The organism is Enterobacteriaceae bacterium ESL0689 (genome assembly GCA_029433525.1).
Lineage (GTDB): Bacteria > Pseudomonadota > Gammaproteobacteria > Enterobacterales > Enterobacteriaceae > JAQTIF01.
Genome location: JAQTIF010000001.1, coordinates 1,211,102 through 1,326,444, shown reverse-complemented (window position 1 = coordinate 1,326,444; position 115,343 = coordinate 1,211,102). Strand labels below are relative to the sequence as shown.

The 115,343-nt window shown below is 51.0% G+C and carries 89 protein-coding genes, 10 tRNA genes and 5 pseudogenes (2 of these 104 running past the window's edge); 34 read left to right on the top strand and 70 right to left on the bottom strand.

What is annotated here, in order from left to right:
* The 30 genes and pseudogenes from vgrG to seqA all read right to left on the bottom strand — a co-directional run.
* Positions 1-1,863, bottom strand: a pseudogene (gene vgrG, locus PT300_06475) (type VI secretion system tip protein VgrG) (it extends 1,612 nt beyond the left edge of the window).
* A 541-nt stretch (positions 1,864-2,404) separates the two neighbouring features.
* Positions 2,405-3,457 (bottom strand): 3-deoxy-7-phosphoheptulonate synthase AroG, encoded by a 1,053-nt coding sequence (aroG, locus tag PT300_06470; protein ID MDF7680261.1) that lies wholly within the window; start codon positions 3,455-3,457, stop codon positions 2,405-2,407.
* A 143-nt stretch (positions 3,458-3,600) separates the two neighbouring features.
* Entirely contained in the window at positions 3,601-4,320 is a 720-nt protein-coding gene (gene pnuC / locus PT300_06465; protein ID MDF7680260.1) for a nicotinamide riboside transporter PnuC, read from the bottom strand.
* 200 nt (positions 4,321-4,520) lie between these two features.
* A tRNA-Lys gene (locus PT300_06460) sits at positions 4,521-4,596 on the bottom strand.
* A gap of 46 nt (positions 4,597-4,642) precedes the next feature.
* A tRNA-Lys gene (locus PT300_06455) sits at positions 4,643-4,718 on the bottom strand.
* Between the two features lie 3 nt (positions 4,719-4,721).
* Positions 4,722-4,797, bottom strand: a tRNA-Val gene (locus PT300_06450).
* A gap of 33 nt (positions 4,798-4,830) precedes the next feature.
* Positions 4,831-4,906 (bottom strand) — tRNA-Lys (locus tag PT300_06445).
* 148 nt (positions 4,907-5,054) lie between these two features.
* The gene (gene cpoB, locus PT300_06440) at positions 5,055-5,831 is read right to left on the bottom strand and encodes a cell division protein CpoB (GenBank protein MDF7680259.1); all 777 of its coding nucleotides are present in this window, start codon (positions 5,829-5,831) and stop codon (positions 5,055-5,057) included.
* A 9-nt stretch (positions 5,832-5,840) separates the two neighbouring features.
* Positions 5,841-6,359, bottom strand: a complete 519-nt coding sequence (gene pal / locus PT300_06435) for a peptidoglycan-associated lipoprotein Pal (protein ID MDF7680258.1) — start codon at positions 6,357-6,359, stop codon at positions 5,841-5,843.
* A 34-nt stretch (positions 6,360-6,393) separates the two neighbouring features.
* Positions 6,394-7,686 (bottom strand): Tol-Pal system beta propeller repeat protein TolB, encoded by a 1,293-nt coding sequence (gene tolB / locus PT300_06430; GenBank protein ID MDF7680257.1) that lies wholly within the window; start codon positions 7,684-7,686, stop codon positions 6,394-6,396.
* 116 nt (positions 7,687-7,802) lie between these two features.
* Positions 7,803-9,047 carry a cell envelope integrity protein TolA gene (gene tolA / locus PT300_06425; protein MDF7680256.1) on the bottom strand — a complete coding sequence of 415 codons (1,245 nt, stop codon included), beginning with the start codon at positions 9,045-9,047 and terminating at the stop codon, positions 7,803-7,805.
* A gap of 91 nt (positions 9,048-9,138) precedes the next feature.
* Positions 9,139-9,561 (bottom strand): colicin uptake protein TolR, encoded by a 423-nt coding sequence (gene tolR / locus PT300_06420; GenBank protein ID MDF7680255.1) that lies wholly within the window; start codon positions 9,559-9,561, stop codon positions 9,139-9,141.
* Between the two features lie 3 nt (positions 9,562-9,564).
* Positions 9,565-10,257, bottom strand: coding sequence for a Tol-Pal system protein TolQ (gene tolQ / locus PT300_06415; protein MDF7680254.1), 693 nt, complete (start codon positions 10,255-10,257; stop codon positions 9,565-9,567).
* Complete coding sequence (gene ybgC, locus PT300_06410; protein MDF7680253.1) at positions 10,254-10,658, bottom strand: tol-pal system-associated acyl-CoA thioesterase; 405 nt, start codon at positions 10,656-10,658, stop codon at positions 10,254-10,256. Before ybgC ends, tolQ begins: the two co-directional genes overlap by 4 nt.
* 229 nt (positions 10,659-10,887) lie before the next feature.
* Positions 10,888-11,181, bottom strand: a complete 294-nt coding sequence (ybgE, locus tag PT300_06405; protein MDF7680252.1) for a cyd operon protein YbgE — start codon at positions 11,179-11,181, stop codon at positions 10,888-10,890.
* Positions 11,181-11,294: a cytochrome bd-I oxidase subunit CydX gene (gene cydX, locus PT300_06400; GenBank protein ID MDF7680251.1), complete on the bottom strand. Its 114-nt coding sequence runs from the start codon at positions 11,292-11,294 to the stop codon at positions 11,181-11,183. The genes ybgE and cydX overlap by 1 nt, the downstream gene beginning before the upstream one ends.
* Before the next feature lie 16 nt (positions 11,295-11,310).
* Positions 11,311-12,450 (bottom strand): cytochrome d ubiquinol oxidase subunit II, encoded by a 1,140-nt coding sequence (cydB, locus tag PT300_06395; GenBank protein MDF7680250.1) that lies wholly within the window; start codon positions 12,448-12,450, stop codon positions 11,311-11,313.
* A gap of 15 nt (positions 12,451-12,465) precedes the next feature.
* Positions 12,466-14,031, bottom strand: a complete 1,566-nt coding sequence (gene cydA / locus PT300_06390) for a cytochrome ubiquinol oxidase subunit I (protein ID MDF7680249.1) — start codon at positions 14,029-14,031, stop codon at positions 12,466-12,468.
* Between the two features lie 618 nt (positions 14,032-14,649).
* Positions 14,650-15,519, bottom strand: coding sequence for a succinate--CoA ligase subunit alpha (gene sucD, locus PT300_06385; GenBank protein ID MDF7680248.1), 870 nt, complete (start codon positions 15,517-15,519; stop codon positions 14,650-14,652).
* A complete protein-coding gene (gene sucC / locus PT300_06380) occupies positions 15,519-16,685 on the bottom strand; it encodes an ADP-forming succinate--CoA ligase subunit beta (GenBank protein MDF7680247.1) in 1,167 nt (388 codons plus the stop codon). Before sucC ends, sucD begins: the two co-directional genes overlap by 1 nt.
* A 101-nt stretch (positions 16,686-16,786) precedes the next feature.
* On the bottom strand, positions 16,787-18,004 hold the full coding sequence (odhB, locus tag PT300_06375; protein ID MDF7680246.1) for a 2-oxoglutarate dehydrogenase complex dihydrolipoyllysine-residue succinyltransferase: 1,218 nt from the start codon (positions 18,002-18,004) through the stop codon (positions 16,787-16,789).
* Positions 18,005-18,018: 14 nt separating this feature from the next.
* Positions 18,019-20,826 (bottom strand): 2-oxoglutarate dehydrogenase E1 component, encoded by a 2,808-nt coding sequence (gene sucA / locus PT300_06370; GenBank protein ID MDF7680245.1) that lies wholly within the window; start codon positions 20,824-20,826, stop codon positions 18,019-18,021.
* Positions 20,827-21,489: 663 nt separating this feature from the next.
* Positions 21,490-22,485 (bottom strand): DUF979 domain-containing protein, encoded by a 996-nt coding sequence (locus PT300_06365; protein ID MDF7680244.1) that lies wholly within the window; start codon positions 22,483-22,485, stop codon positions 21,490-21,492.
* On the bottom strand, positions 22,482-23,207 hold the full coding sequence (locus tag PT300_06360) for a DUF969 domain-containing protein (protein ID MDF7680243.1): 726 nt from the start codon (positions 23,205-23,207) through the stop codon (positions 22,482-22,484). The genes PT300_06365 and PT300_06360 overlap by 4 nt, the downstream gene beginning before the upstream one ends.
* A gap of 16 nt (positions 23,208-23,223) precedes the next feature.
* Complete coding sequence (gene pxpA / locus PT300_06355; GenBank protein MDF7680242.1) at positions 23,224-23,994, bottom strand: 5-oxoprolinase subunit PxpA; 771 nt, start codon at positions 23,992-23,994, stop codon at positions 23,224-23,226.
* Complete coding sequence (locus tag PT300_06350) at positions 23,984-24,916, bottom strand: biotin-dependent carboxyltransferase family protein (protein ID MDF7680241.1); 933 nt, start codon at positions 24,914-24,916, stop codon at positions 23,984-23,986. The genes pxpA and PT300_06350 overlap by 11 nt, the downstream gene beginning before the upstream one ends.
* Positions 24,910-25,566, bottom strand: coding sequence for a 5-oxoprolinase subunit PxpB (gene pxpB / locus PT300_06345; protein MDF7680240.1), 657 nt, complete (start codon positions 25,564-25,566; stop codon positions 24,910-24,912). The genes PT300_06350 and pxpB overlap by 7 nt, the downstream gene beginning before the upstream one ends.
* Positions 25,567-25,580: 14 nt before the next feature.
* Positions 25,581-26,324, bottom strand: coding sequence for a type 2 GTP cyclohydrolase I (locus PT300_06340; GenBank protein ID MDF7680239.1), 744 nt, complete (start codon positions 26,322-26,324; stop codon positions 25,581-25,583).
* Positions 26,325-26,726: 402 nt separating this feature from the next.
* A complete protein-coding gene (gene pgm, locus PT300_06335; protein ID MDF7680238.1) occupies positions 26,727-28,367 on the bottom strand; it encodes a phosphoglucomutase (alpha-D-glucose-1,6-bisphosphate-dependent) in 1,641 nt (546 codons plus the stop codon).
* A 36-nt stretch (positions 28,368-28,403) separates the two neighbouring features.
* Positions 28,404-28,952 carry a replication initiation negative regulator SeqA gene (gene seqA, locus PT300_06330; GenBank protein MDF7680237.1) on the bottom strand — a complete coding sequence of 183 codons (549 nt, stop codon included), beginning with the start codon at positions 28,950-28,952 and terminating at the stop codon, positions 28,404-28,406.
* 185 nt (positions 28,953-29,137) lie between these two features.
* On the opposite strand from seqA, the gene ybfF reads away from it, so the two are divergent.
* From ybfF to fur, 4 genes are all read left to right on the top strand, one after another.
* Positions 29,138-29,920 (top strand): esterase, encoded by a 783-nt coding sequence (ybfF, locus tag PT300_06325; GenBank protein ID MDF7680236.1) that lies wholly within the window; start codon positions 29,138-29,140, stop codon positions 29,918-29,920.
* Positions 29,921-30,045: 125 nt separating this feature from the next.
* Entirely contained in the window at positions 30,046-30,339 is a 294-nt protein-coding gene (ybfE, locus tag PT300_06320; GenBank protein MDF7680235.1) for a LexA regulated protein, read from the top strand.
* 148 nt (positions 30,340-30,487) lie between these two features.
* Positions 30,488-31,018, top strand: coding sequence for a flavodoxin FldA (gene fldA / locus PT300_06315; protein ID MDF7680234.1), 531 nt, complete (start codon positions 30,488-30,490; stop codon positions 31,016-31,018).
* A gap of 280 nt (positions 31,019-31,298) precedes the next feature.
* Positions 31,299-31,751 carry a ferric iron uptake transcriptional regulator gene (gene fur, locus PT300_06310; protein MDF7680233.1) on the top strand — a complete coding sequence of 151 codons (453 nt, stop codon included), beginning with the start codon at positions 31,299-31,301 and terminating at the stop codon, positions 31,749-31,751.
* A gap of 70 nt (positions 31,752-31,821) precedes the next feature.
* Here fur and glnS read toward each other — a convergent pair whose 3' ends face one another.
* Positions 31,822-33,489: a glutamine--tRNA ligase gene (gene glnS / locus PT300_06305; GenBank protein MDF7680232.1), complete on the bottom strand. Its 1,668-nt coding sequence runs from the start codon at positions 33,487-33,489 to the stop codon at positions 31,822-31,824.
* Positions 33,490-33,647: 158 nt separating this feature from the next.
* A pseudogene (gene nagE / locus PT300_06300) lies at positions 33,648-35,069 on the bottom strand (N-acetylglucosamine-specific PTS transporter subunit IIBC).
* Between the two features lie 514 nt (positions 35,070-35,583).
* On the opposite strand from nagE, the gene nagB reads away from it, so the two are divergent.
* Together nagB and nagA are read left to right on the top strand one after the other, a co-directional pair.
* Positions 35,584-36,384 (top strand): glucosamine-6-phosphate deaminase, encoded by an 801-nt coding sequence (gene nagB / locus PT300_06295; protein MDF7680231.1) that lies wholly within the window; start codon positions 35,584-35,586, stop codon positions 36,382-36,384.
* Positions 36,385-36,397: 13 nt separating this feature from the next.
* On the top strand, positions 36,398-37,552 hold the full coding sequence (gene nagA / locus PT300_06290; protein MDF7680230.1) for an N-acetylglucosamine-6-phosphate deacetylase: 1,155 nt from the start codon (positions 36,398-36,400) through the stop codon (positions 37,550-37,552).
* A gap of 1 nt (position 37,553) precedes the next feature.
* Here the strand turns inward: nagA and PT300_06285 are convergent, their stop codons facing one another.
* Positions 37,554-37,862 (bottom strand): hypothetical protein, encoded by a 309-nt coding sequence (locus tag PT300_06285; protein ID MDF7680229.1) that lies wholly within the window; start codon positions 37,860-37,862, stop codon positions 37,554-37,556.
* Between the two features lie 343 nt (positions 37,863-38,205).
* On the opposite strand from PT300_06285, the gene PT300_06280 reads away from it, so the two are divergent.
* The 8 genes from PT300_06280 (at position 38,206) to PT300_06245 (ending at position 41,860) form a co-directional block, all read left to right on the top strand.
* Complete coding sequence (locus PT300_06280; GenBank protein ID MDF7680228.1) at positions 38,206-38,958, top strand: HAD-IIA family hydrolase; 753 nt, start codon at positions 38,206-38,208, stop codon at positions 38,956-38,958.
* 264 nt (positions 38,959-39,222) lie between these two features.
* Positions 39,223-40,887, top strand: a complete 1,665-nt coding sequence (asnB, locus tag PT300_06275) for an asparagine synthase B (GenBank protein ID MDF7680227.1) — start codon at positions 39,223-39,225, stop codon at positions 40,885-40,887.
* A gap of 381 nt (positions 40,888-41,268) precedes the next feature.
* A tRNA-Met gene (locus tag PT300_06270) sits at positions 41,269-41,345 on the top strand.
* A gap of 9 nt (positions 41,346-41,354) precedes the next feature.
* Positions 41,355-41,439: transfer RNA gene (locus tag PT300_06265), tRNA-Leu, on the top strand.
* Between the two features lie 23 nt (positions 41,440-41,462).
* A tRNA-Gln gene (locus tag PT300_06260) sits at positions 41,463-41,537 on the top strand.
* Between the two features lie 32 nt (positions 41,538-41,569).
* Positions 41,570-41,644 (top strand) — tRNA-Gln (locus PT300_06255).
* Between the two features lie 20 nt (positions 41,645-41,664).
* Positions 41,665-41,741 (top strand) — tRNA-Met (locus tag PT300_06250).
* A 44-nt stretch (positions 41,742-41,785) separates the two neighbouring features.
* A tRNA-Gln gene (locus PT300_06245) sits at positions 41,786-41,860 on the top strand.
* A 141-nt stretch (positions 41,861-42,001) separates the two neighbouring features.
* Here the strand turns inward: PT300_06245 and pbpC are convergent.
* From pbpC to PT300_06230, 3 genes are all read right to left on the bottom strand, one after another.
* The gene (gene pbpC / locus PT300_06240; GenBank protein MDF7680226.1) at positions 42,002-44,371 is read right to left on the bottom strand and encodes a penicillin-binding protein 1C; all 2,370 of its coding nucleotides are present in this window, start codon (positions 44,369-44,371) and stop codon (positions 42,002-42,004) included.
* A gap of 68 nt (positions 44,372-44,439) precedes the next feature.
* Positions 44,440-50,454, bottom strand: a complete 6,015-nt coding sequence (locus tag PT300_06235; GenBank protein MDF7680225.1) for an alpha-2-macroglobulin — start codon at positions 50,452-50,454, stop codon at positions 44,440-44,442.
* Positions 50,455-50,772: 318 nt separating this feature from the next.
* A complete protein-coding gene (locus PT300_06230; protein ID MDF7680224.1) occupies positions 50,773-52,551 on the bottom strand; it encodes a sigma 54-interacting transcriptional regulator in 1,779 nt (592 codons plus the stop codon).
* A 547-nt stretch (positions 52,552-53,098) separates the two neighbouring features.
* Between PT300_06230 and ygeW the strand changes: the two genes are divergently transcribed.
* The 5 genes from ygeW to arcC all read left to right on the top strand — a co-directional run bounded on the left by ygeW (position 53,099) and on the right by arcC (position 59,214).
* The gene (ygeW, locus tag PT300_06225; protein MDF7680223.1) at positions 53,099-54,286 is read left to right on the top strand and encodes a knotted carbamoyltransferase YgeW; all 1,188 of its coding nucleotides are present in this window, start codon (positions 53,099-53,101) and stop codon (positions 54,284-54,286) included.
* Positions 54,287-54,339: 53 nt separating this feature from the next.
* Complete coding sequence (dpaL, locus tag PT300_06220; protein MDF7680222.1) at positions 54,340-55,539, top strand: diaminopropionate ammonia-lyase; 1,200 nt, start codon at positions 54,340-54,342, stop codon at positions 55,537-55,539.
* 62 nt (positions 55,540-55,601) lie between these two features.
* Positions 55,602-56,819: a YgeY family selenium metabolism-linked hydrolase gene (locus tag PT300_06215; protein MDF7680221.1), complete on the top strand. Its 1,218-nt coding sequence runs from the start codon at positions 55,602-55,604 to the stop codon at positions 56,817-56,819.
* A gap of 43 nt (positions 56,820-56,862) precedes the next feature.
* Complete coding sequence (gene hydA, locus PT300_06210; GenBank protein MDF7680220.1) at positions 56,863-58,260, top strand: dihydropyrimidinase; 1,398 nt, start codon at positions 56,863-56,865, stop codon at positions 58,258-58,260.
* 21 nt (positions 58,261-58,281) lie between these two features.
* Positions 58,282-59,214, top strand: coding sequence for a carbamate kinase (arcC, locus tag PT300_06205; protein MDF7680219.1), 933 nt, complete (start codon positions 58,282-58,284; stop codon positions 59,212-59,214).
* Positions 59,215-59,398: 184 nt separating this feature from the next.
* Here the strand turns inward: arcC and PT300_06200 are convergent, their stop codons facing one another.
* A complete protein-coding gene (locus PT300_06200) occupies positions 59,399-60,235 on the bottom strand; it encodes an XdhC family protein (GenBank protein ID MDF7680218.1) in 837 nt (278 codons plus the stop codon).
* 519 nt (positions 60,236-60,754) lie between these two features.
* Here PT300_06200 and ygfK point away from each other — a divergent pair.
* Positions 60,755-63,862: a putative selenate reductase subunit YgfK gene (gene ygfK, locus PT300_06195; protein MDF7680217.1), complete on the top strand. Its 3,108-nt coding sequence runs from the start codon at positions 60,755-60,757 to the stop codon at positions 63,860-63,862.
* Positions 63,859-65,193 (top strand): putative aminohydrolase SsnA, encoded by a 1,335-nt coding sequence (ssnA, locus tag PT300_06190; protein ID MDF7680216.1) that lies wholly within the window; start codon positions 63,859-63,861, stop codon positions 65,191-65,193. Before ygfK ends, ssnA begins: the two co-directional genes overlap by 4 nt.
* Before the next feature lie 46 nt (positions 65,194-65,239).
* Here ssnA and PT300_06185 read toward each other — a convergent pair whose 3' ends face one another.
* Positions 65,240-65,716 carry a 4Fe-4S dicluster domain-containing protein gene (locus PT300_06185; GenBank protein MDF7680215.1) on the bottom strand — a complete coding sequence of 159 codons (477 nt, stop codon included), beginning with the start codon at positions 65,714-65,716 and terminating at the stop codon, positions 65,240-65,242.
* On the bottom strand, positions 65,713-67,656 hold the full coding sequence (ygfT, locus tag PT300_06180; GenBank protein MDF7680214.1) for a formate-dependent uric acid utilization protein YgfT: 1,944 nt from the start codon (positions 67,654-67,656) through the stop codon (positions 65,713-65,715). Before ygfT ends, PT300_06185 begins: the two co-directional genes overlap by 4 nt.
* A 504-nt stretch (positions 67,657-68,160) precedes the next feature.
* Between ygfT and PT300_06175 the strand changes: the two genes are divergently transcribed.
* The 3 genes and pseudogenes from PT300_06175 (at position 68,161) to PT300_06165 (ending at position 74,435) form a co-directional block, all read left to right on the top strand.
* A complete protein-coding gene (locus tag PT300_06175) occupies positions 68,161-69,633 on the top strand; it encodes a nucleobase:cation symporter-2 family protein (protein ID MDF7680213.1) in 1,473 nt (490 codons plus the stop codon).
* Between the two features lie 144 nt (positions 69,634-69,777).
* Positions 69,778-71,925, top strand: coding sequence for a formate dehydrogenase subunit alpha (gene fdhF, locus PT300_06170; protein MDF7680212.1), 2,148 nt, complete (start codon positions 69,778-69,780; stop codon positions 71,923-71,925).
* A gap of 186 nt (positions 71,926-72,111) precedes the next feature.
* Positions 72,112-74,435: pseudogene (locus PT300_06165) on the top strand (DUF6531 domain-containing protein).
* 112 nt (positions 74,436-74,547) lie between these two features.
* Here the strand turns inward: PT300_06165 and PT300_06160 are convergent.
* From PT300_06160 to trmJ, 11 genes are all read right to left on the bottom strand, one after another.
* A complete protein-coding gene (locus PT300_06160) occupies positions 74,548-75,306 on the bottom strand; it encodes an enhanced serine sensitivity protein SseB C-terminal domain-containing protein (protein ID MDF7680211.1) in 759 nt (252 codons plus the stop codon).
* A gap of 9 nt (positions 75,307-75,315) precedes the next feature.
* A complete protein-coding gene (gene pepB, locus PT300_06155) occupies positions 75,316-76,602 on the bottom strand; it encodes an aminopeptidase PepB (GenBank protein ID MDF7680210.1) in 1,287 nt (428 codons plus the stop codon).
* Between the two features lie 70 nt (positions 76,603-76,672).
* The gene (gene iscX / locus PT300_06150) at positions 76,673-76,873 is read right to left on the bottom strand and encodes a Fe-S cluster assembly protein IscX (protein ID MDF7680209.1); all 201 of its coding nucleotides are present in this window, start codon (positions 76,871-76,873) and stop codon (positions 76,673-76,675) included.
* 2 nt (positions 76,874-76,875) lie between these two features.
* Complete coding sequence (gene fdx, locus PT300_06145; GenBank protein MDF7680208.1) at positions 76,876-77,211, bottom strand: ISC system 2Fe-2S type ferredoxin; 336 nt, start codon at positions 77,209-77,211, stop codon at positions 76,876-76,878.
* 1 nt (position 77,212) lies between these two features.
* Entirely contained in the window at positions 77,213-79,063 is a 1,851-nt protein-coding gene (gene hscA, locus PT300_06140; protein MDF7680207.1) for a Fe-S protein assembly chaperone HscA, read from the bottom strand.
* A gap of 15 nt (positions 79,064-79,078) precedes the next feature.
* Positions 79,079-79,594, bottom strand: coding sequence for a co-chaperone HscB (gene hscB / locus PT300_06135; protein ID MDF7680206.1), 516 nt, complete (start codon positions 79,592-79,594; stop codon positions 79,079-79,081).
* 77 nt (positions 79,595-79,671) lie between these two features.
* The gene (gene iscA, locus PT300_06130) at positions 79,672-79,995 is read right to left on the bottom strand and encodes an iron-sulfur cluster assembly protein IscA (GenBank protein MDF7680205.1); all 324 of its coding nucleotides are present in this window, start codon (positions 79,993-79,995) and stop codon (positions 79,672-79,674) included.
* A 15-nt stretch (positions 79,996-80,010) separates the two neighbouring features.
* Positions 80,011-80,397: a Fe-S cluster assembly scaffold IscU gene (gene iscU, locus PT300_06125; GenBank protein ID MDF7680204.1), complete on the bottom strand. Its 387-nt coding sequence runs from the start codon at positions 80,395-80,397 to the stop codon at positions 80,011-80,013.
* 26 nt (positions 80,398-80,423) lie between these two features.
* Entirely contained in the window at positions 80,424-81,638 is a 1,215-nt protein-coding gene (locus PT300_06120; protein ID MDF7680203.1) for an IscS subfamily cysteine desulfurase, read from the bottom strand.
* Positions 81,639-81,803: 165 nt separating this feature from the next.
* Positions 81,804-82,304, bottom strand: a complete 501-nt coding sequence (gene iscR / locus PT300_06115) for a Fe-S cluster assembly transcriptional regulator IscR (GenBank protein ID MDF7680202.1) — start codon at positions 82,302-82,304, stop codon at positions 81,804-81,806.
* Positions 82,305-82,445: 141 nt separating this feature from the next.
* Positions 82,446-83,180, bottom strand: coding sequence for a tRNA (cytosine(32)/uridine(32)-2'-O)-methyltransferase TrmJ (gene trmJ, locus PT300_06110; protein MDF7680201.1), 735 nt, complete (start codon positions 83,178-83,180; stop codon positions 82,446-82,448).
* Positions 83,181-83,299: 119 nt separating this feature from the next.
* Between trmJ and suhB the strand changes: the two genes are divergently transcribed.
* Positions 83,300-84,103 carry an inositol-1-monophosphatase gene (suhB, locus tag PT300_06105; protein ID MDF7680200.1) on the top strand — a complete coding sequence of 268 codons (804 nt, stop codon included), beginning with the start codon at positions 83,300-83,302 and terminating at the stop codon, positions 84,101-84,103.
* Positions 84,104-84,166: 63 nt separating this feature from the next.
* On the opposite strand, the gene PT300_06100 is transcribed toward suhB, so the two are convergent.
* Complete coding sequence (locus tag PT300_06100) at positions 84,167-85,420, bottom strand: serine hydroxymethyltransferase (GenBank protein MDF7680199.1); 1,254 nt, start codon at positions 85,418-85,420, stop codon at positions 84,167-84,169.
* A gap of 132 nt (positions 85,421-85,552) precedes the next feature.
* The gene (gene glnB / locus PT300_06095; GenBank protein ID MDF7680198.1) at positions 85,553-85,891 is read right to left on the bottom strand and encodes a nitrogen regulatory protein P-II; all 339 of its coding nucleotides are present in this window, start codon (positions 85,889-85,891) and stop codon (positions 85,553-85,555) included.
* A 695-nt stretch (positions 85,892-86,586) separates the two neighbouring features.
* On the opposite strand from glnB, the pseudogene PT300_06090 reads away from it, so the two are divergent.
* Together PT300_06090 and PT300_06085 are read left to right on the top strand one after the other, a co-directional pair.
* Positions 86,587-86,874, top strand: a pseudogene (locus PT300_06090) (DUF2778 domain-containing protein).
* A gap of 5 nt (positions 86,875-86,879) precedes the next feature.
* Positions 86,880-87,324: pseudogene (locus PT300_06085) on the top strand (Shiga toxin A subunit).
* A 95-nt stretch (positions 87,325-87,419) separates the two neighbouring features.
* Here PT300_06085 and purL read toward each other — a convergent pair.
* Entirely contained in the window at positions 87,420-91,307 is a 3,888-nt protein-coding gene (gene purL, locus PT300_06080; GenBank protein ID MDF7680197.1) for a phosphoribosylformylglycinamidine synthase, read from the bottom strand.
* A gap of 369 nt (positions 91,308-91,676) precedes the next feature.
* Here purL and mltF point away from each other — a divergent pair, with 369 nt between their 5' ends.
* Positions 91,677-93,233, top strand: coding sequence for a membrane-bound lytic murein transglycosylase MltF (gene mltF / locus PT300_06075; protein MDF7680196.1), 1,557 nt, complete (start codon positions 91,677-91,679; stop codon positions 93,231-93,233).
* On the opposite strand, the gene tadA is transcribed toward mltF, so the two are convergent.
* The 3 genes from tadA to PT300_06060 form a co-directional block, all read right to left on the bottom strand.
* On the bottom strand, positions 93,215-93,721 hold the full coding sequence (tadA, locus tag PT300_06070; protein ID MDF7680195.1) for a tRNA adenosine(34) deaminase TadA: 507 nt from the start codon (positions 93,719-93,721) through the stop codon (positions 93,215-93,217). The genes mltF and tadA overlap by 19 nt on opposite strands.
* Positions 93,722-93,921: 200 nt before the next feature.
* A complete protein-coding gene (locus PT300_06065) occupies positions 93,922-95,325 on the bottom strand; it encodes a DUF3999 domain-containing protein (protein ID MDF7680194.1) in 1,404 nt (467 codons plus the stop codon).
* Positions 95,322-98,063, bottom strand: a complete 2,742-nt coding sequence (locus PT300_06060) for a DUF2339 domain-containing protein (GenBank protein ID MDF7680193.1) — start codon at positions 98,061-98,063, stop codon at positions 95,322-95,324. Before PT300_06060 ends, PT300_06065 begins: the two co-directional genes overlap by 4 nt.
* Before the next feature lie 761 nt (positions 98,064-98,824).
* Here PT300_06060 and PT300_06055 point away from each other — a divergent pair.
* The 3 genes from PT300_06055 to PT300_06045 all read left to right on the top strand — a co-directional run bounded on the left by PT300_06055 (position 98,825) and on the right by PT300_06045 (position 100,165).
* Entirely contained in the window at positions 98,825-99,310 is a 486-nt protein-coding gene (locus PT300_06055) for a glycerophosphodiester phosphodiesterase family protein (protein ID MDF7680192.1), read from the top strand.
* A gap of 39 nt (positions 99,311-99,349) precedes the next feature.
* On the top strand, positions 99,350-99,628 hold the full coding sequence (locus PT300_06050; GenBank protein MDF7680191.1) for a hypothetical protein: 279 nt from the start codon (positions 99,350-99,352) through the stop codon (positions 99,626-99,628).
* Between the two features lie 276 nt (positions 99,629-99,904).
* Positions 99,905-100,165: a YfhL family 4Fe-4S dicluster ferredoxin gene (locus tag PT300_06045; protein MDF7680190.1), complete on the top strand. Its 261-nt coding sequence runs from the start codon at positions 99,905-99,907 to the stop codon at positions 100,163-100,165.
* Positions 100,166-100,174: 9 nt separating this feature from the next.
* On the opposite strand, the gene acpS is transcribed toward PT300_06045, so the two are convergent.
* The 12 genes from acpS to PT300_05985 all read right to left on the bottom strand — a co-directional run bounded on the left by acpS (position 100,175) and on the right by PT300_05985 (position 110,569).
* Positions 100,175-100,564 (bottom strand): holo-ACP synthase, encoded by a 390-nt coding sequence (gene acpS, locus PT300_06040; GenBank protein ID MDF7680189.1) that lies wholly within the window; start codon positions 100,562-100,564, stop codon positions 100,175-100,177.
* The gene (pdxJ, locus tag PT300_06035) at positions 100,564-101,295 is read right to left on the bottom strand and encodes a pyridoxine 5'-phosphate synthase (protein MDF7680188.1); all 732 of its coding nucleotides are present in this window, start codon (positions 101,293-101,295) and stop codon (positions 100,564-100,566) included. The genes acpS and pdxJ overlap by 1 nt, the downstream gene beginning before the upstream one ends.
* A 21-nt stretch (positions 101,296-101,316) precedes the next feature.
* Positions 101,317-102,048, bottom strand: a complete 732-nt coding sequence (gene recO / locus PT300_06030) for a DNA repair protein RecO (GenBank protein ID MDF7680187.1) — start codon at positions 102,046-102,048, stop codon at positions 101,317-101,319.
* A 12-nt stretch (positions 102,049-102,060) separates the two neighbouring features.
* Positions 102,061-102,966, bottom strand: coding sequence for a GTPase Era (gene era, locus PT300_06025; protein MDF7680186.1), 906 nt, complete (start codon positions 102,964-102,966; stop codon positions 102,061-102,063).
* Complete coding sequence (gene rnc, locus PT300_06020) at positions 102,963-103,643, bottom strand: ribonuclease III (GenBank protein MDF7680185.1); 681 nt, start codon at positions 103,641-103,643, stop codon at positions 102,963-102,965. The genes era and rnc overlap by 4 nt, the downstream gene beginning before the upstream one ends.
* A 281-nt stretch (positions 103,644-103,924) precedes the next feature.
* Entirely contained in the window at positions 103,925-104,884 is a 960-nt protein-coding gene (gene lepB, locus PT300_06015) for a signal peptidase I (GenBank protein MDF7680184.1), read from the bottom strand.
* A gap of 14 nt (positions 104,885-104,898) precedes the next feature.
* On the bottom strand, positions 104,899-106,698 hold the full coding sequence (gene lepA / locus PT300_06010) for a translation elongation factor 4 (protein ID MDF7680183.1): 1,800 nt from the start codon (positions 106,696-106,698) through the stop codon (positions 104,899-104,901).
* Positions 106,699-106,848: 150 nt separating this feature from the next.
* Entirely contained in the window at positions 106,849-107,319 is a 471-nt protein-coding gene (locus PT300_06005; protein MDF7680182.1) for a SoxR reducing system RseC family protein, read from the bottom strand.
* On the bottom strand, positions 107,316-108,275 hold the full coding sequence (gene rseB, locus PT300_06000) for a sigma-E factor regulatory protein RseB (protein MDF7680181.1): 960 nt from the start codon (positions 108,273-108,275) through the stop codon (positions 107,316-107,318). The genes PT300_06005 and rseB overlap by 4 nt, the downstream gene beginning before the upstream one ends.
* Positions 108,275-108,916, bottom strand: a complete 642-nt coding sequence (rseA, locus tag PT300_05995) for an anti-sigma-E factor RseA (protein ID MDF7680180.1) — start codon at positions 108,914-108,916, stop codon at positions 108,275-108,277. Before rseA ends, rseB begins: the two co-directional genes overlap by 1 nt.
* A 30-nt stretch (positions 108,917-108,946) precedes the next feature.
* The gene (rpoE, locus tag PT300_05990; GenBank protein MDF7680179.1) at positions 108,947-109,522 is read right to left on the bottom strand and encodes an RNA polymerase sigma factor RpoE; all 576 of its coding nucleotides are present in this window, start codon (positions 109,520-109,522) and stop codon (positions 108,947-108,949) included.
* A 327-nt stretch (positions 109,523-109,849) separates the two neighbouring features.
* Complete coding sequence (locus PT300_05985) at positions 109,850-110,569, bottom strand: tRNA1(Val) (adenine(37)-N6)-methyltransferase (protein ID MDF7680178.1); 720 nt, start codon at positions 110,567-110,569, stop codon at positions 109,850-109,852.
* A gap of 126 nt (positions 110,570-110,695) precedes the next feature.
* Here PT300_05985 and srmB point away from each other — a divergent pair, with 126 nt between their 5' ends.
* On the top strand, positions 110,696-112,024 hold the full coding sequence (srmB, locus tag PT300_05980; protein ID MDF7680177.1) for an ATP-dependent RNA helicase SrmB: 1,329 nt from the start codon (positions 110,696-110,698) through the stop codon (positions 112,022-112,024).
* Positions 112,025-112,070: 46 nt separating this feature from the next.
* On the opposite strand, the gene grcA is transcribed toward srmB, so the two are convergent.
* Positions 112,071-112,454 (bottom strand): autonomous glycyl radical cofactor GrcA, encoded by a 384-nt coding sequence (grcA, locus tag PT300_05975; protein MDF7680176.1) that lies wholly within the window; start codon positions 112,452-112,454, stop codon positions 112,071-112,073.
* Positions 112,455-112,752: 298 nt separating this feature from the next.
* On the opposite strand from grcA, the gene ung reads away from it, so the two are divergent.
* The gene (gene ung, locus PT300_05970; protein ID MDF7680175.1) at positions 112,753-113,436 is read left to right on the top strand and encodes a uracil-DNA glycosylase; all 684 of its coding nucleotides are present in this window, start codon (positions 112,753-112,755) and stop codon (positions 113,434-113,436) included.
* Positions 113,437-113,488: 52 nt separating this feature from the next.
* Here ung and PT300_05965 read toward each other — a convergent pair whose 3' ends face one another.
* On the bottom strand, positions 113,489-114,541 hold the full coding sequence (locus tag PT300_05965; protein MDF7680174.1) for a tRNA/rRNA methyltransferase: 1,053 nt from the start codon (positions 114,539-114,541) through the stop codon (positions 113,489-113,491).
* A gap of 258 nt (positions 114,542-114,799) precedes the next feature.
* Between PT300_05965 and pssA the strand changes: the two genes are divergently transcribed.
* A protein-coding gene (gene pssA / locus PT300_05960; GenBank protein MDF7680173.1) for a CDP-diacylglycerol--serine O-phosphatidyltransferase crosses the window boundary here: on the top strand, positions 114,800-115,343 show its 5' portion. 812 nt of this gene lie beyond the right edge of the window; 544 of the gene's 1,356 nt are visible here — the first part of the coding sequence; it begins with the start codon at positions 114,800-114,802; the stop codon falls past the right edge of the window.

Sequence of the window (115,343 nt, the reverse complement as noted above, 5' to 3'; positions counted from 1 at the left end):
CTGCATATCTTCACCGCTGGTCAGCGCCACACCTTCCGGCGCCGAAAAAAGTATCGCCTCATTGAGCGGCTTCAGCCGCTGCTCAAACATCTGTATCTGACTGTCAATATCCGCTTTCAGCGCCTGTGCCTGTTCTGCTGCCTCTGTCAGCTGTTGCAGGTACTGACTGAGTCGTTCGATTTCCTTCAGCGCCGCATCCCTGTCCAGCGCTTCACCCTGTGCTTTCGCCTGAGCATCCGCACTGATAAACAGCCCTTTACCGGCGCGGATAACCCCGTGTTCATCGGTGCGCAGTTCACTCCCTGCGCCGCGGTATTTTCCCTGGCTGTCCACCAGGTGTCCGCTGTTGAGCTGGGTTTTGCCATATTCCGTGGTGAGTTTGATATGCTCCTCTCCGCGTTTGTCTTCCATCCGTAGTTTCGAATTAGCGGGCGTTCTGAGGATATTCCGGGTGTGGTTATGCCGGTTCACGGGGTCCGGATGTTCAGCATCGTGCAGGGCATACGCAATGTACGGCAGGTCAATATCACCATTGCTGTACGCAATCGCCACTTCAGTGCCGTCAGTCAGCGGTGTATGCCAGCCCAGGGTGTCACCGGCATACGGCTTCGCCATCCGCAGCCACAGATAACCAAATCCCCGCTCTGTTTCTTCGCGGTCGAAGTCCAGCTTTACCCGGTAGCGCCCCTGGTCATCCAGGTGGGCGTATATGTCGTTCTTTTCCCGGCTTTCAATCCGTGCTGGCAGCGTGCCCGCAATCACCGGACGCGGGATTTCTGCCGGACGGTAACAGTAACGTTCGGTATAAGGCATACCCCATACCGAGACATGGAGACGGGAGTCACGGCTGCCCCGGAAGGTCACCAGCGTCAGAATGACTCCGTCCTTCAGCGCCCTGATGATGTTGCCCTGCGGCTCCAGCACCTGTCCCGGAGTAAGATGTGAGGCATTGCTGAACAGGTGTATCCGGGCGGTTTTGTTCAGCGCACGCTCATGGTGAAGCCGGGCGTAGAATGCCCCGCTTTCGGTTAACGGTTCTGGCTCAGTGTCATCTCCCGCCTCGCGATATGGCACAGCGTAGCGGTAATGCTCCCCGGTCGTTACTGCGTCATTACGTACACTGACCGCCGTATCCATCGGCGTGGAGGCGGTGCGATAGTTGTAGTCACGGCTCCTGACCGTGCCGGTGGCCAGATTATGCCAGCTGCGCACATCCCAGACTGACTCTGCTGCGCCATCAAACAGGCCAGATGGCTCGCAGTACGGCAGGCGCACATCAAACTGATAGTTGAGCGGGCTGTCGGCAAAAATATACGTATCCAGCTCGCGGGTGTGGTCCATCTCCGTGCGCCAGTAAATCCCCACCTCCGACAGAATGCGCTGGATGAACTGCAAATCCGTTTCCCGCCACTGGGTGATAACTTCACGCGCCGGGCAGGTGCGCTCCAGCCTGAATTCAAAATCTGGCCCCTCCAGCCCGTGTCTGCGCAACACCTGCTCCACCACCTCCGGCACCGACTGGTTCTGAAAAACAGCGCTCTGCCGGGTGTATTCCAGCAGCGCCAGGCGGGAGCTGAGCGTGACCCGGTAATGTGACTGCTCTTTTGAAGTGGAGAGCCATTCGAGGCAGGTGATAATGCCGTGAACATTTTTACCGCTGCGCATCCGGAAAGAGGCATATTTCATCAGCACCTGTTCCGGGGTGATATTCGCCTGCTGGCTTGTGAACTCAATCTCCCATCGGAACGGTTCGCTCAGGGCTTCCCGGCCGCGAAAGCGCAGAATATCCGGCTTTACCGGACTGTTATTGATATCCAGAAAGTAACGGCTCTGCCCGCCAGAAAGCGCCTGCACGTTATCCATGATGTTACTCCAGTGAGTCATACCGTAAGTGCAAACCAACAGCAAAATAAAGAGATATCCAGTGGATATAAATTATCGGAATTGATCTGGCAAAGCGAGTTTTTCAGTAAGGCAAAAATGTGTGCCACTGGCGCATGGATGCGAAAACCTGTTCACTGATGCTTGAAATCATTCTTTGAAAGTATGCCAATATAATGGATATTATGACTTAGATCCTGGCCCACCAGGCGTTATTGGCGCAGCCAGTTTGGACACGGACAGCGCAGAGAAACCGCAGCGTACACGTAGTACGTGAGGATTTCGAGCACTGCCCAGGACCAAAATGGCAAGTAAAATAGCCTAATGGGAGAGGCTCTTAATCAGAAGACTGGAAAATATGATTAGACATGCTCCTGATGCCTCTGCATCAGGCGCTGTCAGGAGGGGATAAATTTTCTGTGTGAACAGTTTTCTCAATGATGAGGGTAAATCAGTAATCACCTGATTTTTTAGCTGCGAAATTTTCAGGGGTTCCGGCGTAGAACCCCTGACAATGAGAATTTCAGCCACGACGTGCCTTGACCGCGTCGGCTAGCTGGCGCAGAAGAAGCGCCGAGTCTTGCCAGCCGATACATGCATCGGTCACGCTCTTGCCGTAAACAAGCGGAGTTCCGCCCTCCAGGCTTTGATTTCCTTCCTGCAGATGGCTTTCAACCATCACCCCGATAATCGCCTGTTGACCACCGGCAATTTGCTGACAGACATCCGCCCCTACTTCCATCTGTTTTTTAAACTGTTTACTGGAATTAGCATGGCTGAAATCGATCATGACGCGGCCAGGCAAGCCCGCTTTTTCGAGCTCCGTTTTGACCCTGGCGACGTCTTCCGCACTATAGTTCGGCACTTTACCGCCACGCAGGATAATATGGCAATCATTGTTACCTGCGGTGTTAACAATAGCCGAATGTCCCCATTTGGTGACCGACAAAAAGCAGTGTGAGGCCCCCGCGGCATTGATGGCATCAATCGCTACTTTGATCGTGCCATCGGTGCCATTTTTAAACCCAACCGGACAGGAAAGCCCGGAAGCCAGTTCGCGATGGACCTGAGATTCCGTTGTCCGTGCCCCGATGGCGCCCCAGCTCATCAAATCCGTGACATACTGCGGGGTAATCATATCGAGAAATTCCCCGGCGGCAGGCAATCCACTGTCGTTAATTTCCAGCAATAACTGACGAGCAATGCGCAATCCCTGATTAATATCGAAGCTGCCATTCATGTAAGGGTCGTTAATCAGTCCTTTCCAGCCAATCGTGGTACGCGGTTTTTCAAAATAGACCCGCATGATGACTTCCAGCTCTCCCTTCAGCTCTTCACGCAGTGCCAGAAGGCGTCCGGCATACTCTTTGGCCGCTTCAGGATCATGAATGGAGCAAGGTCCAATAATAACCAGCAATCTGTCATCATCACCGGTGAGAATGCGGTGAATAGCATCACGTGCATGAGCTACCGTGTTCACGGCATTTTCAGTTGCCGGAAAATTTTCCAGCAACGCAACCGGTGGTAATAATTCCCTGATCTGTTTAATGCGTAAATCGTCGTTCTGATAATTCATTGTTTGCCTGTATCGTCATAATTGACTCATTAAGTGAGATTTTTCCAATCTACCCAGGCACCCGATAAGTGTAAACCGGAATTTACAGAACCAAAGTTAATTCCCTGATTCTGCAATGAATAATCTGCATGACTGGCTATTGTTCAACGCGACAGGCAGTGAGAGCCATGTTGACGCGCACGCTTCATCCATACCCGGCTACCATTAAAGGCGATAAAGGTTAAAAGCAGATACTCCAGTGACATGGCATATACACCCTGAAGGGCAAAAATAACGATACTTATTATGTTGATAATCAACCAGAGTAACCAGTTTTCCACATATTTTCGGGTCATCAGAATCATTGCGACAATAGACAATATCGTCATGCAGGCGTCCCAGAACGGAAAGGCATCAGGCTGAAGCTCGGGCATCGTTACGGATAAGCCCAGTGCCTGCATCAGACTGACGGCGAGCGATGTCAGGGTAGCAAATACCGGATCGATATATACCGTCATCAAAGTAATCGCCACAATACAGATCGCCAGCCAGATCAGGGCTTTTGACAAAGGTAGCCAGCGGATCTGTAATTCCGCTTGATGGTTGCTGATGGTTCGTGACCATGCATTCCAGCCATAAATATTCGCAGCGAAGAAAAATATCTGTAGCAGTAAGCTGGCGTAGAGCTGGATCTGAAAAAAGATGATCGCGAACAGGGTCACGTTGATCAATCCAAAGGCATAGTTGCTGATTTTTTCCAGACTCGCCAGCCAGATACATAACAGCCCCGCCACCGTGCCGACGGCCTCTATCCAGGAGAGATCATATCCTCCGCTTCCGACGGGTATATGTAGCATAATATTGAGTGTACTGAAAAAATCCATAACGTCCCCAAAAGGTATCATGATGAAATTGACTGTTATTATCCGGATACCGGCAACCGCGTTGCCGCTCTTGTTTTATATACTAAACAAAACAGGCAAATATACCAAAAAAATATGAAAAATTTTATCCGCGTTGTGGATATTCGATTGATATATAAAACAAAAGATAAGGAAAAGAGGATAAGAGAGGATAAAAAGTGTGGTGGGTCGTGCAGGATTCGAACCTGCGACCAATTGATTAAAAGTCAACTGCTCTACCGACTGAGCTAACGACCCGCTCGAAAACTGCTGATGATGTGTGCCACTCGCGCCAGTCTTATACTGGTGGGTCGTGCAGGGCTCGAACCTGCGACCGATTGATTAAGAGTCAACTGCTCTACCAACTGAGCTAACGACCCGAGTGGTGGGTGATGACGGGATCGAACCGCCGACCCTCTCCTTGTAAGGGAGATGCTCTCCCGGCTGAGCTAATCACCCGATACTACGCGACAAAGACATGCTATACAACACTGGTGGGTCGTGCAGGATTCGAACCTGCGACCAATTGATTAAAAGTCAACTGCTCTACCGACTGAGCTAACGACCCATGTCCGTTGCCTGATATCCAATGGCAACGGCGGCATATATTACTGATTTAGACGTGCTGCGCAACAAGTATTTCGCTAAAAGGTATCTGAATGCTTAGAATTCACGCAGCAAGACCAGAAATAATACAATTGCTGGTCATTGTCTTCTTATCCGGCAGCATCAAGCCGTTTCCGGGCTTGTCTGGCCCCATCGCTACCGGGATATTTGCTCACTACCTGCTGATAAACAGCCTTTGCTTTCACCATATCGCCTTTATCCTGCATAATCACACCGACTTTAAACATCGCGTCAGGTGCTTTTGGTGATGTGGGATAATTTTTCACCACCGAGGCAAAGTAGTAAGCTGCATCATCTTTCTTCCCCTTATTATAATTCAACTGACCAAGCCAGTAATTCGCATTCGGCTGATAAGTGGAGTCCGGATATTTTTTTACGAAATTCTGGAACGCGGCCAGTGCTTCATCCTGACGGGCAGGATCTTTTACCAGGGCAATCGCGACATTATAATCCGTATTCGCATCATCCACTGAGGTTGATACATCGGTGGAAGCAGGAGGCTGTGTCACCTGGTTTTCCGGGGATGACGCACCCTGTGAACTCGCCGCCCCCCCGCTCTGATGCAGGCCCTCTATCTGCGACAGAATTTGCTTCTGGCGATCGATAATCTGGCTAATCTGATACTGATTTTCCTGAATCTGACCACGTAACGAATCAATATCACTCTGATTATCCGCGAGCTGCTGCTGAAGCTGGGATAAGAGTTGATTATGAGCGTTGGAAATTCGTTCCAGTTGCGTGATACGATCTTCGTCTGACCCCGTGCCGACACTGCCAACAGGTGCCTGAGCAAAAGCGACCCCAGGGGCCGCTATACTCATCAGCAACGACAGACTCAATAGATGATATCTGAAGTAAGTGCTCATGCCATTCTCTTAGTAAACCAGTACAGCACGACGATTTTTGGCATAAGCGGCTTCATTGTGTCCCAGTACTGCCGGCTTTTCCTTACCGTAAGAGACAATAGAAATCTGGTCATCTGCAACACCGCGCCCCTGCAGATACATCTTAACCGCATTAGCCCGGCGCTCACCTAAAGCGATATTATATTCTGGTGTACCGCGCTCATCGGCATGACCTTCTACCGTCACTTTGTAGGAAGGATTGCTACGCAGGAAGTTAGCATGGCCGTCCAGTATGGCAGCATACTCAGGGCTAACGTCGTATTTATCCAGTCCGAAGTACACGATATTATTCTGCTGGAGCTGCTGCATCTGACTGCGTGCCTGCTCATCAGAATACATGTTACCGCCATTTGCATCCATGCCAGTACCTGATCCCATCATGCCTTCAGCACTTTGATCATCGCTGTTATTCTTGTTAGAAGAGCATGCCGCGATGGCCATCACCGGCAAAGCGATCATTACCCCTTTCAGCACTTTATTCAATTGCATTTCCATCATTCCTTTAATTATCAATTAGTTATCATTACAAATACGGTGACCAGGCTGGGAATTTTACCTGTCCATCCGTCGCCGGAAGACGTGCTTTGAAACGACCATCTGTCGAAACCAGATTTAGCACAGACTGCATTCCCTGAAAAGAACTATAGATCACCATCGTCCCATTCGGTGCCAGACTGGGCGTTTCATCCAGAAGTGTTGATGACAAAACCTGTACACCTCCTCCGTTCAGATCCTGTTTGACAATATGTTGCTGACGGTTGGCGGAACTGACCATAACCATAAATTTACCGTCACTGCTGACATCAGCATCCTGGTTCTGCGCACCCTCCCAGCTGATACGCTGTGGGCTACCGCCATTGATATTGACTTTATACACCTGGGGGCGCCCCGCCTGGTCAGAAGTAAAGGCCAGCGTCTGGCTATCCGGGAACCAGCTGGGTTCCGTATTGTTGCTGCGCCCATTGGTCACCTGTCGCACCTGCCCTGATGCGAGATCCATAACATACAGATTCAGGCTACCGGTTTTTGACAGTGCAAATGCCAGCTTAGAACCATCGGGCGAGAAAGCGGGCGCACCATTATGTCGAGGGAACGAGGCTATCTGACGCACGGCACCATTAGCCAGCGTCTGTATCACCAGCGCAGAGCGCCCACTTTCGAAAGTAACATAGGCCAGTTTAGAGCCATCCGGCGACCATGCCGGAGACATCAGCGGTTGCTGCGACCGTTTGACCGTAAACTGGTTATAGCCATCATAGTCAGAGACGCGCAATTCATGAGGAAATTGACCACCATTGGTCTGTATCACATAAGCAATACGGGTACGAAACGCGCCTTTTATTGAAGTGAGCTGTTCAAATACCGCATCACTGACCGTATGCGCGGCATAACGCAAATACTGCTTCGTCACCTTAAAGCTGTTCTGTGCCAGCACAGAGCCCGGTGCTGCGCCAGTATCAACGAGCTGATAGGCAATATTCCAGGAACCATCAGGATTAGCCGTCACCTGCCCTATCACCACGGTATCGATACCCAATGCCGACCATGCTGCAGGCTGTACCTCCTGAACTCGACCGGGTTGCTGAGGTAAACGTGAACGATCCAGCGGATTAAACTTGCCGCTATTACGCAAATCCGCGGCAACGATACCGGCAATATCTTCTGGCGCCGCTCCGGCCCCATCCCATTGAAACGGCACGACACCGATCGGACGTCCGGCATCCATCCCCTGGGTTATCTCGATTCGCACTTCTGCATGCAACATCGCCGCCCACAGAACGAAAAAACTGATTACTATTCGTATTGCCTGCTTCATTATTTCTCCCTTATCCAGGTACAAAACCTGATGATAATTTAGCAGATGGTTAACAAACTAAAATGCATAAAACCTCCCCGACGACAGTTTTCGCCACAGACACGCGAAAAACGGGCTCAGGGTTTAAAATCCAGCGGCACATTTTTGAATGTCTCATAGACGGCCTGCGTGGGTGGTTCAGGAAACTTGTTCATCCGGCTGGTTGCTGACAACATCTGCTGGCAGAATACCGGATCGCCGCCTTCAGATTTGACACTCAATAGCGTGCCATCCCGTGCCAGGTTAATCCGTAAGGTACAAATTTTACCTTTATAGGTATCCCAGTCATAGAGATACCCTTTAATGGCCGCCTGTACCAGGGCTACATAACTGGCTATCTCTGTCTGAGAAGCACCTGCTTGCCCTTTTTTCGTCCCTTTAGCGGGAGAAGCACCCCCTGCACTACCGTTGGCTGCTCCTTTGGGAGCATTTTTGCCAGAGCTCAAATCGCCGAACAGATCATCAACACTGCTGGCTTCTTTTTCTTTCGCTGCCGCCGCTTTCCTGGCAGCGTCAGCTTTAGCTGCTGCTTCGGCTTGTGCCTTTTTCTTTGCCTCGGCGGCGGCTTTGGCTGCCGCTTCCGCTTCAGCCTTTTTCTTTGCCTCAGCAGCGGCTTTGGCTGCCGCTTCCGTTTCAGCTTTTTTCTTTGCCTCAGCAGCGGCTTTAGCTGCCGCTTCCGCCTCGGCCTTTTTCTTTGCCTCGGCGGCGGCTTTGGCTGCCGCTTCGGCTTGCGCCTGTTTCTTCGCTTCGGCGGCGGCTTTGGCTGCTGCTTCCACTTCGGCCTTTTTCTGTGCCTCGGCCGCGGCTCTGGCTGCCGCTTCCACTTCGGCCTCTTTCTGTGCCTCGGCCGCGGCTCTGGCTGTCGCTTCGGCTTCGGCCTGTTTCTTCGCTTCAGCAGCGGCTCTGGCTGTCGCTTCTGCTTCAGCCTGTTTCTTCGCTTCGGCAGCGGCTCTGGCTGTCGCTTCTGCTTCAGCCTGTTTCTTCGCTTCGGCAGCGGCTCTGGCTGTCGCTTCTGCTTCAGCCTGTTTCTTCGCTTCGGCAGCGGCTCTGGCTGTCGCTTCTGCTTCAGCCTGTTTCTTCGCTTCGGCAGCGGCTTTGGCTGCCGCTTCTGCTTGTGCTTGTTGTTGATTATAGTTATCCACTACCGCAGCAGGATCAACCATAACAGCATCAATGGGCTCGCCACCGCCCCCCCCGGCAGAAGTATCTGTTTTTTCATCGAACGAACCCCAGATTAGCAGCACAATCAGGATAATATGCAGCGTAACTGATATAATAATCGCTCGTTTGAGTTTATCGTTTTGTCCGGTTGCCTTTAACACTATCGTTTTCCAAAAACTGTTCGCCTATTGCCGCCAACCCTAACCAGCGGTGAAAACAAAAGATATGCCGCTAATTTTCATAACGGATCAATTAAACAGGATGCGTCATTAAACCAACCGATTTCACTCCGGCGCTGTGCAACAAGTTAAGCGCTTTAATAATTTCATCATAAGGCACATCTTTTGCCCCGCCGATAAGGAATACTGTTTTTTCATTGGCAGCGAGTCGGCGTTTCGCTTCGGCAATAACCTGCTCCGGGGGTAACTGCGATAATGTTTCCGGGCCAATTTTAACGCTGTATTGCCCAATACCGGAAACTTCAACGATCATCGGGGGATCATCACTGCTTTTCACCATTTGTGATTCGGTGGCATCCGGCAGATCAACCTGAACACTCTGAGTAATAATTGGCGCGGTCACCATAAAGATCAGCAACAACACCAATAACACATCCAGTAACGGCACAATGTTGATCTCAGACTTCAGTTCATGCCGTCGACGACGTCTGGCCATCGCTTACCCCTTATTGCTCTCACTCATCGTAAACGCCTGACGGTACAAAATCGCGGTGAACTCTTCCATAAAGTTATCATAGTTCTGTTCAAGTTTATTCACTCGCTGATTCAATCGGTTATAGGCCATTACTGCCGGAATTGCCGCAAACAGTGCAATGGCGGTAGCAATGAGTGCTTCAGCAATCCCTGGCGCAACCATCTGTAGTGTCGCCTGCTTCACCGCACCAAGGGCAATAAAGGCGTGCATGATCCCCCACACCGTCCCGAACAGCCCAATATAAGGACTGACGGAACCCACCGTGCCAAGAAAAGGAATATGCATTTCCAGTGCCTCAATTTCACGGTTCATTGCAATGCGCATCGCTCGTGTCGCCCCTTCTACTGTTGCTTCCGGCGCAGGAGTATTGGCACGATGTAAACGGACGAACTCTTTGAAGCCACTATAGAAAATCTGCTCAACACCTGTCATGTCGTCGCGGTTTCCCTGACATTCCTGATATAGTCTGGACAGCTCAACACCTGACCAGAAGCGGTCTTCAAAATGCTCTGCCTCACGGGTTGCCATATTGAGAATGCGTGTTCTCTGAATGATAATGGCCCAGGAAACTATAGAAAAACCAATTAAAATCAATATGATAAGTTTTACCAGAAAGCTCGCTTTCAGGAACAAATCAAGGATATTCATATCAGTCACTGCTTAAACTCCGCGACAATAGACTCAGGAAGCGCCCGTGGCTTCATGGAAAGTGGGTCCACACAGACAACAAGAACTTCAGCCTCATTCAGGACTTTGTTCCCGGCATTAACAATGCGTTGCGTAAATCCCAAAGAGGCACCACGCATAGAGCTAATCTCTGTCTGTACATCGAGCATGTCATCCAGTCTGGCGGGGGCAAAATACTCCACCGTTATCCTGCGAACCACAAAAGCGACTCGCTCAGCAAGCAGTGCCTGTTGACTGAAGTGATGATGACGCAACATCTCTGTGCGTGCTCTTTCATAAAAAGCGATGTAACTGGCATGATAAACCACACCACCGGCATCCGTGTCTTCGTAGTAGACCCGAACCGGCCATCGAAATAAGGTTGTATTCACTTTACATCCCGGTAATGCATATACATATTAGTAAATTTTAGTTTTTCTACTATACGCGCGGAAAACAGGGTTTAAAATGAAATAAAGCTCACTATCAGTAAATTTTTGTGAGCTAATAACTTGCTTTTTTCAGATCAGCGTTATCGGTGCTATTTTCCCGCTAATCCAGTTATTCTACTACTGACTATTTTGATGCAATAAATTAATTAACGGCAGATCACGACGCTTTCTAACAGAAGAAAAACAACAGCCCCATCATCAGAGCAATATCGGCAATAAGTGGACAAAAAAACGCTTGCCAGAGCGGAGTCTGAAGGCGAAATCCAACGCCGTGGATAACACCTGCACAAACCGCCCATATCAACAAAAAACCGTGCTGGATCTCCAGCTCACTGGTTTTCGCCGCAAAACGCGTGGGGTTCCAGAAAACACATCCTGCCAGTAGCAGTGCCAGCAATAAGGAAAGCGCCCTTAACAGGCGCTTATCCATTATCGCATACAGGAACGCGATAATTTTGCTCATCAATGTTCTTCTTTCGCTGCCTGATTTGCTTCAGACTGCTCAAGCGCCAGTGCCGCGATAATCCCAAAAGCACAGGCGAGGAGCGTGCCTAAAATCCATGCGAAATACCACATATATCATCTCCTTACCTTAATAGAGCGAGTGGGTGTTTTTTTCAATATCTTCGCGCGTGATCCGACCAAACATTTTCCAGTAACACCAGGCGGTGTAACACAATATTATCGGCACGAAAACAGCAGCGACAAATGTCATCACGGTCAATGTTCTTTGGCTGGATGTGGCATCCCACATCGTCAGACCGGCATTCAGCATGGTGCTGGATGGCATAACGAACGGGAACATCGCAATACCGGCCGTCAGAATAATGCATGCCAGTGTCAGTGACGAAAAGACAAACGCCAGCGCGCCTTTGTTACGCCATGATGCGAGGATGGTTAACCACGGTAATAAAGCACCGAGCGCCGGGATCAGCCAGAGTAATGGCATATGGTTGAAGTTAACCAGCCATGCTCCCGCCTGACGAACCACTTCTTTCGTCAGCGGATTTGAGGGCGCCACAGGATCGATAGCAGAGATCACCGTGTAGCCCTCAATGCCATATACGACCCAGATACCGGCCAGCAGGAAGCAAATCAGGGTGGCAAACGCGGCAATCTGCGACGTCATGCGTGTACGCAGGTATAATTCACCGGCGGTACGCATTTGCAGATAGGTGGCCCCCTGGGTCACAATCATGGCAATACTCACAATACCGGCTAACAAAGCAAACGGGTTAAGTAGCTGAAAGAAATTACCGGTGTAGTAAATGCGCATATAGTTATCAATGTGGAACGGCACGCCCTGTAGCAGATTGCCGAATGCGACACCAATGACCAGCGGTGGCACAAAACTGCCAATGAAGATCGCCCAGTCCCACATATTACGCCAGCGGGTATTTTCAATCTTCGAACGATAGTCAAAACCTACCGGACGGAAAAAAAGTGAGGCCAGAACCAGGATCATCGCGACATAAAAACCGGAAAAAGCCGCGGCATAAACGACGGGCCAGGCGGCAAATAACGCCCCCCCGGCGGTGATCAACCATACCTGGTTTCCGTCCCAATGTGGCGCGATGGCGTTAATCATGATCCGTCGCTCAGTATCATTACGACCGAGAAAACGGGTAAGCATTCCTACGCCCATATCAAAACCGTCGGCGACGGCAAAGCCAATCAGCAGGATACCAATCAGTAGCCACCAGATTAAACGCAATATTTCATAATCAATCATTTGACGACTCCTGTCTTAGCGTACCGACTGAGTAGTAGCTGGCTGCTCAAAGTGATAACGACCCGTTTTCAGGCTACTCGGACCACGACGAGCGAATTTAAACATCAGATACAATTCCGCCACCAGAAACAGGGTATACAAGCCGCAAATCAGCAACATCGAGAAAATCAGATCCGCTGTGGTCAGGGAAGAGTTAGCCACCGCCGTCGGCAATACTTCACCGATCGCCCAGGGCTGGCGACCATATTCAGCGACAAACCATCCCGCTTCGACAGCGATCCACGGTAAAGGAATGCCGTATAACGCCGCACGCAGAACCCATTTGTTTTTGCCGACCCGATTGCGCAAAACAGTCCAGAACGAGGCCGCGATAATCAGCAGCAACAGAAAACCACAAGCAACCATAATGCGGAAAGCAAAATAGAGCGGTGCGACCTGTGGAATAGAGTCTTTCGTCGCTTGCGCGATCTGCTCTTCTGTCGCATCAGCAATGTTTGGCGTATAACGTTTCAGTAGCAGGCCATAACCCAGATCCTGTTTTACCGCATTAAACTGATTGCGGATTGCCGGGTCAGCCGTTCCGGTTCGCAGTTGCTCCAGTAACGAATAGGCTTTCATCCCATTGCGGATACGTTCCTGATGCTCTGCCATTAACTCTTTTAACCCCATAACCTGCTTATCGAGAGAGCGTGTGGCGATAATCCCCATCGCATAAGGGATCTGAATGGCAAAGTGGTTGGTTTCTGCACGTTGGTCAGGAATGCCAAACAGGGTAAACGAGGCGGGTGCGGGCTGAGTTTCCCATTCGGCTTCGATGGCAGCCAGTTTCGTTTTCTGTACGTCGCCCATTTCGTAGCCGGATTCGTCACCGAGGACAATCACCGAGAGCGCGGCCGCTAAACCAAAGCTGGCAGCGATAGTAAAAGAGCGCTTCGCAAACGCGACATCGCGGTTTTTCAGCAAATACCAGGCGCTAATGCCAAGAATAAACATGGCACCGGTGACATAACCGGATGCAACGGTATGGACAAATTTCACCTGCGCGACCGGATTTAACACCAGATCAGAGAAGCTGAGCATTTCCATACGCATGGTTTCGAAATTAAATTCCGATGCTGCCGGATGCTGCATCCAGCCATTAGCCACCAGTATCCACATGGCGGATAAGTTGGATCCCAGCGCCACCAGCCAGGCCACGGCCATATGCTGAATTTTACTCAGCCGATCCCAGCCGAAGAATAGCAGGCCAACAAAGGTGGACTCGAGGAAAAAGGCCATCAGACCTTCAATAGCCAGCGGCGCACCAAAAATATCCCCGACGTAATGCGAGTAGTAAGACCAGTTGGTTCCGAACTGAAACTCCATAGTCAGACCGGTAGCGACCCCGAGAGCAAAGTTGATACCAAACAACTTACCCCAGAATTTCGCCATATCTTTATAAATCTGTTTGCCGGAAAGCACGTAGACCGTTTCCATGATGGCCAGCAGGAACGCCATACCCAGCGTTAGCGGCACAAAAAGGAAGTGGTACATCGCGGTCAAGGCAAACTGTAACCGTGACAGTTCGACGATATCTAACATCATGACTCCTTGCTCATCGCATGAAGACTCCTGGAATGAACACCGTAAAAAACGGCTTCACACGCATGCCCCAATAAAAGTTTATCTATGCTTTTTTTCATTGTTCGCTACCTGAATGGTAATGAACTGTAATGAAATATTTATAGATATGTTAACAAAAAACCATATTGATCCTGAGAGATACTACCTTGTAACACCTTTACAATAAACAGGTTTTGACTGAATTCCTTCTGCATTCTACGACAGTGATCGATAGATAGCGAATCTATCACTTTCAGGTCAATTTGATCGGCAACAATTTAACGCTTTTTGGCAACTTTTTCTAAAAATTAAAAAAATTGATTTCAATCAAAACATAATTATTTGTTAAATAATTATTTCCAATGTGAAGATAATTATAGCCTTGTTAATTTAATGTGTATTAAATAGATCTGATGACAGCCTATTCCAGCCAATGCACTCCATTTTTGGTTACATTATGAATGCCGGGAACGATGTTGTCTGATCACTATAGCGAACAGACCACCTGACGGTGGTCAGATCCGATCGCCATAATACAGGTGGGCCAGGCTCTAAAGTTTATCTGATAAAAATCAGGCTGGTTATGATATGAAAAATTTACCCGAGCAGTGATTGCAGCGCTTCACCAATATCCGCCAGGCTACGAACGGTTTTAACGCCAGCGGCTTCCAGTGCAGCAAACTTTTCCTCTGCCGTGCCTTTACCCCCTGCGATAATCGCCCCCGCATGCCCCATGCGCTTACCTTTTGGTGCCGTGACGCCAGCGATATAGCTGACAACCGGTTTCGTCACATGATCTTTAATATAAGCGGCGGCTTCCTCTTCCGCGCTGCCACCAATTTCACCAATCATGACAATCGCTTCGGTCTGGGGATCCTGTTCAAACATTGACAAAATATCAATAAAGTTAGCGCCAGGGATCGGATCGCCACCAATACCGACACAGGTTGACTGGCCAAAGCCATAATCCGTCGTTTGCTTCACCGCTTCATACGTCAATGTCCCTGAGCGGGAAACAATGCCAATTCTCCCCGGCTGATGAATATGTCCCGGCATAATACCGATTTTGCAGGCACCTGGGGTAATCACCCCAGGACAATTGGGCCCGATCATGCGCACACCGGCTTCATCAAGCTTCATTTTGACGATCAGCATATCGCGTGTCGGAATGCCTTCCGTAATGGTAATGATGAGCTGGATACCGGCATCAATGGCTTCCAGAATGGAGTCTTTGCAAAAGGGTGCCGGTACATAGATAACGCTCGCTGTTGCCCCGGTTGCCGCAACCGCGTCACGCACAGTATTAAACACCGGCAGCCCGAGATGAGTAGTTCCCCCTTTGCCTGGGGTCACGCCCCCCACCATTTGGGTGCCATAAGCTATCGCCTGTTCGCTGTGGAAGGTGCCCTGACTACCGGTGAATCCCTGGCAGATAACACGTGTATTTTTATCAATTAAAATAGACATTATTTTCCCTCCACCGCAGCAACAACTTGCTGCGCGGCATCCGCCAGACTTTTCGCAGCAATAATATTCAGACCACTTTCCGTCAGTTTTTTTATCCCCAATTCGGCATTGTTGCCTTCCAGACGAACCACCACCGGAACATTAACGCCGACCTCTTCTACTGCGCCAATAATACCGTCAGCAATCAGATCGCAACGCACAATACCGCCGAAAATATTCACCAGTACCGCTTTGACCTTGTGATCAGAAAGAATAATTTTAAACGCTTCCGATACACGCGCTTTGGTTGCGCCACCGCCCACATCAAGGAAGTTCGCCGGTTCGCCGCCATACAGCTTGACGATATCCATCGTGCCCATCGCCAGGCCAGCACCATTTACCATACAGCCGATATTCCCCTCCAGCGCGACATAGTTTAGCTCCCATTGCGCCGCCTCGGCTTCACGAGGATCTTCCTGTGACCGATCATACATATCGCGTAATTCTGGCTGGCGAAACAGCGCGTTACTGTCAACAGATAGTTTTCCGTCGAGACAGATCAGATCACCCTGACGGGTGATCACTAGCGGGTTGATCTCGATGAGCGCCAGATCCCGTTCGAGGAAAATCGTTGCCAGTCCCATAAAGATTTTGCTGAATTGCTGTACCTGTTTGCCTTCGAGACCTAATTTGAACGCCAGTTCACGTCCCTGGTAAGGCATCGGCCCGACTAAGGGATCGAGTGTGACTTTATGGATCAGGTGGGGTGTTTTCTGCGCGACTTTTTCAATTTCCACCCCACCTTCCGTCGAGGCCATAAACACCACGCGTCGGGAAGTGCGATCGATCACTGCGCCAAGATATAACTCTTTGTCGATATCCGTCGCCGCTTCCACCAGCAGCTGATTAACTGGCTGTCCGCTGGCGTCGGTTTGATAAGTCACCAGACGTTTTCCCAGCCAGTTGGCTGCAAAAGTGCGAACTTCTTGCTGATTTTTAACTAATTTCACCCCTCCCGCTTTACCACGGCCACCGGCATGAACCTGACATTTTACCACCCACGGCCCGGCACCGATTTTCGATACGGCGTCTTCAGCTTCCTGGATCGTTGTCGCAACATACCCGGTGGGCACAGGCAGGCCATAGTGAGAAAAGAGTTGTTTCGCCTGATATTCATGTAAGTTCATGTGTCCAGTCCATCCTTCTGATCATAATTATTATTGAACCGCTGCCTCGGTGACAAATAATTGATATGTGTCCCGTCCCGCCATACTTCGCGGAGATGCGACTACACATCCAGCAATAAACGGGTAGGATCTTCTAACAACGCTTTAATCGTCACCAGGAAGCCTACCGATTCACGACCATCGATCAGACGATGGTCGTAAGAGAGCGCCAGGTACATCATTGGCAGGATCACGACCTGACCATCGACCGCCATCGGGCGATCTTTGATCGCATGCATACCGAGAATGGCACTCTGTGGCGGATTAATGATCGGCGTGGACATCAGCGAACCGAAGACACCGCCATTGGTGATGGTAAAGTTACCGCCGGTTAAGTCCTCCACCGTAAGTTTGCCATCATTGCCTTTGACGGCCAGTTCTTTTATCTGCTTTTCGATATCAGCCATACTTAGCTGATCCACGTCACGCAGCACCGGCGTTACCAGACCACGGGGGGTCGAAACGGCCATACTGACGTCGAAGTAGTTATGATAAACCACATCCGCGCCATCAATGGAGGCATTGACTTCCGGATAGCGTTTCAGCGCTTCAACCACCGCTTTGACATAAAAGGACATAAAGCCAAGACGAATGCCATGACGTTTTTCAAACGCTTCACCATAGTGCGCGCGCAGATCCATGATCGGCTTCATGTTGACTTCATTGAATGTGGTCAGCATCGCGGTGGCGTTTTTCGCTGCCAGTAAACGCTCAGCCACACGTTTACGCAGTCGCGTCATCGGTACTCGTTTTTCTGTACGCTGCGCCCACTGAGCCGATGGTTGTATCGCAGGTGTGGTCACCGGGGTTTTATCTTCTGCCATCGCCAGATGCTTACTGATATCTTCTCGTGTCAGGCGTCCCCCGACACCGGTGCCAGCGATGATCATACTGGCATCCAGACTGTGCTTAGCCAGCAGGCGACGAATGGACGGGCCAAGCGCATTATTACTCTCTACTGATAAAGAGGCCTGTTGGCGCTGGGCCGGAGAGGGTTCTTCCTGCACGATTTTCGCACTGGAGGCTTTTCCTGCACTGTTACCTTCACGTAAACGGCCAAGAATCTGACCGGAATGCACTGTCGCGCCTTCATCTTCGAGGATAACGTCCACCGTACCATCGACAGCCGCCGGTACTTCCAGCACGACTTTATCGGTTTCGATTTCTACCACCACTTCATCACGGCTGACCGTATCGCCGGGCTTTTTATGCCAGACCGCCACGGTCGCATCGCTGACAGACTCAGGCAGATCAGGAACCAGAATATCTACACTACTCATTATCTATCCTTTCATTAATCGACATTCAGTGCATCGTTGACTAAATCCTGTTGCTGCTTTTGATGAACAGAGATATAGCCTACCGCTGGAGAGGCAGAAGCCGGGCGTCCGGCATAACGCACAGCGGCACCAAACGGAATCACTTCACGAAAATGATGCTGAGTGCAGTACCATGCTCCCTGGTTAAGTGGTTCTTCCTGACACCAGACAAAATCACGCACATGGGCATAAGGCTCCAGTGCCGCCTGTATTGCCTGATGCGGAAATGGATAGAGTTGTTCTATACGCACGAGAGCGACATTTTTTTGTTTGTTTTTCCGACGTTGTTCCAGCAAATCGTAATAAACCTTACCCGAACAGAGCACCACCCGTCTGACCTCGTGGGGAACAAGATCATCGCTTTCACCGATCGCCGCCTGAAACGTCCCTTCCGCCAGTTCATCGAGACAGGATACTGCCAGCGGATGACGTAACAACGATTTCGGCGACATCACGATCAGCGGACGCCGCATACCGCGCAGCGCCTGACGGCGTAACAGATGATAAATCTGAGCGGGCGTCGAGGGTACACAAACCTGCATATTTTGTTGCGCACAGAGTTGCAGATAACGCTCCAGACGCGCAGAGGAGTGTTCGGGGCCTTGTCCTTCATAACCGTGCGGCAAGAGCATCACCAGACCACACATCCGCCCCCATTTCTGCTCACCGGAGCTAATAAACTGGTCAATCACCACCTGAGCGCCATTGGCAAAATCACCAAATTGCGCTTCCCAGATCGTCAGTGTGCGGGGTTCGGCGCTGGCATAGCCATATTCGAACGCCAGTACCGCTTCTTCTGACAGGACAGAATCCCACACCTGGAAACGCGCCTGACCATTGTGGACATGATGTAACGGTGTATAAGTCGCGCCGTTGATCTGATTATGGATCACCGAGTGACGGTGGAAAAAAGTCCCGCGCCCGGCATCTTCACCGGAGAGACGAACCGCAATGCCTTCATCGACCAGAGTCGCATAGGCCAGATTTTCTGCCGCTCCCCAGTCAAACAATCTGTCACCGGCCGCCATCGCCTGACGATCATAATAAATCTTCGCCACCCGCGACTGCATCTCAATGCTATCCGGGATGGTACTGATACGCTTTGCCAGCGCCTGCAGACGTGGCATGGCAACCTGGCCTGAATAGGCTTCATCCCATTCATGGCTCAGGTATGCCGACCAGGTTAAGGAGTGCAAATTCATCGGACGCCATGCCTCGACCACACAGGTGCCCGCATCCAGCATATCGCGATAAAGATTCACCATCTCGGTCGCATCTGCCAGGGTTAATACCTGCTCCCGTTCCAGCTGATCCGCGTAGATTTTACGTGGCGTTGGATGCTTCTTGATCTTCTGATACATCAACGGCTGAGTGGCGCTGGGCTCATCGGCTTCGTTATGGCCGTGACGACGATAGCAGACCAGATCGATAAAGACATCATGCTTAAAGGTATGGCGAAAATCCACCGCCAGACGGGCGACAAAAGCGACCGCTTCGGGATCATCGGCATTCACATGAAAAATTGGTGCCTGCACCATTTTGCCGATATCGGTGCAGTAAGGGGTGGAACGCGCATCCTGTGGATTGGAGGTGGTAAAGCCGATCTGGTTATTAATGACAATATGTACGCTGCCCCCCACATCATAGCCACGGGCCTTAGACATATTCAGCGTTTCCTGCACCACACCTTGCCCGGTGACCGCCGCATCACCGTGAATCGTGATGGGTAAGACTTTATTACTGCCCGCTTCATCCAGCCGATCCAGACGCGCGCGTACAGAACCGATAACCACCGGGCTGACAATTTCAAGATGTGATGGATTAAAGGCCAGTGCGAGATGAACCCGGTTACCGTCAATTTCCATGTCAGAGGAGAAGCCGAGGTGATATTTCACATCGCCGGTGCCCAGAGACTCTTTATGTTTGCCCGCAAATTCATCAAACAGATCCTGTGGCTTTTTACCTAACACATTCACCAGCACATTCAGACGACCACGGTGGGCCATCCCCAGCACCACATCACGGGTCCCGCTTTTCCCCGTGTAGCGGACTACCTCTTTTAGCAGCGGGATCAGCGCATCCCCGCCCTCCAGTGAGAAACGTTTCGCGCCGGGGAACTTCGCGCCAAGGTAACGTTCCAGCCCCTCAGCAGCCGTCAGCTCTGACAAAAAACATCGCTTCTCTTCGTGGCTAAAACGGGCTCTGCCAGCCACCGATTCGATACGCTGCTGGATCCAGCGTTTCTCTTCCGTTGAGGTAATATGCATATATTCGGCCCCGATCGTGCCACAATACGTCTGTTTGAGCGCCGCAATAAGCTCATTGAGTATCATGGTATCTTTACCGGCGGCAAAGGTGCCGACGTTATAGCTTTCCTGCAAATCGGCCGCACTTAAACCGTGGTATGCAGGATCGAGATCGGCCACTTTCTCCTGCTGCCATAATCCCAGCGGATCAAGGCTGGCATGCTGATGCCCACGGAAACGATAGGCGTTGATCAGCTGGATGACTTTAACTTGTTTGACATTGGTATCAGGATCGGTCATCGATGGGTGATAGTGCGCAGGCGCTTTCGCCAGCCGACGAAAATAATCGCGTGTTTTGCGGTGAGATGGTTCGGGTTTCGCATCAGCGGCGGGCAGTTGCTGAAACAGCATGCGCCAGTGCGCATCAACAGAGTCGGGGTCGGTTAAAAAGTCCTCATAGAGCTGCTCTATCCAGCTCTGGTTAGCACCAGAGAGAAAAGAGGAGTCAAGCCAGGCCTTCATTGTGCCATTCTGCATTATGATCCCTTAAGTGCTTAGAATCTGGCCCATCAGGCTATTTGACTTACCATTCTGGACACGGGCAGTGGCCGAAATCCTCACGTACTCTATCTGTACGTTGCGGTTTCTTTGCGCTGTCGCTGTCCAGACGGGCGGCATCAATCACGCCTGATGGAAGAGACTCTTAGTATGTTTTACATCTATTTCCAATTAGAAACAATAACATACAATAAACCATTGTACGTACCAGGATTCAGTTATGGCGGAAGATGGGTCGCTTCTGTCCACCAGTGAACCTTGAAAAACGCCTGCCATAACAGCGGACCGTTTTTAAAGATTATCTGCACGACAGATCCTGTCACGGGTCGTCAATGGTCTCCTGATGATTGTAGAGGATCACAATATCATTACAATTACCTTACCAGGATGTTTAGCCGATTTTATTCTGATTAGTGATCGCAGTCACGATCACATTATTATCTTAGATTTCAATTAAATAATTCCGAAGTCATAAGATTTATTCACCCTTGATATCTATCGATATTGTAGCTATCAGGCGCGGATAACGCAGAAATCATTGCGATCTCCCACGCCTGACACATCGTTGCAGTACGACCTTCGGGGACGGGTTAACGGCATCATCCGCCAATGGCTCCGATCCCGTTAACCACGTTTATCGCTTTATAAAAAGGCCAGAAAGTAGAGCAGGAATATATTCGCCACGAGCAGTAATATCGCTGTCGGGATCTGAGCCTTGATAACCGCATTTTTATCCGGCAGTGATAACAATGCGGCAGGTACGATATTATAGTTCGCCGCCATCGGCGTCATCAACGTACCACAATAGCCAGAAAACATCCCGATCGATGCTATCACCGCCGGATTACCGCCATGCTGTAACATCAGAATCGGAATGCCAATCCCGGCGGTCACGATCGGGAAAGCGGCAAAAGCATTGCCCATCACCATGGTCAGCAGCGCCATCCCCAGCGCATAGACGACTACCGCAATAAACCGGCTCTCCACCGCCAGATAATGATCCGTCAGCCAGGTAATACTATTACCGACCCCGGCGGCAGTGAACAGCAGTCCCAGCACGGCCAGAATCTGTGGCAGGATAAACGCCCAGCCCACAGAATCGAGCAGGCGACGCGCCTCCTGTACCGGTTGGCTGAGTTTCTCACGGGTAAGACGAATCGCCATGATTAGACCCGTTAATGTCCCCACGGTCATCGAAAACAGCGTAATCAGTGTGGTGTGCTGACCAGCACCAAAGAATGCGTGTTGCCATGTCGGCAGATTGTTAAATAACAGCACGCCCGCCACGGTCACCAGCGGAATCGCCAGCGCCGGTAAAAAAAGTCGATTACCCAGCCGCGTTGCACTGTCGGTACGTGTTTTCTCGCTGAGTTGCGGATAATGCCCCAGATGCACGCCCCCCGAGCCAGCAATCAATGCCAGCACCACAACGGCAACCCCCACCGCAATATTGACGCTATGCTTATCACCGACTAATTGATAGGTCCAGTCACCGGGCAGAAATAACAGGCCATAGAGCCCCCAGAACAGACCGGTGGTCAGGCGACGCGGATTACTCTTATCACGCCATGACAGGATGGCGACGATAAACAGCACAATCCCCGCCAGCCAGTAAAGCCAGGTTTGCTGAATATTCATGCTGCTTCCCCTTTTTGCCGCCTGATATTCGTCTTATCCAGCTCACGTTGCAGATGATAATCAAGACGCCATAAACGTGTCGCATGGATCAGAAAAGCACACAGCGCGGTTGGGATACCCCACAAAGCGATGTGCAGCGGTTCACTCTGAATATTTCCCGCTTTCAGCATAAAGTCATGCATAAAAATAACCGCACCAAACGCGATGAAGATATCCTCACCAAAAAACAACCCTACATTATCCGTCGCCGCTGACATCGCGCGCAGGCGATAGCGCACCGCCCTCGGTAAAGTGCCATATTTCTTCTCTGCCGCACCTTCTACCATCGGTGCCAGTAGCGGACGCACCATTTGCGGGTGTCCTCCCAGGCTGGTCAGGCCGAGGGCAGCGCTCAGTTCACGAACCAGCAGATAGACCATCAACAGACGCCCGGCGGTCACATGTCTGATCTGCGCGATCCACGCCTGAGCACGCTCTTTCAGGCCGTGACGTTCCAGCAGCCCGATAACCGCCAGCGGAAGTAAAAGAATAAACGGCAGGTTGCGGGTATTAAGAAAACCTTCGCCCAGTTTCTCCAGAATCGTGGTCATCGGTAGATGAGCCGCCAGACCGGTGGTTATCCCGGCCACAATCACCACTAAAACCGGGTTAAAACGTAAAATAAACCCGACCACAATCACGGCAATACCGATCAGTGGCCAGAGCGATACTACCTCTCCCATAATCTCTCCTTACTTGTTATCCCCCTGCCACTGAGCAGGCGCTATTTTTATTTTCTGCACTCACCTGAATATGATTTTCCGCGAAAGCCGCACGTAAGCGACGGGCGAAGTCCAGCGCATGTTCGCCATCGCCATGAAGACACACTGTTTCCGCGACGACCGTGGTCCATTCACCGCTAATGCTGCGTACCCGATGGTGTTGTACCATCTCCAGTGTCTGCGCCAGGGCTTGTTGTTGGGTATCGATAAGCGCGTCTGGCCGGGAGCGTGGCACCAGGGTGCCATCCGCCATATACCGGCGATCGGCGAATACCTCCTGACGTGTCGGCAGCTGATAACCCTGGGCGACGCGAATCAGTTCACTGCCCGCCAGCCCCACCACGATCAATTGCGGGTTAAAATCACGCACCGCTCTGGCAATCGCATCAGCCAGAACAACATCTTTCGCCGCCTGGTTATAGAGCATGCCATGTGGTTTAACATGCCGCAGGGTGCCCCCTTCCGCATGGGTGATCGCCGCCAGCGCACCGATTTGATACAACACCTGCGCATAAACGGTTTCCGCGGGCAGTTGCATCGCGGTACGGCCAAAATTTTCCCGATCAGGAAAGCTGGGATGAGCCCCTATCGCGACGCCATTTTTCAGTGCCTCACGGACAGATTGCTGCATTAATTGCGCATCACCGGCATGGAAACCACACGCGATATTTGCTGAAGTGACCTGTTGTAATAATGCACTATCATGAATACCGCCTTCACCGAGGTCGGCATTTAAATCAATCCTCATGACTCAGTCTCCATGCCAGTTGCTCAAGATAACGCTGCTGTTCAGCACGCGCCTGCAATGCTTCTTCGAGGGTGCTCAAAACGAAGTGAATCGGCTGACCGGGTGGAATCTGTGCCAGCTGGTACATATCCGCCGCGATAATGCAGGCAATACGCGGATAGCCACCCGTGGTCTGTGCATCATTCATCAAGACGATCGGCTGACCGTTATGCGGTACCTGAACGACGCCCGGTAAAAGACCGTGTGACAACATTTCACGCGGGGTCGTCCGTGTGAGTGCCTGACCTTGCAGGCGGTATCCCATTCGGTTGCTCTGGGGACTTAATTGCCACGGTAAATGCCAGAAATTGTTCTGTGAAATATCATCAAATTCATGATATTCCGGCCCTGGTAAGGCGCGAATGCGATTACCCATCGGCAGCTGTTTTACCCCACAGGCGGTACGAAACTGTCGGGATGGCTGGCCGATCTTCAGTCGATCTCCCTCTTTCAGACGGCGTCCCGCCAGCCCCCCCATTTCTGCTTTCAGATCGGTACAACGTGAGCCGAGCACTAACGGGACATCAATTCCGCCAGCGACAGCAAGATAACTGCGAACGCCAAGGCGCGGATTTTTCAGCACCAGATGTTGTCCCGCCTTCGCCGCCATGCGCCAGCCCAGCCACACCGGCTGACCATCCAGCGTCGCTTCACAAGCTGCGCCAGTTAACGCAAACCAGCTATCGCTTTCAAACTGGATATCCACTTGTCCCAGCGTTACTTCCAGCCCGGCCATATCAGGCGCATTACCGACCAGCAGATTCGCGATCCCAAGAGCGGGTTTATCCAGCGCGCCACAAAGACTGATCCCCCATTGCCTTTGCCCTTCACGTCCACCATCCTGTATCGAGGTGTATATTCCGGCGCGGATCATCTTCAACATACCCCCTCCTTTTGCGGCACAAAACGGACGCGATCTCCGGCACGCAACAACACCGGTTGCTGACGGGTCGGATCAAACAGCGCCAGAGGAGTACGCCCCAGTAACTGCCAGCCCCCCGGGGTCGCCAGAGGATAAATACCGGTTTGCACACCGCCAATCCCCACTGACCCCGCCGGAACGGACAGCCGTGGTTCTGCGCGGCGCGGCATGGCCAGCTGCGCCGGAAGCCCGCCGAGATAAGGAAAACCAGGCTGAAAACCGAGAAACCAGACCACATACTCAATGGATGAGTGCAGCTCAACAACCTGTTTTTCACTCAGTCCACTATGTTGTGCCACTTCGGCCAGATCAGGGCCCGCTTCACCGCCATAAATAACCGGGATCGCTATCTCTCGCGAGGCCACGTCGATCGCTTCGCTCTCATCCCACCAGCGTTGTAGTTGTTCGATCGTTTTCCACGCCATCGTCTGCGGATCACGCAGAATCACGGTAATATTGTTCATTCCGGGGATAACTTCCTGTGCCTCTTCATGCGCCTCCAGCCGTTGAACTAAGCGCCAGATGCGCTTCTGGCTCTCCAGCGTCACCGGCGGCTCCAGTTCCAGCACGACAGCCATTTCACCTAACATATAACAACGGGTGCTTTGCACTTTTTTATTCCTCATCAGGCTGGGTTAGGAATGTCAATAAAGGTGATATCCAGACGGGTATTTTGCGACAACCATTGACTGAGTGCGCGGATACCACCACATTCGGTGGCATGATGTCCGGCGGCATAAAAATGTATGCCCTGCTCGCGCGCAGAGTGAATGGTCTGTTCTGATACTTCCCCGGTGATAAAGGCATCGACCCCGAAACGGGCGGCGCTATCAATAAAATGCTGCCCTCCCCCACTACACCAGGCAACGCGCGTGATCTTCTCCGGGCCGTTATCGCCACACCACAATGGATCACGGCCAAGACGCGCCGCGATTGTGGCCGCCAGCTGTTCACCTGAAACAGGATGCGCTAACGTACCCCACGGCACTAGTGGCTCAATGTCTCCCTGGGGGGTGATCCCCAGCAAGCGCGCCAGCCGGGCGTTATTGCCCAATTCCGGATGCGCGTCCAGCGGCAAATGCCAGCCATACAGATTAATATCATGGCTTAACAGGGTTTTCAGACGCTGGCGCTTGATGCCGCGGATAAGCGGCGACTCGTTTTTCCAGAAATAGCCATGATGGACAATCACCGCATCGGCTTGCAGGCGTACCGCTTCATCCAGCAATCGCTGACAGGCCGTCACCCCGGTGACAATTTTCTGTACTGTTGTCCGTCCTTCTACCTGTAATCCATTGGGCGCGTAGTCGCTGAAAGCGGCGCTATTCAGTTTTTGATTAATCAGTTGCTCAAGTTCACTATTTTTCATTGCTCTCTCATCAGGCCATCATATTCTGTACGCCGATAACATCACGATATGCACCCAGGTGATCACTATGCCTGCAGGATCAATTAATAACACGGCCTATTGTTTATATTGTAATTTTTATACTTCCCGTGCCTGTTTTGCAAAATCTTTCTCTCACCCGTTTCCGTTGATAACCGCGTTTTTCGGGCAGACACGTCCACCGCACCCGTCAATCATCAGGCAGAGGAAGAGACAGCAGGAAATTGTTAAGGATGATTAACAGGCATGTGGCACAGCAAAATCAGCGTCATTCTGGTTCAGCCAGACGACAGACTGGCTGGTCAGAACTGACCCCCTGACCAGCCGACGAACATGACCGAATGTCATGAAAGCAATACCGATATCGCTGTCATGACATTAACATCAGACGTTTTTCAGCACTTCATTCACTATCTCTACCGCTTCTTTTTCTATCTGTTGACGATGCGTTTCACCAAGGAAACTTTCACAGTAGATTTTATAAGCATCTTCAGTACCCGACGGCCGAGCTGCGAACCAGCCGTTATCGGTCATCACTTTCAGCCCACCAATCGCCGCACCGTTGCCCGGTGCCGTGGTCAGACGCGCGGTAATCGGATCACCGGCCAGCTGGCTGGCACAGACCATTTCCGGGGATAACTTAGACAGTGCGGCTTTCTGTGCTGAGGTGGCCGCCGCCTGCAGGCGATTGTAACTGGGGGCACCGAAACGGGCGGCCAGTTCATCATACAGCTGTTGCGGATTTTTACCGGTGACTGCGGTAATTTCCGCTGCCAGCAGACACATAATGATGCCATCTTTATCGGTCGACCACGGTGTGCCGTCAAAACAGAGGAACGATGCCCCGGCACTCTCTTCACCGCCAAAACCTAAATGCCCCGTAAACAGACCATCAACAAACCATTTAAAGCCTACCGGAACTTCTACCAGTTGACGTCCCAGATCAGCGACAACCCGATCGATCATCGCCGAAGAGACCAGCGTTTTACCGACGGCGACCTGCGGACGCCATTGCGGGCGATGGCGGAACAAGTAGTTAATCGCGACTGCCAGATAATGGTTAGGGTTCATCAGCCCGGCGGGGGTCACGATACCGTGGCGGTCATAATCCGGATCATTGGCAAATGCCAGGTCGAATTTATCGCGCAATGCCAGTAATCCCGCCATCGCACATGGCGATGAGCAATCCATCCGGATGGCCCCGTCTTTATCAAGATGCATAAAACGGAAAGTCTGATCCACATGATCATTGACGATAGTCAGATCCAGCTGATAGTGCTGTGCAATCCGTTTCCAGTATTCGATACCTGAGCCGCCCAGCGGATCAACCCCCAGTTTGAGACCCGCTTTCTGAATCGCCGCCATATCGACGATATTCGCCAGCCCTTCGATGTAAGGCTGGATCAGATCCTGTTCCTGAACATGACCGGATGCCCATGCCGCCGCCAGGGAGAGACGTTTCACTCCTTGTAAACCAGCAGATAACAGCGCGTTAGCACGATTTTCTATCTCGCGGGTGACCCCGGTATCCGCCGGGCCACCGTTGGGCGGATTATATTTGATACCGCCATCTTCGGGGGGATTATGCGAGGGGGTAATCACAATGCCATCGGCGACAGAACCGCCTTGTTGATTGTGCATCAGGATGGCATGAGAGATCGCCGGAGTGGGCGTAAAGCCGTTGTTTTCCTGCACAATGGCATCGATGCCATTGGCCGCCAGCACCTCCAGTACGGAAATAAAAGCCGGTTCAGATAAAGCATGGGTATCTTTACCGACATAGCAGGGGCCGCTTATCCCATTCTTTGCCCGGTTTTCAGCAATGGCCTGCGCAATGGCCAGAATATGGGATTCATTGAAGTTATGCCGTCTGGCACTTCCGCGATGACCGGAGGTGCCAAATTTTACCGCATGTTCCGTGTTGCTGATATCTGGCTGCAATACATAGTACTGCGCGGTCAGTTGCGCCACATTAATCAAGTCACTTTGCTGTGCAGGCTGTCCTGCGCGTTTATCCACTGCCATTGCCTGATCCTTTGTTCTGAATACCTGGTAAAAAAACTAAATAGTACCGCAAACCTTCTCTATTAACTCAGCGGGAAACTGCATTGACTGCATGATATGTGCGATCATACTGCATTTCCGGCCCGTGTTGGTATTGGTGATCACCCACCAGGGCGTGCCTGGAATCGGTTTTGGTTTAGTGTGATTACCGCTTTTCAGCAGCGTCCGTGCCTCTTCAGCAAAATAGATGCGGGTGCGCCCGTGAAGAGACTCGGTCGCCGCAGCAAACGCCTGGGCGTTCTGGGCATAAAGTGTGGCCAGTATCAGTATAAAACGGTTGACCGCACGTTTTTGTTCTGCATATTCGTCAGATAACAACAATTCACGCATCGCGCGGATATTATCTTTCGCCGTGATCGTGATACCCGGTTTCGACTCACCATCGGACATTGCTGGCAAAATGTCTTTTGCTGACGCGGTATCTGACTGCGCTACAGCGGAAAATCGTAACATGCGCCGTAAAATGTCGGATGCGCTTTCACCGATATGCTGTGTATGGCTGGCAATATAGCTATAGAGATCGTCATCAACTTCAATTGTTTTCATCTTAATCCAGTGCAATATCTTATTTCTGAATATAAGCCGTCAGTATGATAAGAAAAAATACTGACAACCGATAGCGTCAAAACCAGAATGACGGTAAAACTCCAGCAGCAGGATGTTTTGCCGTCAGATGGCAGAATATCCAGCATAATACCCTAACCCGACAGCGTAAAAAAAAGAACTTTACTATGATATTAAATAGTCGCGCGCAATATGCACGCAATCCGCAACAGAATTTTCCTGTTATGCTGGTGCACGGGCTGTTTGGCAGCCTCGATAACCTCGGGAGCCTCGCCCGTGATCTGGTCACTGATTACGATACTTTACAAGTCGATATGCGCAATCATGGTCTCTCCCCCCGCTCTCCGGAGATGACTTATACTGCGATGGCGCAGGATCTGCTCGATACCCTCGATGCCCATCAATGGGACAACGTGATCCTGATTGGCCATTCGATGGGCGGAAAAGCGATCATGGCACTCAGTGCGCTGGCAGGAGCGCGTATTCATGGCTTGATCGTACTGGATATTGCGCCGGTGAACTATCAGCAACATCGCCATGATCACATCTTCCGCGCGATTAATGCCGTGAGCGCCGCTGGCGAAATCTCCCGCCAGCAGGCGGCGGTCATCATGCGCCAGTATCTTCACGAGGAGGGAGTCATTCAGTTTCTGTTAAAATCTTTTGTTGATGGTCAGTGGCGCTTTAATGTCCCGGTATTATGGGATCAGTATTCCAATATCACCGGCTGGCAACCGCTCCCCGCCTGGCCACATCCGGCACTATTCATTACCGGCAGCAACTCATCTTATGTCACGGATGCCTGCCGTGCGCCTTTACTGGCGCAGTTCCCTCAGGCGCGGGCACATGTGATCCCCGGCGCGGGCCACTGGCTACATGCCGAAAAACCGCAGAGCGTCATACGCGCCATTCGTCGTTACCTGACCACTTTGCCCGCACGAAAAGATTAAAAAACGGACAAACCGATAACAGAATGCCTGCGACCATTGGCGCGACAGCTTGCCTGATGTATAGTAAAACACTGTACACGTCGGTAGATACTGACGGCTTGTTTTTCCCGATATGACCACACATCATGGCAAAAGAACAAACTGACCGAACCACATTAGATTTGTTTGCCCATGAGCGTCGCCCTGGCAGACCAAGAACCAATCCATTGTCACGCGATGAACAATTACGCATCAATAAACGCAATCAACTCAAGCGCGATAAAGTCCGTGGCCTGAAACGTGTAGAGTTAAAACTCAACGCAGAAGCCGTTGACGCACTCAATGCGTTGTCAAGCGCGCGCAATATCAATCGCAGCGAGTTAATCGAAGAGATACTCATCAGCCAGCTGGCCATCTTGTATCAGCAGAATAATGACTGATATCGCGGCAATAGACCGTTTTATGTAGCAGAGTGTGCAGTCGGGCACAATTGCGGTTTCCGCGTGCTCTTCTGTTCTGCTATGATGACCATTATTCGTAGCAGAATGCTACAACCACTTCATTAAGTTTCAAGGGGTTATTTTACTCATGGCACTCATCGGCATCTTTTTTGGCAGCGACACAGGTAACACCGAGAATATTGCAAAAATGATCCAGACACGTCTTGGTAAAGACATCGCTGATATTCACGATATTGCCAAAAGCAGCAAAGAAGATCTGCAGGCTTATCAGATCCTGCTATTCGGTATCCCAACCTGGTACTATGGCGAAGCGCAATGTGACTGGGATGACTTCTTTCCAACGCTGGAAGAGATCGATTTCAATGGCAAGCAGGTAGCCCTGTTTGGCTGTGGTGATCAGGAAGATTACGCCGAATATTTCTGTGATGCGCTGGGAACTATCCGCGATATTATCGAACCGCAGGGGGCGACGATTATTGGCCACTGGCCAACCGCAGGCTATCATTTTGAAGCCTCTAAAGGTCTGGCAGACAGTGATCATTTCGTCGGCCTGGCTATCGATGAAGATCGTCAGCCAGAACTGACTACGGAGCGTGTCGATCAATGGGTTAAGTTAATTTCTGACCAGCTGCGTCTCAATGAACTCAGGAATGCCTGATAGTAGAATAGTATTACTATCGAATGTAACTCCATTGATAGTTTTTACCAATAAAATTAATTGGCAGCTTCCTTTTTTGTCCGGAAAGGCGCGTACCATAGCCGCGTGTTGACTCAGATTAGGGGTCATTATTTATCGTTTTTAACGCTATTGAGAACGCTATGCGAATGGTTTTCATTCCACCATAGCGGTTCTATAATGAAAAACATGACATAGCATTACTCTCTTTGTGGCTTCCGCAAAAGGAAGTTGATTGTTTTAGCAACAGGACAGATTCCGCATGACTGACAACAATACCGCCTTAAAGAAAGCTGGCCTGAAAGTCACGCTGCCAAGATTAAAAATTCTGGAAGTCCTGCAGGAACCCAGTAACCACCATGTCAGTGCTGAAGATTTATATAAACGTCTGATTGATATGGGAGAAGAGATCGGTCTTGCCACTGTTTATCGCGTACTGAACCAGTTTGATGATGCTGGCATTGTTACCCGTCACAACTTCGAGGGGGGAAAATCGGTTTTCGAACTGACGCAACAACATCACCACGATCACCTTATTTGTCTTGACTGTGGTAAAGTGATTGAATTCAGCGATGATTCTATTGAAGCGCGGCAACGCGAAATTGCCGCCAGTCATGGTATCCAGCTGACTAATCACAGCCTGTATTTGTACGGGCACTGTGCAGAAGGTGACTGTCGTCGCGATCCTCATGCCCATGAGACAGTTAAAAAGTAATTTCCCTGTCGATCACCGAAAAAAGCCAGCCTTTATCAGGCTGGCTTTTTTATCTTAAATCATCACGGATTTACTGCCCGGATTGTCCCCAGCTATCACGCAAACCCACTGTACGATTGAAAACCAGATGATCGGCAGTTGCGTAACGACTATCAAGACAGAAATAGCCTTCCCGTTCGAACTGATACGCCTGCCCAGGCTGTGCTTGCGCCAGCGAAGGTTCGGCAAAGCCCTGTTTAATTACCAGTGATTGCGGATTGATAACGGTCAGAAAATCATCTTCTGCCCCCGGATCGGGCACACTGAACAGGCGATCATAAAGACGAAACTCAACCGGTAATGCCTGCGCTGCGCTCACCCAGTGAATGACCCCTTTCACTTTGCGGCCATCTGCAGGATCACGACTCAACGTGTCAGGATCATAACGACAGAAGATGGTTGTAATTTTACCCTCTGCATCTTTTTCAACACGCTCAGCCTTAACGACATAAGCATTGCGCAAACGCACCTCTTTACCAGAAACCAGACGTTTGTATTGCTTGTTGGCCTCTTCACGGAAATCGGCACGATCAATCCATATTTCAGCGCTGAACGGAACTTGACGACTCCCCATCTCAGGCTTTGCCGGATGATTGGCCATCGTGACCATTTCACTCTCACCCTGCGGATAGTTTTCAATGATCAGTTTAACCGGATCAATCACCGCCATAGCACGCGGAGCGTGTTCATTCAGATCCTCACGAATACAGGATTCCAGCGATGCCATCTCGATGGTATTGTCCTGTTTAGTGACGCCGATGCGTTTACAGAATTCGCGGATAGCGCCTGCCGTATAGCCACGGCGACGCAGCCCGGAAAGGGTTGGCATCCGTGGATCATCCCATCCCTCAACATGCTTTTCCACCACCAGCTGATTGAGCTTACGCTTGGACATTACCGTATATTCGAGATTGAGACGCGAAAACTCATACTGCCGTGGGTGCACCGGGATCGTGATATTATCCAGCACCCAGTCATACAGGCGACGGTTATCCTGAAATTCCAGGGTACACAAGGAGTGCGTAATACCTTCCAGCGCATCACTGATACAGTGGGTAAAGTCGTACATCGGATAGATGCACCATTTATTGCCAGTCTGGTGATGTTCGGCAAATTTAATCCGATAGAGCACCGGATCACGCAGGACAATAAAGGGGGAAGCCATATCAATTTTCGCCCGCAGACAGGCTTGACCTTCCGCAAACTCGCCAGCACGCATTTTTTCAAACAACTGCCGGTTTTCTTCAATATTCCGTTGCCGATATGGGCTGTTTTTTCCAGGCTCCTTCAGTGAACCACGATATTCACGGATTTCATCCACCGTAAGTTCATCCACATAGGCCAGGCCTTTGTTAATCAGCTCCATAGCATATTGATAGAGTTGATCGAAATAATCAGATGAGTAATGAATATCCCCTGACCACTGGAATCCTAACCACTGCACATCATTTTTGATCGACTCAACATACTCGATATCTTCTTTCGCCGGGTTAGTATCATCGAAGCGTAAGTTGCACTGTCCCTGATAGTCCCTGGCAATGCCAAAGTTCAGACAAATCGATTTCGCATGACCAATATGCAGATAACCATTGGGTTCTGGCGGAAAACGAGTATGAATCGTGGTGTGTTTACCAGCAGCCAGATCCTGATCAATGATCTGGCGAATAAAGTTAGTCGGGCGGATCTCAGCCTCACTCATCGTGGGTTCCTCAAAGCATAAACAACATATGTGCGACATGATCTTACAAGCCGGACAGCGAAACAAGCCTTAGTTACGCAAAGACGCAGAGAGCATCAGTGATGATTTGTCCTGCTATCCGGGTAATATCACACCGGTTTTACCTTTCTGCCATCATCGCTGGCGGAAGCCAGATCACCGGCGATGACTTTTTTCATCTCATTGGCAACCACCTCCGCCTTTGCACCGATGACCACCTGGATAGTCTGTTTATTCAGTCTGACCACCCCGGAAGCACCTAACTGCTTACAGGCGGCATCGTTCACCAGACCGGCATCGACCACCGTTAAACGCAGACGGGTAATACAGGCATCAATCACGCGTAGATTATTATTGCCTCCTATTGCGGCGATATAGTTAACCGCCAGTTGCGTCAGCCCATCGTTAGTCGCACTGTTATTTTTTGCCACCAGCTTGTTGTCGACGTTATCTTCCCGCCCTGGCGTTTTGAGATTGAAAAGACGAATAACCGCACTGAATAACAGGAAATAGACAATAAAGAACACGACGCCCATCACCAGTAACAAGCCAACATTTTTACTCGCTGCGGGTAAATGGTACATGAGCGCATAATCAATCGCCCCGGCAGAAAAGGAGAACCCCGCATGGATCCCCAGTGACGTTGCGATAAACAGGCTGATACCGGTCAATATGGCGTGCAGCAAATAAAGCAGCGGTGCCAGAAACATAAACATAAATTCGAGCGGCTCGGTGACACCGGTCAGGAATGCGGTCACCGCGACGGACAGTAACAGCCCCCCTACCATCGGACGGCGCGCTTTGGGTGCGGCGAAATACATGGCTAATGCCGCCCCCGGTAAACCAAACATCATGATCGGAAAGAAGCCCGCCATAAACATTCCGGCTGAACCATCCCCGGCATAAAAACGATTGATATCACCATGAAATACGTTTCCTGCCGCATTAGTAAAATCGCCAATCTGAAACCAGGCAATGGTATTTAATACCTGATGCAATCCGGTAGGAATTAACAAGCGATTGATAAAACCAAAAATGCCCGCGCCCAGCGCCCCCAGCGAAACAATCCACTCTCCTCCGTGATGAATAGCCTGCTGTACCGGCGGCCAGATATAGCCAAAAATAGCGGCCAGGATCAGGCAGAAAAAACCCGTCGCGATAGGAACAAAACGTTTACCACCGAAGAAGCTGAGAAACTCAGGCAGTTTTATCTCCGCCCAGCGGTTATAAACCATCCCTCCGACCAGTCCGCTGATAATCCCTGCCAGCACCCCCATATTAATGTCCGGGTTAATCGTCACCATGGCTTTTGTCAGCACAAAATAGCCTACGGCCCCGGCCAGTGCCGCCGCACCTGCACTATCTTTAGACCAGCTCGATGCCACCCCAATCGCAAAAATGAGCGCCAGATTATCAAAAATAGCACTACCGGACTGGGCGATGAAGGCGATATTTAACAGATCGGATTGACCAAACCGTAACAGTAACGCCGCCACAGGCAACACAGCGATCGGTAATTGTAATGCTCTCCCCAATCGCTGAAAAAAACCTAAAATGTTCATTTTATCTCCCCTGCAAGCGACAAGAACATCGCTTACTGTTATTTATCCCGCTTTGTACTTCACTCATTTTACTGGTAAAACGCGAAATCAGATAATCTATGCCACACAGTACCAGGCATCACTACCGATAAGTTATCCGTTTTTGCGGCGAAAAAGGGGGGATAACATGAAATATCGGCAATAAATTGACTGGCTACGATAGCAGATTTCCCGGCTATGGTGCGAGCGAAGGCGTCGTTGTGAGCAATCTGACGTTAATCGATATCAACACAAACAGCGTCCCTGTCTTCACGCTGGTGGTTTTTTTGCAATTAAAATCATCATTAACTCAATATCACTCTCTGGTATACTGCTCAGTTATACATCGTTAATTTTCAGGCGCTAAGTAAATATTTGCTGACGATGAGCAGGGCAAAGCGTACATAACGATCTGAGCACTTCCGCTTTCATCACCGGCAATGGCACAGGCTCTGAATCTGCCCACCCGATAATCATTAAATAGTCATGGTGAACAATGAGACTGATCCCGCTAATCACCGCTGAGCAGGTCGGCAAATGGGCTGCCCGTCATATCGTGAATCGTATCAATACCTTTAAACCAACGGCGGATCGCCCATTCGTACTGGGTCTGCCGACCGGCAGCACACCGCTAACCACCTACCGCATGCTGATTGAGATGCACCAGGCCGGTCAGGTGAGTTTTCAGTATGTCGTGACCTTCAATATGGACGAATATGTCGGATTGCCCGTCGGGCATCCCGAAAGTTATCACAGTTTCATGCACCGACACTTTTTTGATCATATCGATATCCCCGCAGAAAATATCAATATCCTTGATGGCAATGCGGCTGATATCGATGCGGAATGTCAGCGTTATGAAGAAAAAATCCGCGCCTGCGGTAAAATCAACCTGTTTATGGGCGGCGTGGGTCACGATGGTCATATCGCTTTCAATGAACCCGCCTCCTCACTGACCTCCCGCACCCGAATTAAAACGCTGACCCACGATACCCGCCTGGCAAACTCACGCTTCTTCGACGGTGATATCGATCAGGTGCCTAAATATGCGCTGACGGTCGGTGTGGGCACCTTACTGGATGCCGAAGAGGTAATGATTCTGGTGCTCGGACAGCAAAAGGCGCAGGCATTACAGGCGGCGGTTGAAGGCAGTGTCAATCATATGTGGACAATTAGCTGCCTGCAGCTGCATCCGAAAGCGATCATCGTCTGTGACCAGCCATCGACCATGGAGCTGAAGGTTAAAACGCTTAACTATTTTACTGAACTAGAAGCTAAAAATATCAAGGGGTTATAAACCAGTGGGCGCTATGTATGCATTAACTGAGGGCCGGATCTATACCAGCCACGAAATTCTTGATAATCATGCGATTATTATCGCCGATGGCCTGATAAAAGCGCTTTGTTTACAAACTGATATCCCCCCCGGCATCACTCAGCATCCGGTTAATGGCGCGATTCTGGCACCGGGTTTTATCGATATCCAGGTCAACGGCTGCGGCGGCGTGCAGTTTAACGACAGCCCGGAAGCAATCAGTATCGATACGCTGGAAATTATGCAGCAAGCCAATCAACGCGCGGGCTGCACCAGTTATTTACCGACCCTGATCACCTGCAGTGACGATCTGATAAAACAGGCGGTCAGGGTGATGCGTGAGTACCGACAAAAACATGCAAACCAGGCACTGGGCCTGCATCTTGAAGGGCCGTGGCTGAATAAAATCAAAAAAGGCACCCATAATCCACACTATATCCGCCAGCCAGACGCCGCGCTGGTAGACTTCCTGTGTCAAAACGCCGACGTCATTACCACTGTCACGCTCGCGCCGGAATGTGTCCCCGCTGATGTTATCCGGCAATTAGTCGCTGCCGGGATCGTAGTCTCTGCGGGCCACTCCTGTGCAACACTCAACGAGGCCGTGATGGGATTTCGCGCCGGGATCACCTGTGCTACGCATCTCTATAATGCCATGCCCGCTATCTCCGCGCGCACGCCAGGGCTTATCGGCGCGGTTTTCGATCACCCCGATATCTACTGCGGTATTATCGCGGATGGCCTGCATGTCGATTTTGCCAATATTCGTCAGGCAAAACGTCTGAAAGGTGACAAACTGTGCCTGATAACCGATGCAACTGCGGCGGCTGGTGCCAGTATTGAGCAGTTCACTTTTGCCGGTAAAACCATCTATTGCCGTAACGGGCTATGCGTCGATGAACACGGTACACTTAGTGGTTCTTCACTGACGATGATCGAAGGCATCCGTCATCTTGTCGAACAGGGGGGTATCGCGCTCGATGAGGTATTACGTATGGCCACGCTCTATCCTGCGCGTGCTATTGGCGTAGAAAAACGGCTCGGCAGTATTGCCCCCGGCAAAGTCGCCAACCTGGTGGCTTTTAGCCGGGATTATAAAATCATGACGACTATCGTTAATGGTAATGAGGTCTTTAGCGCGTCAATATAAATCAGTGTATTCTCCAGTACCGCCTGGACTTATAAGACAAAACTGGCGGGTGTATGAATACCGCAAAGGGGATCACAATTAACAGGGCGATCCCCGTAGCTACTATATTGGATTGATCTTTTGAAAAACAAACACAAATAAACAGTGCCGCACAACCTGTCAGACCCCATAACATCCCCCTGAATCCTTCAGCAAAACCCCGAATAGCATCATCAAAAGTTTCGTCAAAACCTGCATTATGGTTTTTAATTATTTGCAACTTCCGGGGACTGAATCCTGACGCTAACAGTACTTCTTCAGTGAGTTTCATCGCACCTTACCTCTCAGATTTCCTGACCAGAAACACCGTCACTATACTGCCGAATGAAGTTTTCAGGAATAAAAAGCCGCGTGTAACAGCACAGCGGATCTGCCAGATATAAAAAAACACAAATCGGATAGAGTGCATTCGCGCGTCGGCACAAAAAATAGTGTTATCCCGACTCTCAGGCAGGTATTCCCTTCACATTGTTCGCAACCAATCCGCGCAGAATCGCCCGCTTTTCGCCAAATAAAACGGCTATGCCTGGCGCTATAATCGTGTGGCGTTTGCTGGAAAATTGACATAGCTATGCTATATAGTTGCGTTTTTCTTCAACAAAGTCGGACACATCATGACAATTAAAAACATCATTTGTGATATTGACGGTGTACTGATGCACGACAATATTGCCATTCCAGGTGCGGCAGAATTTATTAAACGCGTAGCTGAAAAAGGAATGCCGCTGGTGATCCTGACGAACTACCCTTCCCAGACGGCACAGGATCTGGCTAACCGCTTTGCCACGGCGGGGATCGATGTTCCGGATAGCATCTTTTACACTTCAGCAATGGCAACCGCCGACTTTTTGCAGCGCCAGGAGGGCAAAAAGGCGTATGTTGTCGGCGAAGGGGCCTTGATTCATGAACTCTATAAGGCCGGTTTCACCATCACCGATGTCAACCCGGATTTTGTTATTGTCGGCGAAACACGCTCGTTTAACTGGGAAATGATGCATAAAGCCGCCTTTTTTGTCACCCGCGGTGCCCGTTTTATTGCCACTAATCCGGATACACATGGTCATGGCTATACCCCGGCCTGCGGCGCACTGTGTGCCGGTATTGAGAAAATATCGGGGCGCACCCCCTTCTATGTCGGTAAACCCAGCCCGTGGATTATCCGTTCGGCCCTGAATAAAATAGCGGCGCATTCTGAACAGACTGTCATTGTCGGCGATAACCTGACGACCGATATTCTGGCTGGCGTCCAGGCGGGACTGAAGACCATTCTGGTGCTTTCTGGCGTTTCCGCGCGAGAAGATATTGACAATATGCCATTCAGACCTTCATGGATTTACTCCTCTGTGGCTGAAATTGATATTTTCTGAACAACAGCGAGCCTACCTGGCGTGTCTGACTATCATCACACGCCAGAAAAGCATTATCTAATAAAAGCGGCCTGAAATTGAATATTCATCAATAACAGCGTGTTAAATATCTCATTTTTTTAATATTCAATAATCGTTATTGAATTTTTTATTTTTATATTCCTCTACCTCTTGCGTCTCTCTTTGCTTTACGGCATTTTCTTGTTAACACACACCGGGGCTTCGCTACTGGATAAAACCGGAATACAAAGAAGGAAGAAAGCTATGTGTTCAATTTTTGGTGTACTGGATATTAAAACGGATGCGGGCGAACTGCGTAAAAAAGCGCTGGAACTTTCCCGCCTGATGCGCCATCGTGGGCCCGACTGGTCCGGTATATATGCCAGTGATAAAGCGATTCTGGCTCATGAGCGCCTATCCATTGTCGACGTTAATGCGGGGGCTCAACCACTCTATAATCCGCAAAAAACGCATGTGCTGGCCGTGAATGGTGAAATCTATAATCATCAGGCATTGCGTGCTGAATACCGTGATCGCTATACCTTCCAGACAGGTTCTGATTGCGAAGTCATCCTCGCGCTCTATCAGGAAAAAGGCGCCGCCTTTCTTGATCAACTGCGTGGAATGTTCGCTTTCGTATTATATGACAGTGAACAGGACGCGTGGCTGATTGGGCGTGATCATCTGGGAATTATTCCCCTGTATACCGGCTATGATGAACACGGTAACTTCTATGTTGCTTCTGAAATGAAAGCACTGGTTCCGGTCTGCCGAACCATTAAAGAGTTTCCGCCAGGCAGCTATCTGTGGAGTAAAGACGGGGAAATCAAACAATATTATCAGCGTGACTGGTTTAGCTATGATGCGGTCAAAAATAATGTGACCGATAAAAATGCACTACGTCAGGCGCTGGAAGAGTCAGTAAAAAGCCATCTGATGTCTGATGTCCCTTACGGCGTGCTGCTCTCCGGTGGCCTGGATTCCTCTATTATCTCGGCGATCACCAAAAAATTCTCTGCCCGCCGGGTGGAAGATCAGGAGCGCAGCGAAGCCTGGTGGCCGCAATTGCACTCTTTTGCTGTCGGCCTGCAAGGCTCGCCGGATCTGAAAGCGGCACAAGAGGTGGCGAACCATCTGGGCACCATTCACCACGAGATCCATTTTACTGTCCAGGAGGGGCTGGACGCCATCCGTGACGTTATCTACCACATCGAAACCTATGATGTCACCACCATCCGCGCTTCAACACCAATGTACCTGATGGCGCGCAAAATCAAAGCGATGGGAATCAAAATGGTGCTGTCTGGTGAAGGGTCGGATGAAGTTTTTGGTGGTTATCTTTACTTCCACAAAGCACCTGACGCTAAAGAACTGCACGAAGAAACAGTGCGTAAGTTACTGGCATTACATATGTTTGACTGCGCGCGCGCCAATAAAGCGATGGCCGCCTGGGGAGTGGAAGCACGGGTTCCGTTCCTCGATAAACAGTTCCTTGATGTCGCCATGCGCATAAACCCACAGGACAAAATGTGTGGCAAAGATAAAATGGAAAAACATATTCTGCGCGAATGTTTTGAATCCTATCTCCCTGCCAGTATTGTCTGGCGGCAGAAAGAGCAGTTCTCTGATGGTGTCGGCTATAGCTGGATCGATACCCTGAAAGAGGTCGCCAGCCAGCAAATTTCTGATCAGCAACTGGCCACCGCGAGCTTCCGTTTTCCGTACAATACCCCAACCTCGAAAGAGGGCTATCTGTATCGCGAAATCTTTGAAGAACTGTTTCCGCTGCCCAGTGCTGCGGAATGTGTCCCTGGCGGCCCTTCGGTTGCCTGTTCTTCCGCGAAGGCCATTGAGTGGGATGAGGCATTCAAAACCATGGATGATCCCTCGGGTCGCGCGGTAGGTGTTCATCAGTCGGCGTATAAATAAGCGCAGAATACAGCAAACGGCTGCCACCTGCGCAGTTTGCTGACTGATAACAGAAGAGGGAAAAGCGGTTTTTCCCTCTTCGCCATTTAACGACAGTAATACATTGCTTTTTACCGCTCTTATTCATCATTTACCGTTGATTGAGCGCGCGCCAGAATGCGCGATCATCCCACGGTTGCGCTGAAATCTGTCTATTTATCGCTTAATTTAGCACGAATCCATGATAAACCTGCCATAATTGCCGATTATTGCGCCAGGCTGTTCGCAAGCTGAGCAAACAATCTTCTTCCGGTGATTTTCGCTGAAAAATTAGTTGACGCTTGCCAGCCCAATACGCATAATGCGCCCCGCAACGCCGATTTAGGTAGCGCGAAAAAAGAGGGCTACGTAGCTCAGCTGGTTAGAGCACATCACTCATAATGATGGGGTCACAGGTTCGAGTCCCGTCGTAGCCACCATCTTTTTCTGCGGGAGTGGCGAAATTGGTAGACGCACCAGATTTAGGTTCTGGCGCCGTAAGGTGTGCGAGTTCAAGTCTCGCCTCCCGCACCATTCACCCGTCAGCGTTGCACGGATGGGGTATCGCCAAGCGGTAAGGCACCGGTTTTTGATACCGGCACTCCCTGGTTCGAATCCAGGTACCCCAGCCACTTTTTATACCTGCGTCCCACCATACGGATATTGGGGTATCGCCAAGCGGTAAGGCACCGGATTCTGATTCCGGCATTCCGAGGTTCGAATCCTCGTACCCCAGCCATCTGATCTTTTTCTGGTTATGGCTACGTAGCTCAGTTGGTTAGAGCACATCACTCATAATGATGGGGTCACAGGTTCGAATCCCGTCGTAGCCACCATATTAAGATATATCGGCCATATCCGGTAAATCGACAACTTCAATTGGGGTATCGCCAAGCGGTAAGGCACCGGATTCTGATTCCGGCATTCCGAGGTTCGAATCCTCGTACCCCAGCCATTTTTGACTGACTGTCGTGGATCACGAAATCAGAACACCAGTATAGCCCTCCACTTTTATTCTTCGTGCTAACACCATTATGCTGATGAGGGCGTATCCGCCAGTATATCTACTGGTTATAACTGCTCCCCTACAAGTCGCTTAATCTGAAAGCTCAATCTGGATAAGCCGACTGTCAGCACGGCCATGATCATCGACGGCGCGGATGCGATATTGTCCTCTGTTGACTGGCCGCCAGTCGATCGCCGCTTTGCTGGCCGAACTGCCGAGGTAAATATCATCGACAAACCAGTAGACCGTTTTGCTGTCGGCATCGGTTACGGTGCTGAATGAAATTTTATCGCGCCCTTGCTGCGATTGCCGTAAGGTATAGACCGTATTTTTCAGCGGCGAGGTAATGCGCGGAGGATTTCCGCTGACATCCAGAGCGGCATCTTTACAATGATTCACCGGTGGTTTGCGTTTTGGCAACCCTGCCTGGGCGAAGACATTAGCCAGATCAGACGGCCAGAATTCAAAAACTTCTGTGCGGGTGGTGTTTTTTTCATAAGGCGGGCATGCCACCTCGCCGGTCAGTTTATCCAGTATCACCGGGCGGTAAACGGTATCGACTTTGATCGGTGATTTTCCCGGAATAAACCACGTCCGCCCCTTCTGCTGGCACCACGCTGTCGGTAAATTGCCGCTGGCGAGGCAGATATCAACACGCTTCAGTTGTTTCGGAAACGCATGTCGGGGTTCCTGCAAAGCGGGATAGCTGGCGTTGATGCTGTCGATGATATTGAAAAACAGCGGTGCGGCGGCTTCGGCACCGACCAGGGCATTATTGCCTCTGCCATCAAAATTGCCTTCCCAGACCACTAAAACATACGGCCCGAAAATCCCCACACTCCAGGCGTCACGAAATCCCCATGAGGTGCCGGTTTTCCAGTACACCGGTAACGAAGAGGGTCGCTGCGCCAGCGTATCGCCCGGACGGCGATGCTGGCGCAACATATCCAGCGTCATAAAGCTGGCCTCCTCACTGAGTAATCTGACCGGCATTGCGCTACTGGGTTCATTTTTCTGCATCTGTAACGGTTGCAGCACTCCCCGGTTCGCCAGTAGCGCGTACAGTTTTGCCAGCTCCTGCATCGTCACTTCACCGCCGCCTAATACCAGCGACAAGCCGTAATGGTTTTTGCTGGCCATACTGGCGATCCCGGAGAGCCGCAGAAACTGGTAGAAGGTCGGCTGCCGTAGCTGTGACGCGACATAGACCGCCGGAATATTCCGGCTGAAGTTCAGGGCGTCCGTCGCCGTCAGCGGCCCGAGAAAGCGACGGTCGAAATTTTCCGGCGCATAAGCACCGAACGCCGATGGCACATCTTTCAGAATGGTCATCGGATGCAGTACCCCCTGCTCTATTCCCAGCGCGTAAATAAAGGGTTTGAGCGCCGATCCTGGCGAGCGCTTCGCGTTAGTACCGTTCACCTGTCCCTGAATGTCACGATTGTAATAATCCGCCGATCCCACCAGCGCCCGCACCCCCATGTCGCGGGTATCTACCAGCAGCGCGGCGGCATTATGGATACCACGGCTTTGATTGCGGAGGATGAACGCATTGATCTGCCGCTCAAGCAAGCGCTGCAAACCTGCGTCCAGAGTGGTATCCACACGCTTATCGCTCTGAATCTGCTGCCGGTTTTGCTGGCGTAACTGTTCGATAAAGTGCGGTGCGATATAGGGCATCTGCTCAGGCTGACGCAGCGCCAGCGGTAATCTGAACAATGAACGCTGGCTGCTGTCAGTAGCGTAATGCGCCTGCCAGCGGGTGAACAGCTGGTTGCGTGCCTGGGTCAGTGCCGTGCCCAGTACCCCGGTACGGGTGTCGATACGGTAGCGGGGGGATTGCGGTAAAACGGCGAGTGTCAGCGCCTCCGGTAAGGTCAGATCTTTTGGCGCCTTGTTGAAATAGATCAGGCTGGCGGCGCCAATACTTTCAATGTTACGACCATAGGGCGCATAGTTCAGATAGGCTTCGAGGATATCGTGTTTAGAATAACTCAGCTCAAGCTGAATGGCGCGTAAAACCTGCATTATCTTGCCTGATGGCGTGCGGGTATTCAGGTGCCAGTGCATCCGCGCCAGTTGCATGGTAATGGTCGATCCGCCCTGCATTTTTCCGCCCGTCACATAGCTGCGCCAGAACCCGCGCATCAGGCTGACTGGATTGAACCCTGGATTGAGGTAAAACCAGCGATCTTCGTGCAGCAACAGCGCCCTGACAGCCAGCGGCGAAACCTGCTCCAGCGGTGTCCACACGCGATAACGATCATCATTCGCCAGGGTGATACGCATCAGCGTACCCTGACGGTCGTAATAGACAGTGGAGAAAGGTTGTTCCCGAGAAAGCGGCGGATGTGGCCACAGGCGACACGCCAGCGTCAGCAGCGCCAGTAAAAATACCGCCACCGCGATATTTTGCAGCAGACGCCAGGTGGTTTTGAAAAAAACGGCAAAGGTGTTCATCTTGCTACTTATTGCTGCTTAGCGTCAGTGACGCCCTGCCAGAATCACAGGGCGTCGTCTGTTGTCGGTTATTTTTTAGCAACAGTGGGCGGGTCTGCCGGAACCACTACCAGCTTTTTATCACTGACCGACAGCGCCTGAACCTCACGGTCATACATCGCTTCGCCATAGGCTGGCGGGATGATGAAACTACCGGTGTTAGTCGCTTTGATCTGATAGACAAACTCCTGCACGTCAGTGGTGGCGCTACCGTAAATGACCACGCGATCTTCACGGATATCACTGTAATCCACCGCCCATGTCGAACCGGATGCTGCCAGCGGTGATAACCAGGCGGCAGAACCCTCGCTATCACTCGCTTCATTCTCTCCATCGCTGTTGTCAGATTCCGGCTCTGGTGGCGCTTGCTGTACGACCTCAAATCCGCCCGGCAGTAAATCGACAATCGCCAGATTATCCAGCCCTTGCTGTGAATTAGCGCGGACTTTCAGGTGCACGTTGATTTTCTGCCCCAGCGTGACTTGCGTCACCGGGTTGCCCTGCTCATCAGTGTAATCACGGGTGATTTCCAGCCCGCGGGAGATGGCTTTCTTCGGCGCAGCCCGATCATACCCCGCCTGCGTCACCACGTACCACGCCGGGGCGTCGTTATCATTTTCCATACGCAATGCCTTCGCCTCAGCGCTGAAACGGGCGCGGGCAAACAGCCCCTGAACGCTGGAAATCAGCTGTGGTTCGACATTTTTCGTTGCTCTGATCTGGGTGATTTTCAGCGCGTCTGCTGTTGTCGCCTGCGCCGCAACCTGTTCAGAGTAACTTGCCAGCGCCAGCATGCTCATGGCCGAAGAGTAGGTGGTGTAACGCTCCTCTTTTAACGATTTGACCATGTTTTCCAGCACCTGCGGCGGAATCGACGACACTTTTTCCGGGAAGTGGCGGGTTATCAGATACAAGCGGGTCGCATCCTGAACCAGCGGGTCAAAGTAATTCTGCGTCCACCAGCCTTTGTTATATGCCCGACTCAGCTGCTGCCAGGTGGGCTGCAATAACTTACTGGCTTCATCATCCATTTTCAGCATGCGGTAAGACGAGGCCAGATACAGGGCGCTCAAGTCCGTTTTCCCGTTCTCCGGATAGCGTTTTTGCAGCGCATCCTGCACCGATGCCAGCCAACCGGTGGTGATTTCCCCCTGACGGGTCAGCAGATATATCGCCCATGCCCGCAGACGCAGGGTGTACAAATCATCGCGCTGATTCGCTGCCAGTTCGCGCAATGCCGCATTAGCATCATCCAGCATCCCCAGTGGTAACGCCACACCGGCGGTTCTGGCTTCCAGCAGATATTGCACGACGTAAGGGGTGACGAACGGATCGGTTTGCGGCGACGAACGCCACAACCCAATCGCACCACTGTCGTTCTGGCGGGCACGCAGAACCGCCAGCATATCTTTCAGTCTCTTCCTGTTCTCTGCCTGATTTTGCGTCGCGCTCATTTCCGGATGTAAGGTTTCGAGGATCATCGGAATCGAACGGCTGACAATCTGCTCGGAACAGTAATAGGGATAGTCGGTCAGATATTGTGACAGCCCGTCAGTCAGTACCAGTGGTGAGTTCGATAGCGCGGCCTTACGCACCGCATAGTCATCAAACATCTGCCGCAGGTTATCGATATTCTGACGGCTGCCACTCATCCGTCCCATCACCGACTGGGTGCGGAACGGCGAAGCCGGACGGACTGAAGTACTGATGGTGCGACGGCTGGTTTTATCGCCATATTTCGCCTCAAAGAGCAGCGGCGCATCGCCCGGCACCGCCTTAGCGCGCAGGCGGAAATAAATCACCCCTTCCCGTTTTTCGCCCAGCGAAAGGTTCTGATCCGCCTGACCGACCACCTCCAGCTGGGGTGGTACGGTCAGATGGACACCGATTGCCACACGCTGACCGTTCAACCCTTCAAGGTTATTGCTCACGCCCACGCTGACATCAAACTCATCACCGGGTGCTACCATCGCGGGGACGTTTGGCGTCATGATGAAGTTGTCACGCACCGTCGCCGCAGTTTGTGCTTTACCGATTTTGTCCGCAGTGACAGAAATCGCCATCACACGAATTTTACCGTTAAAGTAATCCGGCACCGGATAATAAAACGTCTTCTCGCCGTTCACTTCCGTAATTCCCGACCAGTAGGTCACTGGCTTATCGCGTTTGCGCTTGAACGGGTTGACGTTCAGATCCAGTCCTTCACCGCTGTCCCCTCCAGGTGCAGCGGTTAGCTGCATCAGCTTGCTGAATTCCGGCAGGATCAGGTCGAGGATTTGCGAACTTTCCACCGCCAGCTCACGCTTGCGGAAGAAGTAGGTCAGCGGATCTTTCAGCCGATAACGCGCCACCTGCAAAATACCTTCATCGACAGCAAACAGCGCCACCTGCTGCGGGCCGTCAGTGATGACGGTCATCGCCAGGTTTTCGCCCGGCTTAATGACGTCCGGTGCTTTCACTTCCAGTGCATTTTGCCGCGCTTTGGTACTGATTTTAAACGGCATCACGCCGTAACTCAGCGGGCTCATGAAGATTTCACTGGAGTTCACATCGCGCACAAACTGGACATTGACGTAACCGTTACCTTCCATTGCTTCAGGCACACGGATAGTCTGCACCGAGCTGGTGGTATCGGTATGGAACCACTGCCAGCTGTAGACTTTCTCTTTCTCAATGGTAATCAAGCCACTGCCGGTATAAGGCGCGTTGATCGCCACTTCGATTTCCTCACCCGGCTGATATTCTGCCTGATTGAGTTTCAGCTTAAGTTCGGCGTTACGATCCAGCGAACGGCTGAGGTTGGCTTCGCCGACGACACTGTAGGCAATGCGGTTAAGCACCTTGCCCTGCGCATCTTCCACCACCAGCACGAAATCCCCTGGCTTGTCGGTGGCCAGCGTTAGATCGCTACCTTGAGCGCTGAGCGCAAGCAGTTGTTGCGAAAGCACGACCTCCTTCATTTTCGACTGATATTTATACACCCCGGAATCCTGGCGGGTCAGAACCGAAATGTATTTCTGTTCGATCAGCACAGTTTTCAGTCCGGAGAGCGCTATCTGTTTCAGGGTCGGGTCAACGGCAATGATGTGCAGTTGACGGAGCGCATCACGATTGATATATCCCAGATCGCCATCCGCTTTGACGCCAATCAGGTAATCATAAGGTGAGACCAGCACCCGTGCGGTGGCCGAGACGGAACGGCCTCCCCCGGCGACAAAGGCTTCTGATAACAGTTGCAGTTGATAGGTCGCATCGGCATAAGAGTGCAGATCCAGCGGGATCGTCGCGCTGCCTTTCTCGTCCGTGGTACGATCTTCCAGATGGGTTTCGAAACCGTCGTTATTCTGGCGATTTTCGTAAAAGGTATAATCCGGGAATGCTTCGAAGCCCGGATACATCGGGCGCAAGGTCAGTTTTGAGGCCACACGCCGATCCTGGGCTGGCGTACCAAACAGATTCTGCACGTCGATACTGGCCTGCAATTCTGTCGGTTTTACCCAGCCCTGCGGACGTTCTGGCGTCAGCTGAAGTTTGACTTTCAGCTGATCCGGCTCAAACTCTTTTACATTGACTGTCGTGTGGCCGAGCAATACCGAGGACTCATTATTTTTGTCGATCAGATACAGATACACGTTCCATTCACCGGTCGGCGAATGGTCGTCAGTGGTGTAGCTCAATTCGTTGAAACCGCTGGCACTGAGCTTCAGCGGAATAGTGCTCATCAGTTTGTCACGCGGATCGCGAATTTCAGCACGCACCGGGACATCGGCCAGCCCCATGCGCCAGTCAGCGGCGCGCGTGATCAGCCCAATATTGAACGTGTCACCTGGACGATAAACCCCGCGATCGGAGAACAGATAACTGTTCAGCCTGCGTGGATCAGTCGGCGTTTCGTCACCATCGATATCGAAGCGTGAGAAGTCGAGGCCGCGATCATTATACCGCCCGACAGGCAGGAAAGAGACATCACCCTCTTTTTCGACCAGGAACATCACCGGTTGTCGTTCACTGGTGTACACATCCAGCGCCGGGAAACGCACATGCCCGTCAGCACCGGTGGTTTGTGTCAGCAGCGTGACACCGTTTTTCGCAATCACCGATACTCTGGCATTACTGACCGGCGTACCGCTGTGAATTGACTGCACAAACAGGTCATGGGTTTTATCCTGTGAACGACGGGCGAGTATCCCCAGATCAGTGACCACCACAAAGCGGGCATCGCGGGCGGGCGCTTCGTCGCTACGCGGATCGTCATCCTGATCATCGTCATCATCGGCCGCCGATTTTTCTTTCTTCGGGTCCCATTGCGATAAGGTCAGCAGGAATATGCCGCGATGCGAACGGGGATCGGTGGAGAGGTAATGGGAAAGATCGATGCCCTGATAATGCACTTCACCGGGTTTATCATTATTCACCGCCGTCTGGTATTTGAAATGCTCGGTAAAATACTCATCATTCAGGCGATCAAACTCTACCGACGGATAGATATGACTTTTAAATGAGACGATGTGTTGTAGCTGGCTGGGGATCACCCGTTTGATATCCAGACGCATTCCCGGCACGTTACGCGCCGCCACGCTGATCTGTTGGTCGCCGTTAACCGATAACAGTGAACCCTGGGACATAAATTGCAGCGATCGGGGATAGTTCGGGACTTTAACAATGCGGTAGACTTTTTCCGCCATTTTATAGCCGCCGGATGAGGTCAGTACGTTGTCAATTTCCAGCAGCATCGCGCGGTGCGCAGGCGCATCAAAGCGGAAACTGAACTGGCGTTGATAGTCGTTTTCGGCTTCGTTCAATACGATATCCAGCGGTGTCGATTGTGCCAGTACGTTATTTTCGACACTGTCGACATCCCAGCTGGCGTAATCGTCAGGGCCTGTTGCCGCGTGTGCATCATTCGGATTATGTTGTGGCAATAACCAGGCTTTTACTGCGCGGCGAATATCCTTGTCTTTTACTGCATCGCTGAAGTCGATAATCAGCACCCGCTGACTTTTTTCCCCATCGGCATCGACCACCTGTGCGCTGGTGTTATTGACGGTCAGGCTGTAAAGCGTGGGGATGGTAACGCTGATGTCTCGGGCCCGGGAGGTCTCATTCGACGCGACCGACGCCTTCACCCCTTCGCTGATCCGCATCTGTACCGAACCACCGTGATCGAGCGCTTGCAGCGGTTCGGAATGAACCCAGGCGTTAAGTTTTTTCTGATCATAAACCACCGAGTACTTGAGCCGGGCTTCTTTTTTGGCTTTTCCTTCACGCAGTCCCAGCGCGATGTGTTTCTCAAAACTGGCGACATCCACCGGCGCATTAAAGGCGACGTTAAAAATCGCGCTGCGTTTTTGTGGTGCCTGTGGGTCCTGATAATATTCCGCTGTCCCGAACTGATACTCGAAAGCGGGCGCGGTGAAGGTGTAATCGGTGGTGGTCAGTTTGATTTGCGGCGCGAGTAGTATTTCCGGTGTGATACTCACTGTGTACTGGCTACCCATTGGCAGCGGCTTTTTGGGCGTAAAGACCAGTTTATCATCACTGTTCCATTTCCATTCACCTGCGATTTCCGGTTTCAGCGCAATGCCTTTCTTGATCACTTTACCCACGTCAGTCAGCGGCGCTGCCGAATGGCTGAAAGTCAATGTCAGCTGCTGAGGTGTTATGTCCTGCGCGGTATAATTGATCGCTTTCGGGTTACTGACCCGCACACGGGTTTCCTGATACACCATCGGTGCCGGTTCGATCGGCTGCGGACGGTTTAGCCACATATGCCAGCCGTAAATACCGCCCGCTGTCGCACAAAGCAGTAGCAGAATAGTCAGACTGATCGCTTTCGGATGCTTATCGACACCGTTTTCCATGCGCGTGAAGCCACGCATCAGTCCACCGGATGTGGCCTGCCACCAACCCGGCGCCCGCCAGTCAATATTGCCGATAACAGGTCTGATGATACGTCCGAGCAGCCTGAGAATAAAAGTCAGCACACGAAAGATGCCTTTTATCAAGCTAAAAGGCAAATGAAGTAATATTCTGAGTAAATCCATTTATGGTCTCCTCTGAAAAACGGCCCGGACTGAATTAGCCATATTGTATCAGCAATAAAAATAAGCCAGATCGACGCAATACCGCGCTTCAGAGTCTATCCCACCTGGCGTTATTGTTGAATTATTTTATTAATATTACTGAGCGTGCTTTCCAGCCGCAGTTAAGCGCCTGGCCCATCAGGCTATTTTACTTGCCATTTTGGCCCTGGGCCATGCTCGAAATCCTCAGGTACGACCTGTACGCTGCAGTTTCTCCGCGCTGTCCGTGTCCAGACTGGCTGCGTCAATAAGCAGGTGGGCCAGGCTCTAATTCCTCCGCTATCCGGCGATCAGTGAATACTTCTTAATTTTACGATACAGCGTCGCGATACCAATCCCCAGTTCGTCCGCTGCCTGTTTTTTATTGCGATAACGAGAGAGCGCATCGCGGATCATCTGCCGCTCCATCTCTTCCAGCGCTGTCACACTCTCTTCTGGCGAGATCACCGTTGCCGTCACCGGTGGTGATACCGACGGGCCAGACTGTTCACGCTGGCGCATCAGATTAGGCGGCAGCAATGACATATTGATGATTTCACCTGATGGCACCACATTGACCAGGTATTCCATCAGATTGCTGAGTTCACGAATATTGCCTGGCCAGCGGTAGCGTTTAAGAAAGTTAATCACCTCCTGGGCAACACCAGGATAAACCAGGTTGAGCCGCTGGGTATGCAAATGCAGGAAGTAGTGAATCAGCAGTTCGATATCCTCCTGCCGTTCACGTAACGGTGGCAGGCGCAGTGGAATAACATTGAGGCGATAATAGAGATCTTCGCGGAACTTACCCTCAGCAATATATTGTTCAAGATTCTGATTGGTTGCAGAAATAATACGGATATCCACCGGCACCGGCTGGCTGGCTCCCACCGGCTGAATTTCACGAGACTCAATCGCCCGCAACAGTTTGGCCTGTAACGTGAGCGGCATATCGCCAATTTCATCCAGAAACAGCGTTCCGCTGTTAGCCGCCTGAATCAACCCGGTCTTACCGTTGGCCGAAGCGCCGGTAAAAGCGCCCTTGACGTAACCAAACAGTTCACTCTCCAGCAATGATTCCGGGATCGCGGCACAGTTAATCGCAATAAAAGGTTTCGCCCGGCGGTCACTGAGCTTGTGAATCGCCCGAGCAGCGACCTCTTTTCCGGTGCCACTTTCACCGGCAATCATCACGCTGGAAGGGCCTGGCGCAACGCGACTGATGAGACTTTTAAGCTGTCGCATCGGCCGACACTCACCGATCATCTCCTCAATCTGCGATCCCTCTTGCTCGTTGCTGAAGTCGGTCAGAGAATGGGACTGATGAAAAGCCATTAAAAACAGCCATTGATCCTGCACCATATGAAGCTGGCCAATAATTAACTCTTTGCGATCATTAAATGAAATAATATGCTGCATATGGCCATGCTTAAAATTATTCTCGAAAGTCAGTGGCTGAAAATGCATGGTTTTACCAATAATATTGCTCTGGCTCACATGCATTATTTTTAGTGCGATCTGATTAGCATATTTCACTTTTTGATCATGACTGACCACCAACACCCCCTGATCCATATTTTTAACCATGGTTAAAAATATTTTCTGGCTATTATCGCCGCTGGTTCGATCCTGTAAAAAACGGGCGACGAATATCGATGAAATATGGCGAACATAATCGGAAAATTCCTGAATATTGGCATGAATGCGCTCTTGCTGTTCGCGGGTGAGTGCCAGCAGACTAATCACCCCGACACAACGATCATGGTACATCACCGGGGTGCCGATAAAGGCCTTTTCCTCACATTTATCTTTATGACCACACCCTTTACACAGCGGATCGAAGCGGGAGTGAGTCACGATTTTTTCACTCTGTGTTTCAAGAGTATAGCGAAGAAGTCGTGAATCTGAGTTTAATTTACAGCCAATCTTTTTACTGTAGGCACCGGTTCCCGCTACCCGGCATAATTCGTTATCGACAATTTCGATATCCAGCTGCAGCACACTGGAAAGCATCCGTGCAAATTTCTGAATTGCAGGCTGAATCTGCATTAAAATCGAAGGTTCTTTGGATAGTATCATCTTCATCGTCCTTCTTTATTATTGCTCATATGAACAGCGCCGTGCGCTTTTAATGCTATATTGCCGTCATGATACCACTTTATTTATACGGAATTATTGATATAAACAGGGCTAAATTTAAGGTCTTATCTGAAATATGGAATCGCTATCACAGTTTGCTATCATTATGATAATTTCAGCCGCGGTTTTATCATATTGGTGCAATATAAATATGATAATGTCACGCCTTTCCCGGTTAACCCCACCCTATTTCACACAAACAGGCGTTATCGATGCCACCAGTCTGGGCACCGACAGCACGGAAAAACCGCAGCGTACAGGTAGTATGTGAGGATTTCGCGCACTGCCCAGGGCCAAAATAGCAAGTCAAATAGCCTGATGGACCAGGCGCTAAATCTGATCACACTTCCGGCTGGCATGTTCTTGTCAAAAATCTGGCACGTTTATTGTTAGTGATTATACCGTGCGGGCAGTCACTCATTCAGCACGGTTACCCTTCTGACTCCCCAGCCATCATTAAGCCGTCATACACGACCAGGATTGAAACATGAAAACTGTTAACGAACTAATTAAGGATATTAACAAACTTAACTCTCACCTCAGCGAAAAAGATTTTCTGCTGACCTGGGAGCAATCGCCGGATGAACTGAAACAGGTACTGGATGTCGCAGCCGCACTGAAAGCACTACGTGCGGAAAATATCGCGACCCGAGTGTTTAACAGCGGTCTGGGGATTTCCGTGTTCCGCGATAACTCAACCCGCACCCGCTTCTCTTACGCCTCAGCATTAAATTTATTAGGGCTGGCACAACAGGATCTGGACGAAGGTAAATCACAAATCGCCCACGGCGAAACCGTGCGCGAAACCGCCAATATGATCTCTTTTTGTGCCGACGCCATCGGCATTCGTGATGATATGTTCCTCGGAGCGGGCAATGCCTATATGCGCGAAGTCGGCGATGCTCTTGATGATGGCTATAAACAGGGTGTCCTGCCGCAGCGTCCGGCACTGATCAATCTGCAATGTGATATCGACCATCCGACGCAATCAATGGCTGATCTCGCCTGGCTGCGTGAGCATTTCGGTTCGCTGGAAAATCTGAAAGGTAAAAAAATCGCCATGACCTGGGCTTACTCACCCAGCTACGGTAAACCGCTCTCTGTTCCCCAGGGCATTATCGGCCTGATGACCCGCTTTGGTATGAACGTCACGCTCGCCCATCCACAAGGCTATGACCTGATCCCGGATGTTATCGAAGTAGCCAAAAACAATGCTAAAGCCTCCGGTGGCAGCTTCCACCAGGTCACCAGTATGGAAGAGGCGTTTCAGGATGCCGATATCGTCTACCCCAAATCATGGGCACCCTATCAGGTGATGGAGAAACGCACCGAACTGCTGCGTGCTAACGATCATGACGGCCTGAAAGCGCTGGAAAAAGCGTGCCTGCGGCAGAACGCAGAGCATAAAAACTGGCACTGCACCGAAGAAATGATGAAGCATACCCGCAACGGTGAAGGGCTTTATATGCACTGCCTGCCAGCAGATATTACCGGTATCTCCTGTGACGCGGGTGAGGTCGCTCAGGCGGTGTTCGAGAAGTACCGCATCGCCACCTACAAAGAAGCAAGCTGGAAACCTTATATCATCGCCGCGATGATCGTCTGCCGCAAATACCTGAGCCCCGGCCTGCTGCTGGAGCAACTGCTTAAGGAAGCACAGAAGCGCGTTAAATAATCCCTGGCCTGGCCAGCGGGCCAACGCCACAACCGAATGTATAAGGATCGAATATGTCTGCTTTCTCACTGAAAATGGATATTGTCGGCAACCGTTTTTTTAATGGCGAGACGTCACCCTTATTTTCACGCCAGCAGGCACAACAGGCGCGTCGCTTTCACCAGAAGATGACCGGCTATCAATCGACCCCTCTGGTCGCCCTCGATGCACTTGCTGCCCTTTTTGGCGTGCAAAAAATTGTGGTGAAAGACGAATCTCAGCGCTTTGGCCTCAACGCTTTCAAAATGCTGGGCGGTTCGTATGCCATCGCCCGGCTACTTTGCGAAAAATATCAGTTAGACATCAACGATCTCTCTTTCGATCAACTTAAGTCAAACATCAAAGAACCGATGACCTTTACCACCACCACCGATGGGAATCACGGTCGTGGCGTGGCGTGGGCGGCACGCCAGTTAGGACAAAAAGCGGTCATCTATATGCCGAAAGGCTCGGCCCAGCAGCGGGTAGACGCCATTCTGCGCCTTGGTGCTGAGTGTATCGTCACCGATATGAACTATGACGATACCGTGCGCCTGACTATGCAAACGGCACAGAAAAACGGCTGGGAAATGGTTCAGGATACCGCCTGGGAAGGCTATAGCAAAATTCCGACCTGGATCATGCAGGGCTACGCTACCCTCGCCGATGAAGCCGCAGAGCAGCTCAGTGCAATGGGGATCACGCGCCCTACCCACGTCATCCTGCAAGGCGGGGTCGGGGCCATGGCGGGAGGCGTGCTGGGTTATCTGACCGATATTTACGATGCCAGGCAGCTCCATTCGATCATCGTCGAGCCAGAACTGGCCGACTGTCTCTACCGTTCGGCGGTGAAAGGCGAGATGGTCAACGTCGGTGGAGAGATGGCAACCATTATGGCAGGGCTCGCCTGTGGTGAGCCCAATCCGCTGGGCTGGGAGGTGCTGCGCAACTGTGCCACCCAGTTTGTCTCCTGTGAGGACACCGTCGCCGCTTTAGGAATGCGGGTGCTGGGTAATCCGGCAGGCCATGATCCACGGGTGATATCCGGCGAATCCGGTGCCGTCGGGCTTGGGCTGCTGGCCGCTGTGCATTTCAATCCCCAGCGCGAAGCACTGATGCACACCTTCAAACTGGACAGCCATTCGGTGGTGCTGGTGATTAGCACCGAAGGCGACACCGACGTAAAACAGTATCGCGAAATCGTCTGGCAAGGCAAATACCCTGCTGTGCAGTAGCAAACCTATCAGATTCTTCCCCTCTGGCGGGAAGTTTGTATTCAGAACTGGAGAATATCGTTATGGCTAAACAAATTCCATTCAAAGCGATCCTGGAAAAATCAAAGCAGTACGAAAAAGAGATGACTCGCTTCCTGCGCGATATGGTCGCCATTCCCAGTGAAAGCAGCGACGAAAAACGAGTGGTACATCGCATCAAAGAAGAGATGGAAAAAGTGGGTTTTGACAAGGTCGAGATTGATCCGATGGGCAATATTCTTGGCTATGTCGGACATGGCCCACGCCTGGTGGCGATGGATGCGCATATCGATACCGTGGGCATTGGTAACATCAAAAACTGGAATTTCGATCCCTATGAAGGGATGGAAACCGACGAACTGATTGGCGGTCGCGGCACCTCGGATCAGGAAGGTGGCATGGCGTCGATGGTTTATGCCGCGAAAATTATCAAGGATTTGGGGCTGGAGGATGAATATACCCTGCTGGTGACGGGCACCGTTCAGGAAGAGGATTGCGATGGGTTGTGCTGGCAGTACATCATCGAACAATCCGGTATCCGCCCTGAGTTTGTGGTCAGTACCGAACCTACCGACTGTCAGATCTATCGCGGCCATCGCGGACGCATGGAGATCCGGGTGGAGGTACAGGGGGTCAGCTGTCACGGCTCAGCACCGGAACGCGGCGATAACGCGATTTTCAAAATGGCACCGATCCTGATTGAACTGGAACAACTTTCGCACAATCTGGGCCATGATGACTTCCTCGGCAAGGGCACCCTGACAGTCTCTGAAATTTTCTTCACCTCACCCAGCCGCTGTGCGGTCGCTGACAGCTGTGCCGTCTCCATCGACCGTCGCCTGACCTGGGGCGAAAGCTGGGAAGGGGCACTGGAAGAGATCCGCGCCCTGCCCGCGGTGAAGAAAGCACAGGCGACGGTTTCGATGTACAACTACCAACGCCCTTCATGGACCGGACTGGTCTACCCGACCGAGTGCTATTTCCCGACCTGGAAAGTCGAAGAGGATCACTTCACCGTTCGCGCCCTGCGTAACGCTTATGAAGGTCTGTTTGGCACCGCACCGGTGGTCGATAAATGGACCTTTTCCACCAATGGGGTCTCGATCATGGGGCGTCATGGTATCCCGGTTATCGGATTTGGTCCCGGTAAAGAGCCGGAAGCTCACGCGCCGAATGAGAAAACCTGGAAATCGCATCTGGTCACCTGTGCCGCGATGTATGCCGCTATTCCCCTGAGCTGGCTGGCCACGGAATCATCGTAACGCTTTCTGCCGCCGCATCCTGCGGCGGCATATTGAGGTTTCTATGCGCCTACTGATTAAAAATGGCCTTGTCGTCAACGCTGACGGGCAGAAAAAGCAGGATCTGTTGATCGAAGATGGCCTGGTGAAATGCCTTGCCGATACGATTGAGGCACCTTTACCTTGTGAGGTTATCGATGCCGCAGGCTGCTACGTGATGCCCGGTGGCGTTGATGTCCATACTCATTTCAATATTGATGTCGGCCTCGCCCGCAGTTGTGACGATTTCTTTACCGGTACACGAGCCGCCGCCTGTGGTGGCACGACCACCATCGTTGACCATATGGGCTTCGGGCCGGTGGGCTGTCATCTGCGCCATCAGCTTGAGGTCTATCGCGGCTATGCCGCCTATAAAGCGGTGATTGACTACAGTTTTCATGGTGTTATTCAGCATGTTAACCACAGTATTCTCGATGAAATACCGATGATGGTCGAGATCGGTATTAGCAGCTTTAAGCTCTATCTGACCTACCAGTACAAACTCAACGACAGTGACGTCCTCCAAGCCATGCGTCATCTGCAACGCGCAGGGGCACTGACCACCGTCCACCCGGAAAACGATGCTGCCATCGCCCAGCGGCGGGCGGAATTTATCAACGCCGGTAAGACAGCACCACGCTATCATGCCCTGAGCCGTCCGCTGGAGTGTGAAGCAGAAGCCATCGCCCGGATGATCAATCTGGCACAGCTGGCAGAAAACGCCCCACTCTACATCGTGCACCTTTCCAACGCGCCAGGACTGGAATATCTGCGCCTGGCGAAACAGCGCCATCAGCCGGTATGGATCGAAACCTGTCCGCAATATCTGCTGCTTGATGAGCGTTGCTATGAGCGTGAAGATGCCCTTAATTACCTGCTCAGCCCGCCGCTACGCAACGCCAGCAATAACGACGCGTTATGGGGCGGGATCAGTGATGGCACCATCGATACCGTCGCCACCGATCACTGCACCTTCTCTTCACTGCAGCGTCAGCAGGTTTCAGGCGGCGACTTTAGCCGCTGTCCGAACGGGCTGCCTGGGGTCGAAAATCGCCTGTTGTTGCTGTTTTCTTATGGTGTTATGACCGGACGGATCAGCCCTGAGCGCTTTGTCGCGCTGACCAGTACACAGCCGGCGAAGCTGTTTGGACTATGGCCACAGAAAGGGGTGCTGGCACCCGGTGCCGATGGTGACGTGGTGATCATCGATCCGCAATCCACGACCACTATCCGTCATGACATGCTGCACGATAACGCTGACTACTCACCCTATGAGGGCTTTGTCTGCCAGGGGGCGATTCGCCAGACACTCTCTCACGGAAAAATCATCTTTGATAACGGTATTTTTAGCGGTCATGCCGGACAGGGCCGGTTCTTACGCCGTAAGCGGTTTTCGCCCGCGCAGTACGATCACGGTAGATAAAATAATCAATAAGAGGAAGTTATGAGTAAAAAAATTGTTCTCGCTCTCGGCGGCAATGCACTTGGTAACGATCTCGCCGGACAAATGCAGGCAGTCAAACAAACGGCGCAAACCATCGCCGATCTGATCGCTCAGGGTCACCAGGTGGTCGTCACCCACGGTAATGGCCCCCAGGTCGGGATGATTAATCTGGCGTTTGAAGCCGCCGCCAACACCGACGCCCATACCCCGATGCTACCGATGTCAGTCTGCGTCGCACTGAGTCAGGGCTACATCGGCTATGATCTGCAAAACGCGCTGCGTGAAGCACTACTGTCACGCCAGCTGGATATTCCGGTGGCAACGCTGATAACCCAGGTCGAAGTCGATGCCAGTGATAAGGCGTTTCTCAATCCTGACAAACCGATTGGCTCATTCTTCAGCCAGCAAGAGGCCGAAAAACTGCGCAAAAAGGGTTATGTCATGAAAGAGGATGCCGGACGCGGTTATCGTCGGGTTGTCGCCTCGCCGAAGCCGGTGGATATTATTGAGAAAGAAACAGTAAAAGCGCTGATGGAAGCGCGGCAGGTGGTGATCACCGTCGGTGGTGGGGGTATTCCGGTGATCCGTGAAGGGCAACATCTGCGCGGTGCCAGTGCAGTGATCGACAAAGACTGGGCCAGCGCCAGGCTGGCGGAGCTGATCGATGCCGATATGCTGATCATTCTTACCGCAGTGGAAAAAGTGGCGATCAACTTCGGCAAAGCGAATGAGCAGTGGCTGGATAGCCTCACGCCACAGGAGGCGGAACACTTTATTGCTGAAGAACAGTTTGCCAGAGGATCGATGCTGCCCAAAGTCGAAGCGGCAGTCGCCTTCGCCCGTTCGCGTCCCGGACGCAAGGCGTTGATCACCATGCTCAGTAAAGCCAGTGAGGGGATCGCCGGGCATACCGGTACGCTTATCAGTCAGTAAAACAGCCCGTTGCCGGGAATCTCCGGCAACTTAGCGCCTGGCTCACCAGGTGTTAATTGACGCAGCCACTCTGGACACGGACAGCGCGGAGAAACCGCAGCGTACACGCAGTACGTGAGGATTTCGAACACTGCCCAGGGCCAAAATGGCAAGTAAGACGGGCTGTTATTCAGCCGAAAGAGGCTCAGCCTGCCGCGGCCATTTCAGTCAGATAATCGTGCTGAGCGGCATTTTTTACCGCCATCATCAGGCCGCCAGGGGCACCATTTTTTACCTGCAGGATCTCCGCCAGGACGCTGACGGCAATCTCGCTCGGCGTCTCGGCACCAATATCATAACCCACCGGTGCCCGTAAGCGGCTGATATCTGACTCCGGTATGCCTTTTTCCCGCATCTGACATAAAAAAGCCTGTACCTTTCGTCTGCTGGCCAGTAAGCCGAGCCAGGCGACAGGTTGCGTGATCAGCCGCTCCAGCGCTTCGCGATCCTGATGATTAGTGGCAATCAAGACAAAATCCTGTGGCCGGACCGCCATCGCCTCCACCACCGCGGTAAAGTCGGGCGCATGTAACAGCCGCACTGAGGCCGGGAACATGTCAGAAGAGAGATTTGCCGCATAGACATCACCGATGCAGATCTCAAAGTCCAGCAACGCCGCAATATGCGCGATCGCGCGGTTAACGTGCCCGGCACCGATTAACAACAGACGCGGACGCTGACCATGCACGCTGATATACACCGCCATCGCTCCACCGCAGTCCGAGCCCACGGCATCGTTACCGGTACGTGTCATACGGCCATGAAACATGCGTGACTCCTTGTCACGCAGCGCCTCCAGCGCCGCAGCGATAACTTTACGCTCCACCATTCCACCGCCGATGGTGCCGATAATGGAACCGTCTTCGCGGATAAGCATCTGTGCCGAATGTCTTGGGGTGGAGCCACGACTCTCCACAATCTGCGCCAGAGCAAAGGGGTGATTCTGCTCTTCAAGGCGTGCTGCTTCTGCGAAAATATTCATAGCCACCTCAGTCCACTATTGCTATTGTTATCTCACCCTGGCTGCGATGTTTCTCTGGCAGAAACAGTCGCAGCAATACCCGCTTGTATGATGCAAGATTTATGCTGATCCGCGTTTTTTGATCATAAAAATATGCGCCAGATCATTTTGATAGCCAGAGTAATACTGAAATGGCGACAACGTTGTGATGATGCTCTCTGCCGCAAGGCAAAAAAGCGCTCATCCCAGCGATGACGCACGACAATCAGCGGGCGCTGATCAGCGCAAATTATCATTCTGATAGTTGAGATCGGTTTTTGAGAAATTCTATCGGCCAGCGGCATCCATCGATTTTGACGGGTCTTGCCTGAGCATCAAATCCCCTCCTGCGCGGAGAGAGTGTCTCGACCTACTTCACAAATTCATTACTTCGTCCGCGTTATTTGCATAACTGGTGTGATTGTTGCTGCTCTTTTGTCACCCGTCGGAATGATTACCCCCGGCAATGTCGATCTTATAATGATATTTAAGGAGAAGGTTATGGGAGACATCATGCGTCCCGTGCCGTTTGAGGAACTTTTAACGCGCATTTTCGATGAATATCAGAGCCAGCGATCTATTTTTGGCATTCCTGAACAACAATTTTACACCCCGCAAACCCCCCATCCTGCGATCAGCGTGTTCGGTGAAGATTGTGCCACCCCGCTCGGCCCGGCGGCCGGGCCACATACCCAACTGGCGCAAAATATTATTACCGCCTGGCTGACAGGCGGCAGGTTTATTGAGCTGAAAACCGTACAGATCCTTGACCGTCTGGAACTGGAAAAACCCTGTATCGATGCCGAAGATGAGTGTTTTAACACCGAATGGTCAACCGAATTTACCCTCAAAAAAGCCTGGGATGAGTATCTGAAGGCCTGGTTCGTCCTCCATCTGCTGGAGCAGATCTTTCCGCTGACCCCGATTAATGCCGGGAAATCATTTATTTTCAACATGAGCGTCGGCTATAACCTGGAAGGGATTAAGCAGCCGCCGATGCAGGAATTTATCGACAACATGATCGATGCTTCCGCGCATCCTGCTTTCGCTCGCTATCGCGATATCCTGAGTCACTGGCTGGAAAATCCGGCCTTTATTGAGCGTCTGCCGAAAAGTGCGCGTAAAACTGCGCTACCGCTACTGGCCGGGCGTATCCCCGCCCGGCTGGTGGAAGGAGTCACCCTCTCGACCATGCACGGCTGCCCGCCCGATGAGATCGAAGCCATCTGCCGTTACATGCTGGAAGAGAAAAAGCTGAATACCTTTGTCAAACTCAATCCGACGCTGCTCGGCTATCCACGGGTCAGGGAGATCCTCGACCGCTGTGGTTTTGACTATATCGGTCTGAGTGAAGAAGCGTTTGATCACGATCTGAAAATCGATCGCGCCCTTGAGATGCTGGGCCGCCTGATGGCACTGGCGGCAGAACGCCATCTGTCGTTTGGCGTTAAGCTAACCAACACCCTCGGCACGATCAACAATAAAGGGGCGCTGCCTGGCAATGAAATGTATATGTCTGGCCGCGCCCTGTTTCCGTTATCGATCAACGTCGCCGCGCTGCTCTCACGCGCGTTTAATGGCCAGCTTCCGATTTCATACTCCGGGGGGGCCAACCAGATCAATATCCGCGCTATTTTCGAAACCGGTATTCGCCCGATCACTATGGCTACCGATCTGCTCAAGCCAGGGGGCTATTTGCGCCTGAGCGAGTGTATGCGCGAACTGGAAAAGGCCGACAACTGGGCGCTAAAACATATTGATGTCGAACGTCTGAACGCGCTGGCAGAAGAGGCGCTACACATGGACTACAGCCAAAAGCAGTGGAAGCCAAAAGAACGTATTGATACTGGCGAGGCACTGCCGTTACTGGATTGCTACGTCGCCCCCTGCGTCACTGCCTGTGCGATCAAACAGGATATCCCGGAATATATTCGTCTGCTGGGAGAAAAGCGTTATGCCGATGCGCTGGATCTGATTTATCAGCGCAATGCCTTACCTGCGATTACCGGCCATATCTGCGATCACCAGTGTCAGTACAACTGCACACGGCTGGATTACGACAGCGCCCTTAATATTCGCGAACTAAAAAAAGTCGCGCTGGAGAAGGGCTGGGAGGAATACCGCAAACGCTGGTATAAACCCGCTGGTACCGGCTCCCGGCATCCGGTGGCGGTGATCGGCGCAGGCCCTGCCGGTCTCGCCGCAGGCTATTTCCTCGCCCGTGCCGGGCATCCGGTGACGCTGTTTGAGCGCGAAGCCAACGCTGGTGGCGTGGTGCAAAATATCATTCCGCAGTTCCGTATCCCGGCAGAACTTATCCAGCACGATATCGACTTTATTGTTGATCATGGGGTAAAAATTGAGTACGGCTGCGATCGCCATCTGAATGTCGAACAACTGCAGGCCGCGGGATTCCGCTACGTGCTGGTTGGTATCGGCACCGATAAGAACAGCGGTGTACAACTGGCGGGCGATAATCCGAATATCCATAAATCACTGGACTTTTTACGTGCCTTTAACCGCGGCGATAAACTGAATATGGGAAAACATGTGGCGGTCGTCGGTGCCGGTAATACGGCGATGGACTGCGCCCGTGCGGCACTTCGCATCCCCAGCGTACAAAGCGCGACCATCATTTATCGCCGCTCACAACAGGAGATGCCCGCCTGGCGTGAAGAGTATGACGAAGCGTTGCTTGACGGTGTTGACTTCGCGTGGCTGTGTCATCCGGAACAATTTAACGCCGATGGCACGCTAGTGGTGCGTGTCATGCAACTGGGAGAAGCGGATGAGAAAGGCCGTCGCCGTCCGCTGGCCACCGATGAAACCCGCACCCTGCAAATCGACTCCCTGATTACCGCTATCGGCGAACAACAGAACAGCGAAGTGCTCGCGGCGATGGGGATCCCGCTCAATCCCGCGGGCTGGCCGGTAGTGAATGCGGAGGGGGAGACCAGCCGGGCGAACGTGTTCCTGATTGGCGATGTCCAGCGTGGCCCCTCGTCGATCGTCTCTGCTATCGGCAATGCGCGCCGGGCAACAGATGTTATCCTCGCGCGGGAAAATATTGCCAGCCGCTATAACAACAAGTACTGGAATAACGTTGATCCGGCGCAAGTCTATCAGCGCAAAGGCACGATCGCCGTCACCCTGATTGATAAAGATGACCGCGAAGCGTTTGTCACTCAGGAGGCGAAACGTTGTCTGGAGTGCAACTACATTTGCAGTAAGTGCGTCGATGTCTGTCCGAATCGGGCCAATATTTCGCTGGCAGTACCGGGTTTCCAGAATCGATTCCAGACTCTGCATCTTGACGCTTACTGCAACGAATGCGGTAACTGTGCGCAGTTCTGTCCGTGGCAGGGGAAACCGTACAAAGACAAAATCACGGTCTTCAGTCTGGCAGAAGATTTTCGCAACAGCACCAATCCCGGCTTCTTCGTCGATGACACCCGCGTCAGCGTGCGCCAGGACGATAAAACATGGCAGCTTGAAATTAACCCTCACGGCCAGTTTAGCGAGATCCCGACGCCGTTAACCGCCATGTGCCGGATTATCAGCCATATTCATCAGCATCAAAGCTATCTTCTGGGAGGGGTTGAAGTATGAGTATCCTGATTTTACAGAATGCCACCGCCGCACAACTCTATCCGGCGAAGGTGTGGCAGCATATCGATATCGCTATCGAAGGTGATACCATTCTCGATATAGGGGCGGATCTCAGCCAGCGTTACCCGCAAGCGCAAGTCAGGGATCTGCACGGGCAACTGGTGATGCCAGGGATGGTTTGTGCGCATAACCACTTTTATTCCGGCCTGTCCCGTGGCATTCAGGCGAAGATTGCCCCCAGTCCCGATTTTATCTCAACGCTGAAAAATCTGTGGTGGCGTCTGGATCGGGCGCTGGATGAAGAGTCGCTCTACTACAGCGGGCTTATCTGCGCGATAGAGGCGGTGCGCAGTGGCTGTACCGCCGTGATTGATCATCACGCTTCCCCCCACTACATCGCGGGCTCGCTGAGCCAGCTACGCCATGCTTTTCTCAAAGTGGGTCTGCGTGGCATAACCTGTTTCGAAACCACTAACCGCAACGCCGGTCACCGCGAGTTACGGGACAGCGTCGATGAAAATATTCGTTTCGCCAGAGAAGTCGATGCCGCGCGTCAGAAGGGCGACCAGCCTTATCTGGTGGAGGCCCATATCGGCGCTCACGCCCCCTTTACCGTGCCTGATGAGGGGCTGACGATGCTCAGTGAAGCGCTGAAAGCCACCGGTCGCGGTCTGCATATCCATGCGGCGGAGGACAGCTACGATGTCTCCCATAGCCATCATCATTACGGCAAAGATTTACTGCAGCGACTGGCGGAAGCGGGGTTGATCGACCGTAAAACGCTTGTTGCCCACGGGCTGTATCTGTCCGATGCGGATGTGGAAATACTCAACGACGCCGATGCTTTCCTCGTGCATAACGCCCGCTCCAACATGAACAATCATGTCGGTTATAATCATCGCCTGCCACAGATCCGCAATCTGGCCCTCGGCACCGATGGTATCGGTTCCGATATGTTTGAGGAGATGAAGTTTGCCTTCTTCAAACACCGTGACGCCGGTGGCCCGCTGTGGCCGGACAGCTTCGCCCGGGCACTGAGCAACGGCAATGAGCTACTCAGCCGCAATTTCAATGCCCGCTTTGGGCAGCTCGCACCGGGGTATAAAGCGGATCTGACTTTCTGTGACTATCTGCCACCCACGCCGCTTATCGCCGAAAATATCGCCGGGCATATCGCTTTCGGTCTCGGTGCCAACAGCGTGCGTAGTGTGATGGTGAATGGCGTGATGATCTACCAGGATCGCCAGTTCAGTTTTGACTGCCAGCCCATTTTTACCGCCGCGCAGCAAGTAGCGAAAAAAATGTGGGCCAGAATGGATACCTTGCCCTGATAATCTAAAAACACCCCGGTCATCAGCGCTGGCCGGGGTGACGGTGTTACAATGTCAGTAGTTTCGCTGTCGCGATATTGCGCTGTTTTTGCAGTTCATTAAGCTGCTCTTCCGTCATTTTACGCAATGCGGCGGTCGGACAAACATCAACACAAGCCGGGCCACCTGCTCGATCCGCGCAGAGATCACATTTGACAATCACCGGGGTCTTGCCGCTGTCGGCGACGATGGAAATCGTGCCAAAAGGACAGGCAACAACACAACTCTGACAACCGATGCAGCGTTCTGCACTGGCTTCGACCCGCTCATTGCCCATCCTGAGTGCCCCAACCGGGCAGGCAGCGACACAGGGGGCGTTCTCACACTGATGACACATCACCGGTACGCTGATCTCAGCAAGACGCATCATCTTCAACCGGGGAGAAAACTCTGCTCCGGCTGTGGCGTGTTCCAGCGCACAGGCTACTTCACAGGTGCGGCATCCGATGCAGTCATGGGAACTGGCTACGATAAAACTGGTCATACATCCTCCTTCGCCCTGAACTGAGCCAGCATTTCACTGGCTGCCTGACGTCCCGCCACCATCGCGGTGACCACAAGGTCAGCACCGGTAACCGCATCGCCCCCAGCATAGACTTTGTCGTTACTGGTTTGGGTGGTGCCACGGCCTTTGCCACCGGTAATAATCTGTCCCCAGCGGTCAAGCTGGATGTTATGGCCCTGCAGCCACGGCATCTCATGAGCCTGAAAGCCAAAAGCCATAATCAGGACATCGGCCTTCAGTTCGAAACCGGAATCGGCGATCGGCTGCGGACGCCGCCGCCCATCCGGCCCGGGTTCCCCCATCTGGGTGCGGATCATCGCCACCGCGCTCACCCGCCCCTCGCGGTTGCGTTGAATGCACTGCGGCTGAACATTAAACTCAAATTTAACGCCCTCTTCCCGCGCATTGATCACCTCTTTTTTCGAGCCAGGCATACTCTGCTCATCACGACGGTAGGCACAGGTCACACTCTCAGCGCCATAGCGCACTGCGGTACGTACACAATCCATCGCCGTATCGCCGCCCCCCAGCACCACCACCCGTTTGCCTTTAAGCTCGATGAGCGGGTATTCGGCACTCTCTGCCAGCCCCATAACCTGGCGGGTACTGGCAATCAGAAACGGCAACGCCTGAATTACACCGGGGGCCTCTTCCCCCGCCAGTCCGGCAGACATCAGGCGGTAAGTGCCGACCCCAAGAAACACGGCGTCATACTCTTTTACCAGGCTGTCAAACGCCACATCGCGGCCAATCTCCTGATTGAGATGAAAGCGAATACCCATATTGCTGAAGATATCCCGCCGCCGCACCAGCACGTTTTTATCCAGTTTGAACGGTGGAATACCAAAGGTCAGTAAGCCGCCGATTTCCGGATGACGATCAAAGACATCGACCTGGACACCGGCACGGGCGAGGATATCGGCGCAACCCAGCCCCGCAGGACCGGCACCGATCACCGCCACCCGCTCCGGCCGTGCGCTGACCTCACCCGCCACCGGCTGCCAGCCCATCGTCAGCGCGGTATCGGTGATATAGCGCTCGAGATTACCAATGGCTACCGCCCCCCCTTTCTCCTTTTTCAGCGTACAGGCTCCTTCACATAACCGATCCTGCGGGCATACACGGCCACAAATTTCAGGCAGGGAGCTGCTGCGATGGCATAATTCGGCCGCCGCGATAATCTCACCCTCATGTACCAGGCGGATGAAATCCGGAATCGCGTTATGCAGAGGGCAGGTCCAGTTGCACCACGCTTTCTGTGCGCAATAAAGGCAGCGTTCACTTTCATAGCGGGCTGCACTGCTGCTCAGCGGCTGATAAATTTCAGCGAAATGCTGTCTGCGGGTATCCGCCGCCTCTTTTTGCGCCCCGACGCGCGGCGACTTATTGAGCAGGCTTTGCCGCCTTGTGCCATGAAACGCAGAGCGTGGTTTTTCCAGCGCGGCATGGATTTGTCGTTCGCGACGCAGTTGCCTGATGCCTGCCTCATCCATCAGGCGCAGTGCCTGAGTGGGGCAACTGGCGACACAAGCCTGCTGGCCGGAAGGGTGATGACGGCAAAGATCGCATTTCTGCGCCAGCTGTGGCGCGTCATCAACGTTTGCCACCATCTCAATCGCGCCAAACGGACAGGCGATGATGCAATTTTTACAACCAATACACAGCGCCGCTTTAAACTGCACACTGTTATTCGCAAAAAACAACGCCTGTGTCGGACAGGCCCCGACGCAAGGCGCATCATTACAATGGCGACAAGTGGTCGCACTACTGGCGTCATGATCAAAAAAAACGTGAATGCGTGGCGCAAAGTCACTGCGCTGAGCGGGCCAGTTATCCCCACGATGCGCGGTGACACAGGCAACTTCACAGGCATGACAGCCAATACAGTTTGCGGAATCAGCAATAATAAATTTATTCATTTGCTTCTCTTAGTTATGCCGTAGCTCACTCAGGGCTGTAATGCAATAATCGGGCACTTTTTTTAGTCGTATGATCCGAATGGTCATTTTTGCGGACGAGGTCAAAAAACCGATCCCTGGTCGCTGCGCAAGGCCCTGAACTGGCAGCGATCGCGAACAGCGTTAGTGATTGCGCGCGGCAGATCATCATGTTGATAATGAAACGCGACATGCGTTATACCAAAATGAGACTTCCCCCTCTCAATGTGATATCGCCCTTTTAACGCCTTCAGGCGTTCTCGCAGGCGCACTGATAACCCGCCTTTTTTCTCGTGATTTATCTCACACTATGACGCATCAGTAAGCCATTGGCTTATTTCTGGCACAACTTACGCATATCACTTTCTGTGCGCGCAACTTGCTGATTATCGTATCAGTTCAGGGAGGCTGTGGCCTTCGAATCGTAACTTCCACTCTGTTTACCGGAGTAATCAAGAGTGAAGTCGTACAGGAGACAACAACGTGATGAAAGAGATCGCCCGTTCTGGCTCAAGCAACAAAAAGTCAACCGCACCGGTTGATGAGATCTTACCCGTTGGCCAGATGATTCTTTATGGATTACAGCATGTGCTGGTGATGTATGCGGGTGCCGTCGCCGTTCCTTTAGTGGTCGGTAATGCCGTAGGACTGCCACCAGAACACATTATTTTACTGATCAGTGCCGATCTGTTTATCTGCGGCGCAGCGACCATTGTGCAGTCTCTGGGGGTCGGGTCGTGGCTGGGCTGTCGTCTGCCGCTGATCCAGGGTTGTACTTTTGCCGCCCTGATCCCCATGGTGCTGATTGGCAAGGAGTATGGTATCGGTGGGATATCCGGCGCAGTGATCGTTTCCGGTATTTTTATCCTTTGCTGCGCACCGTGGATTAGCAAGCTGATTCGCTTCTTTCCTAAAGTGGTGATGGGGAGCATCGTTACCCTGATCGGCATGTCGATTATGCCGGTCGCCGGGGGCTGGATCGGCGGTGGTAACAGTGAAATGAGTGGATTTGGTGCCCCCTTCGCCTTGCTAATGGCCGCAGTGACGCTGGTGATTATTCTCAATATCTACACCTTTGCTTCCGGGGTGATCAAAAATACCGCGGTCTTGATCGGCCTGATCATCGGCACCGTGCTCTGGGGGTGCTTTAAGCCACTGGATTTCCATCTGGTTAACGCCACACCGTGGTTTCATCTGCCTACCCTGATGCCTTTTGCGAAACCGCAATTTCATATTATCCCGGTCGCCCTGCTTTCGATGGTGATGGTGGTGGTGATGGTGGAAACTATGTCATCCATGATGGCCACTGGTGATATCGTTGGCAAAAAGGTCGATGCCAGAATGCTGCGTAACGGTCTTAATACCTGCGGTATCGCGACAACCATTTGCGGCTTTTTTAACCTTTATCCCTACGCCGCTTTCGCGCAGAACGTCGGCTTAATCGGCCTGACCGGGGTACGCAGCCGTTTTGTGGTGTCGATTTCCGGTATCATTCTGATTCTGATGGGAGTATTCGCGAGGATGGCGGCGCTGGTGGTGCTGATCCCGAAACCGATCCTCGGTGGTGCGGGCATTGTTATGTTCGGTATGGTGGCGGTTTCCGGTATCCGAACCCTGGGACAGGTCAACTATCGCAATAATAATAACGGCATGGTGGTGGCATTAACCCTCGGCCTCGGCATGATGCCGGTGCTGGTGCCCAACCTGTTTATTCAGTTTCCGCCCATGATCCAGCTCTTTCTGCATAGCGGTATTACGATTGGCACCTTGACAGCGATTGTCGCTAATCTCACCCTTAATGGTAGTGTCCCTTTTCGTATCAGCCACGAATCACCGGTTCCTGATCCGGCACCGCCCAGTTCTGCGGCGCGCAATATGGCAGTCAGAACGGTCAGGATGTGGCTGTTACTGCGTAAAGTCCGTAAAGACAAATACCCTGAAGAAGCCCAGGAGGGATAATCATGATCATCCGATGCCTGTTTTCACTGATCACCCTGCTGTTACTGGCGATACCTGCCGTACAGCAAGGTGTGGCGCTGGGGCTAAACAGTCGTTTCAGTTTCTCCCTGCTGTTCTGAATTTCATTTCATCAGGAACATCGTTATGAATAAAGTCATCACCGTCTGCCCCTACTGTGCTTCCGGCTGTAAGATACAGCTAACCGTGGAGGAGGGGAAAATTACCCGTGCCGACGCCGCAATGGGTAAAAACAATCAGGGAACGCTCTGTCTGAAGGGCTATTATGGCTGGGATTTTATTGATGATCCGCAGATCCTCACACCGCGGCTGAAAACACCGATGATCCGTCGTCAGCGCGGAGGTCGGCTGGAGTCCGTCAGCTGGGATGAGGCGCTGGATTACGTCGCAACCCGCCTCAGTGCCATCAAGAAAAAGTACGGCCCCGATGCGATTCAAACCACGGGATCTTCACGGGCGACCGGCAACGAATCCAACTACATCATGCAGAAGTTTGCCCGTGCAGTTATTGGCACCAATAACGTTGATTGCTGCGCCCGCGTCTGTCACGGCCCCTCGGTTGCAGGTCTGCATCAGTCGGTCGGTAACGGTGCGATGAGCAACGCCATCACTGAGATCGATAATACCGATCTGGTGTTTATCTTCGGCTATAACCCCGGAGATGCCCACCCGATCGTGGCGAATCATATTCTCAATGCTCAGCGACATGGGGCGAAAATTATCGTCTGCGACCCGCGGAAAACCGAAACAGCGCGTATTGCCGATCTGCATCTGGCGCTGAAAAATGGCACTAATGTTGCGCTGCTCAATGCTATCGCCCATGTCATTATCGCCGAAGAGCTCTACGATAAATCCTTTATCGCCAGTCGTTCCGAAGGTTTCGACGCCTACCGCGATATTGTCGAACACTACACCCCTGAATCGATGGAAACGATAACCGGTATCAGCGCCAGACAGATCCGCGAGTGTGCGCGGATGTATGCTGGCGCCAAAACGGCGACGATCCTGTGGGGCATGGGAGTGACCCAATTCTGGCAGGGCGTTGAAACAGTGCGCGCACTTACCAGCCTGGCGATCCTGACCGGTAATCTGGGCAAAGCTCATGTTGGTGTCAATCCGGTGCGCGGTCAGAACAACGTTCAGGGTGCCTGTGATATGGGCGCCCTGCCGGATACCTATCCGGGCTACCAATATGTCAAATTTGCCCAGAATCGGGAGAAGTTTGCCAAAGCGTGGGGGGTGAAGCGTCTGCCGGAACAGTCAGGATTTCGCATCACTGAGTTACCGCATCACGTTGCACAAGGCGAACTGCGGGCGGCATACATTATGGGGGAAGATCCGCTGCAGACCGATGCTGAGCTATCCGCCGTACGACAAGCCTATGAAGCGATAGATCTGGTGATCGTCCAGGATATTTTTATGACCAAAACCGCCGCGGTGGCCGATGTCATCCTGCCTGCGACCTCATGGGGTGAGCATGAAGGGGTCTATACCGCGGCCGATCGTGGCTTTCAGCGCTTCTTTAAGGCCGTAGAACCGAAATGGGATCTCAAGACCGACTGGCAAATTATCTGTGAGATCGCCACCCGAATGGGATATCCGATGAAGTACGACAATACGCAACAAATCTGGGATGAACTGCGTGTGCTGTGCCCGGATTTTACGGGTGCGACCTACGAAAAAATGGGCGAACTGGGCTACATACAGTGGCCGTGTCGTGATGAATCGGAGGCTGACCAGGGAACGTCATACCTGTTTGCCGATCGTTTCGCGACCCCAAATGGACTGGCACAGTTCTACACCTGCGAATGGCAGGCACCGCTGGATAAACTGAGCGATGAGTATCCGATGGTACTCTCTACCGTGCGGGAAGTGGGCCACTACTCCTGCCGTTCGATGACGGGTAACTGTGCCGCACTGGCCAGACTGGCCGACGAACCGGGCTACGCGCAAATCAATACCGCTGATGCTAAACGACTGGGCATTGGCGATGAAGAGCTGGTATGGGTTAAATCGCGCAAAGGCCGGGTTATCACCCGGGCGAAGATCAGCGATCGACCTAACCCGGGGGCCATCTATATGACCTATCAGTGGTGGATCGGTGCCTGTAACGAGCTGGTGACAGAAAATCTGAGCCCAATCACCAAAACGCCGGAGTACAAGTATTGCGCGGTTAATCTTGAGCGCATTGCTGATCAACGTGCCGCCGAACAGCATGTTATTGATGAATACAACAAGCTGAAAAATCATCTGCGTGAGAGTGCCGCAGGATAATCCTCCCCCGACAGATAAAGGTGAGCGTATCAGCGCTCACCGAATAAGCTCAAAACCCACAACGATTATTCTGTTAATTGTTCCATTCATAGGTTATTAATTTTAATAGCAATTAATTATCCGCTGTGGCAGACTCAGACTCTCTGAATCAATCATCCACGCCTTACTTCAGCACAGGGAATGGTCATGCGCAAAGGCAACACCATCGGTAAGCTGCAGTATGTGCCGCCGCCGCTCGGCACGGTCGACGGCGGCAGCGCTAATCCGCCAGTGAAGAACGACTGGTGAGCCGAGTGGGGCGAGATGGTGCACAGCGGACTCGATATCGTCGGCGCGATACCGGTGGTGGGCATTCTCGCCGATGGGGTTAACGCGGTTATCTATACCGCCGAAGGGGAATATGACCAGGCGGCACTGTCAGCCAGCTCGGCCGTGGTCAACTTTGTTCCCGGCGCGGGCGGGGTATTTAAAGCCGGAAAAATAGCCGCCCGGATTAATAAAGCGCTCGGTAAAACCAGCGCGGTGAAAGCGGTGGAGAAAACCGCACTCCAGGCAGAAAAGACGGCGGTAAAAGCTGAAAGCCGGGCAGCCGGAAAAAGTGCCAGTCATACCCTCAGCGCCAAAAAAGCAGGCAGTGAAAAGGGCGGCAGCCATCAGAGTCGCAACAGCCGCAAAAGCGAGCCCTGCAAAATCCCGTCCGAGCCACTGTCGCCCCTGACCGGTCACCCGGTTAACGCGATTCTGGGCATCAAGGTCTTGTATGGCGATGAGGATAACGACTTTGACTTTCCGGCCGCGATACCCCTGACATGGCAGCGTTACTACTTCTCGGATGAAATCAGCAACGGCTGGCTGGGTCAGGGCTGGTTTCTGCCGCTGTCGCTGAGCGTGCGCCAGCAGGATGATGTGCTGATATTCGCTGACGAACAGGGCCGGGACATCCGTTTCCCCTGTCCACCACCCGGCGAACTGCCGGTGATGAACCGCTATGAACAGCTGAAGGTCAGTCGCCCGCAGGAAGACTCCGTCTGCATCTGCGCCGCCGATGAATCCCGCCACTGGCACTTCAGCCATCAGCCCCGGCCAGACCACTGGCTGCTGTCCGCAATCACTGACCGCAATGAAAATCGCCTGACCATTGACTACAACGACCGGAATCAGCCGCAGCAGATAACCGACAGTGCCGGACGGCGCTTCCTGGTCGAGTTTTCCTCCCTGCCGCTGACGAATGGTGACACTGTGGAACGTATCACCGGGGTCAGCGTCTTTCATCCCTCCGACCCGCTCAGCGCCGACAGGCTGTGCCAGTATGACTACTCGCCGGAAGGTGACCTTATCGCGGTGCGCAATGGCCAGGGAGCAGTACTGCGCGAGTTTCGCTATCAGCAGCATATGCTGGTGGCCCACCGGCTGGCAGGCGAGCTGGCCTGTTTCTATGAGTATGATAAATACACCCCGCAGGGAAAGGTACTGCGTCATTACGACAGTCAGGGTGGCGAGTGGCACTTCCGTTACGACACCGCCAGCACCACGGTCACCGATGCCCCGGGAAGAGTCACCCGCTATGAGTTCGATGATAACCATGAACTGCTGGCCCTGACCGATGCGTGCGGTGGCTGCACACGAATACAGCGCAGCGCCCGCGGCCAGATAATGCGCCTGACCGACCCCGCCGGACGGCTGACCCGCTGTTATTATGATGAACGCGGCAACCTGATGAAAATCATCGCCCCGGACGGTGAAACCACCGACTTCGACTGGCACCCGCGCTGGAACCTGCCACGCAGTATTACTGACATGTACGGCAGCAGACAGGAGTTCACCTATGATGTTGTCGGTAATCTTATCCGCATGATGGACGAAGCGGGACGGATAACCGAATACAACCACGATGACCAGGGCAACCTGACCCGGATTTGCGACGCTGCTTCCGGTATTCAGCGTCTCACTTATAACAGTGCCGGGCTGGTCACCCGTCACACTGACTGCTCTAGTCGCACCACCACGTATGACTATGACCGTTATGGCTGGCCGCCGGACGTGGAAACAGGACGCCAGCAGGGTCACGGTCTTTATCTGGGACGGTGACCGGCTGCTGAACGAAATCAGCGACCCGCGCAGCCACTTGTGGATTGACGAAGACGAGCACGGCTTCGCCCCGCTGGCCCAGGTCACCCACCGGACGGGCGAGGACAAACAAGCGGCGCGGATATACGGGTATCACAACGACGCCTCCGGCCTGCCGCGTGAACTGACCGATGCTCAGGGCAATATCGTCTGGTGGGCCGACTACCACGGCCAGGGGCTGCACCGCGCAGGAAAGAGCCCGCAACGGAGAGGAAATCCACCAGCCGCTGCGTTATCAGGGACAATACCATGACGCAGAAACCGGATTACACTATCATCGTTTTCGCTACTACGATCCGGAATGCGGCCGCTTTATCAGCCAGGACCCGCCAGGGCTGAATCCGTATCAGTATGCGCTGGAACCGCTGACGTGGATTGATCCGTGGGAGCAGAGTGGAAAACCGATAGATAGTGAAAACAATTCATTTGATTCTTCTCGTGCAACTCGTCGTGAAGTCATGAGACAAGCTGAAATAGCTACAAGCCAGATTGCTATCAGTTAACAGGCAACGGTTTAAAATCACGCAGGAAACTCCCCCACCGCTTCTCATAAAAAGGGGCGATATGGGCGATCATAAAGTGGCTTATTCCGCCGTCACCCTCCACCACCCGACAGATATCAATAGATGCATCTTCTGCCAGTGCCTCCATCGCCGTATCACCGATTATCTGGATGATACTGTCAATATCGCCCTCCATTTCAATGCCGATCAGCATATTTTCCGGATCAGTAACGCTCTCTTTGACAGAACATAAAAATGCCCGTCGAACCATTTTCAGCGTCTTAAACAATGTCGTTAACGCGGTAATCATTTGTGCGGGCGGTTCCGTTATCGCAGATAACAGTACCGATTCGCCCCCTTCCAGCACGGTATGGCCGCCGGAAGTGTTTCTGTCATCCGCCAGCAACTGGCGGATTTCATCAGGCATAAATAGTTTACTGACCGCCAGATTCGCATTGATCATCAGGAGCTCTCCCGCGGCCAGCGTAAACAGTGTTGTTACCGGCATCCCGACAAAAAATGGCGTTCCCCCCGTGGCCTGCTGTAATGCCGCTAGCGAGGTAAAAAACGGAATCACGGTCGTGCCATCCTCCCGCTGCCAGCGCGGGAGATCCTGCGGATTGTCTGCTGAACACTGCCCGGGAACCCAGACGCTGGCGTTCAGCAACTGACGATAAAATAGTGCGCGAGCGGCTGGATCATGCGTCGCTTTTTCCAGCGCCCTTTCTAATTCATTGTTTGTTTCAGGTATCATCTTCGCTTACTCAGCGGTTAACAGATTGGCGATAGTACGTACACCTAGCCCGGTCGCCCCGGCCGCCCACTGTTCAACCGCTGTTTTACGATAGGTCGCCGAGCAGTCAATGTGTAGCCAGCCCTGATGATAATTTTCCACAAAGTGGGACAGGAACCCTGCCGCTGTGCTGGCACCCGCCGGATAAGCGGCGCTACCCGTGTTATTGAGTTCAGCAAAGCTGGAAGGAAGCTGACTGCGATGAAATTCAGCCAGTGGCAGACGCCAGAAAGCTTCGTTTTCAGCTTCCGCACTGGCCAACAGGCGCTGAACCAGTTGATCATCAAAGCTTAACAGCGCATGGTAATCATTACCGAGCGCGGTTTTGGCCGCTCCCGTCAGTGTCGCTGCGTCGATAATCAGCGCGGGTCGTTGGGCACTGGCATCAATCAAACCATCGGCCAGCACCAGGCGACCTTCTGCATCGGTATTCATGATCTCCACGCTTTTACCATTGCGATAATGGATGATATCCCCCAGTTTGCAGGCATTACCGCTGACCATGTTATCGGCACAACAGAGATACAGTTTGACACGCTTATTCAGGCCACGGGTGATGGCCAGCGCCAGCGCGCCACTGACCATAGCCGCCCCTCCCATGTCAGATTTCATCGAATCCATAAAACCCGTGGGCTTAATACTGTAGCCACCGGAGTCAAAGGTGATCCCCTTGCCCACCAGGCAAGCATACACAGGAGCATCACTGTCACCGGTGGGATTATAATCCAGCGTCAGCAATACCGGGGGACGTGACGATCCCCGACCAACGGTATACAACCCGAAGTAGCCTTGTTGATGCAGATCTTCGCCCTCAGTCATATGATATGAGATAGCCTCTCCGGCCACACTGCACAACAAGTCTGCTGCACTCTGCGCCAGCTGTTGCGGGGCGAGCTCTTCTGCCGGGGCATTAATGATGTCACGCACCCAGTCAATTATCGTCAGCCGGTTATCCAGCTCATTTTCCTGTGCCTCATCCAGTACCGGCCATTCTATCTGACGATGACCCTTCGGCCCTTTATAGCCCGCCCAGAAGGCCCAGGTTCGTTCAATATCCCAGCCCTCACCACAGAGTGCGACATGTTTTATGCCCATGCCGTCGATTTTACGTGCTGCGCGCTGAATCAAACTGAGATCGTCTTGCGCATTCAGATGCAGAGTAATACCGTCACTATTGATACTGTAAATGGCTTCCTCTCCCCAGCGCGCATCGGCAGGCTGGGTGGTCAGCGTAATCTGCATAACCTCGGTCATCTTCACTTCATCCTTTTCTGGTAAAAGGGCCACCCGAAGGCAGCCCTGTGATACTCTTATTGCTGGCAGGTTATCCGGCTTCATCCAGCCAGACTAACAGAATAGCCTCCAGAATTTTTTCATTCGATGCGGTCGGATTATCATCAAAATCATCCAGCTGACAAATCCACTGATGCATGTCACTAAAGCGAACGCTTTTCGGATCGCGATCAGGAAAAGCGTCATACAAGGCTTCGCCAATGGCCCGGCTGTCTGTCCATTTCAGTCCCATGATTAATGCTCGCGTGCATGATTGATGGTGTAACGCGGGATCTCAACCACCAGATCTTCATCTGTGACTTGCGCCTGACAGCTCAGACGGCTTTCAGGCTCCAGTCCCCATGCTTTATCCAGCATGTCGTCTTCCAGTTCGGAGCTTTCGGGCAACGAATCAAATCCTTCACGGACAATACAATGACAGGTGGTGCAGGCACAGGATTTTTCACAGGCATGTTCAATTTCGATGCCATTGCGCAGTGCGGCATCCAGAATGGTCTCACCACTTGCGGCTTCTACGACGGCCCCATCCGGACACAGTTCCGGATTGGGCAGAAAAACAATTTTTGGCATCTTAAACCTCATCCACGGAGTGGCCTTTCAGTGCAGTACGGATCGAGTGATCCATCCGGCGAGCGGCAAATTCTCCGGTTTGTGTATCAATATTTTTAATTGCAGCTTTTATCGCCTCCGCATCATCACCTGCCAGGACGTTATGTAGCTGGGTGATGGCATCGTCAATCGCCTGACGCTCCGTCGCGTTTAACAGTGCCGCATCGGCTGCAAGGGCGCTCTCCAGGCTGGTCAGCACTCGCGCTGCTTCGACTTTTTGCTCGGCCAGCATACGGGCTTTTATATCCTGTCCGGCGTGACTGATCGAATCCTTAATCATTGTCGCAATTTCACCTTCGGTCAAACCATAGGAAGGTTTCACCTGAATAGTGGCTTCAACACCGGTCGACTTTTCCATTGCCGTCACACTTAACAGGCCATCAGCATCCACCTGGAAGGTGACGCGGATATGAGCCCCGCCCGCAGGCAAGGGCGGAATACCACGCAGAGAAAAACGCGCCAGTGAGCGGCAATCCGTGACCAGTTCGCGCTCTCCCTGCATCACATGGATCGACATCGCTGTCTGGCCATCTTTAAAGGTGGTGAACTCCTGAGCACGCGCCACGGGGATGGTAGTGTTACGGGGAATGATTTTCTCCACCAGCCCGCCCATGGTTTCCAGCCCCAGTGACAGCGGAATGACATCCAGGAGTAGCAGATCACTGTCTGGCTTATTGCCCACCAGAACATCGGCCTGAATGGCAGCTCCGATAGCCACCACTTTGTCCGGGTCGATGGTAGTGAGTGGCGGACGGGCAAAAAATTCACCGACACGCTCACGAACCAATGGAATACGTGTCGAACCGCCCACCATCACCACTTCCCGTACCTCTTCAGTCGTGACACCGGCATCTTTCAGCGCACGACGGCAGGCCAGTAAGGTACGCTTCACCAGTGGCGCGATTAATTGATTAAACTGCTGGCGCGTGATCTCTCCGTGCCAGTCACCGAGCACAACGTTGACCGAATCGGCCTCGCTAAGCGCAATTTTGGCGGCAATAGCGCTATCAAGCACTTCACGCTGTAAACGATTATCGTGATAATCGGTTAATCCCGCTTGCTGGCGCAGATAATCCGCCAGTAAATGGTCAAAATCATCGCCTCCTAATGCGGAATCGCCACCCGTGGCCAGCACTTCGAACACACCACGGCTTAAGCGCAGAATGGAGATATCAAAGGTGCCTCCCCCCAGATCGTAAACCGCAATAATGCCTTCCTGAGCAGCGTCGAGACCATAGGCGATGGCCGCCGCCGTCGGTTCATTGAGCAAGCGCAAGACATGCAGCCCCGCCAGACGCGCGGCATCTTTCGTCCCCTGGCGCTGGGCATCATCAAAATAAGCCGGGACGGTAATCACCACCCCATCCAGTTCACCGGCAAGTGTCGCCGTTGCGCGCGCCGCCAGGGTCCGCAAAATATCGGCAGAGACCCGAACCGGGTTGAGCAGGCCGCCGTTTGTCTGCATCAGCGGCAGGCCATTTTCGCTCGCCTGAAAGTGATAAGGAAGGTGGGGATAACGCAGCTGGATGTCGTCCAGCGAACGTCCCATCAGCCGTTTTACCGAACTGATCGTGTTGACGGGGTCCTGGGCCGCCTGCTGACGAGCCTCATAACCGACATTTACTCCGCCAGGATGGTAATTGACGACAGAAGGCAGTAGATCTCGCCCCTGCGCATCCGACAGCGTTTCAGCCTGACCGCTGCGCAACGTCGCAATCAGTGAATGAGTGGTGCCAAGATCGATACCCGCAGCCAGACGCCGCTGATGTGAGGCGGCACTCAGGCCAGGCTCACTAATTTGTAATAGGGCCATAATAACTTCCGGAAATTAAATATCGAGCCACTTCTCTTCAAGTTGCCCGGCACTGTTTTGCAGTTTATCGAGAAAACGCAGCTTACGCACCGTATCTGCCGCAACATCCCATGCCGCGTCAGCGAATTGTTCGATCATCTGCTGATGACGCGCGGTATACATCTCACGCACGCGCTGAATAAAATCGCTCAGTCGCTGATTATCTTCCGCCTGTTCAATGGCATCCAGCTCTTCGCGCAATTCCAGCTGTTCCAGCAAAAAAGCGGTGTCGTGCATAGTGTGTTGTTCATTAGCCAGATCAAACCCATGTAATGACAGTAAATACTCGGCACGGGTCAGCGGATTGCGCAACGTTTGCCACGCCTGGTTGATGGTGGCCGATTGCTGTACCGCAGCCAGTTGTTGCGCTGGCGTACCACTGGCAAAGTTGTCCGGATGGAATTTGCGTTGCAGATCCTGGAAGCGTGACAGTAATGCCTGGCTGTCAATGTGATAATGAACCGGTAAACCAAAGAGGGAAAAGTAATCCATAGCAATCTCAGAGGTAGCGTGTGAAAACAGACTCGACGCCCCGCACCAGCGGTGATGGGAGCGCGGATAACAGGCGATTAAACGTTAAAACTTTCGCCACAACCGCACTGGTCTTTCACATTCGGGTTACTGAACTTAAATCCTTCATTTAATCCCTCTTTGACAAAATCCAGTTGCGTACCATCAAGAAATGGCAGGCTTTTACTGTCGACCACGATCTTCACGCCTTTATCTTCAAACACCACGTCTTCTGCCGATGGCTGGTCAACAAACTCCAGGACATAAGCCATGCCAGAGCAGCCGGAGGTCCGAACCCCCAGCCGCAGACCAAAACCTTTACCCCGATTGGTCAGAAAGGTATTCACCCGTGACGCAGCACTATCGCTTAGCGTAATCGACATACCGTCACCTCTTAATTATTTTGCCTGGCGTTTACTTTTATAATCTGCAATCGCCGCTTTAATCGCATCTTCCGCCAGAATTGAACAGTGTATTTTGACTGGAGGTAATTCCAGTTCGTCAGCGATATCGGTATTTTTGATCGCCTGCGCTTCATCCAGTGATTTCCCTTTCACCCATTCGGTGACCAGAGAGCTGGAAGCAATCGCCGAGCCACAACCATAGGTTTTGAAGCGCGCGTCTTCAATGATGCCTTCATCGTTGACTTTTATCTGCAATTTCATCACATCGCCACACGCTGGCGCACCTACCATGCCGCTACCAACATGTTCATCGTCGTTGTCAAAAGAACCGACATTGCGTGGGTTCTCATAATGATCGATAACTTTTTCGCTGTATGCCATGATGAATTTTCCTTATCCCCTACTGATTAATGATGTGACCATTCGATACTGTTGATATCCACGCCCTGTTTGTGCATTTCCCACAATGGCGAGAGATCGCGCAAACGACCAATAGAGTGACGAACCAGATCGATGGTGTAGTCAATCTCTTCTTCAGTAGTGAATCGACCTAAAGAGAAACGAATTGAGCTGTGCGCCAGTTCATCACTCATCCCCAGCGCACGCAGTACATAAGAAGGTTCGAGGCTTGCCGACGTACAGGCAGAGCCTGAGGATACCGCCAGATCTTTCAGCGACATAATGAGTGACTCGCCTTCAACATAGTTGAAACTGACATTGAGGATGTTCGGCGCCCCCTGTTCCAGAGAGCCATTAAGGTAAACTTCTTCTATATTTTTAACGCCTTCCCACAAGCGGTTACGCAGATTACGCAGGCGCGCTGATTCTGTCGCCATCTCTGCTTTCGCAATACGATAAGCTTCTCCCATACCGACAATCTGGTGCACCGGCAACGTTCCCGAACGCATACCACGTTCATGACCGCCGCCATGCATCTGCGCTTCAATGCGAACCCGTGGTTTACGGCGCACATAGAGGGCGCCAATGCCTTTCGGGCCATAAATTTTATGCCCGGAGAAGGACATCAGATCGACCTTGAGCTGACTTAAGTCAATCGGCAGTTTACCGACACTTTGCGTGGCATCTACATGGTAAATGATGCCACGGGCACGGCACATCTCACCAATAGCGGCAATATCCTGAATCACGCCGATTTCATTATTCACATGCATGATCGAAACCAGGATCGTATCATCACGCATTGCCGCTTCCAGCGTTTTCAGATCAATGATACCGTTGCTCTGCGGAGCCAGATAGGTGACCTCAAAGCCTTCACGTTCGAGCTGACGGCAGGTATCGAGCACCGCTTTATGCTCGGTCTTACTGGTGATGATGTGCTTGCCTTTTTTCTGATAGAAGTTGGCCGCGCCTTTAATCGCCAGGTTATCCGATTCCGTTGCACCAGAAGTAAAAACAATTTCACGCGGATCGGCCCCCACCAGTTCAGCCACCTGATTGCGAGCAATATCAACCGCCTCTTCCGCTTGCCAGCCAAAGCGGTGTGAACGTGAAGCAGGATTACCAAAGGTCCCGTCAAGGGTCAGGTATTGCATCATCTTCTCAGCAACACGCGGATCAACCGGTGTTGTTGCTGAGTAGTCGAGGTAAATCGGTAATTTCATCGTTTTTAACTCCGTACATCACTCAATGCAAGGAACCAGGCCAGATCCTGATTCGAAAACCCTGAATCATTTTGACTCTAATCGTTTGTTTATACTAAATTTATAAATCATAAGCGGCAATTAAGCACGGATGCAATACCGTACCTATCCCTTTGCCTTTTGGTGCTAAGCACGCAACTTGACGCCAATCATCGCCGCGTTATTTTGTCCATGATCATGAGCGGGCGATTCATAGCTCTGCTGACGTCCGGAAACATCAAGAATTTCCTGATTATTCACCAGTTCACCCAGGGTGATATTATTGAGAAAACTGGTCAGCCGTTCGCTCAGATCACGCCACAATGCGTGAGTCAGACATTTATCGCCACCCTGACAGCCGCTCTTCCCCTGACAACGTGTGGCATCGACTGATTCATCAACGGCTCTGATCACTTCTCCGACTGAGATATTATCGGCCGTTTTTCCCAGTAAATAACCGCCACCCGGGCCACGAACGCTGGATACCAGACTATTTTTACGCAAACGGGAAAATAACTGCTCAAGGTAGGAAAGCGAAATCCCCTGGCGTTCAGATATATCGGCCAGCGGAACCGGGCCAGATTCAGAATTAAGCGCCACGTCCAGCATCGCTGTCACTGCATAACGCCCTTTAGATGTCAGTCTCATGTCTCACTTAACCTCTGGTGACCCCAGTCTCAACTTTTTACTGGCCGGGGGATAATCTTGTAGGGCTAAGTCTGGCATTCCTGATTAAAATGGTCAACTACTTACTTGACTATTTTAGTAGGTTATTACCGTGCCGTCACGTTATTGTTTATTCTTTTGTTGTGCATCAATCGATGCCAGTATGCCACGCAGAATATTCAGCTCCTGACTTTCCGGTCGGGCGCGGGTAAACAGGCGGCGTAATCGGTTCATCACCTGCCCCGGGTGATTAGCCCGAATAAAGCCGGTGGCCTGCAAAGTTTGCTCCAGGTGGTGATAAAAGCGTGTCAGATCGGCCATAAGCGGATAGGGGGTCTGTTCATCGGCGACCGTTTGATTTTGTTGCTGGCTCGCCAGCCATGCCATTCGTACTTCGTAAGCAATCACCTGCACGGCCATCGCCAGATTCAGTGAGCTGTATTCTGGATTAGACGCAATCGCGACATGATAGTGACATTTTTGCAGCTCATCGTTGGTCAGCCCAACACGCTCGCGCCCAAACACCAGCGCCACCGGCGCACTTCTTCCTTCATCCACGCTCTTTATGCCACATTCACGCGGGTCCAGCATCGGCCACGGTAAGGTACGTGAACGAGCGCTGGCACCGATGACCAGACTGCAATCCGCCAGCGCTTGATCAAGTGTATCAACAATTTGCGCGTTTCCAATCACGTCACTGGCACCAGCCGCCAACGCGATAGCCTGTGAGTCAGGTTTGACCAGCGGATTAACCAGCCACAGATGAGTTAATCCCATGGTTTTCATGGCGCGGGCAACAGAACCCATATTACCGGTATGGGATGTTTCTACCAGCACGATTCGAATATTTTGCAACATCACAGATCTTCAGCTAAAGATTATCTGTGCATACTACCATAAAACACAGACATAAGCAGATTTCTCTGCTATTATATGCGCCGTTTTTTCCGTTCTTTAACATCCAGTGAGAGAGATCGATGCATCCGATGCTGAATATCGCCGTGCGTGCCGCACGCAAGGCGGGCAATTTAATTGCCAGACACTACGAAATCCCCGATTCGGTAGAAACAAGCCAGAAAGGTAGCAATGATTTTGTCACTAATGTCGATAAGGCAGCCGAAGCGCTGATTATCGAAACGATTCGTAAATCTTATCCTCAGCATACTATTATCAGCGAAGAAACCGGCCAGCATACTGGTGAAGATGAGAGTATTCAATGGATTATCGATCCACTGGATGGCACGACCAATTTTGTTAAACGTCTGCCGCACTTTTCTGTCTCCATTGCAGTACGCATTAAAGGGCGTACTGAAGTCGCTGTGGTTTACGATCCTATGCGTAATGAGCTGTTTACTGCTACCCGTGGTCAGGGTGCTCAACTCAACGGTTTCCGCTTACGTGGTAGTACTGCCCGCGATTTACAAGGCACGATTCTGGCAACCGGCTTCCCGTTTAAAGCCAAACAGCATGCCGCGACCTACATGAATATTCTCACTCAATTATTCACTGAATGTGCTGATTTCCGCCGCATGGGTTCTGCTGCCCTCGATCTGGCTTATCTCGCAGCGGGTCGGGTGGATGGTTATTTTGAAATTGGCCTGAAACCGTGGGATTTTGCTGCCGGAGAGTTGATTGCTCGCGAAGCTGGCGCCCTGGTGTGTGACTTTACCGGGGGCCATAACTATCTGCACAGCGGTCATATCGTCGCTGGTAATCCACGGATTGTAAAAGCGATGCTGGCCAATATGCGCGACCAGCTGAGTGAAGCACTGAAACGCTAAACCGGCTGTTTCTTTATACCCCGGTCAACCGGGGTGTATTTACTCGGCAGCCATTTGCGGCTATCAGCCATAAACCGGGAAGCGTGCGCAGATATCCAGTACCTGTGCTTTCACACGTTCAATAACCGCTTGATCATTAATGTTGTCCAGCACATCACACATCCAGCCCGCCAGTTCCTGCACTTCGGCTTCTTTAAAACCACGACGCGTCACCGCAGGTGTCCCCACACGAATACCCGAAGTGACAAAGGGACTTTTCGGATCGTTCGGCACACTGTTTTTATTCACCGTAATATTGGCTTGCCCCAGGGCTGCATCAGCCTCTTTACCGGTAAGATTTTTATTAACCAGATCGAGAAGAAACAGGTGATTATCGGTTCCGCCGGAGACGACGCGATAGCCACGTTGCAGGAACACTTCAACCATCGCCCGCGCATTTTTCACTACCTGTTGTTGGTAGGTTTTGAACGCCGGTGTCATCGCTTCTTTGAGTGCCACCGCTTTACCGGCAATCACATGCATTAACGGGCCACCCTGAGCCCCCGGGAATACCGCTGAGTTCAGTTTCTTATATAACTCTTCACTTCCCCCTTTGGCGAGGATCAAACCGCCCCGAGGGCCTGCCAGGGTTTTATGCGTGGTCGTGGTGACGACATGCGCATGAGGCACCGGGTTGGGATAGACATCTGCGGCAACAAGACCGGCCACATGCGCCATATCGACGAACAGATAAGCACCAATACTGTCAGCGATTTCACGCATTTTCGCCCAATCCACCACACCAGAATAGGCAGAAAAACCACCAATAATCATCTTCGGGCGATGTTCCCGCGCCTGTTTTTCCAGATCGTGGTAGTCAATATGGCCCGTGTCATCAATACCATAAGGTACGATATGATATAATTTACCTGAAAAGTTAACTGGCGAGCCGTGAGTCAGATGACCGCCATGTGCCAGGTTCATTCCCAGAACGGTATCGCCAGGCTGCAACAGCGCGGTATAGACCGCAAAATTAGCCTGTGACCCTGAGTGTGGCTGAACATTCGCATAGTCGGCACCAAACAGCGCTTTTGCCCGCTCAATCGCCAGTTGCTCTACGACATCAACATATTCACAGCCACCGTAGTAGCGCTTACCAGGGTAACCTTCAGCATATTTGTTGGTTAGCTGCGACCCCTGTGCCTGCATCACGCGTGGACTGGTATAGTTCTCAGAGGCGATCAATTCGATATGCTCTTCCTGACGTTTTTTTTCCTGTTCCATGGCTTGCCATAATTCGATGTCATAATCGGCAATGTTCATTTCACGCTTTAACATCCACATCTCCTGCTCAGCTAACAATAAAATTTCAACCTGCAACATATTCGGGCTATCCGCCAGCGATGATATGCCAGGCTGACTGCGCCCGTCACGCCTGATGGGATCGGCGCTTAACAGACGATATCGCGTTTAAATCGCGGCGTCATCCTCTTCGCCTGTACGGATACGGATGACACGTGCAACGTCAAAGACAAATATTTTGCCGTCGCCGATTTTTCCGGTTTGTGCGGTACGGGCGATGGTATCGACACAGGTATCAACGATATCATCGGCTACGACAATTTCGATTTTGACTTTTGGCAGAAAGTCCACCATATATTCTGCACCACGGTACAGTTCAGTATGCCCTTTTTGCCGACCAAATCCTTTTACTTCGGTGACAGTCATCCCGGTTATGCCCACATCTGCCAGCGCTTCACGCACATCATCCAGTTTAAAAGGCTTAATAATTGCATCAATTTTTTTCATGATCTTCCTGTCATTATCGCGTCAGCCATTGCTGGAAATAGCATAACCCGCGTTACGTTATGACGCTACTCTTTCGCGTCGCTGATCGCAGGCAGATGACATCATTTGCGTGGCATGCAGCGCATCCTGAAGCACCTGTCTGGCGGGTGATGAGTCAGCCTGGCCACAACAAAAAAACGGATGCTTTTTCTCGCTGTCGTTATCCCCGACTAACAATCAATAAAGGCGATAAAAAAACAGCGCTAATACATATAAATGATAATGCGCAACATATTAAATTGTTGCGCATAGCATCAGGATGATGGCCTTGTTAATGCATAGCAATCTTATTATGTTACATATAAAAATTCTGTGTTTGATAAACATAATTATCATGATGCATTATGTTATGGCTATGAAAACATAACCTGGCATTATATTGACAGCAATATCATTCACACAGATTTATGGAGCGAGAGGAGGATTGCATAATGGGTTGGGTTTATAAAGTTAGAGCCTATCCCATTAGGCGTTATTGGCGCAGCCAGTTTGGACACGGACAGCGCGGAGAAACCGCAGCGTACACGGAGTACGTGAGGATTTCGAGCACTGCCCAGGGACAAAATGGCAAGTAAAATAGCCTAATGGAATAGGCTCTTAGCACTAAAGGGTTCTATCTCAATGGAACTTACCAGTTTTCAGCAAAATACTCAGGACGCCCTGGCTACAAGGATGACAGTGCCAATGAATGTGTCGTTGCCAAAGGGTCTATCCCACGTGGTAAATACACCATCGGTGCCCCCTTCTATCATCATAAAACGGGCGCATGGACGATGCGAATGACTCCCTCAATCAATAATAATATGTGTGGCCGTGACGGTTTTATGATCCACGGTGATAGTTCGAAGCATCCTGGTGAAGCCTCAGACGGTTGTATTATTGTCGATTTGCCGGGTCGCAGAAAAATTGCCGCGAATAGAGATCGCTCACTGACAGTGGAGTAATTTTCATGAGAAAGGCGCTTATCTGTGTTCTTATCGCGGCTCCTTTTTTTTCATTTGCCGAAGAAAATAAATGTGCCATCGTTGGCGGCTGGATAGAACAATCTCTGTTTGATGCTGTCGTTCACGATTTCAATATTGACAGCACGGTTATCCAGCGTAACAAAACACAAAGTACAGGTTATCAATATTGCACCTGTCTCTGATATTTTTGCACGACAGGTTGCCAAAGTCGACTACGATGCCGATCAGCAAAAAAATGGTAAAGCCTTACTTTCTGAAGGTGACTATTTCGAAAGTTATTATACCAACGGTGCAAAAAGTATTACAGCTAAATATGTTTATACCAATAATAAAGGTAAAAGCGATGTTTTCATTACTTCTGGCTTTATAAATAATGATGAATGTTCTGTACGTTTTAATGGCTATCTGACACTCTCCCGTGAATTCTGAAAATCATTTCATCAAGACAGTTGTCACCTCTGTTACTGAGGGGGTGACAACTATCTTGACACTTACCGCCGCAAAAAACAGACCCGGGATACTCCCTAGCCTAACTGTTTACGGGCATTACGGAACATGCGCATCCACGGGCTATTCTCACCCCAGTTATCCGGATGCCATGAATGGGTTACCGAGCGAAATACCCGTTCAGGATGCGGCATCATAATCGTAACGCGGCCATTTTCGCTGGTCACGGCGGTGATCCCCTGCGGAGAGCCATTGGGATTTGCCGGATAAGATTCGGTGACTTGAGCGAAATTATCAACAAAACGCAGCGCAACCTGCCCGCTTGTCTCCAGTTGTTGATGATGTGTCCTGTCACGAAACTCTGCCCGCCCTTCGCCGTGAGAAACCACAATCGGGATTACCGATCCAGCCATACCCTGCAACAACAAAGAGGGGCTTTGTGCAATTTTCACCAGGCTGAAACGGGCTTCAAAACGTTCCGAATCGTTGCGTACGAAACGCGGCCAGAGTTCGCTTCCGGGGATCAATTCTCGCAAGCCAGATAACATCTGACAACCATTACACACCCCCAGTGCCAGCGTCTGAGGACGCTGGAAAAACGCGGCGAACTCGTCACGTATTCGCTGATTAAACAAAATAGATTTCGCCCATCCTTCTCCGGCACCAAGCACATCACCATACGAAAAACCGCCGCAGGCTGCCAGCATCTGAAAATCAGCCAGCGTTTGATCGCCCGCTAACAGATCGCTCATATGGACATCAATCGCTGTGAAACCGGCGCGATGAAACGCTGCCGCCATTTCAACATGTGAATTCACGCCCTGTTCACGCAAGATGGCAATCTTCGGCCGAAGACCGGTGACGATATAGGGTGCAGCAATATCATCATCGATATCGAAAGTCAGCCTGACGTTAAGACCGGGATCGTTATCACAGCTTTTCGCCTGGTGTTCACTGTCGGCACAGGCGGGATTATCGCGCAGGCGCTGCATCTGCCAGGTGGTTTCCGCCCACCAGAGACGCAAAGTTGTCCGACTGTCGTTAAACAGCGAAGCGCCATGCGCGGTAATGACAAAACGATCACCGACGGTTGCTTCTCCCAGATAGTGGACACAATCCGCCAGTCCGTGATCGGTGAGTAACTGTTCGACCGCTTCGCGATCCGCCGCGCGAACCTGAATAACCGCGCCAAGCTCTTCATTAAAAAGTGTCGCCAGATGATCGTTACCCTGGGTGGTGATATCGATATTCAGACCACAATGACCGGCAAAAGCCATTTCCGCCAGTGTGACCAGTAAACCACCGTCGGATCGATCATGGTAAGCCAGCAATCGACACTCAGCGACCAGCGCCTGCATCGCCGCCCAGAAGCGCTTCAGTTGCGCGGCGTCACGCACATCAGCCGGTTTGTCTCCCAACTGACGATAAACCTGTGCCAGCGCAGTCGCGCCGAGAGCATGGTGACCGTTGCCTAAATCAATCAATAACAGCGCGTTCGCTTCTGTGACCAGTTGCGGCGTAACGGTGTTGCGCACATCTTCCACACGCGCAAAGGCAGAAATAATAAGTGATAACGGTGATGTCATTTCGTGGGGTTGATCACCCACCTGCCAGCGGGTTTTCATCGACATAGAATCTTTCCCCACCGGGATCGTCAGCCCCAGCGCGGGGCACAACTCTTCGCCAACCGCTTTTACGGCTTCATACAGCCCGGCATCTTCTCCTGGATGACCGGCTGCAGCCATCCAGTTAGCGGAAAGTTTTACCCGTTCGAGCGCACCAATTTGTGTCGCGGCGATATTGGTCAATGCTTCGCCCACCGCCAGCCGTGCTGAGGCCGCGAAATCCAGCAGTGCCACCGGTGCACGTTCACCGATAGCCATTGCTTCACCGTAATAGCTATCGAAACTGGCTGTAGTAACGGCACAGTCTGCTATCGGTATCTGCCACGGCCCGACCATCTGGTCACGTACTACCATCCCGGTGACACTGCGATCACCAATCGTGATAAGGAATGTTTTTTCAGCCACCGCCGGTAAGTGCAGTACGCGATAAATCGCATCAGTCAGGGTGATATTATGGCGATTCAGCGCCTGACCTTGCGCTTTTAGCGTCGTGGCATGACGGATCATCTTCGGGGTTTTACCCAGCAATACATCCAGCGGCAGATCGATAGGTCGGTCATTAAAATAAGCATCGTCCATGCGTAAATAGGGTTCAGCAATCGCCTCACCAATCACCGCGAAAGGTGCCCGCTCACGACGACATAGCTCAGCAAACAGCGGCATCTTCTCCGTCGCCACCGCCAGTACATAGCGCTCCTGAGACTCATTACACCAGATTTCCAGCGGACTCATTCCTGGCTCATCACTCAGGATATCGCGCAGGCGGAACTGACCACCACGCCCGCCGTCATTGACCAGTTCTGGCATGGCATTCGATAACCCTCCGGCACCGACATCATGGATAAACAGAATCGGGTTGGCAGCTCCCTGTTGCCAGCAGCGGTCAATCACCTCCTGACAACGGCGTTCCATCTCCGGGTTATCACGTTGTACAGAAGCGAAATCGAGATCGGCATCAGACTGGCCTGCACTCATGGACGAGGCCGCTCCACCCCCCAGGCCGATGTTCATCGCCGGGCCACCCAGCACAATTAACTGTGCGCCAACGCTAATTTCCTTTTTCTGCACATGTTCAGCGCAGATGTTACCGATCCCGCCCGCCAGCATAATCGGTTTATGATAACCACGAAGTTCTTCACCATTATGGCTGGTGACTTTTTCTTCATAAGTACGAAAATAGCCATTGAGCGTCGGGCGACCAAATTCATTGTTAAACGCCGCGCTACCCAGTGGCCCATGGGTCATGATATCGAGTGCGGTGACAATATGATCGGGTTTGCCAAAGCTTTCTTCCCACGGTTGGGTAAAACCGGGGATAGATAAATTGGAAACCGAAAAACCCACCAGCCCCGCTTTAGGTTTTGCGCCACATCCGGTCGCGCCTTCATCACGAATCTCGCCACCGCAACCGGTCGCCGCGCCCGGCCACGGGGAAATGGCCGTTGGATGATTATGGGTTTCCACTTTCATCAGAATATGTGTTGCTTGCTGATAGAAGTCATAGCGACCTGTTTGATAATCAGCAAAAAAACGTCCGACCAGCGATCCTACCATGACAGCCGCATTATCTTTATAGGCAGAGAGTATGTTATCGGGTGTTTTATCCAGGGTATTTCTGATCATGCCAAACAACGATTTCACCTGCGGCTGTCCATCGATGATCCAGTCAGCATTAAAAATTTTGTGCCGACAGTGCTCAGAATTGGCCTGGGCAAACATGTACAGTTCGATATCGTTAGGATTGCGATTGAGTTTGTTAAACGCTTGCTGCAAATAGTCAATTTCATCTTCCGCCAGCGCCAGTCCAAGACGCACGTTAGCATCAAGCAGGGACTGACGTCCCTGAGCGGATAAATCAATGTGGGCTACCGGCACCGGCTGGTGCTGGACGAACAGCTTTTTACCGTCTTCCAGGGTATCAAAAACTCGCTCCGTCATCCGGTCATGAAGCATACTGGCAACCGTATCCCACTGTGCAGCACTCAGATTTTCTCCGTCAATATAGTATGCTATGCCGCGCTCCAGACGCGCGATCTGTGTCAGACCACAGTGATGTACGATATCAGTGGCTTTAGAAGACCAGGGGGAGCGTGTGCCCGGCCGGGGCGTCACCAGCAACAGTTGCCCTTCGGGAGTTACATGATTCGCATAAGGGCCATATCTGAGCAGCCGCACCAGCTTTTCACGCTGGTTATTGTCTAAGGGCCGATCCAGTTGTGCAAAATGGATATACTCCGCATATATTGCACTGACCTCCAGACCGATGGCACGAAAACCCGCCAGTAATTTATTCGTCCGAAAAGTCGACAGCGCCGGTGAGCCACGCAAAATTTCCATGATAAGTCTCTCGTATGTCCCGCTTTTAGAGCCTGGCCCACCAGGCGTTATTGACGCAGCCAGTCTGGACACGGACAGCGCAGAGAAACCGCAGCGTACAGGTCGTACCTGAGGATTTCGGGCACTGCCCAGGGCCAAAATGGCAAGTAAAATAGCCTAATGGGCCAGGCTCTTAATCGCGTCTGAGGAAGAAATCGGCCCTATTATAGTGAATCTGGCATCACGACGAAACCGTTTGCGTCAAAATAAAAGCAGATGATTCTCTGAGTGTTTTTTGTCAGACTGTGCGCGAATAAGTTGCCAGGTGGCGCATTATTAAGCAAAATATCGCCTGATTAATAAGAACCTGTTTACTTTTCCGCTTATCGCCCGCTGAGGAATACAGCACTGCAGAAAATTAGCCTTCTGAAAAAATTAAAAATTAATTATCTTCTTATCAGCATTGTTTCTCTGTTGCTGGCGGCCGCTTTGTGGCCTTCTCTTCCGTGGCTCGGAAAACCAGAGAATCATGTTGCGGAAATTATGGCCCGTGGAGAATTACGTATTAGTACCACCCACTCTCCCCTGACCTTTGATGCCCGTGATAATATCGCCTATGGACTGGATTACGAGCTGGCGAAGCGATTCGCCGACTATCTTGGTGTCAGGCTGAAAGTGCAGGTGCGGGAAAATATCAGCCAGATATTCGATGATCTTGATAATGGTCACGCCGATATACTGGCCGCTGGACTGGTATATAACTCAGAGCGAATAAAAAACTATCAACCGGGGCCGGGCTACTATTCCGTCTCACAGCAACTGGTCTACCGGGTTGGTAGATTGCGCCCTCGCGACCTCAACCATCTGTCACCCGGCCAGTTGGTTATTGCTCCTGGTCATGTGGCGATTAATGATTTACAAGCGTTAAAAGAAGATAAGTACCCCAATATCAACTGGCACATTGATGAAAAGCGGGGAGCCACAGCACTGATGCAAGCGGTGATTGATGGTGAGCTGGATTACACTATCGCCGATTCACTAGCCATCAGTTTATTCCAGCGCGTGCATCCCGATCTGGCGGTGGCGCTGGATATCAGCGATGAACAACCGGTTACCTGGTTTAGCGCTAAAAGCGAAGATAACTCGTTGTCCGCCGCCATACTCGATTTCTTTAATATGATTAATGAAGATGGCTCTCTGGTGCGACTGGAAGAAAAATATTTCGGCCACGGGAATAGTTTCGATTATATCGATACACGTACATTCTTACATGCGGTCGAAAATATGTTGCCCGATCTGCAGCCCCTTTTTGAGCATTATGCCAGCCAGATTGACTGGCGTCTTCTGGCCGCTATTTCATGGCAGGAGTCACACTGGGACCCACAAGCCACCTCACCAACCGGTGTGCGTGGCATGATGATGCTCACCCGCAATACCGCACAGAGTCTGGGACTGACTGACCGTACTGATACCCGGCAAAGTCTCGACGGGGGAATGCGCTATTTGCAGGATATGATGAATAAGGTGCCCGATTCCGTTGCTCAGGAAGAGCGTATCTGGTTTGCTCTGGCGGCTTATAATATGGGTTATGCCCATATTCTTGACGCTATCGCGCTGACCAAAAAACAACAAGGTAATCCCGATAGCTGGGCAGATGTAAAACAACGGTTGCCCCTGCTCAGCCAGAAAAACTATTACAGTACTCTGAAATATGGTTATGCACGCGGCAACCAGGCCTACACTTATGTTGAGAATATTCGCAAATACCACATCAGCCTGACAGGCTATCTGGCGGAAAAAGAGAAAAAGAATGAATGGCGGCAGACACTGGCCAAAGGTTATCCCACCGTGCAGCCAGAAGAACTGGATAAAAGCTGGCATACTGCGACGTTAATCAGCAACGCGAAGTTCAGAACTTCCCGCCTAAGACACTACTCTTCTCTGCCCTGAGCTATTTTTTTATCCTCTTTTTTCACTTGCCGTCGCCAGCGAAAAAAATCGCTGAGCATACCTGAACATGCTTCTGCCAGCACGCCCCCATCAATCACCACCTGATGGTTCATCCCCGGGTGGCGCAGAATATCGATTAACGAACCGGCAGCCCCTGTTTTTGTATCACGCGCACCAAAAACCAGCCGCGAAATACGACTGTGAACTATCGCGCCCGCGCACATCACACAGGGCTCTAACGTCACATATAGAGTTGTATTGAGCAGGCGGTAGTTCTGCACAGTCTCGCCGCCCTGGCGTAGCGCTATAATCTCTGCGTGTGCGGTAGGATCATGATGTCCGATAGGTCGGTTCCAGCCTTCACCAATCACCTGATTATTACAGACCAGCACGGCACCGACAGGGACTTCACCTTCTTGCCAGGCGCGTTTCGCCAGCGCCAGTGCATAATGCATCCAGTACTCATCATTGTGATCATAGACAGACAAAACAGCCACTCCTGGAGAAATATCGGCGGCGCATTATAACTGAACCCATTCGCGATGACATACGCTATCCCGCGAATGGGTGAGAGGAAGAGGCACAAGTGGAGCAATATGTCCGCAATGCGCTATCCGGATGACCAGCCGGGCCTCTTCCGGCACCATCCGATAGCGTGCTGAAGATAACCGCAGCGGTCAATCATCCCTTACAGTGTTCCGTTCTTTTTCACTTCACACCAGATGCGCCATACAATCAGTGCCAGACCGATCACACCGGATATCAGTACGATCCATACCAGCCACGTTTGCCACTGGTGTTGTTGCTCAGCTGCGGAGATGGCTGTCAGCCGTGCCTCCCCTCCGAGCGAAACTTTTTCCTGCGGCTTGGCCCACGGCAGGTTATCCACATCCTGTGATTGATGTAACGATGACGGAATTAACTGGTTAAGCTCGACATCCGCTTTTTGTGCTGCCCGGTTGCCCCATGCCAGCATGTACGGTCCTTTACCTTGCGTATTGAATACCAGCTGATAACTGTTACGTTCGCCGCTCAATACCGGTAGCACTTCCGGTAATTTGGCGTTAATAGTGGTCATCCTGACCGCCGCCACCCATTCACCATAAAGAGGAATGTCGGGTGAATGCTTGCCATCAAGATGATACAGTACGGTTTTTGCTAAGGGTTGCCAGTTTGCTTTTTCCTCGCTTTTCCAGGCCAGCTCTATCGGTAAAACATGATCATTTTCCAGTACGATCCTGAGTGAAGCCAGAGGCTGTGGCTGCTTCCATCGCCAGATGACTTCATTATCTGAAATCTTATTCGCTTCAGCATCAATCGCGATACGTCTTGATTCTGGCTTGCTACTTTCCGCCATCGCATCCACACCTTTTAGCGTGAATGCTGGACTTTTTGAGTTAACGACCACTAACAGGTAGCGATAATCTTCCGGCGATAAATTCAGACTGGTGGTGATGACATTCATTTTCAGGTGGTCATTATCACGCGTCAGATCCATTAACGGTGCCTCTTTTTGTACCGCTCGCCAGTAACGTAAATCACGGCTGGCATAAACCGATGCTTTTCCTTGCCAGTTATCAGCTAGCGGCGCCCAGTTTAGCTGTAGTTGCGCTAATGAAAATGGTGTTTTCATCTCCTCCGGTAAGGTCAGTAAATAGCTCTGAAAATCGGTCCCCTGGAGATCATCGCCGGGTAAGTAAATAGTGACATTCTCTTTTGAGCGTAAAACAAAAGTATCCCTGCTATGTTGTTTTTTCTCCTGGGGTGAAAGGGGGGACATATCCAGCGGGAAAAGACGCAAACTGACTGTTGGTGGTGTAACCGGCTGGTTTTTCTGTACCGTTAGCGAGAACGGTACGGTCTCTCCCTGAGCGTTAAAAACCCGAATATCGCGTAAGTCCGGCCAGGCGGTAGTCTGATAGACGACCTGCGGTAGTGAAACACGATACCACGGTGATGAGCCTTGCGTCTCCAGCATCATTCCCGTCGCATAACTAGCCGGCGAATCCTCTGTTTTCACTTCATTATTGCTTATTGCCACACCCGTTACACTCAGCAATAGGCTGCATAACAGCGCATTCTGCCACTTCATTTTTCTTCTCCAGCTTTAGGGGGTAATGGTGAGAAATACCCAACGATTAATACCAGAATTGCCACACCAATAAAGGCGACCGCACGCGCCAGGTTGCCCCCTGACGCACTGTCCACGAGAATAAGTTTGATAATAACAATACCTAACAGCACCGCACCGGAAAACCATTCGCGGCGGGAACGACTACCGGCTGCGTGTAGCATGACCACCAACGCTGTCAGCATCCAGAGCAGGGCAAGACCGGCCTGGATCAACCGCGAATGCCAGAGTGCCTCTATCTGCCAGCTAATATCACCGTACCAGGCTAACGCCCGTAGCAGAACACCATTCAGCCACCAGAAGCTCATCGCCAGTAATGCAACAACCGGCCAGGGACGCCAGGTAGCAAGTTGTTCCGGAAAATAGCGCAATGAAACAACATATAACACCATCAGGCCCAGTAGCGCAAAAGCCGCCCCTTCCTCCAGAGGATTGACCAGCGGCAGATAAGTCAGATGATAAACCACTCCGTCCTGAAAACTGGCGAATAACAGGATAATAGCTAACGGTACTGCTATCGGTGCCATCGCCAGAGAGGTATAAAGTGCAGGCCAAACCCGGAATGGCCAGATTTGTCGCTTAGCCGCTTCATAAACGAGGAGAATAGTGAGCCCACCAGCCGCCATTCTCAGGCCGCTGCACCATTCTGCCATCCCCCATGACAACCCCTGTGTAAACCAGTAAAGCTCCGCTGACAGCGCTAGTAAAATCATCCAGAACAGAGAAAGATGCAGCAGCTTCGAGAATAATGACGATAATGATCTGTCATCACGCCAGAGCAGCATCCCGGCAGCTGGTAATGCCAGACACCACGCGAGGTTTTGCCAACCTGCGGTAAAAATCTGTTGTCGGGAAAGTTGCTGCATCAGCATGAAAAACATGAATGGCCAGAGCAACCATTTGCTGATATCCAGTTCCTTCCATCTGAGGCGAGCAGCAACCGTACGCCATAGCCAGCACGATATCGCCATTAATCCCAGGACACCCGACGAGACCAGAAAATGTTGTTTCAGTACCTGTTTCGATATAAAGAGAAGGGCGATGACCCAGAAGAGTATCCCTCCGCTCACTAATAGTGAACTACCCTGCAGATTAATATAACGCCATAGCCATCCCGCAGCCAGCCAGCAAAGGCTGAGAACCATAAACACCAGGCTCAGAGAAAGGAACGTTATTTCATATCGTGGCACCACCACAGCACTGCATACTGCCAGTACCAGTAGCATCGTACCGCTGTAACTCATTCGCCGCTGTTGTTGTTGTACCCCCAGCCAGAGGATACCTAAGCCTTCCAGCGCCCAGGCCATTGCCGTCGCATGGGCTGAAAGCGCCAGTGGAATGGCGAGTGTTGTAAACGCTCCACCCAGCGCCAGCGTTGCCAGTACCAGCAACCTACCGTGAGAAGAATAATAGCGTAGTGACAGCCAGGCGAATGCCAGGTAGAAACCACCATAACCCAGTGCGCTCAATGCGGGGCCATACTCCATATGGCGGGTTATCGCATACTGCATCCCGAAACCTATTAGCGGCGGTACAAACAGCAACACACCATCAATAATTCGGTTACCCTTTTCCTCTGCCCGGAGTGACAGAATGAGAGTCAGGACACCGAAAATAATGATATTGGCAATCAGGAAAAGCTGGCAGTTCAGATAATCTTCCGGCTGATAGTTACTCAGCCCCCACAGCCCACCTATGCCAAAGGTAAAAAACAGCCCCAGGATGTTCAGCTGCCGCCAGCGTTGCCAGATACTGATAACCAGAATACCGACAGAAAGCAGAAGATAGAAAGAGAAAAGCGCTACATAGTTATTACTTCCGGTCGAAAGCAATATCGGTGCGAGATAGCCCCCCAGGCTTGCCATCATCGCCAGGCTGAGTGATTTTTGCAGAATCGCCAGGCTTACACTCGCCGCACAAATCAGCAACAGCAATGCAAAAGCCATCATCACTGGCATCATCTGCCAGAAACGAAATGATCCAAAAACAATGAGATAAAGCGCACCAATCGCACCGCCCTGTAAAATTAACGCATAGACAGGACGTTTACGGCGTAACCACCAGCCAATGCCCAGCAACCCCATCGCAATGAGCGCCGCGGTGACCAGGCGAAGTTCAAGTGGAAAGTGGGAATGCTCTACGGTATAACGCAGAAGAAAAGAGATACCCAGAAACAGCAGTAAAATACCGAGCTTAGCCAGTGGGTTACCCTGCATGAACCAGCGGACCAGTGACATGATCACACCGCCTAAAATAGCAGGCTGTTCAGCAGGTGGGGTGGATGCAGGCGTTTGCTTCGGCGATGGTTGCGTCTTCCAGAGGTCTACGACTTCAGGTGTCAGGTCATCCTCCGGCTCAGGTTTTGACTCAGACCCTGGCTCTGGCTCTGGCTCTGGCTCTGGCTCTGGCTCTGGCTCTGGCTCTGGCTCTGGCAACACGGTATCTGCGACAGAGACCACCGGCGCATCCGATACCAGCGCGGTGGCTTCGGGCAAGGCAGCGATTTGCTCAGCGGCCTGTTCTGCCACTATTTCCTGCGCCAACGGGATGTCCTGTTTGCTTTGTTGCTCAAGATTGTTTACCCGATGACGTAGCATAACCAGCTCGGAACGAATGGCTGAACTACGTACCAGCGCGACAATCGCAAGAATGGGAATCGACATCAGTGCGAAGAATAAGAAAATCAACCACTCAAACATGTTTCCACCTTCACTGTATTAAACGCCTGATCCATCAGGTGTTATTGACACAGCCAGTCTGGACATGGACAGCGCGGAGAAACCACAGCGTACAGGTTTCGGACACTGCCCAGGTCCAAAATGGCAAGTACAAGTAAAATAGCCTAATGGATCAGACTCTAAGAACCAGATTACGCTTTATCTCTATTATCCTAACGCTAATGATATCTGACACACCCGTTCCCCGATAACAGAACAGGCAACCAGGATTGTCCTTACATTTTCGTTACTCAAATCCTGATATATGAACAAGATGTTAATAAAATATGACTTCCAGGTTTTAATTAATTTATCATTCACATGAGACTTTGCTGGCGATGATAATATCAGACAGCAGTTCATCGGCGAAGTTCTGACAGCACGATTAATTTTTTTCTCCATCTAAACAAAAATTATCATAAGCGATTCCCATCAACAATAAATAAAATATTTAATCAATTATCATATCTTTCTGCTACTTCCTTATTATTTACTCTTTATCAATCACTGAACATGAATTTTGCGTATAAAACACAACCTCATAACATACTTTCACTTAGTGGGAATTTAACGGCATGGATTATATTCACGATATTAATGACTCATTAAAAAAAACCAAAAGTCATATAACGATAGTGTACTGATGTTATTAAACTATTGTCTAAAACAACAACTTGATCAAGCTGGCCATTCACAATAAAATATTATCAAAATCTATATATTCTGCTAACAGGTATTTCTTAATGAAAGTTGTTGGTCTATTTTTCTGTTTCCTTTTCATGTTGTTAATCAGCAGCTATATTTATATGGAGTTAATAATTTCAACGCTAAATAAAAATGATATTGTGGTGATCGCACACTCTGGCGGTGAAATTGACGGCCATATTTACACCAACTCGCTGGAAGCATTAAATCATTCATATCTACAAGGAGCACGAAATTTTGAGCTGGATATCAGAGAGACTAAAGATCATCATCTGGTTGCCGTACATGGATGGGAGCAGTGGGCTGAATTCACGGGATATACCGACGAACTGCCGCCATCATTAGATGATTTTAAGAAAAATAAAATATTCGGCAAATACACGGGTATTGATTTTGCAGATATTAATCAATGGTTCAGCCAACATCAGGATGCGACATTAATAACAGACAAGATAGACGTTCCACAACGAATAACATCCCTGTTCTGCGATAAAAATCGTTTAAAAATGGAGCTATTCTCTTAAGATTCATTAATAAAAGGCGGGGGATTATTCAATGGTGGAATGGCTAATCATAGTGTTGTTTCGAAAATTTCAAAAACATCTGCGGCAAAAATATTTTTTATTCCTAAAATAAAGGCACTCAAAAAGAATAATATTCACTATATTGTTACTGGTGTCCCGGTGACGATGAAAGATAAGTTAAAACTCAAAATCGCCCGGCTGTTCGGTGTACAGGTCTATATGTATTTTTTCGGTACGGATGAGTCAATCGATAATCAAATTCGAGCCAACAGAGATTATCTCGATGGTGTGTACTATAACCGCATTCCCGCCAGATAGTTTTGCTTAATTATATCCCATTTATTGGGATTCTGGCGGTTCTGTGTTACAGTGCGCGGCACTGAGAGCCTGGCCCAACAGGTGTTATTGACGCAGCCAGTCTGGACACGGAGAGCGTGGAGAAATCGCAGCGTACACGTAGTACATGAGGATTTCGGGCACGGCCCAGGCCAAAGGTCAGCAGAATCGTCCGATGGGGCAGGTTCTTCATCCTGGCAAGGAATACAGCCACTAACTCCCCTGATGACAGAAGATAAAAAAAGGTAACTATCTGAAGTGGCTTTATTAATTACAGCGCGCTGTATCAATTGTGATATGTGTGAACCGGAATGCCCCAATGAAGCTATTTCGATGGGTGACAGCGTTTATGAAATTGATAGTGACCGTTGCACCGAGTGCAGAGGCCACTATGATACACCGACCTGCCAGAAAGTATGCCCTATTCCGAATACGATCATCCCTGATCCGGCACACAGAGAGAGCGAAGAGCAATTATGGGATAAATTCGTTTTAATGTATCACGCGGATAAGATCTGACTGCTGGCGTTACTGAGAGTTACTTTCGGCAATCACTGTCGCACAAGCGTAATGGCGTTCATCTGCCAGCGTGACATGCATCTGATCTATCCCCAGACGCTGAGCCAGCTTTTTTGCCTCCCCCCATAAGCGTAATCGTGGTTTTCCCAGCTCGTCGTTATAAACCTCAAACTGTTGAAATGCCAGGCCGTTGCGAATGCCAGTACCCAGTGCTTTCGCTGCCGCTTCTTTTACTGCAAAACGTTTCGCCAGAAAACGACCTGGCTGCGCATGGCGCTGCCATATTGCCCATTCGCTGTCATGAAATATACGCCTGGCCAGACGATCACCACTACGGGCGATGATCGCCTCAATCCGCGCGATTTCGACAATATCACTGCCCAGTCCGACGATAGCCATCAGGAACGAGTTTCCCGCATGAGGCGTTTCATTTCGCTGACAGCATGATCTAAGCCGCTCATTACGGCACGCGCGATAATCGCATGACCAATATTCAGTTCGTGTATCTCAGGAATACGGGCGATCGCCTGCACGTTATGGTAAGTCAGTCCATGCCCGGCATTGACTTTCAATCCAAGGCTGGTTGCATAGGTTGCTGCCGCGACAATACGCTCCAGCTCTTTCTTTTGTTGAGCTTCGGTGGTGCTATCGGCATAGCAACCGGTGTGAATTTCGATGTAAGGCGCACCAGCATCAGCCGCCGCCTTGATTTGCCCGCGATCGGCATCAATAAACAGTGAAACCTGAATCCCGGCCTGGGCAAGACGCTGGCAGACATCCTGTATTTTCTGATGCTGTCCAGCAACATCAAGCCCCCCCTCAGTTGTCACCTCCTGGCGATTTTCCGGGACCAGGCAACAGAAATGAGGCTTAATTTCGCAGGCGATATTCACCATCTCTTCGGTCACCGCCATCTCGAGATTCATTCGGGTATGCAGTATCTGACGTAAAAGACGAACGTCACGATCAGTAATATGGCGACGATCTTCACGCAGATGGACCGTAATACCATCCGCACCCGCCTGCTCAGCAATAAAAGCAGCCTGTATCGGATCAGGGTAAGTCGTACCACGCGCGTTACGCAAGGTCGCAATATGGTCGATATTAACCCCTAACAATAATTCAGCCATGACACTCTTGTTCCTTATTAATCATTGTCTTCTGTTCGTACCCTGCGTATTAGCAGGTATGAACTGGCGAAAGAATTCCCGACTTTTTAATGGCTTACCACCCAGATATGGCTTCAGGGCAAGACGGGTAAAGCGTTTGGCAGCACGTAATGCATCACTATCCGGAAACTCGCGATTTGCCAGTGCCTTCAGATGATGCCCGGTAAATGTATTGTTATCAATGACTATGCTGGCAAAAAAACCTTTTTCTGCCCGGTAACGGTAGGTCATCGTATCATCGACTCTTTCTCCACTGCCAGCGCAATGGAGGAAATCAACGCCATAGCCCAGATGCTCCAGTAGCATCAGTTCAAAACGACGTAATGCCGGCTCCGGCGAGCCATTCCCTTGTGCCAGCGCCTGTAAACAGTGCAGATAATCAAAGAAGAGTGCCGAAAAACAGGTTTCCTGCTCTAGCACACGGGAAAGCAGCTCATTCACATATAAGCCACTATAAAGTGCAATGCCGCTGAGAGGCAGGGCCAGCGAGACCGCCTCTGCACTGCGTAGTGTTTTCACTTCACCACGACCACTAAAACGTAATAACAGCGGCGTAAAAGGCTGAAGCGCACCTTTGAGGCTGGATCGTCTGGCACGCGCCCCTTTCGCCACCAGACAGACACGCCCGGACGCTTCGGTAAAGGCGTCCAGCATCAGACTGGTTTCGCTCCAGGGACGGCTATGCAGGATAAAAGCGCGTTGCCAGCCATCCATTAGTCAGGCAACTCAGAGATCGTCAACATAACCGAGACTGCGTAACGCACGCTCATCGTCAGCCCAGCCCGATTTGACTTTGACCCATAATTCAAGATGCACAGGAACGCCAAATAATTCCTGCATGTCCTTACGGGCTTCAATACCGATGGTCTTAATTTTGGCACCTTTACTGCCAATTACCATTTTCTTCTGCCCTTCACGTTCAACCAGAATCAAACCGTTAATATCGTAACCGCCACGCTCGTTAGTCTGGAAACGTTCGATTTCTACCGTGACAGAGTAAGGGAGCTCCTCACCCAGAAAGCGCATCAGTTTCTCACGGATAATTTCAGAGGCCATAAAGCGCTGAGAGCGGTCAGTAATGTAATCTTCCGGGAAGTGATGCTCCGCTTGTGGCAGGTGTTCACGCACAATTTTCTCAATGATATCGACATTCATGCCTGTCTCTGCAGAGATAGGAACGATATCAAGAAAATTCATCTGTTTGGCGAGGAACTGCAGGTGTGGCAGTAATTTCGCTTTATCCTGAACGTTATCTACTTTATTCACCGCCAGGATAACCGGCACTTTACTGTCACGCAGCTTATTGAGCACCATCTCGTCATCCGCTGTCCAGTGAGTCCCTTCGACCACAAAAATGATCAACTCAACATCACCAATAGAACTGCTGGCTGCTTTATTCATCAAACGGTTGATCGCCCGTTTTTCATCGATATGCAAGCCTGGCGTATCAACATAGATGGCCTGATACGACCCTTCCGTATGGATGCCGACAATACGATGACGGGTTGTTTGCGCTTTACGGGAAGTAATAGACACTTTTTGTCCCAGTAATCTGTTCAATAATGTAGATTTACCTACATTCGGACGCCCGACTATCGCAATAAATCCGCAGTGCTTTTTCTCGACGCTCATTCCAGCCCCAGTATTTTTAGTGCCTGTTCGGCAGCCGCCTGTTCCGACTTACGTCGGCTGGAACCGATACCCACCACCGGTTCTTCCAGACCACTGACCTGACAGTGGATGGTGAATTCCTGATCATGTGCTTCACCCCGAACCTGAACCACCAGGTAAGCAGGGAGCGGCAAATGACGACCTTGCAGATACTCCTGTAATCGCGTTTTCGGATCTTTTTGCTTATCTCCTGGGCTGATCTCAGCCAGACGCGTTTGATACCAGTTCAGGATCAGATGCTCAATGTTCTGGATATTACTATCGAGAAAAATGCCACCAATTAACGCTTCGACGGTATCCGCCAGAATCGAATCCCGGCGGTAACCACCACTTTTTAACTCACCTGGCCCAAGGCGCAGACAATCGCCTAATTCAAACTCGCGGGCGATTTCCGCCAGCGTATTGCCGCGTACCAGCGTTGCACGCATACGACTCATATCACCTTCGTCGATCTGTGGAAAACGATGATAGAGCGCATTCGCGATAACAAAACTCAATATCGAATCGCCTAAAAACTCCAGGCGCTCATTATGTTTGCTGCTGGCACTGCGGTGGGTTAATGCCTGCTGTAATAGATCCTGATGATGAAAAGTATAGCCCAGCTTCCTTTGAAGCCGTTTAATTACGATGGGGTTCATGCTTTACCAATAAGTGAATGCGTCCACAATACAGCATACGAAACCGATCTTGTTTGAGATCGCTGGTACGTCTGTCTTAGCACTTTCTGGCAACCTGAATGGCTGAGAATCGAATTAACCAGCGCGGTTTCGTGTGCAGTGTCTCTCTCATGAGAGACAACCTGATTTTCGGAGAAACATTCTATACGCTATGTTAAAGGTTGTCGTTAGTCCGGAGAGATTTAAGTACGAAATAATTCACGCTATCAATATTTCGTTGATAGCGTGAGTCAAGCAGCGCATCAGTGAATGCGGCCAATTCGCGATAATCTGATATCTGTTGGCCACTCCCCTTGCTGTTTTTCAAAACTCAGCCAGATAGTCGTCGCTTTACCGACCAGGTTCGCTTCTGGTACAAATCCCCAGTAACGGCTGTCTGCACTATTATCACGATTATCACCCATCATGAAATAGTGGGCTGGCGGTACGATCCAGGTTGCTATCGGCTGACCAGGCTGACGGTAATAGAGATTAACCTGATCCTGCACCACAGGAAGCGTCAGAATACGATGAGTCACTTCAGCCAGTGTCTCGTTACGTTCTGTCAGGCGGATGCCATCTGTCTGATTTTCCTCTTTTGGCCGTTGCCAGAATCCATTTGTGACTTCCCTGCCATTCTGGCGGGAAAATGTCTGGACGAAATCACTCGGCTCGACATGAGAATAAGTGATCGGCAACGTATCACTACAGGCCTGACCAGAAGGACAATGCGGCTGAATCGTAAGTTGTTTTTCCACAGGATCATAACTTATTTTATCTCCCGGTAACCCCACCGCACGTTTGATATAGTCCAGACGCGGATCCTCGGGATATTTAAAGACCACGATATCACCACGCTGTGGATGCCCTGTTTCGATCAATGTTTTCTGGAAGACAGGATCTTTAATACCATAAGCAAATTTTTCCACCAGAATAAAATCCCCTATTAATAATGTGGGCATCATCGATCCTGAAGGGATTTGAAATGGCTCATAAATAAATGATCGAATCACCAGGACAACCGCCAGAACCGGAAATATTGACGCTCCCGTTTCCAGCCAGCCTGCTTTTTCTGGTGTTTTTTTTGTCGGTTGATCATTTTCTGGCGTAACAACGGGCTGTGACCGGCGTCGTTTAGAGCCAAAGATAAATTTATCCAGGCACCATAAAACCCCCGTCACCAGGGTTGCGATGACCAGTATCAGGGCAAACATATTAGCCATAACAACTCCTCAGGTTATTTTCCGTCTTTACCGACATGCAAAATAGCCAGGAACGCTTCCTGTGGCAGCTCAACGTTACCGACTTGCTTCATTCGTTTTTTACCCTCTTTCTGCTTTTGCAGTAACTTTTTCTTACGACTGACATCACCACCATAACATTTCGCCAGCACATTTTTACGCAATTGTTTCACGGTAGATCGGGCAATAATATGGTTACCAATAGCGGCCTGGATCGCAATATCAAATTGCTGCCGTGGGATCAGGTCTTTCATTTTTTCCACCAGCTCACGACCACGATAGGGGGCATTATCATTATGGGTAATTAATGCCAGCGCATCGACACGTTCACCATTAATCAACACATCCACACGGACCATGTCAGAGGCCTGGAAGCGTTTAAAGTTGTAGTCCAGTGACGCATAACCACGCGACGTCGATTTCAGGCGATCAAAAAAGTCGAGCACTACTTCGGCCATCGGAATTTCATAAGTTAACGCCACCTGATTACCGTGATAAACCATATTGGTTTGTACACCGCGTTTCTCAACACATAATGTCATTACATTCCCCAGATACTCCTGGGGTAATAGCATATGACATTCGGCAATAGGTTCACGTAACTCCTGAATATTATTCAGCGGCGGTAATTTAGAGGGGCTATCGACATAGAGGATCTCTTTCGCGGTTGTTTCAATTTCATAGACAACCGTCGGTGCCGTTGTGATCAAGTCCAGATTATATTCCCGCTCCAGGCGTTCCTGGATAATCTCCATATGCAGTAAACCAAGGAAACCACAGCGGAAACCAAAGCCCAGCGCTGTGGAACTTTCTGGTTCATAGAACAAGGAAGCGTCATTGAGGCTCAATTTACCCAGCGCGTCACGGAAACTTTCGTAATCATCAGAACTGACCGGAAACAGGCCAGCATAGACCTGTGGTTTGACCTTTTTAAATCCAGGCAATGCGCTATCAGCCGGGTTGCGCGCCGTGGTTAGTGTATCGCCCACCGATGCACCATGAATATCTTTAATCGCACATACCAGCCAGCCGACCTCACCGCATCGCAGCTCATTACGGTCAACCCGCTTAGGCGTAAAAATACCAAGACGATCAGCGTTATAAACCTGATCGGTACTCATCACTTTAATTTTATCGCCTTTACGCAGAGTGCCATTTTTAATTCGTACCAGTGAAACGACACCCAGATAGTTATCAAACCAGGAGTCGATGATCAGCGCCTGTAGCGGTGCCTCTGCATCGCCTTCTGGTGGTGGAATATCACGCACCAGACGCTCCAGAACATCTGGCACACCTGCCCCGGTTTTTGCCGAGCAACGTACCGCATCATGGGCATCTATCCCAACGATATCTTCAATCTCTTCTGCGACACGATCCGGATCAGCGGCGGGCAGATCGATCTTATTGAGAACCGGAACAACTTCGAGATCCATCTCTATTGCGGTATAACAGTTCGCGAGGGTTTGTGCTTCAACGCCTTGCCCGGCATCCACGACCAGCAACGCCCCTTCACAGGCGGCAAGCGAGCGAGAAACCTCATAAGAAAAATCGACGTGGCCTGGGGTATCAATAAAGTTCAGTTGATAGATTTCACCATCATTCGCTTTATAATCCAGGGTAACACTTTGCGCCTTAATAGTGATACCACGCTCACGTTCAAGATCCATCGAATCCAGTACCTGAGCTTCCATTTCACGCTCAGACAGTCCACCGCAAATCTGAATAATTCGGTCAGATAACGTCGATTTACCGTGATCGATATGAGCAATGATTGAAAAGTTACGTATATTCTTCATATTTAATTACGCGGATCATGAGGCGACTGTTTTGTGCCTGACGTTTTTGAAGTTGAAAGCGCCGTATTCTACACTACATCGCTAAAACCAGGAACTGCTCTTAACATCAACCCGGCAACGACAAATAAGAAATAAGGACGATCAGGGCTGCTATTGTGAAAACACCTTTTCTACGCACAGCAAATCTGGCGGCAAACCGGTACTTATAATGACCGGCTGCCATGACTGGGATAGGTGATATTTACCATCCAGCCAGCGAACAAGCCCAAAACCACCGCCACTACCCACCACTGCCCCACAAAATGAGACAAAATCACTGGCGAACAAGAACTGAAAAAGAGATGCCACGACCAATAATCCTGCCAGCGGTATGATATACACAAATAACGCAGCGCCGAGAAGATGGTTTTCTGCGATCCCTAGCTCAACTTTTTGTCCCACGGACAGGGGATGTTTACTGGCAACCATCATCCTGTGACAAGAGGGCGAAAGAGATTGATTCAGCGCCGGATTATGGCAACCCGCATGCAAGGCACAACCACCGCAGGCGGTTTTAACCTCACAATCGACCTGTGCGATGCCATTATCCCAGGAGACGACTGTCGCCCAGCATCTTATCACGGTACATTCCTGAATCTGATACTATCGGAAATACGTTTCGCCGTTTGCGCTGGCAATTCACCCACAACCGTAATCTCAAGATTATTACGTATTGCCGTACTCACAGTACGGCGTCCATTGCGCAAAATCTGATTATGACCCTGGGTTATCGCCCGATTGACATTAATTGAGAAACTAAATAATCCGTCAGAATACAAACGAGAATCCATCACGCCATCAAAAGCGGGCAGGCGGCGCTGAGTCGTTGATACTTCGGTCATCCCCTGAGGCAACCAGCCAGGCATCCAGTTAAAATTCACTTTTTCACTGTCTTCTGGCACTGATAACTGAGGCGGAGAAGCCTTCTTCGCCAGCGATGCCATACTGTTATCTATTTTATTATCCACGTTAACAGTGACGACCCTGAATTGCTCCAGCGTTTCGCCATCGCTATCAAGCAGATCAACACGCATCGGCAGTTTAGTTTCGCTATCTAGCCAGGCGATAAAACTATAACGTGTGCCATCCCGGGCCACGATACGAATCACGTCACATAAACGTTCAGTCATGCGAGTGCGCCCAGTCGGAATAAAATCATAGTAGCCAGCTAAGCGTTTAAAGTCAGCATAAACCAGCGTCGGTAATGAATCGACGATATGGTCACCGTTCAAGGTAAACGGATCGACGCCGGGTTCAAAATAGCTGATTTCATTACCTCGCTGGATAATCTCCTGGCGAGGGCCATCCAGTTGTAACAGTTGGGCGATCGTCTGATTATTCAGACGAACATGGCGGTAACGTAACGACTGGACACCCTGTTTACTAATGTTAACAAAGGAGAGCTCATAATTAAGGGTCTGGCTGGCCAGATTCATCTGCTGCAACAACGCCCCGGATACTGGATCGGCTGAGGCGCTGGCAGAAAGGAACAATACACCTGCGATAAAAAACCGAATGACCCACCGACGCTGTTTCATTAGTGTGATTGTGTTCCTAACGTCTGATAGCCAGGCACCTGAATCGCAGCCTGTTGTGTCCTGGATTGACCAAACTGAAGTTGTTCGGTATGCAACCGGCGTTGCAATTCATAATCCTGCAACATGGCATTAATATGACGGCGCTGCTCCTGTATCCTGGCTTGATGACCATTACCTGTCGCGATATCGGCGGGAACACCGAGACTAACCGGGCTCGCCTGACCTATTATCGGCATGGTATTAAAAACAGGCGTTTCAGACGGCGTGGAGGATTCACTTTGCGGGTGATAATACTGTTGTACGCCAACAATAACAGCCAGTGATACACAGGCAGCAACCCCCACCTGGAGCAGTGAATCCATCCACGGACGCACTTTTTGCCAGAACGGCATTTGACGCCACTGATGAGGAGATGGCTGGGATTCAGCAACAAACGGTACGGATTCATTTTCAATGGCAGCCATTACACGGGCCGAAATGTCAAAATGGATGACCTCCGCTGTTTCTCCGCGAAGTGAATCCCGGATGAGATGGTAGCTCTCCCAGGTTCTTTGCATTTCAGAAGAGTTGCTCAGTTCATTGAGCAACTCATTATCCAGCATTTCGCCATCCATTAAAGCTGACAGTTTTTCTTTCTGCATGCCTGATACCTTTTCACTGTTCCGCTATCATCAACGTTTGATTAGCGGTTGAACCTTATTGTCAATAGCCTCTCGAGCACGAAAAATACGCGAACGAACTGTTCCAACCGGACAATCAATGATAGCCGCTATGTCTTCATAGCTCAGACCATCAAGTTCCCGTAACGTAATCGCCATGCGAAGATCTTCCGGTAGTGCGGCAATCGTACGAAACACTATTTCTTTCAGTTCTTCTGACAACATTAAATTCTCAGGGTTCGAAATTTCTTTCAATACACCACCACTGCTGAGATTTTCTGCTTCATTAACGTCAATATCACAGGCCGGAGGACGGCGCCCCTGAGCAGTGAGGTAATTTTTTGCCGTGTTAACAGCAATACGATACAACCAGGTATAAAAAGCGCTCTCTCCCCGGAAAGAGTCTATCGCACGCCATACTTTTACGAACGACTCCTGAACAACATCAGGAACGTCGCCCGGTGGCACATAGCGGGAAAGCAGATTTGCAACCTTATGTTGATAACGTATCACCAGCAAATTAAACGCTTTCTGATCACCTTTCTGGATCCGCTCAACGAGGGCCTGATCCGTTAACTGCTCGCTCATCCGAGGTCATGTCTCCCCAAACTCAATTCCTGTGCATCTGCAAAACACGTCCCATGTAGTATGAGCAAGCAGATGTCTGGAGCACCTGAAAATAACAAAATTATTTACGCTTTTGATTTTTATCCCATCAGAACGGCTTATCAGCGTACTGAATGATGAAAAAACGAGAAACTTGCCAAAAGGGTAACGTAACCTCACTTTTATTTCACTATAAAATCTGAATCCAGTGGTCTGCCATACCTTTTATCATGCTGCGGATGACCGGTAGGTTAGCTTGTCATGTTCTCTTCAGGGACGGCATCAATCAGCATTCCCCGGCGCACATTTTTACATAAAGAGATAGAATTGCTCAGTCAGCGCAATAAAATCGGCGGAATATTGTTTATCTGGTCGCCGGATAACCATGCGATCATGAAAACATTCACCGGCTTTCGGAGAAAACGCCTGTAGTACACGATGTGAGGGGCGTTGGTCATTCTCTGCGACTTCAGTACGTAATCGCAAATGCCAGCCCATCGCTTGCGCGTGCCGGGCAAAATCATGGCCAATATCCACAGGGAGCACCACACAAAAATAACCCTCTTCAGTGATCCATTCCGCCGCGCAATTTAACAGCGTGATGTGATTCAGTGTGGTGGTATAGCGTGCCAGGTCACGTTGTGATGTCGCACACGGTATCCCTGCGGCAAAGAACGGTGGATTACTGACAATCAACTCATAACGTCGGGTTGCTACGGGTTGCCATTGTTGAATGTCCGCATGATAAACATTGATACGTGTGGACCACGGAGATGCCATTATATTTTCCTGCGCCTGGCAGGCGGCTTGCTCATCCAGCTCTACCGCATCAATACCGACTGACTCAATGGTGCGTTGAGCCAACATTAATGCGAGCAAACCGCTACCGGTTCCAATATCAAGGATGTGTTGTACCTGAAATATCGGTGCCCAGGCAGCCAGCAAAATCCCATCAGTCCCCACTTTCATCGCGCAACGATTATGCGCGACAAAGAACTGTTTAAAAGTAAAACCATTACGCGGCAGCATAGATTTAATAGCCTGACCGGATAGACGCTTAAAGTTATGCACAATACCGGAGAAGAGATAACCTGACAAATAGATGAACATTATGCCTGTTATGTCTATAATCGTCGGCCCACTCAGAGGTAAATCATGACTGTAACGACTTTTAGTGAACTTGAACTCGACGAAAAGCTGCTGGATGCTCTTGAGACGAAAGGCTTTACCCGCCCGACCGCCATTCAGACTGCCGCAATCCCACCTGCGCTTGATGGCCGTGACATCCTCGGTTCAGCACCGACAGGTACTGGTAAAACCGCAGCGTATCTGCTGCCTGCGTTGCAACATCTGCTTGATTTTCCGCGCAAGAAATCCGGACCTCCGCGTATTCTTATCCTGACACCGACTCGTGAGCTGGCTATGCAGGTCGCCGCTCATGCACGTGAACTGGCAAGCTCTACCCATCTGGACATCGCAACCATTACCGGTGGCGTCGCGTATATGAACCATGCGGAAGTATTTAGCGAGAATCAGGATATTGTCGTCGCCACAACAGGTCGATTACTACAGTACATCAAAGAAGAAAATTTCGACTGCCGGGCGGTGGAAACCCTGATTCTCGACGAGGCCGATCGCATGCTGGATATGGGATTCGCTCAGGACATCGAACACATTGCTGGCGAAACCCGCTGGCGTAAACAAACGATGCTCTTTTCCGCCACACTGGAAGGTAATGCGGTTAAAGATTTTGCTGAGCGTCTGCTACAGGAGCCGGTTGAGGTTTCTGCGACGCCCTCCACCCGTGAACGTAAAAAAATTCATCAGTGGTACTATCGCGCAGATGACATTCAGCATAAAACAGCCCTTCTGATACATCTGCTAAAAATGCCGGAAGTCACACGTTCTGTGATATTTGTACGTAAACGTGAGCGCGTTCATGAGCTGGCATCATGGTTGAATAAAGCCGGGATCAATAGTTGCTGGCTGGAAGGCGAAATGGTGCAAGCGAAACGCAATGAAGCGATCAAGCGTATCGTTGATGGTCGTATCAATGTACTCATTGCGACCGATGTTGCCGCCCGTGGAATTGATCTTCCTGATATCAGCCATGTATTTAACTTTGATATGCCACGCACTGCCGATATTTATCTGCATCGTATCGGGCGAACAGGGCGTGCGGGAAAAAAAGGAACGGCTATTTCGCTGGTCGAAGCACATGACCATTTGTTACTGGGGAAAATTAGTCGCTATATCGAACAGCCATTAAAATCACGTGCCATCGAGGAACTCCGACCTGTGACCCGAGCCCCTGGTGAAAATCAGCGTAAAAAGCCGTCCCGTAAAGTTTTAGCCAAACGTGCAGAGCAGAAAAAAGAGAAAAATAAAGAAAAATTGCGCGTGAAGAAACGTCATCGTGATACCAAAAACATCGGCAAACGCCGTAAACCCAGTGCTAATACTGGCAATACCGAGCAGCAATAATAAAAAACGCCGGGATAACCCGGCGTTTTGATGTCCGATTGCCGATTTATAAACTTTCAGTGAAAGTACGGGCAATAACATCACGCTGCTGTTCTGGTGTCAGAGAGTTGAAACGCACTGCATAACCTGATACCCGAATAGTCAGTTGTGGATATTTATCTGGATTCTCAACAGCATCCAGCAAGGTTTCACGACGCAGAACATTCACATTCAGATGCTGACCACCTTCAACGCGAACTTCTGGTTTTACATCTACCGGAATTTCACGATATTCGATGTTACCGAGCTTACTCACATTCACAACATCATCAACAGCAAAACCACCTTTTGCACACAGGCAACGTGCTTCACCTTTTTCGCTATCCAGTAGCCAGAAAGAGTTTAACAGGTCGTCGTTTGCCGCTTTAGTAACCTGAATACCAGTAATCATTTTATGCCTCCCTTTAGGCGATAGATATGTATTTTACACTGGCCTTTTTCCGGCCTATTGGTAAAACCATTGTTGTCTTGATGTATATATAACAGTCTGACACCCATCATTCATTGATATAAATCAATTAATGCTATATAGCAAAATCAAACTATATCAGTATTATTGATTTACATCAAATTACGCCATGCCATCTATCCCGCTTTTTCCATCCTGTTTTCGCCATCATATGAACTCCGTTTTGTCATGGTGAAAGAAATCGGTACTCTATACCTCTCTCACATTACAGGAGAACGAGATGGCATCATCATTGACCTGGCACGATGTACTGGCAGAAGAAAAATTGCAGCCCTATTTTGTCAGTACCCTGAAAACTGTCGCTCAGGAACGACAATCGGGTATCACCATTTATCCGCCACAAAAAGATGTTTTCAATGCTTTCCGCTATACCGAACTGAATGATGTAAAAGTAGTGATTCTCGGTCAGGATCCTTATCACGGCCCCGGACAGGCCCACGGTCTGGCCTTCTCAGTACTTCCGGGTATTCAGCCCCCACCATCACTATTAAATATCTATAAAGAACTGGAGAGAACGATTGCTGGCTTCAGGAGCCCAACACATGGTTACCTCGAAAGCTGGGCACATCAAGGGGTTTTATTACTCAATACTGTTTTAACAGTACGTGCTGGACAGGCCCATTCACACGCCAGTCTCGGCTGGGAAACATTCACGGATAAAGTCATTTCATTGATCAACGAGCATCGCCAGAATGTGGTGTTTTTACTTTGGGGGGCGCATGCGCAGAAAAAGGGAGCCATTATTGATCGCCAGCGACATTACGTACTGAAAGCACCTCATCCTTCACCGCTTTCTGCGCACCGTGGTTTTTTTGGCTGTAATCATTTTGAACAGACCAATCAGTGGTTAGCGGGACATGGAGAGCAGACGATCGACTGGATGCCAGTCTTACCCGCTCATTAGTTCTTGCCCCCTCTTTCTGATGCCAGCATAAGACTGGCATCAGATCCGGCAATTATATCTTGTTTTGTCGCCACCATTCCGCCAGAAATACGGCCGCTGAAACCGAAATATTCAGGCTATCCACCTTACCTGTACCGGTAATAACCACATTCAGATCCTTCTCTGGGCTCGCCAAATCAGACAGATTATTTTCCTGAATTATCGCTAAAACCATTTTCTTTGGTAATTCAGTTTGATATAGCGGAGTACCTTTGTGGCGGGAAGTAAAGACAATCGTGTATCCCGCCTGACGAAACTGAGACAGGGTTTCACGGTAGCTATTCCCCGTGATCGGCGCGATATATTCTGCTCCACCTTCCGCTGTACGGATTGCCGCCCCCGACTCCAGTATGCCAGCATCCTGTACCACAATCCCTTTCACGCCAAAATGCGCACAGCTACGCATGATCGCACCGAGATTATGCGGATTGCCAATATCTTCCAGCGCCAGAACACAATCTTCCTCACCCGCTTGCGCCACCCACTGGGCGACAGAAGTACCATGACGTTTCTTAATCAGAAAACAAACGCCACCGTGATGTTCAGTTCCGGAAGCTTTTGCCAGTTCGGCATCATCCACAACATGATAAGCCTTACGATTTGCCGCCATCCAGCGTAGCGCCTCTTTAAAACGAGGAGTCACACTTTGTTCAAACCAGGCGCGAACGATAGCGTCCGGGCGGCTCTGAAATAGTGCCTGGCAAGCATTTTCACCGTAAACTCGTGTCTCTTCTGCTCGCTGACGACGTAACACCTCAGGATCAATAAAGCTTTTGCCACTAATGCCGCCATGATCGGATTTCTGTTCGCTTTCATCATCAGGAGCACGTGATACTGTGCGCCACGGAGAAAAAACATCATGTTCAGAATTATTCTGTTTACGATCTTCCCGATTGCGACCCTGCTCGTCACCACGGGCAAAACGGTTACGATGACTGGCCTGCGCCCTCCCTGAGCCTCCTCCTTTTCCGGTACGCGGATTACGGGTACGTCTGTCAGAATCATCGTCGCTGCGAACATACATCACTTTGACTTTGCCGTTTTTATTTTTCAGTTCATCACTCATTAACTTTCTCCACCTGCGCTGCACAAGGCGCGCAGATTACCCGATGTACCACGACTTCGCCATGATTAGATAAGATCGGGCCTGTTTGTCGGATAAAATACCCACTTTCAGATAACAGGTATATCCTTTTACCTGCACAATGCTTTCGCAGCAACCATAATTATTAACCACATTTGCAAATAATAATGCTATCATCTCGCGTTTATATCAGCTATATGATACAAAAACCATCCAATAACAGAGAAGAAATGCACTGTGATGTTGTCAAAACTTAAGCGTAATAAACATCAACAACACCTTGCCAGACTCCCTAAGATTGCTCAGTCAGTCGATGATATCGAGTTTTATTATACTCCTGTCGATTTTCGACAAGCATTACTGACCAGGATCGCCCATGCTAACCAGCGTATCTGTATTGTTGCGCTTTATCTTGAGCAAGATGATGGCGGTAAAGGCATTTTACAGGCGCTTTATGATGCTAAACGTCAGAATCCGGCGTTAGAGGTTAGCATTCTGGTCGACTGGCATCGCGCGCAGCGTGGCCGTATTGGTGAGGCAGCCGCTAATACGAATGCAGACTGGTATTATCACGTCGCTCAGGAAAATCCTGGTATCCATATCCCAATCTATGGCGTACCGGTGAATACGCGGGAAGCACTTGGTGTTTTACATTTTAAAGGATTTATCATTGATGATTGTATCCTCTATAGCGGTGCAAGCCTCAATGATGTTTACTTACATCAACATGATAAATATCGCTACGATCGTTATCAATGCATCCGTAACCGTAAAATGGCTGATG

Coding starts and splice junctions, on each gene's coding strand:
- aroG (MDF7680261.1), bottom strand. CDS start 3,457: ATGAATTATCAGAACGACGATTTACGCATTAAACAGATCAGGGAATTA.
- pnuC (MDF7680260.1), bottom strand. CDS start 4,320: ATGGATTTTTTCAGTACACTCAATATTATGCTACATATACCCGTCGGA.
- cpoB (MDF7680259.1), bottom strand. CDS start 5,831: ATGAGCACTTACTTCAGATATCATCTATTGAGTCTGTCGTTGCTGATG.
- pal (MDF7680258.1), bottom strand. CDS start 6,359: ATGCAATTGAATAAAGTGCTGAAAGGGGTAATGATCGCTTTGCCGGTG.
- tolB (MDF7680257.1), bottom strand. CDS start 7,686: ATGAAGCAGGCAATACGAATAGTAATCAGTTTTTTCGTTCTGTGGGCG.
- tolR (MDF7680255.1), bottom strand. CDS start 9,561: ATGGCCAGACGTCGTCGACGGCATGAACTGAAGTCTGAGATCAACATT.
- ybgE (MDF7680252.1), bottom strand. CDS start 11,181: ATGAGCAAAATTATCGCGTTCCTGTATGCGATAATGGATAAGCGCCTG.
- cydX (MDF7680251.1), bottom strand. CDS start 11,294: ATGTGGTATTTCGCATGGATTTTAGGCACGCTCCTCGCCTGTGCTTTT.
- cydB (MDF7680250.1), bottom strand. CDS start 12,450: ATGATTGATTATGAAATATTGCGTTTAATCTGGTGGCTACTGATTGGT.
- cydA (MDF7680249.1), bottom strand. CDS start 14,031: ATGTTAGATATCGTCGAACTGTCACGGTTACAGTTTGCCTTGACCGCG.
- sucD (MDF7680248.1), bottom strand. CDS start 15,519: ATGTCTATTTTAATTGATAAAAATACACGTGTTATCTGCCAGGGATTC.
- sucC (MDF7680247.1), bottom strand. CDS start 16,685: ATGAACTTACATGAATATCAGGCGAAACAACTCTTTTCTCACTATGGC.
- odhB (MDF7680246.1), bottom strand. CDS start 18,004: ATGAGTAGTGTAGATATTCTGGTTCCTGATCTGCCTGAGTCTGTCAGC.
- sucA (MDF7680245.1), bottom strand. CDS start 20,826: ATGCAGAATGGCACAATGAAGGCCTGGCTTGACTCCTCTTTTCTCTCT.
- PT300_06365 (MDF7680244.1), bottom strand. CDS start 22,485: ATGAATATTCAGCAAACCTGGCTTTACTGGCTGGCGGGGATTGTGCTG.
- PT300_06360 (MDF7680243.1), bottom strand. CDS start 23,207: ATGGGAGAGGTAGTATCGCTCTGGCCACTGATCGGTATTGCCGTGATT.
- pxpA (MDF7680242.1), bottom strand. CDS start 23,994: ATGAGGATTGATTTAAATGCCGACCTCGGTGAAGGCGGTATTCATGAT.
- PT300_06350 (MDF7680241.1), bottom strand. CDS start 24,916: ATGTTGAAGATGATCCGCGCCGGAATATACACCTCGATACAGGATGGT.
- PT300_06340 (MDF7680239.1), bottom strand. CDS start 26,324: ATGAAAAATAGTGAACTTGAGCAACTGATTAATCAAAAACTGAATAGC.
- pgm (MDF7680238.1), bottom strand. CDS start 28,367: ATGGCAGTGGATAAACGCGCAGGACAGCCTGCACAGCAAAGTGACTTG.
- seqA (MDF7680237.1), bottom strand. CDS start 28,952: ATGAAAACAATTGAAGTTGATGACGATCTCTATAGCTATATTGCCAGC.
- ybfF (MDF7680236.1), top strand. CDS start 29,138: ATGATATTAAATAGTCGCGCGCAATATGCACGCAATCCGCAACAGAAT.
- ybfE (MDF7680235.1), top strand. CDS start 30,046: ATGGCAAAAGAACAAACTGACCGAACCACATTAGATTTGTTTGCCCAT.
- fldA (MDF7680234.1), top strand. CDS start 30,488: ATGGCACTCATCGGCATCTTTTTTGGCAGCGACACAGGTAACACCGAG.
- fur (MDF7680233.1), top strand. CDS start 31,299: ATGACTGACAACAATACCGCCTTAAAGAAAGCTGGCCTGAAAGTCACG.
- glnS (MDF7680232.1), bottom strand. CDS start 33,489: ATGAGTGAGGCTGAGATCCGCCCGACTAACTTTATTCGCCAGATCATT.
- nagB (MDF7680231.1), top strand. CDS start 35,584: ATGAGACTGATCCCGCTAATCACCGCTGAGCAGGTCGGCAAATGGGCT.
- nagA (MDF7680230.1), top strand. CDS start 36,398: ATGTATGCATTAACTGAGGGCCGGATCTATACCAGCCACGAAATTCTT.
- PT300_06285 (MDF7680229.1), bottom strand. CDS start 37,862: ATGAAACTCACTGAAGAAGTACTGTTAGCGTCAGGATTCAGTCCCCGG.
- PT300_06280 (MDF7680228.1), top strand. CDS start 38,206: ATGACAATTAAAAACATCATTTGTGATATTGACGGTGTACTGATGCAC.
- asnB (MDF7680227.1), top strand. CDS start 39,223: ATGTGTTCAATTTTTGGTGTACTGGATATTAAAACGGATGCGGGCGAA.
- pbpC (MDF7680226.1), bottom strand. CDS start 44,371: ATGAACACCTTTGCCGTTTTTTTCAAAACCACCTGGCGTCTGCTGCAA.
- PT300_06235 (MDF7680225.1), bottom strand. CDS start 50,454: ATGGATTTACTCAGAATATTACTTCATTTGCCTTTTAGCTTGATAAAA.
- PT300_06230 (MDF7680224.1), bottom strand. CDS start 52,551: ATGATACTATCCAAAGAACCTTCGATTTTAATGCAGATTCAGCCTGCA.
- ygeW (MDF7680223.1), top strand. CDS start 53,099: ATGAAAACTGTTAACGAACTAATTAAGGATATTAACAAACTTAACTCT.
- dpaL (MDF7680222.1), top strand. CDS start 54,340: ATGTCTGCTTTCTCACTGAAAATGGATATTGTCGGCAACCGTTTTTTT.
- PT300_06215 (MDF7680221.1), top strand. CDS start 55,602: ATGGCTAAACAAATTCCATTCAAAGCGATCCTGGAAAAATCAAAGCAG.
- hydA (MDF7680220.1), top strand. CDS start 56,863: ATGCGCCTACTGATTAAAAATGGCCTTGTCGTCAACGCTGACGGGCAG.
- arcC (MDF7680219.1), top strand. CDS start 58,282: ATGAGTAAAAAAATTGTTCTCGCTCTCGGCGGCAATGCACTTGGTAAC.
- PT300_06200 (MDF7680218.1), bottom strand. CDS start 60,235: ATGAATATTTTCGCAGAAGCAGCACGCCTTGAAGAGCAGAATCACCCC.
- ygfK (MDF7680217.1), top strand. CDS start 60,755: ATGGGAGACATCATGCGTCCCGTGCCGTTTGAGGAACTTTTAACGCGC.
- ssnA (MDF7680216.1), top strand. CDS start 63,859: ATGAGTATCCTGATTTTACAGAATGCCACCGCCGCACAACTCTATCCG.
- PT300_06185 (MDF7680215.1), bottom strand. CDS start 65,716: ATGACCAGTTTTATCGTAGCCAGTTCCCATGACTGCATCGGATGCCGC.
- ygfT (MDF7680214.1), bottom strand. CDS start 67,656: ATGAATAAATTTATTATTGCTGATTCCGCAAACTGTATTGGCTGTCAT.
- PT300_06175 (MDF7680213.1), top strand. CDS start 68,161: ATGAAAGAGATCGCCCGTTCTGGCTCAAGCAACAAAAAGTCAACCGCA.
- fdhF (MDF7680212.1), top strand. CDS start 69,778: ATGAATAAAGTCATCACCGTCTGCCCCTACTGTGCTTCCGGCTGTAAG.
- pepB (MDF7680210.1), bottom strand. CDS start 76,602: ATGACCGAGGTTATGCAGATTACGCTGACCACCCAGCCTGCCGATGCG.
- iscX (MDF7680209.1), bottom strand. CDS start 76,873: ATGGGACTGAAATGGACAGACAGCCGGGCCATTGGCGAAGCCTTGTAT.
- fdx (MDF7680208.1), bottom strand. CDS start 77,211: ATGCCAAAAATTGTTTTTCTGCCCAATCCGGAACTGTGTCCGGATGGG.
- hscA (MDF7680207.1), bottom strand. CDS start 79,063: ATGGCCCTATTACAAATTAGTGAGCCTGGCCTGAGTGCCGCCTCACAT.
- hscB (MDF7680206.1), bottom strand. CDS start 79,594: ATGGATTACTTTTCCCTCTTTGGTTTACCGGTTCATTATCACATTGAC.
- iscA (MDF7680205.1), bottom strand. CDS start 79,995: ATGTCGATTACGCTAAGCGATAGTGCTGCGTCACGGGTGAATACCTTT.
- iscU (MDF7680204.1), bottom strand. CDS start 80,397: ATGGCATACAGCGAAAAAGTTATCGATCATTATGAGAACCCACGCAAT.
- PT300_06120 (MDF7680203.1), bottom strand. CDS start 81,638: ATGAAATTACCGATTTACCTCGACTACTCAGCAACAACACCGGTTGAT.
- iscR (MDF7680202.1), bottom strand. CDS start 82,304: ATGAGACTGACATCTAAAGGGCGTTATGCAGTGACAGCGATGCTGGAC.
- trmJ (MDF7680201.1), bottom strand. CDS start 83,180: ATGTTGCAAAATATTCGAATCGTGCTGGTAGAAACATCCCATACCGGT.
- suhB (MDF7680200.1), top strand. CDS start 83,300: ATGCATCCGATGCTGAATATCGCCGTGCGTGCCGCACGCAAGGCGGGC.
- PT300_06100 (MDF7680199.1), bottom strand. CDS start 85,420: ATGTTAAAGCGTGAAATGAACATTGCCGATTATGACATCGAATTATGG.
- glnB (MDF7680198.1), bottom strand. CDS start 85,891: ATGAAAAAAATTGATGCAATTATTAAGCCTTTTAAACTGGATGATGTG.
- PT300_06065 (MDF7680194.1), bottom strand. CDS start 95,325: ATGAAGTGGCAGAATGCGCTGTTATGCAGCCTATTGCTGAGTGTAACG.
- PT300_06060 (MDF7680193.1), bottom strand. CDS start 98,063: ATGTTTGAGTGGTTGATTTTCTTATTCTTCGCACTGATGTCGATTCCC.
- PT300_06055 (MDF7680192.1), top strand. CDS start 98,825: ATGAAAGTTGTTGGTCTATTTTTCTGTTTCCTTTTCATGTTGTTAATC.
- PT300_06050 (MDF7680191.1), top strand. CDS start 99,350: ATGGCTAATCATAGTGTTGTTTCGAAAATTTCAAAAACATCTGCGGCA.
- acpS (MDF7680189.1), bottom strand. CDS start 100,564: ATGGCTATCGTCGGACTGGGCAGTGATATTGTCGAAATCGCGCGGATT.
- pdxJ (MDF7680188.1), bottom strand. CDS start 101,295: ATGGCTGAATTATTGTTAGGGGTTAATATCGACCATATTGCGACCTTG.
- recO (MDF7680187.1), bottom strand. CDS start 102,048: ATGGATGGCTGGCAACGCGCTTTTATCCTGCATAGCCGTCCCTGGAGC.
- era (MDF7680186.1), bottom strand. CDS start 102,966: ATGAGCGTCGAGAAAAAGCACTGCGGATTTATTGCGATAGTCGGGCGT.
- rnc (MDF7680185.1), bottom strand. CDS start 103,643: ATGAACCCCATCGTAATTAAACGGCTTCAAAGGAAGCTGGGCTATACT.
- lepB (MDF7680184.1), bottom strand. CDS start 104,884: ATGGCTAATATGTTTGCCCTGATACTGGTCATCGCAACCCTGGTGACG.
- lepA (MDF7680183.1), bottom strand. CDS start 106,698: ATGAAGAATATACGTAACTTTTCAATCATTGCTCATATCGATCACGGT.
- rseB (MDF7680181.1), bottom strand. CDS start 108,275: ATGAAACAGCGTCGGTGGGTCATTCGGTTTTTTATCGCAGGTGTATTG.
- rseA (MDF7680180.1), bottom strand. CDS start 108,916: ATGCAGAAAGAAAAACTGTCAGCTTTAATGGATGGCGAAATGCTGGAT.
- rpoE (MDF7680179.1), bottom strand. CDS start 109,522: ATGAGCGAGCAGTTAACGGATCAGGCCCTCGTTGAGCGGATCCAGAAA.
- PT300_05985 (MDF7680178.1), bottom strand. CDS start 110,569: ATGCTGCCGCGTAATGGTTTTACTTTTAAACAGTTCTTTGTCGCGCAT.
- srmB (MDF7680177.1), top strand. CDS start 110,696: ATGACTGTAACGACTTTTAGTGAACTTGAACTCGACGAAAAGCTGCTG.
- grcA (MDF7680176.1), bottom strand. CDS start 112,454: ATGATTACTGGTATTCAGGTTACTAAAGCGGCAAACGACGACCTGTTA.
- ung (MDF7680175.1), top strand. CDS start 112,753: ATGGCATCATCATTGACCTGGCACGATGTACTGGCAGAAGAAAAATTG.
- PT300_05965 (MDF7680174.1), bottom strand. CDS start 114,541: ATGAGTGATGAACTGAAAAATAAAAACGGCAAAGTCAAAGTGATGTAT.